Source organism: Streptomyces sp. NPDC030809, assembly GCF_055572195.1.
The window spans coordinates 353,078-444,389 of record NZ_JBVIDV010000001.1 but is presented as its reverse complement, the minus strand read 5'-3'; the positions used below and the strand labels follow the sequence as shown (position 1 = coordinate 444,389).

The 91,312-nt window shown below is 73.4% G+C and carries 73 protein-coding genes and 4 pseudogenes; 42 read left to right on the top strand and 35 right to left on the bottom strand.

Going from position 1 to position 91,312, the window contains the following annotated elements; genetic code table 11:
• Positions 1-119: 119 nt before the first annotated feature.
• Positions 120-524: an FKBP-type peptidyl-prolyl cis-trans isomerase gene (locus ACZ407_RS01885; protein ID WP_468124654.1), complete on the bottom strand. Its 405-nt coding sequence runs from the start codon at positions 522-524 to the stop codon at positions 120-122.
• A gap of 315 nt (positions 525-839) precedes the next feature.
• On the opposite strand from ACZ407_RS01885, the gene ACZ407_RS01880 reads away from it, so the two are divergent.
• From ACZ407_RS01880 to ACZ407_RS01865, 4 genes are all read left to right on the top strand, one after another.
• Positions 840-7,361 carry an amino acid adenylation domain-containing protein gene (locus ACZ407_RS01880; RefSeq protein WP_468124653.1) on the top strand — a complete coding sequence of 2,174 codons (6,522 nt, stop codon included), beginning with the start codon at positions 840-842 and terminating at the stop codon, positions 7,359-7,361.
• A gap of 126 nt (positions 7,362-7,487) precedes the next feature.
• Entirely contained in the window at positions 7,488-7,697 is a 210-nt protein-coding gene (locus ACZ407_RS01875) for an MbtH family protein (protein ID WP_468124652.1), read from the top strand.
• Complete coding sequence (locus ACZ407_RS01870) at positions 7,694-8,581, top strand: methionyl-tRNA formyltransferase (protein ID WP_468124650.1); 888 nt, start codon at positions 7,694-7,696, stop codon at positions 8,579-8,581. The genes ACZ407_RS01875 and ACZ407_RS01870 overlap by 4 nt, the downstream gene beginning before the upstream one ends.
• 861 nt (positions 8,582-9,442) lie before the next feature.
• Positions 9,443-10,246, top strand: coding sequence for an SCO4651 family lipoprotein (locus ACZ407_RS01865; protein WP_468124649.1), 804 nt, complete (start codon positions 9,443-9,445; stop codon positions 10,244-10,246).
• 376 nt (positions 10,247-10,622) lie between these two features.
• On the opposite strand, the pseudogene ACZ407_RS01860 reads toward ACZ407_RS01865, so the two are convergent.
• The 3 genes and pseudogenes from ACZ407_RS01860 to ACZ407_RS01850 form a co-directional block, all read right to left on the bottom strand.
• Positions 10,623-10,757, bottom strand: a pseudogene (locus tag ACZ407_RS01860) (aldehyde dehydrogenase family protein); the annotation flags it as partial.
• A 169-nt stretch (positions 10,758-10,926) separates the two neighbouring features.
• On the bottom strand, positions 10,927-11,499 hold the full coding sequence (locus tag ACZ407_RS01855; protein WP_468124648.1) for a hypothetical protein: 573 nt from the start codon (positions 11,497-11,499) through the stop codon (positions 10,927-10,929).
• A gap of 55 nt (positions 11,500-11,554) precedes the next feature.
• The gene (locus ACZ407_RS01850; protein ID WP_468124647.1) at positions 11,555-12,547 is read right to left on the bottom strand and encodes a hypothetical protein; all 993 of its coding nucleotides are present in this window, start codon (positions 12,545-12,547) and stop codon (positions 11,555-11,557) included.
• Between the two features lie 425 nt (positions 12,548-12,972).
• Here ACZ407_RS01850 and ACZ407_RS01845 point away from each other — a divergent pair, with 425 nt between their 5' ends.
• The 4 genes from ACZ407_RS01845 (at position 12,973) to ACZ407_RS01830 (ending at position 18,015) form a co-directional block, all read left to right on the top strand.
• The gene (locus ACZ407_RS01845; protein ID WP_468124646.1) at positions 12,973-14,184 is read left to right on the top strand and encodes an ABC-three component system protein; all 1,212 of its coding nucleotides are present in this window, start codon (positions 12,973-12,975) and stop codon (positions 14,182-14,184) included.
• Entirely contained in the window at positions 14,181-14,666 is a 486-nt protein-coding gene (locus ACZ407_RS01840) for a three component ABC system middle component (RefSeq protein ID WP_468124645.1), read from the top strand. Before ACZ407_RS01845 ends, ACZ407_RS01840 begins: the two co-directional genes overlap by 4 nt.
• Before the next feature lie 32 nt (positions 14,667-14,698).
• Positions 14,699-16,651 (top strand): DUF3732 domain-containing protein, encoded by a 1,953-nt coding sequence (locus tag ACZ407_RS01835; protein WP_468124643.1) that lies wholly within the window; start codon positions 14,699-14,701, stop codon positions 16,649-16,651.
• 248 nt (positions 16,652-16,899) lie between these two features.
• On the top strand, positions 16,900-18,015 hold the full coding sequence (locus ACZ407_RS01830) for an endonuclease domain-containing protein (protein ID WP_259656761.1): 1,116 nt from the start codon (positions 16,900-16,902) through the stop codon (positions 18,013-18,015).
• Positions 18,016-18,423: 408 nt separating this feature from the next.
• Here ACZ407_RS01830 and ACZ407_RS01825 read toward each other — a convergent pair.
• The 3 genes and pseudogenes from ACZ407_RS01825 to ACZ407_RS01815 all read right to left on the bottom strand — a co-directional run.
• A pseudogene (locus ACZ407_RS01825) lies at positions 18,424-18,555 on the bottom strand (aldehyde dehydrogenase family protein); the annotation flags it as partial.
• Between the two features lie 964 nt (positions 18,556-19,519).
• Entirely contained in the window at positions 19,520-19,951 is a 432-nt protein-coding gene (locus ACZ407_RS01820; RefSeq protein ID WP_468124641.1) for an isochorismatase family protein, read from the bottom strand.
• Positions 19,952-20,032: 81 nt separating this feature from the next.
• The gene (locus tag ACZ407_RS01815; RefSeq protein WP_468124639.1) at positions 20,033-20,959 is read right to left on the bottom strand and encodes a helix-turn-helix domain-containing protein; all 927 of its coding nucleotides are present in this window, start codon (positions 20,957-20,959) and stop codon (positions 20,033-20,035) included.
• A 166-nt stretch (positions 20,960-21,125) separates the two neighbouring features.
• Here ACZ407_RS01815 and ACZ407_RS01810 point away from each other — a divergent pair, with 166 nt between their 5' ends.
• Both ACZ407_RS01810 and ACZ407_RS01805 read left to right on the top strand, forming a co-directional pair.
• On the top strand, positions 21,126-22,031 hold the full coding sequence (locus ACZ407_RS01810; protein ID WP_468124638.1) for an alpha/beta hydrolase family protein: 906 nt from the start codon (positions 21,126-21,128) through the stop codon (positions 22,029-22,031).
• Positions 22,032-22,235: 204 nt separating this feature from the next.
• Positions 22,236-22,439, top strand: a pseudogene (locus tag ACZ407_RS01805) (helix-turn-helix domain-containing protein); the annotation flags it as partial.
• A gap of 53 nt (positions 22,440-22,492) precedes the next feature.
• On the opposite strand, the gene exaC reads toward ACZ407_RS01805, so the two are convergent.
• The 4 genes from exaC to ACZ407_RS01785 all read right to left on the bottom strand — a co-directional run bounded on the left by exaC (position 22,493) and on the right by ACZ407_RS01785 (position 30,512).
• Positions 22,493-24,016 (bottom strand): acetaldehyde dehydrogenase ExaC, encoded by a 1,524-nt coding sequence (exaC, locus tag ACZ407_RS01800; protein ID WP_468124637.1) that lies wholly within the window; start codon positions 24,014-24,016, stop codon positions 22,493-22,495.
• A 190-nt stretch (positions 24,017-24,206) separates the two neighbouring features.
• Positions 24,207-25,526 (bottom strand): helix-turn-helix domain-containing protein, encoded by a 1,320-nt coding sequence (locus ACZ407_RS01795; RefSeq protein ID WP_468124635.1) that lies wholly within the window; start codon positions 25,524-25,526, stop codon positions 24,207-24,209.
• A gap of 550 nt (positions 25,527-26,076) precedes the next feature.
• Positions 26,077-27,555: an SWIM zinc finger family protein gene (locus tag ACZ407_RS01790; RefSeq protein WP_468124633.1), complete on the bottom strand. Its 1,479-nt coding sequence runs from the start codon at positions 27,553-27,555 to the stop codon at positions 26,077-26,079.
• Positions 27,552-30,512 carry a DEAD/DEAH box helicase gene (locus ACZ407_RS01785; RefSeq protein WP_468124631.1) on the bottom strand — a complete coding sequence of 987 codons (2,961 nt, stop codon included), beginning with the start codon at positions 30,510-30,512 and terminating at the stop codon, positions 27,552-27,554. Before ACZ407_RS01785 ends, ACZ407_RS01790 begins: the two co-directional genes overlap by 4 nt.
• A 162-nt stretch (positions 30,513-30,674) precedes the next feature.
• Here ACZ407_RS01785 and ACZ407_RS01780 point away from each other — a divergent pair, with 162 nt between their 5' ends.
• Positions 30,675-30,857: a hypothetical protein gene (locus ACZ407_RS01780; RefSeq protein WP_468124629.1), complete on the top strand. Its 183-nt coding sequence runs from the start codon at positions 30,675-30,677 to the stop codon at positions 30,855-30,857.
• A gap of 123 nt (positions 30,858-30,980) precedes the next feature.
• On the top strand, positions 30,981-31,523 hold the full coding sequence (locus ACZ407_RS01775) for an MOSC domain-containing protein (protein WP_468124628.1): 543 nt from the start codon (positions 30,981-30,983) through the stop codon (positions 31,521-31,523).
• Between the two features lie 872 nt (positions 31,524-32,395).
• On the opposite strand, the gene ACZ407_RS01770 is transcribed toward ACZ407_RS01775, so the two are convergent.
• Entirely contained in the window at positions 32,396-33,355 is a 960-nt protein-coding gene (locus ACZ407_RS01770; RefSeq protein ID WP_468124627.1) for a hypothetical protein, read from the bottom strand.
• 177 nt (positions 33,356-33,532) lie between these two features.
• On the opposite strand from ACZ407_RS01770, the gene ACZ407_RS01765 reads away from it, so the two are divergent.
• A complete protein-coding gene (locus ACZ407_RS01765; protein ID WP_468124626.1) occupies positions 33,533-34,453 on the top strand; it encodes an oxygenase MpaB family protein in 921 nt (306 codons plus the stop codon).
• A gap of 7 nt (positions 34,454-34,460) precedes the next feature.
• Here the strand turns inward: ACZ407_RS01765 and ACZ407_RS01760 are convergent, their stop codons facing one another.
• Positions 34,461-35,060 carry a class I SAM-dependent methyltransferase gene (locus ACZ407_RS01760; protein WP_468124625.1) on the bottom strand — a complete coding sequence of 200 codons (600 nt, stop codon included), beginning with the start codon at positions 35,058-35,060 and terminating at the stop codon, positions 34,461-34,463.
• Positions 35,061-35,210: 150 nt separating this feature from the next.
• Between ACZ407_RS01760 and ACZ407_RS01755 the strand changes: the two genes are divergently transcribed.
• The 7 genes and pseudogenes from ACZ407_RS01755 to ACZ407_RS01725 all read left to right on the top strand — a co-directional run bounded on the left by ACZ407_RS01755 (position 35,211) and on the right by ACZ407_RS01725 (position 42,595).
• Entirely contained in the window at positions 35,211-35,990 is a 780-nt protein-coding gene (locus ACZ407_RS01755; RefSeq protein ID WP_468124624.1) for an MHYT domain-containing protein, read from the top strand.
• A 195-nt stretch (positions 35,991-36,185) separates the two neighbouring features.
• A complete protein-coding gene (locus ACZ407_RS01750) occupies positions 36,186-39,137 on the top strand; it encodes a sensor histidine kinase (RefSeq protein WP_468124622.1) in 2,952 nt (983 codons plus the stop codon).
• Between the two features lie 20 nt (positions 39,138-39,157).
• On the top strand, positions 39,158-39,577 hold the full coding sequence (locus tag ACZ407_RS01745) for a roadblock/LC7 domain-containing protein (protein ID WP_468124907.1): 420 nt from the start codon (positions 39,158-39,160) through the stop codon (positions 39,575-39,577).
• A 230-nt stretch (positions 39,578-39,807) separates the two neighbouring features.
• Positions 39,808-40,191 (top strand): annotated as a pseudogene (locus ACZ407_RS01740) (DUF742 domain-containing protein); the annotation flags it as partial.
• Positions 40,191-40,811: a GTP-binding protein gene (locus ACZ407_RS01735; RefSeq protein WP_468124906.1), complete on the top strand. Its 621-nt coding sequence runs from the start codon at positions 40,191-40,193 to the stop codon at positions 40,809-40,811. The pseudogene ACZ407_RS01740 and the gene ACZ407_RS01735, both read left to right, overlap by 1 nt.
• Before the next feature lie 291 nt (positions 40,812-41,102).
• The gene (locus ACZ407_RS01730) at positions 41,103-41,501 is read left to right on the top strand and encodes a roadblock/LC7 domain-containing protein (protein WP_468124621.1); all 399 of its coding nucleotides are present in this window, start codon (positions 41,103-41,105) and stop codon (positions 41,499-41,501) included.
• 119 nt (positions 41,502-41,620) lie between these two features.
• Positions 41,621-42,595, top strand: a complete 975-nt coding sequence (locus ACZ407_RS01725; RefSeq protein WP_468124620.1) for a DUF6397 family protein — start codon at positions 41,621-41,623, stop codon at positions 42,593-42,595.
• Here the strand turns inward: ACZ407_RS01725 and ACZ407_RS01720 are convergent.
• From ACZ407_RS01720 to ACZ407_RS01710, 3 genes are read right to left on the bottom strand one after another with little or no spacing between them, the layout of a single operon-like run.
• Positions 42,512-42,913, bottom strand: a complete 402-nt coding sequence (locus ACZ407_RS01720; protein WP_468124619.1) for a YchJ family protein — start codon at positions 42,911-42,913, stop codon at positions 42,512-42,514. The genes ACZ407_RS01725 and ACZ407_RS01720 overlap by 84 nt on opposite strands.
• 10 nt (positions 42,914-42,923) lie before the next feature.
• Entirely contained in the window at positions 42,924-43,814 is an 891-nt protein-coding gene (locus tag ACZ407_RS01715) for an acyl-CoA thioesterase (RefSeq protein WP_468124617.1), read from the bottom strand.
• 16 nt (positions 43,815-43,830) lie between these two features.
• Positions 43,831-46,344 (bottom strand): DEAD/DEAH box helicase, encoded by a 2,514-nt coding sequence (locus tag ACZ407_RS01710; protein ID WP_468124616.1) that lies wholly within the window; start codon positions 46,342-46,344, stop codon positions 43,831-43,833.
• 144 nt (positions 46,345-46,488) lie between these two features.
• Between ACZ407_RS01710 and ACZ407_RS01705 the strand changes: the two genes are divergently transcribed.
• Together ACZ407_RS01705 and ACZ407_RS01700 are read left to right on the top strand one after the other, a co-directional pair.
• Positions 46,489-47,283 (top strand): metal-dependent hydrolase, encoded by a 795-nt coding sequence (locus tag ACZ407_RS01705; protein WP_468124614.1) that lies wholly within the window; start codon positions 46,489-46,491, stop codon positions 47,281-47,283.
• 139 nt (positions 47,284-47,422) lie between these two features.
• A complete protein-coding gene (locus ACZ407_RS01700) occupies positions 47,423-48,673 on the top strand; it encodes a hypothetical protein (protein WP_468124613.1) in 1,251 nt (416 codons plus the stop codon).
• A gap of 87 nt (positions 48,674-48,760) precedes the next feature.
• Here the strand turns inward: ACZ407_RS01700 and ACZ407_RS01695 are convergent, their stop codons facing one another.
• The 4 genes from ACZ407_RS01695 to ACZ407_RS01680 all read right to left on the bottom strand — a co-directional run bounded on the left by ACZ407_RS01695 (position 48,761) and on the right by ACZ407_RS01680 (position 56,019).
• Positions 48,761-50,542 carry an ABC transporter ATP-binding protein gene (locus tag ACZ407_RS01695; protein WP_468124611.1) on the bottom strand — a complete coding sequence of 594 codons (1,782 nt, stop codon included), beginning with the start codon at positions 50,540-50,542 and terminating at the stop codon, positions 48,761-48,763.
• Positions 50,539-52,455 carry an ABC transporter transmembrane domain-containing protein gene (locus ACZ407_RS01690; protein WP_468124610.1) on the bottom strand — a complete coding sequence of 639 codons (1,917 nt, stop codon included), beginning with the start codon at positions 52,453-52,455 and terminating at the stop codon, positions 50,539-50,541. The genes ACZ407_RS01695 and ACZ407_RS01690 overlap by 4 nt, the downstream gene beginning before the upstream one ends.
• Before the next feature lie 123 nt (positions 52,456-52,578).
• A complete protein-coding gene (locus tag ACZ407_RS01685; protein WP_468124608.1) occupies positions 52,579-55,515 on the bottom strand; it encodes an FAD-binding and (Fe-S)-binding domain-containing protein in 2,937 nt (978 codons plus the stop codon).
• An 18-nt stretch (positions 55,516-55,533) separates the two neighbouring features.
• Positions 55,534-56,019, bottom strand: coding sequence for a MarR family winged helix-turn-helix transcriptional regulator (locus ACZ407_RS01680; protein WP_468124607.1), 486 nt, complete (start codon positions 56,017-56,019; stop codon positions 55,534-55,536).
• A 111-nt stretch (positions 56,020-56,130) separates the two neighbouring features.
• On the opposite strand from ACZ407_RS01680, the gene ACZ407_RS01675 reads away from it, so the two are divergent.
• Both ACZ407_RS01675 and mltG read left to right on the top strand, forming a co-directional pair.
• Positions 56,131-57,993, top strand: coding sequence for an ABC transporter ATP-binding protein (locus ACZ407_RS01675; protein ID WP_468124605.1), 1,863 nt, complete (start codon positions 56,131-56,133; stop codon positions 57,991-57,993).
• Positions 57,994-58,107: 114 nt separating this feature from the next.
• Positions 58,108-58,995, top strand: coding sequence for an endolytic transglycosylase MltG (mltG, locus tag ACZ407_RS01670; protein WP_468124604.1), 888 nt, complete (start codon positions 58,108-58,110; stop codon positions 58,993-58,995).
• Between the two features lie 134 nt (positions 58,996-59,129).
• Here mltG and ACZ407_RS01665 read toward each other — a convergent pair whose 3' ends face one another.
• The 3 genes from ACZ407_RS01665 to ACZ407_RS01655 form a co-directional block, all read right to left on the bottom strand.
• Positions 59,130-60,191 carry an NAD(P)-binding domain-containing protein gene (locus tag ACZ407_RS01665; RefSeq protein WP_468124602.1) on the bottom strand — a complete coding sequence of 354 codons (1,062 nt, stop codon included), beginning with the start codon at positions 60,189-60,191 and terminating at the stop codon, positions 59,130-59,132.
• A gap of 91 nt (positions 60,192-60,282) precedes the next feature.
• Positions 60,283-61,011: an HAD family hydrolase gene (locus ACZ407_RS01660; RefSeq protein WP_468124600.1), complete on the bottom strand. Its 729-nt coding sequence runs from the start codon at positions 61,009-61,011 to the stop codon at positions 60,283-60,285.
• A gap of 57 nt (positions 61,012-61,068) precedes the next feature.
• Complete coding sequence (locus ACZ407_RS01655; protein WP_468124599.1) at positions 61,069-61,548, bottom strand: Lrp/AsnC family transcriptional regulator; 480 nt, start codon at positions 61,546-61,548, stop codon at positions 61,069-61,071.
• Positions 61,549-61,915: 367 nt separating this feature from the next.
• Between ACZ407_RS01655 and ACZ407_RS01650 the strand changes: the two genes are divergently transcribed.
• From ACZ407_RS01650 to ACZ407_RS01640, 3 genes are all read left to right on the top strand, one after another.
• Positions 61,916-63,433 carry an FUSC family protein gene (locus ACZ407_RS01650; RefSeq protein WP_468124905.1) on the top strand — a complete coding sequence of 506 codons (1,518 nt, stop codon included), beginning with the start codon at positions 61,916-61,918 and terminating at the stop codon, positions 63,431-63,433.
• 91 nt (positions 63,434-63,524) lie between these two features.
• Entirely contained in the window at positions 63,525-64,814 is a 1,290-nt protein-coding gene (locus tag ACZ407_RS01645) for a nitric oxide synthase oxygenase (protein WP_468124597.1), read from the top strand.
• Positions 64,815-64,982: 168 nt separating this feature from the next.
• On the top strand, positions 64,983-66,008 hold the full coding sequence (locus ACZ407_RS01640) for a lactonase family protein (RefSeq protein WP_468124904.1): 1,026 nt from the start codon (positions 64,983-64,985) through the stop codon (positions 66,006-66,008).
• 79 nt (positions 66,009-66,087) lie between these two features.
• On the opposite strand, the gene ACZ407_RS01635 is transcribed toward ACZ407_RS01640, so the two are convergent.
• The 3 genes from ACZ407_RS01635 to ACZ407_RS01625 form a co-directional block, all read right to left on the bottom strand.
• Positions 66,088-67,023: a sirohydrochlorin chelatase gene (locus ACZ407_RS01635; protein WP_468124595.1), complete on the bottom strand. Its 936-nt coding sequence runs from the start codon at positions 67,021-67,023 to the stop codon at positions 66,088-66,090.
• 97 nt (positions 67,024-67,120) lie between these two features.
• Entirely contained in the window at positions 67,121-67,804 is a 684-nt protein-coding gene (locus ACZ407_RS01630; RefSeq protein ID WP_468124594.1) for a uracil-DNA glycosylase, read from the bottom strand.
• 11 nt (positions 67,805-67,815) lie between these two features.
• Positions 67,816-68,904, bottom strand: coding sequence for a WD40/YVTN/BNR-like repeat-containing protein (locus ACZ407_RS01625; protein ID WP_468124592.1), 1,089 nt, complete (start codon positions 68,902-68,904; stop codon positions 67,816-67,818).
• Positions 68,905-69,119: 215 nt separating this feature from the next.
• Between ACZ407_RS01625 and ACZ407_RS01620 the strand changes: the two genes are divergently transcribed.
• Entirely contained in the window at positions 69,120-70,472 is a 1,353-nt protein-coding gene (locus tag ACZ407_RS01620; protein ID WP_468124590.1) for a wax ester/triacylglycerol synthase family O-acyltransferase, read from the top strand.
• A gap of 26 nt (positions 70,473-70,498) precedes the next feature.
• Here the strand turns inward: ACZ407_RS01620 and ACZ407_RS01615 are convergent, their stop codons facing one another.
• Positions 70,499-71,575: an NADH:flavin oxidoreductase/NADH oxidase gene (locus ACZ407_RS01615; RefSeq protein ID WP_468124589.1), complete on the bottom strand. Its 1,077-nt coding sequence runs from the start codon at positions 71,573-71,575 to the stop codon at positions 70,499-70,501.
• A gap of 157 nt (positions 71,576-71,732) precedes the next feature.
• Here ACZ407_RS01615 and ACZ407_RS01610 point away from each other — a divergent pair, with 157 nt between their 5' ends.
• Entirely contained in the window at positions 71,733-72,077 is a 345-nt protein-coding gene (locus ACZ407_RS01610) for an ArsR/SmtB family transcription factor (RefSeq protein WP_468124588.1), read from the top strand.
• Between the two features lie 111 nt (positions 72,078-72,188).
• On the opposite strand, the gene ACZ407_RS01605 is transcribed toward ACZ407_RS01610, so the two are convergent.
• Together ACZ407_RS01605 and ACZ407_RS01600 are read right to left on the bottom strand one after the other, a co-directional pair.
• Complete coding sequence (locus tag ACZ407_RS01605; protein ID WP_468124586.1) at positions 72,189-73,586, bottom strand: FAD-dependent oxidoreductase; 1,398 nt, start codon at positions 73,584-73,586, stop codon at positions 72,189-72,191.
• 55 nt (positions 73,587-73,641) lie between these two features.
• A complete protein-coding gene (locus tag ACZ407_RS01600; RefSeq protein ID WP_468124584.1) occupies positions 73,642-74,298 on the bottom strand; it encodes a DUF305 domain-containing protein in 657 nt (218 codons plus the stop codon).
• Positions 74,299-74,448: 150 nt separating this feature from the next.
• On the opposite strand from ACZ407_RS01600, the gene ACZ407_RS01595 reads away from it, so the two are divergent.
• Positions 74,449-75,933 carry an LVIVD repeat-containing protein gene (locus ACZ407_RS01595; protein ID WP_468124583.1) on the top strand — a complete coding sequence of 495 codons (1,485 nt, stop codon included), beginning with the start codon at positions 74,449-74,451 and terminating at the stop codon, positions 75,931-75,933.
• Here ACZ407_RS01595 and ACZ407_RS01590 read toward each other — a convergent pair.
• The 4 genes from ACZ407_RS01590 to ACZ407_RS01575 form a co-directional block, all read right to left on the bottom strand.
• Positions 75,924-76,565 (bottom strand): TetR/AcrR family transcriptional regulator, encoded by a 642-nt coding sequence (locus ACZ407_RS01590; RefSeq protein ID WP_468124581.1) that lies wholly within the window; start codon positions 76,563-76,565, stop codon positions 75,924-75,926. The two genes, ACZ407_RS01595 and ACZ407_RS01590, sit on opposite strands and share 10 nt — an antisense overlap.
• Positions 76,566-76,747: 182 nt before the next feature.
• Positions 76,748-77,419 (bottom strand): phosphatase PAP2 family protein, encoded by a 672-nt coding sequence (locus ACZ407_RS01585; protein ID WP_468124580.1) that lies wholly within the window; start codon positions 77,417-77,419, stop codon positions 76,748-76,750.
• A 44-nt stretch (positions 77,420-77,463) separates the two neighbouring features.
• Positions 77,464-78,399, bottom strand: a complete 936-nt coding sequence (locus ACZ407_RS01580) for a M56 family metallopeptidase (protein ID WP_468124578.1) — start codon at positions 78,397-78,399, stop codon at positions 77,464-77,466.
• A gap of 68 nt (positions 78,400-78,467) precedes the next feature.
• A complete protein-coding gene (locus ACZ407_RS01575) occupies positions 78,468-79,058 on the bottom strand; it encodes a DUF5134 domain-containing protein (RefSeq protein ID WP_468124576.1) in 591 nt (196 codons plus the stop codon).
• A gap of 108 nt (positions 79,059-79,166) precedes the next feature.
• On the opposite strand from ACZ407_RS01575, the gene ACZ407_RS01570 reads away from it, so the two are divergent.
• Positions 79,167-79,709 carry a GNAT family N-acetyltransferase gene (locus tag ACZ407_RS01570; protein WP_468124574.1) on the top strand — a complete coding sequence of 181 codons (543 nt, stop codon included), beginning with the start codon at positions 79,167-79,169 and terminating at the stop codon, positions 79,707-79,709.
• A gap of 55 nt (positions 79,710-79,764) precedes the next feature.
• Here ACZ407_RS01570 and ACZ407_RS01565 read toward each other — a convergent pair whose 3' ends face one another.
• Positions 79,765-80,448, bottom strand: a complete 684-nt coding sequence (locus ACZ407_RS01565; RefSeq protein ID WP_468124572.1) for a glycerophosphodiester phosphodiesterase — start codon at positions 80,446-80,448, stop codon at positions 79,765-79,767.
• A 349-nt stretch (positions 80,449-80,797) separates the two neighbouring features.
• On the opposite strand from ACZ407_RS01565, the gene ACZ407_RS01560 reads away from it, so the two are divergent.
• The 6 genes from ACZ407_RS01560 (at position 80,798) to ACZ407_RS01535 (ending at position 86,918) form a co-directional block, all read left to right on the top strand.
• Entirely contained in the window at positions 80,798-81,919 is a 1,122-nt protein-coding gene (locus tag ACZ407_RS01560; protein ID WP_468124570.1) for an LLM class flavin-dependent oxidoreductase, read from the top strand.
• Between the two features lie 9 nt (positions 81,920-81,928).
• Positions 81,929-82,933, top strand: a complete 1,005-nt coding sequence (locus ACZ407_RS01555) for an alpha/beta hydrolase (protein ID WP_468124568.1) — start codon at positions 81,929-81,931, stop codon at positions 82,931-82,933.
• An 81-nt stretch (positions 82,934-83,014) separates the two neighbouring features.
• Positions 83,015-84,412, top strand: coding sequence for a DUF6421 family protein (locus tag ACZ407_RS01550; RefSeq protein WP_468124566.1), 1,398 nt, complete (start codon positions 83,015-83,017; stop codon positions 84,410-84,412).
• 26 nt (positions 84,413-84,438) lie between these two features.
• The gene (locus ACZ407_RS01545; RefSeq protein ID WP_468124564.1) at positions 84,439-85,203 is read left to right on the top strand and encodes an SDR family NAD(P)-dependent oxidoreductase; all 765 of its coding nucleotides are present in this window, start codon (positions 84,439-84,441) and stop codon (positions 85,201-85,203) included.
• A complete protein-coding gene (locus ACZ407_RS01540; RefSeq protein ID WP_468124903.1) occupies positions 85,200-86,261 on the top strand; it encodes a threonine aldolase family protein in 1,062 nt (353 codons plus the stop codon). Before ACZ407_RS01545 ends, ACZ407_RS01540 begins: the two co-directional genes overlap by 4 nt.
• A gap of 57 nt (positions 86,262-86,318) precedes the next feature.
• A complete protein-coding gene (locus ACZ407_RS01535) occupies positions 86,319-86,918 on the top strand; it encodes a transglutaminase-like domain-containing protein (protein WP_468124562.1) in 600 nt (199 codons plus the stop codon).
• Between the two features lie 11 nt (positions 86,919-86,929).
• Here ACZ407_RS01535 and ACZ407_RS01530 read toward each other — a convergent pair whose 3' ends face one another.
• Positions 86,930-87,652, bottom strand: a complete 723-nt coding sequence (locus ACZ407_RS01530) for a lysophospholipid acyltransferase family protein (RefSeq protein WP_468124561.1) — start codon at positions 87,650-87,652, stop codon at positions 86,930-86,932.
• Between the two features lie 194 nt (positions 87,653-87,846).
• On the opposite strand from ACZ407_RS01530, the gene ACZ407_RS01525 reads away from it, so the two are divergent.
• The 5 genes from ACZ407_RS01525 (at position 87,847) to ACZ407_RS01505 (ending at position 91,172) form a co-directional block, all read left to right on the top strand.
• On the top strand, positions 87,847-88,221 hold the full coding sequence (locus tag ACZ407_RS01525; protein ID WP_468124902.1) for a thioredoxin family protein: 375 nt from the start codon (positions 87,847-87,849) through the stop codon (positions 88,219-88,221).
• 33 nt (positions 88,222-88,254) lie between these two features.
• A complete protein-coding gene (locus ACZ407_RS01520; protein ID WP_468124560.1) occupies positions 88,255-88,434 on the top strand; it encodes a putative leader peptide in 180 nt (59 codons plus the stop codon).
• 38 nt (positions 88,435-88,472) lie between these two features.
• The gene (locus ACZ407_RS01515) at positions 88,473-88,997 is read left to right on the top strand and encodes a flavin reductase family protein (protein WP_468124559.1); all 525 of its coding nucleotides are present in this window, start codon (positions 88,473-88,475) and stop codon (positions 88,995-88,997) included.
• A 212-nt stretch (positions 88,998-89,209) separates the two neighbouring features.
• A complete protein-coding gene (locus ACZ407_RS01510; protein WP_468124557.1) occupies positions 89,210-89,995 on the top strand; it encodes an electron transfer flavoprotein subunit beta/FixA family protein in 786 nt (261 codons plus the stop codon).
• Between the two features lie 214 nt (positions 89,996-90,209).
• The gene (locus tag ACZ407_RS01505) at positions 90,210-91,172 is read left to right on the top strand and encodes an electron transfer flavoprotein subunit alpha/FixB family protein (protein ID WP_468124556.1); all 963 of its coding nucleotides are present in this window, start codon (positions 90,210-90,212) and stop codon (positions 91,170-91,172) included.
• Positions 91,173-91,312 lie beyond the last annotated feature (140 nt).

Here is a 91,312-nt window from a genome sequence, read left to right as displayed (position 1 = left end):
ACCCCACACCAACTAACCCCCACCCCCCCCCCCCCCCCCCCCCCCCCCCCCCCCCCCCCCCCCCCCCCCCCCCCCCCCCCCCCCCCCCCCCCCCCCCCCCCCCGCCGCCTCTGGCGCCCTCAGGCCTTGACCCAGCCGGCCGGGCCGGAATACAGCTCCACCAGGTCCACCACGAAGACCAGGGTCGAGCCCGCCGGGATCAACGGCGAGGGCGACCGGTTCCCGTAACCGAGCCGCGGCGGCACCACGATCTCGCGCCGGCCGCCGAGCCGCATCCCCCGGATCCCCCGGTCCCAGCCCTTGATGACCCGGCCGCCGCCCAGCGCGAACTTGAACGGCTCGCCCCGGTCCCAGGAGGAGTCGAACTCCTTCCCGGACCCGAAGACCACCCCGACGTAGTGGACCCTGACCACCATGCCCGGCCTGACCTCGGGCCCGTCCCCGACGACCAGGTCCCGGACGGCCAGCTCGGCCGGAGCATCCCCCTCCGGCACCACGACCTCGGGCTTGCCGGTTCCGCTCATCGCACCTCGCCCCTCTCCGCCGGAGGCCCCACCCGCACCACGGCCCGCACGGCCCCTCCACGCCCAACCGTCCACGGTACCGCCCGGACCCGCCCCCACCCCTCTGGAAGAAGCCGAAGCCGTCCTCGTCGGCGACGTGCGCGTCCTTGACGGCCTCGCCGTCGCCGTCGAGGCGGCAGACGGTCCACGTAGGCGGCCCGGGGCGCGCAATGACGGGCGCACGCCCCGTGGTCGGATTGTGCGGTCTAACTTCTCTGCACAGTACGGGAGTTGCAGGGGCCGGCGAGGGCGCAAAGATCTTGTGCACCCGATCGGATGTTCCGGTTGCGCCATCCGGGTGGCGCCTGGATCGGGTGCCGATTCCGTGCGTCTTGGATGGTGTCCATGATCTCTTCAGCAGCGCCGGGGGCACCCGCCCGTCCGGTCGGCGATACCGGTGTTCCTCTGCCCGTGCACCGCGCCGTCGCCACAGCCGCACTACGAGAACCGGACCGACCCGCGATCGTGGAGGAAGGCGGCAGGACTTGGTCGTACGGCGAGCTGTGCTCCTGGGCAGCGGAGTTAGCCGCCGAACTGCGTGAGGCCGGGGTCGGGCCGGGGATGGCGGTCGCACTGCGGCTGCCGCGTTCGGCCCGGCTGGTCGTCTCCTTGCTCGCGGTCTTCGAGACCGGCGCCGCCGCGGTGGTGCTGGATCCGCGTACGCCGAGCGGGCGGCTGGCGGCCGTCGAAGCCGACGCGGGATGCGTGGCGGTGCTCGTGCCGGCCGGGGAGACCCCGCGGCCGGGCGGTCCGCGGCCCGTTGCCGTGGCCCCCTCTCCCGGTGCGCGCCCGCTCGCGGCCGGGGTACTGCGCCCGAACCCACCGGTCGGCGAACTCGACCGCGTGGCCTGTGTGTTCTACACCTCGGGGTCCACCGGCCGCCCCAAGGGCGTCCAGGTCACCCACCGCAACCTGGGACGCTTCGCCGCCGACCCGCACTGGGACGGTCCCGGACACCGGGTGACGGCGCTCGTCTCCGCGCTCGGTTTCGACGCGCTCAGCCATGACCTGTGGCTGCCGCTCACCCGGGGCGGCGCCGTGGTCGTCCCGGCCGAGGACCGGGTGGACGCGCACCGGCTGGCCGCCCTCGTCGCCGCCCACGGCGTCACCGGTGTGTTCCTGACCACCGCCTGGTTCAACCAGATCGCCGCGGACGACCCAGGCGCGCTGCGCGGGCTGCACACGGTCCTCACCGGTGGCGAGGCCGCCGACCCGCGGGCGTTCGCGCAAGTCAGGGCCGCCTGCCCGCACGTGGCGCTCGGCCACGTCTACGGCCCGACCGAGTGCACCACCTTCACCACCCTGCATCCGCTGCCGCCCGGGGAGCCGGTACCGGAGGGGCGGGTGCCGATCGGCACTGGGCTGCCCGGGGCGGCCGTACGGCTGCTCGGCCCCGACCTGGCCGAGGTACCCGTCGGCGAGTCCGGCGAGGTGTACGTCGCGGGCGAGCAGGTCGCCCGCGGCTACCTGGGCCGGCCCGGCCTGACGGCGGAACGCTTCGTCGCCGACCCGTACGGCCCTGCCGGTGCCCGTATGTACCGCACGGGCGACCTCGCCGTGCGCGGCGCCGACGGCGCTCTGGAGTACCTGGCGCGCGACGACGACCAGGTCAAGATCCGCGGCCACCGGGTCGAGCCCGGCGAGGCGCAAGCCGCCCTGGCAGCCCTGCCCGGCGTCGCCCGGGCGGTCGTGGTCGCGAGGGACGGCCGGCTGATCGGATACGCGGTCGCCGAGCGCGATGCCGCGGGCGTGACCGGGGAGCATCTCCGCGACCGGCTCACGGGCGTACTGCCCGAGTACCTGGTGCCCACGGCCGTACTGCTGATCGACGACATCCCGCTGACCGTGAACGGCAAGGTGGACCGGGCTGCGCTGCCCGCGCCCGCCGCCGTGCGAGCGGGAACCGGGACGGCGCGGACGCCCGCCGAGCGGGCGCTGTGCGCGGCCTTCGCCGAGGTGCTCGGCCTGCCCGAGACGGGTACCGACGACGACTTCTTCGCCTTGGGCGGGGACAGCATCACCGCCATGCGCCTGGTCAGCCGGGTACGCCGGGAGAACGTGGCCATCAGCTCGCAGGACGTCTTCCGTCTGCGAACCCCCGGTGCCCTGGCCGTCGCCGCGCAGGCGGCGGCTCCCGCCGCGGACCTGCTGCATCAGTCGGCCACCGGCCGTCTCGGGCTGCCGCCCATCGCCCTGTGGCTACGCGAACAGGGCGACGGCGTGGCCGAGTTCGTGCAGTCGGTGCTGCTGGAGACGCCGCGCGGCCTGGAGCAGGGGGCGCTCGTGGCGGCCCTGCAGGCGGTGCTCGACCGGCACGACGCCCTGCGCACCCGGCTCCCCGACCCGTCCGCCGAGGCCGTGTGGCAGCCCGAGGTGCTGCCCCCGGGCGAGGTGGCGGCCGGCGCCCTCCTGGACGTGGTCGATGTGCGGGAACTGCCGGACGCGCCCTCGCCCCGTACCGTCCAGGAGGCGGTGGGCCGCGCCATGCGGTCGCTGGACCTGCCCGCCGGGCGAACCCTCCGGGCCGTGTGGTGGGACGCCGGCCCCGAGCGGCCGGGCCGGCTGCTGCTGGCCGCGCACCATCTGGTCGTGGACGGGGTCTCCTGGCAGGTGCTCACCCAGGACCTGGCACGGGCCGCCGAAGACCCGCGCGGCCTGGGCGCCTGGGGGAAGGCCACCCCGTACCGGCGCTGGGTCGAGACGCACAACGCCCGGGCCGCCGGCGCCGAGGTGCTGGCGACCCTGCCGCACTGGCGGGCAGCGAGCATCCCGGCGGCCACGCCGTGGCCCGCACGCGGGCAACTGGACCCCGAACGGGACACCATCGCCATGTCCCGCACCCTGGAGTCGGTGCTCCCGCCCGAGGCCGGGCGGGCCCTGCTCACCACGGCCCCGGCCCACTACGGCGCCACGACGCAGGAGCTCCTGCTGGCCGCGCTGACGGTGGCCGTGGCCCGGCGCGGGGGCTCCGGAACCCTGGTCCTGGACACCGAGGGGCACGGCCGGGACGCCGTGGCGGGCGATGCCGAGACCGATGCCTCCGCCACGGTGGGCTGGTTCACCTGCATGTTCCCCGTCCGTCTCGAGTGCCCTGGGTCGGCCGCCCGCCCCGCGGGGGACCCCGCCGCCGAGGACGCGGCCCTCGCAGAGGCCGTGCGTGCCGTCCGGGAGCAGTGGCAGCGGGTGCCACAGGATCGCGCCTCGTACGGGCTGCTGCGCCACCTGCATCCGCAGGCCGCCGGACTGCTGGCTGCCGCACCGGGCCGGCCGGTGCTCTTCAACTACCTGGGCCGGTACGCCGTTCCCGGCCGCGACCCCTGGCCGTACGCCGCGGAGGCACCTGTCCTCGGCATCCACCGGGCCGCAAGGCAGCCGCTGTCCCACCCGCTGGAGATCAACGCGGTCGTCGACGAGCGCACCGGGGAACCGCTGCTGACCGCCGTCTGGCGCTGGTCGACACGGCTGGTGGACAACGACGACGCGGTGGGGCTGGCCGCGGAATGGGCCGATGTGCTCGCCGCGCTCGCCCGCGCGGCGGACGCCGGCGCGCGCGAGCGGGCAGGGGTGGCAGCCGTGCCCGCGCAGCGCGCGGAGGAGCGGTGGCCCTGCTCCCCGCTCCAGGAGGGGTTGCTCTACCACGCCCACAAGGGCGACGGCGCCGCGGATCCCTACCACGTTCAGACCGTGCTCGACTTGGAAGGGCCGGTGGACGCGGCCGCACTGCGCGTGGCGCTGTCCGCGCTCACCGAGCGGCATCCGGCTCTGCGGGCCGGCTTCCGGTGGGACTGCCAGGGGAAGGCGGTGCAGTCCGTGCCGGACACGGTCACGGTCCCGCTGAGGGAGGCCGACCTCACCCGGCTGCCGGAGGCCGACCGGGAACGTGCCGCCGCCGAGGAGACCCGCCGGGACCGGGAGGAGCCGTTCGACCTGGCCGTGCCGCCGTTGCTGCGGGCCGTGCTGCTTCGCCTGGGCGCGGGGCGGTCCCGGTTGCTGCTGAGCTACCACCACATCCTCATGGACGGCTGGTCGATGCAGGTGGCGCTCGCCGACCTGGCCGACCTGTACGGGCAGGCCGCCGAGGGGGCCGTGCCGCGCCTCCCCGTGCGGCCGTCGGCGCTTGCCTATCTTCATCATGTCGCCTCTCAGGACGCGGAGTTGGCGGCCAAGCACTGGCAGGCGCTACTCGGTGACGCCACCGAGCCGACGCTGCTGACCTCGCCCGGCGGCGAGGAGCGGACTCGTCCGCACACGGTGCGGCTGGAGCTGCCGGCCGAGCGCACGGCGGCCCTGCGGGCGAGGGCCCGCGAGCGGGCGCTGTCCCTCAACACCCTGGTCCTGGGCGCCTGGGCACTGGTCCTCGCCCAGCTGACCGGCCGCACCGACGTGCTGTTCGGCACGGTCGTTGCCGACCGTCCGCCCCACCTGCCGGGCGTCGAGTCCATGGTCGGCCTGATGAACAACGCCGTGCCGGTACGGGTCGACACCGCCGCCGTCGACGACCGGGGCGGCCTGCTGACGGCCCTCCAGGAGCAGCGGACCGACATGATGCCCTTCCAGCACCTGGGCCTCGCAGAGATCATCCGGGCCGCCGGGCTGCGTGAACTCTTCGACACCGTCGTGGTGCTGGAGACGTACACCGACTCCTTCGCCACCCGGTGGGGAACGGACCTGCGGGTGACGTCCAGCAGGGTGGAGAACGGCACGCACTACCCGCTGTGCCTCCTGGTGTCACCCGGCGAGCGGATGCAGATCCGCGTCCAGTACCAGCCGGGGAGGCTCGGCGAGAGCGGCGCCCGGGAGATCGGCGCACGCTTCGCCGAGGCCCTGGACGCGCTGGCCGCGGACCTGTCCGTACCCGCCACGCGTCCGGTCGCGCCTGCGGTCGCCACGGCTCGGCCGCACGGGACCGAACCGCTGCCCGCCGCGGTGCCGGTCCTTGAACGGTTCGCGTCGCACGTGCGCACCGCCCCAGGGCGGGCGGCCGTGGTGGACGGGGACGGGGTACTGGACTACCGGGGCCTGGACGCGGCCTCGGACCGGCTGGCCGGAGAGCTCGCCGCCCGGGGCATCGGGTCCGAGGACGTGGTCGCCCTGTGCCTCCGTCGCGGCCGGGACGCCGTGACGGCGATGCTCGCGGTGCTCAAGGCCGGCGCCGCCTACCTGTGGCTGGACCCCCGCCACCCCGCCCCCCGCGTAGCGGCCCTGGCCGCCGAAGGGCGCCCCGCACTGCTCGTACTGCAGCGGGAGTTCGACGAGGCCCTGGCGCTCGTCGACGCCGGCGTACCGCGCATGCCGCTGGAGCCCCACCACGTGTCCCCCGACCCGGTGCCGGGAGGCCGCCCGGTCCGACCGGCGCGGCTGCCCGGCCACCCCGCCTATGTGGTGCACACCTCCGGGACGCAGGGAACGCCGAAGGCCGTGGTGATGCCCGGGGCCGCCATGGACCGGCTGGTGGACTGGCACGAGCGCCGCTTCCCGGCCGAACCGGGCGCGGTGACGGCCCAGTTCACCTCGATGGCCTTCGACGTCGCCACCCAGGAGGTCCTCACCGCACTGTGCACGGGGCGGACGCTGGCCGTCCCCGACGCCGACACGCGCGCCGACGCCGCCGCCTGGACCGCCTGGCTGCGGACCCACCGAGTGACGGAACTGTTCGCCCCCACTCCCGTGCTGGCGGCCCTGTGCGAGTTCGCCGACGGAGACCGGGAGTTGCTGCCGGACCTGCGGCATCTGGTCCAGGCCGGTGAGGCGCTGGTCGTCGGCCCGCAGCTGCGCGCCCTGTGCGCCCGCGGGGACAAGCGCCTGCACAACCACTACGGCCCGGCCGAGACGCACGTGGCGACCGCCGGCGAGGTCGTCGGTGATCCGGCCGACTGGCCCGCGCGCCCCGGCATCGGAAGTCCGGTGCCCGGGTCCCGGGTGATGGTGCTGGACGCGGGGCTCAGACCGGTGCCCGACGGACTGGCCGGTGAGCTCTACCTGGCGGGCGACCAGGTGGCCCGCGGATATCTGGGCCGGCCGGGTCTGACCGCCGCGCGCTTCGTCGCCGACCCCTGGGGGCCGCCCGGCTCCCGGATGTACCGCACGGGGGATCTGGCCCGCAGGCTCCCGGACGGCACGCTGGAATTCACCGGCCGCAACGACGACCAGGTCAAGATCCGCGGACACCGGATCGAGCCGGACGAGGTGCGGGCCGCCCTGGCCGCCCTTCCGGGCGTGGTGCAGGCCGCCGTGGTGGCCGGGCCGGACGGACGCGGCGGCAAGGAGCTCACCGGATACGCGGTCGGCTCGTCGGCGACCGGTGCGTCCCTGGAGGGCGGCGCCCTGCGCGACGCGCTGGCCCGGGTGCTGCCGGACTTCATGCTGCCCGCTCGTGTCATGGTGCTGGACCGCATGCCGCTGACCGTCAACGGCAAGGTGGACCGTCGGGCCCTGCCCGAGCCCCAGCGCGTCCCGGCCCGGATCCGGGAGTCCCGCACACCGGCCGAGCGGCTGGTGACCGAGGCGTACGCCGACGTCCTGGGCCTGGAGAGGGTCGGCATCGACGACAACTTCTTCGACCTGGGGGGCCATTCGCTGCTCGCGGCCCGGCTGCTCCAGCGCCTGCGGGAACACTTCGGCCCCGCGGTCACCCTGGAGCAGGTCATGCGGCGGGCCACCCCGGCCGCCCTGGCCGCCACCCTCACCCCGCTGCCCGCACCGGCACCGGCGGCGGACCCGGGCACCGCGCCGATCTCACCCGCCACAACCACCGCGCCGACCGGTCCCGGCGAGGCCCCCGTCCCCGCACGCGACTGACCGGGGCCGGTCCCTGCCCGGAGCGGCGGGGACCGGCCGGCGGCCCCGCAGGCCCTCCAGCGGCCCTTCCCCAACCGACCACAGCGCTGTCCGGCGGCGCATCGCGCCGCCCACCCGAGGAGACCCATGAGCCCCTTCGACGACCCTGACGGCACGTTCCTCGTGCTCGCCAACGACGAGGACCAGCACAGCCTCTGGCCCGCCGACATCGCCCTTCCGGACGGCTGGCGCGAGGTGTACCCCCGCGCCGACCGGGCCACCTGCCTGGCCTGGATCGAGACGTCCTGGACCGACCTGCGGCCGCGTTCGCTCCGGACCGCGGAGGCCGCTCGATGACCGCCCCGCACACACCGCGGGCGACGACGCCGCGCGAACGGGACGCCCTCGCACTGCGTGTGGCCGTCGTCGCGGCTCTGCCACAGACCGCTCCTCCGCTGGTCGAGGCAGTGCGCACCCTGGGGCACCGGGTCCCGGTCGTGATCGGCTACCGGCGGCCCGTCGACTGGCCCGGGCACGTGCTCGGCGAACACGACCTGCCGCCGGGCGTGGACCTGGCTGTCCCCTCCCGCATGGAATCGGTTGCCGGGCTGCTGCGCGCCTACGCGGTGGACGTGGCCGTCAGCTACGGCTACCCGAAGAAGCTGCCCGCCGCCGCCGTGTCCGCCCCACGCCTGGGAACGATCAACTGCCACCCCTCCGACCTGCCCTCCTACCGGGGCCCGAACCCCGTCGGATGGGCCGTGCGCAACGGCGAACGCACGATCGGCGTGACCTGGCACCGGATGGACGCGGAGCTGGACACGGGATCCGTGCTGGCCCGCACGACGATCCCCCTGGACGACCAGGTCTGGTCCTTCACCGGCGTCAACACGAGGGTCCTGGAGGCCGCTTCAGGGATGCTGCCGCAGGTGCTGCGGCGACTGGTACGCGGGGACGGAGGCGAACCGCAGCCGCAGCGCGAGGGCACCTGGGCCGGATTCTTCTCGGAGGACTACGCCACGGTCGACTGGTCCGCGAAAGCCACCCACATCCACACACAGGTACGCGCCTGGAACATCGCAGGCCACCACCCCCGCGTACAGGGCCCGGTAGCGGTGATCGACGGAACCCGATGGCGGCTGCGCCGCACCACACTGGAACAGCCGAGGGCGGGCACCGGACGCCGCATCACGTGCGGCAGCGGTGACCTGTGGGTCCTGGCCGCCGACCCGCTTGACTAGGGTCTGCGGCACAGACGGCTGTTCGTCCACGATCGCGCCCTGTGGGACGTGAGGACCTGACGAACGGCCAATGGGCCCGGCTTGAGCCGCCGCTACGGCGGGGCATCGAGCCGGGCCGGCCGCGGGCGCGGACGCAACGGCAGCTGACAGACGGCATAGGGCGGCGGCCCCAGACCGCACCCCCGTGGCACAACGAGCCGGAACGCTCGGCCGTGGAGCCGGTCCACGACCTGCTCCCGCGCCGGCAGCGCGGGCGCGCCATCCAGCGCGAGCACTCAACGACCGCGCCTCCGAGTGCAGATGAAGACGACCGGAGCCGAGACCTCGGAGGCCCCGGCCGGTCCACCGACGCGCCAGCTGCCAGCGGGTTTCGGGGGCGCTCAGAAGAAGCCGAGCTTCTTCGGCGAGTAGCTGACCAGGATGTTCTTCGTCTGTTGGTGGTACAGCTATGACACCTACGCTGAGCTGGGGAAACGTCATTAGGTGCGGCTCTCTGGCGAGGGTTGGTCCGGAGTTGGTCCGGATCTTGGTCCGACAGGGCCTGGCCTGGGCCGTGTCGCGGCTGCTTTGGCAGCGATTGGGGGGCGATCGGGGCCGGACGGGTCAGGTGGATGGCTGCCCGGGCATCCACGCCGGATCGGCGTGGGGGGCGCGGCCGACCGGTGATGTCCGGAGCCTTCGCCGTCGTCTCCGCCGGACGTTTTGAGTACCACCTCCACGATTGAGTCCCTCGATCGTCGACGCCCTTCTCGGTTCCTGCCCGCCGTCGGTGCCACCGGATGGGCCGTGGGGGGAGACGGGACCGGCGTAGGCCGAAGGTAGGGTGCGGCGAGCATGTGAACTGCAAGGGTGGGGAACAGGATGAAGAAAATTGCCGCTTTCGCGACCGCAGTGGTCGTGGTTGCGCTGACCGGCTGCGGTGTGCAAGACGACCCGCAGGAGACGGCCGGGCCCGTGAAGGCGACAGAGCAGAAGACCGATCCGGTGGCGGTGGCCCGCACGACTCTGGACAGGGCTTCTTCTGCCGCGATCAAGAGCGGATCCGCCGAGCTTGCGACCACCTCCGTTCACAGGGGCAAGACGAGTTCGGACCCGGCCGAGACGGTCGTGTGGGAGGGCCACGGCCCGGCGGACAAGTCCGGCACCATCGACGGCAAGAGAAGCTTCGGCTCCGCGATACACGTCATGGACACCGACGGCAAGCTCCCCTACCGCCGCGTCGACGAGGTCCTGTACTACCAAGTGGACCAGCCGATCGCAGGGCACCCCGGCAAGACCTGGTTCAAGGGTGACGAGGCCTGGGCCCGCCGTCAGAACTCCGCGGGAAGCTACGACGTCAGGGACACCCTGCGCGAGCTGACGGAACTCACGGACCTGCGCGTCCTCGGGAAGCAGTCAGTCTCGGGCCGAACGGCCACCCACTACCGCGGTCATCTCCCCTTCGTGTCCGACCCGGCGGGGGACCCGGCGCTGGCGCAGGTCACCAAGAGGGTGGTCGATGTCTGGATCGGTGACTCGGGAATGCCGGTCAAGGTGGTGCAGACCGCGGGACCGGACAGCGAGACGCTGGTGTTCAAGGCGTTCGGCCAGGGCAAGCCGATCGTCGCACCCCCGGCCTCCGAGACAGTCAGTTCTGAGGAGTTCGACCGCGCGGGCCTCGGCTGAGCACCTGAACGGGCGCGGCGGGGGCCGGCGCTCGATCACCTACACCACGAGCGTGCTTGTCGCCCGGCCGCGATGGCCCCGCTCCGTTCGTGACAAGGGCCGCTGACCGCCGAATGCGCTCACCAGCCGCGGTTCCGCCGGCATTGCGTTTGGCTGCCGGTGGAACGCGAACGGCGCAATGATCCACCCGGCTGCAGCTGGAGGATCGGCTTGCGCTGTTCCGCGCGCGCCGGGCGGGAATCCGGTCCGTGACTGGTCCGGGAGAAGAGGTTGAACTGACCCCTTGGGCATTCGGTGTAGCGGTTTCACGCCAGTCGGTGCCTGATCGGAAGAGAGCTCCCGGAGAGTAACCTCTCCAGGAGCTCGACTTCGGGCTCTAGAAGAAGCCGAGCTTCTTCGGCGAGTAGCTGACCAGGATGTTCTTCGTCTGCTGGTAGTGGTCCAGCATCATCTTGTGGGTCTCGCGGCCGATGCCCGACTGCTTGTAGCCGCCGAAGGCCGCGTGTGCGGAGTTTGAAGTAACTCCGTAAAGCGAGCAGGAGGCTGACCAGGCATGATGACAGATGCGGAATGGCTTGATCACTGGTTGCAACGGTCTCCAGCCCTCTCAGGGGAGACCCTGGAAAGACTTATGGAGCACCTGACCGAGGGTGAAGACGACTGACCACCGGACTGCGCCGTCACTCTGAGCTGGAGAGGCTCGAAGCCGGCTCGGGCAGCAAGCCACGGAGATGACCGAAGACCCAGGTGTCGACGGCATCGGAGTAGCGGTTGATCCAGTCCGTCGGTGGCAGGTGGTGCGGTTCAGCCAGGCCATGGCACCACTGCGAGATGATGTTGTCGCCGAGCGCGAGATCCGTCACGGCGGCGCGCAGCTTGACAGCGTGCTGAAGGATGAGGTCGCGGTCCACGCACCAGATGGCGCCGATTGAGGCGCCTTCGTGGGCGATCCAGTTTCGGGCCCGCCTGGCCTTGTGCAGGGTGTCCATGTCCATGGTCTGGCCCATTGCGTGTGCGGCCAGGCTGTGCAGCGTGCCGCCCAGCAGCTTGTCGGCGGGGACTGAGGCGACGGCCTCTTCGAAGGTCATGGCCGGTTCGGTTTGGTGGGCGGTGATCAAGTTGCCGACACGGAGCAGGTACTGGCACTTGTCCTCATAGGCGTTTGCGAGGTGCAGCGCCCGGCCCACCGAGAGGAACAGCGCATCGAGCAGCTCGGGTTCCCGGGGCTTCAGGAGGCTGAGTGACCAGGTCATGCCCGTCACGTTAGCGCGCGGTTCCCGCTTGCTGCGGTGCTTTTCCGGCGAACGGCTACTTGCCGCGGGCGATGTCGATCTGGAATTGCACTTCTCGGTCGACGGCCATCACGGCCTGCTCGACGAGCTCCTCGAAGGGCTCGAATGCGTCCTCGATGGCTGCGTACTTGCGTACCAACTCGTGCTTGTCGGCGATGGACTCCAGCGCGGAGATGTGGCTTCTCCACTGCTCCATGTCTGCCTTGGAGTACTGGTACTTCTTCCCACGGACCTGTTCGAGGGTCGGATTCGCAACAAGGTTCGCCTGCACGAGCCGCATGGCATCGCCGCGGACGAGGTGCGGGACCCCAAGGTTGTCCTCGATGAACGAGAGACCGTCGGCCATTTCGTCCAGCCGGGCAGTGAGGTATTGGGCAAGTACGCTGCGGACGTGGGGCAGGTCGAGGCCCACTTCGCGGCGAAGCTGCGCGGCGATGCGCTGCGGGAGGTCCATCTGCAGAAATCCCGAACCGCCTCCGGTGAACCGTGAGAGCTCCGGCCCCAGAGGATTTCCGGTGAAGGCCATCATGTGAGGCTTGTACGCCTCCAGCGCGGAACAGGCAGAGTCGAAATAGATCAGGGTGGCCGGCCTGAGGACCTCGCGCCGCAGCTTGTCGCGGTGATACATCTCGTTGCGATACTTGTGCAGCTTCTCGAGGACGGGGCCGAGCGCCGGATCGAGCATCTCGCGGTCGGTCAAGAACGCCACCTTGGCGTTGAAGTTCCGGTCGATGTCCCTGAGTTTCGACTTGGAGATCACTCGGGCCTCGATCGAGGGGATCTCCGCCGCCGCTTCTTCGTGCCCGTTGGCCGCGAGGTCCTTGCACTTCGCTAGCAGCCCCGTCAGCAGCTCCTGATCCCACAGCGCAGACTGCACCGTCCGGTGAAGGATCAGCTCCGTCACACTGTCGAGGAGTATGTAAGCCAGCCGCAGGTGGGGCACTCTCCCTCTCTCGATCAACCCCTTCGCCTCTTCGAGTTGCACGACAACCAGTTCCAGCCGCTCCATGCCGACCTCTCCCTCGCAGTGCCCCACATCATCCCTGCCTCGCAGCGGAGGCGACACGCGATATTGCTTGGGCCTACGAGGGCATCCCCGGTTAACGGTCCATCGCAGTGGCTGACTGTTCCGCGTCGGGTCTCGTGCCCAATCTCTGCCCACGGTCGGAGGCTGCGAGTCTGGACCGTCAGTGCAGCCCGCGTCCCCGTGCCCATCGAGGGCGATCCTGCAGACTCCGGCGATGCTTCCTCCGGCGAGTGCTACGTTGTGCCGCAGGGGAGTGGCACGGTGTATCACACCAGACCGGTTCAGCCCGAGGGCTCCGTTCCTGGTGCGGTCGACCGGTTGCATGGGTGGGATTCGCGCCGCTCGGACAAGCACGATCAGTAGTGGGGAACGTGGCGCGAGCGAGGTCGCATTCGGCGGCAGGGCAGATGACTGGGTATCTCTACCAGTGTGAGCTCGCCCTGCTCGAGCTCGCCCGCCGCAGCTGGCAGGACCCCACCGTCGAGGTCCGCATGGAACTCCTCGACGACATCGAGTTCCTCGACCCGGACAAGACTCCACGCGAACTGCTGCAGGCCAAACATCGTGAAGCCGCCGGCCCTCTGAGCGAGACCGGAAAGGACTTCTGGCGCTCTGTCGCGTCATGGATCGACGCCCTCAAGAAACTTTCCGATCCTGCAGACACGACCATGCCCATCCTGCGCCTCGTCTCGACCCAAAGCGCACCGCCGGGCACCTTCTTCCACTACCTCAGCGCTGGCCCGGCCAGGGACGAGACCAAGGCACTGGAACGTATGGAGCGGGCCGCCGCCGACGACGAAGGACCTGGCACCACCGCGGATGACCGCGAACTGTTCATGAAGCTCACCCCTGCCCGGCGTAAGCAGCTCGTCAGGGCCATCACCGTCAATGACGCAGCCCCCCTGATGTCAGACCTCGACCCTAGTCTGGCCAAGGAACTGGGGATCACGCCGAGCGACCACGCTCAGGCCGCCCTCGACGAGATCAAGGGTTGGTGGTACGGCATGGCGGTCAAGCTGCTGGAACGCCGGAACCCTCAGCGCATGCGCGCCTCCGTCAGCGCCCAGGAACTCATGTGCCGCCGGGACGAGGTCACCGGCCGCTACATAGGCAGGAATCTGCCGATCACGGAGACACTGCGCCATCTCACCCAGGCTGAGATCGCCCAGTACAACGATCGCCTGGTCGTCACTCAGATGCGGTGGATCGACCTTCCCGATGAGGAAGTGGCGATGCACCTGCGTGACTACCACTATGCACGGGCCCAGCGCTCCGAATGGCTGCGCACCTTCAAGATCACTCCGGAACGGATCGACGAATACGAGGGCGAACTCCACTACGAGTGGGAGAACGCCTTCCGGCGCCGCACCCGCCGTATCCGAGACGACATGAGCGAAGAGCAACGCCAGACCCTCGGCCAGGAAATCCTGGACGCCACCATGGACCGCGTGGCCGATACCCCGCTGCGCCCGGGCAGCGTCACGGCGCCCTGGATCGGCACCGGCAGCGTTCACGGTCTGTCTGACCAGGCAGACACTGCTAAGCCAGACCGGCAGCTCGGCTGGCACCCCGACTACGTTAGCCGCTGCAAGAATCCCGACGAATCGCAGGAACAGTGACGACAGACTCGCACCGCAACGTGCCGGAGGTACAGGCACTCTTCAACCCCGCGTTCGGTGCGTATCTCCTGGCCAGCGCCGTCAACGCTGCTAGGAAGAAGTCCGATCGGCCGCTGCCCTGGTCCAGCGCGTTCCTGGTCCTGCCTCTCGTGCTGCCCGCAGACACTCGCGACTCCCTGCCCGGCAAGTCCACTGTCACACTCTCGGCTTGGGCCCACGAGCACCCACATTTGCAGGCGGTATTCGCCGAACGTGCCATGGCGCTTACCGTCTACACCCGCACCAGCCTGCGTACCGCCATGCGCCACCAGGCCATTGACGTCACCTCCGGTGGACTGGTCTGCCCCTGCGCTCCGAAGCCCCCTTCGGCCGCCCCCGGCGAGGAAGTCGCTGACTGTGCCCGCGCAGCGGGACTGGTTGGTCGCTGGCTCGCCGTGACCGACCCGCCTCGAGCCTTCACCGCCCTCGGCGTCCGGCCCTGACTCACCCCCCGAAATGGAGTTCTGGAACCGTCATGCAGCTGCTCGCCCTGGCCCTGTACCACCGAGACCGCCGGAGGCCTCCGAGGGTTCTGCGGTTTCGCCCCGGGACGCTCAATATCCTCACTGGTGAGTCAGAGACCGGTAAGTCTGAAGTCCTTACGATCGTCGACTACTGCCTCGGACGTCGCGCGCCGAACCTGCCTGACGACCTGATCGACCAGACCGTCGGCTGGTACGCCCTTCTGGTTACTTTCGCCGACAACTCGCGTATGGTCCTGGCGCGTCCCCGCCCGACAGGTGCCTCCACCCAGCACGCGTACACCCGCACCGGCGACGCCACCCTGGACATCCCGCGCCCTGACGAACTCGTCAATAACTCCAACGTTGCGGCGCTGCGCAGCGAACTCAGCGCCCGCCTTGGCATCGAGGACTTCCACTTCCAACCGCCCACTGGTGCTGCGCGTAACTCTTTTGACGTCTCCATCGGCCAGGCGGCTCTGCTCTGCTTCCAGAGCCAGAACGAGATCGCCGACCAGACGGCACTGTTCCACCGCCAGAACGAGTCCGGTATGGCCCAGGCCCTCAAGGACACCCTGCCGTACTTCCTCGGCGCCGCCGGCCCCGAGCAGTCACTGCGCCGTCACCGCCTCGGCGAAGCCCAGCGAGCCCAGCGCGCAGCACAGCGGAAGCTCGACGATGCCCTACGTCATCAACAGGCCATGGACGCCAATGGTCTCGCCCTTGTCCGCCTGGCCGAGGCCGAAGGCCTCCTCGCCGAGGTGCCCGCGGCCCCAGACACCGCCGAGGTCCTCTCCCTTCTCCACCAAGCCCTATCCGCAGTCCCGCAAGCCACCGCTCCACACGAAGTGCATGACCGGCGCCAAGAACTCAACGACGAACGCCGACTCCTGCGGGAACAACTGCAGGACTTCGACGACGCCTTGGCCGCAGTCGACCGCTGGCAGCAACAGGGACGTGCTTTCACCGGCGAACTCCACCTTCAGCTCGACCGCCTCAAGACGCTTGACCTCCTCGGTCCTGAGCGCCACCACGACACCAGCGTGTGCCCCTTGTGCACCCAGCCCTTGGAACATCCGGACCCCAGCGCGCAGGACATCGCCGAGCTGACGAGCCATCTCGCACGCGAACTGGCACAGGCACAGACAGTGCAGCCCGTTCGCGAGGAACACCGACGCGCCCTGCAGGCCGATCGCGCCAGCGTCGCCGATCGCCTCAGGATCAACGGTGCCCAGTTCAAGGAACTCCTGGCGAGCGATGAGCGTCTGCGTAGCCTCCAGGAACACGACCTCCGAGTCGCTCACATCCAGGGACGGATCTCCGAAGCACTTACCCGCACGGGAACTGAGAGCGACATCAGTCAGCTGCGCCATAACCTCGTCTTGGCACAGGAACACGCAAGCACACTCGAACAACTCGTCGACGAAGACGACATCGCAGCCGAAACCGAGCGCCGACTCGCGGACATCGCCATCGGCATGACCGCCTGGGCCAAGCAACTCAACCTGGGGGGAGCCGCAGAGGCCTTTGAAGTGGGGATCAGCCTCAAGCTCCTCAATGTCGTCCTCAGGAGACCAGCCGGACGATTGCCCCTCACCCGCATCGGCAGCGCCAAGAACCACATCGGGTACCACCTGGTGGCCCATCTTGCATTGCACACCTACCTACGGCGCAATAACCGGCCCGTCCCCGGCTTCCTCATGCTCGACCAGCCCACTCAGGCGTTCTTCCCGGAGAAGCCTCGCGACGCCTCGACCATCCAAGACGCCGACTGGGCGACGGTCACCGCCTACTTCGAACTCCTCAGCGACGTCGTGCGCCTGAATCGGGGATCGCTTCAGATCATCGTCTGCGACCATGCGAATCTGCCGGAAGGTTGGTTCCAGGATTCCATCATCGGCAACTGGCGCCCTGACGCCGAAGGCAACCGGACCGCCCTGATCCCTCTGGACTGGCTCGACGGTTGACATCGTCTCCGCCGCGGCCGGCAGGGAGCACGAACCGACGTGGCCGAGTCCGCCCGTGGACCTCCCGCTGTGTGAGTCCCGCTCCGGGACCTGGACCTCGACGGCAAGCGGTGACGGCTGTAGACGAGCCGCCACGAGCTGAGCCGTGGGAGCGCTTACCGAGTGCGGGGTTGGCCAGCAGGCAGGGCTCGTAGTCAGTGGCAGGTGCGAGCATGAGCGAGAGGCAGGTATAGGACAGGGGGGCATGGATGGATCCGGAGGACTTCTTCGAGACCCGCCCAGGCGGTTGGTTCGGCGGAGATGGCTGCCTGACACTCGACGTGCACCTGGTGGAGGAGCTGCGGCGGGGGCCCCTGGCCGATCGGTCGGACCTGGAGGTGGGGCTGGCCCTGACCAGGCTTCTCCATGAGGACTTCACTGCCTGCGGGACAAGCGGCGGTCAGCGCCTGGACGACGAGTCCGTAATGCTTGCGATCAAGGCCCATAGGGTTGTTCTGGAACGCCTGGGGATGGAGCCTCCGCGGCTGCCGTTCCGCAACTTCTCTTCGTTCCGTGACTATTGGCGCCGAAACGGTATGTCCGGCGATGGCGGGTGGGCCGCTCGCCGCGAGTGCGTGGAGAGCCTGCTGGGGCCGGTCCGGGACGCCCTGGAACAGCTGGAGGAGGCCGAGTACGAAGCCCAGTTCAAGAAAGGGCCCACCGGCCGGTTCAAGAACCTCATCTTCGCGGCGGACGGGCCCAAACCCAAGATCGTCTTGCGAGATGCGGTCAACAACGATGTGGAGATCGTCTCGAACGCCGATAACTGCCTGGTGTTCACAGATCCGTTGTCGCCATATGGCCTGACATGGGGTGAGATGATTGCATGGTGGGCCGATCTGCAGCAGGCGGACCCGCACGACCGCCGCACCGCGCACGCGCTGTACGCGAGGCTCGCCGCATCGCTGGACTCCGAACCCGAGCGGCTTCTGTTCCGCACCTACTGTGCACGCTACGGCGCAGCGGAAGGCAATGAACTGCCAGCCCTCATACCGCAGGTCTACCTCCACTACGACCCCTACACCCGCAGGACGCCAGGCCACACATCGGCCCTCGCGCGGCAGCGCATGGACTTTCTCCTCCTCACCCCGGACCGGTCGCGCATCGTCATCGAGGTCGATGGCGTCCAGCACTACGCCGACGCAACCGGTAAGGCGTCGCCCAGGCTCTATTCGGAGATGGCCGCCGAGGACCGGCGGCTTCGCCTCATGGGCTACGACATCTACCGCTTCGGCGGCCACGAGCTTGCTCGTCCAGACGCTTCCACCATGCTGCACTCGTTCTTCGGCGCGCTGCTCTCACGGCACAAGCGGCCTGGCGCTTGAAGCAGTGCGCGCTGCGCGGGCAGTGCCTTCGTCTGGGGGAGTTGCTCGACGTGTGCGCCGCTGGCGGCCAGCGGCGCACACGGCCATCCGGCTGTCTTCGAAGCGACCTCGGCGGTGATGCGGAGGCCGCGTGGAGAGCGGCGGCTGCTGCGTAGCCCCGGCGACCCTCACCATCGGCGCACCGCCCGCCTGCGCCGGCGGCTGCGGAACCGAGCCCGGCACCAAGGCCGGCTTGGCGGGGACCGAAACAGGGGACCGGTCCCTGCCACGCTCCGTCCTATCCGCCTACTACCTCACGCCGATCACCAGCTGGAGCATCTTCTGCTACACCTCGCGGTTGTGTGAGGGGAGTTCGGCGTACGGGCTGCTCGAGGGACGGGCTGCTCCGAAGCGACCGTAGCGGCGACCTCAGAACAGACCGAGCTTCTTCGGGGAGTAGCTGACGAGCACGTTCTTCACCGACTGGTAGTGCTCCAGCACCATCTTGTGGGTCTCCCGGCCGATGCCGGACTGCTTCATCCCGCCGAAAGCAGAATGTGCGGAGTTTGATGAAACTCCGTAACGCGGGCAGGAGGCTGACCAGGCATGATGACGGACGTGGAATGAATTCAACACTGGCTGCAACAGGCGCCCGTCCTCGACGTGACGGTCCTGGAGCGGATCGCGGAGCACTTGGATGACGAGGACGGCGACTGAACCGTGCGGCGTTTGATCCCCAATCAACGCGACATTCCGCCGTGATGTGAGCACGTTCCGCGCCCAGTTGATCCAGATATCCAGCCGTCAGCACACACGGTGCCTCCCAGACGAGGCGGCGCCGTGGGAGGGGGGCTCCAGGTTGGTGCGGGCGGGGGAACGAGGGTATTGGCCCAGCAGTTCCCGGGCTGCCCGATCCACCACCTCTGTGGCGTTCCCGAAGGGCACGTTCCGTAGGGCGTTCCAGCAAGCACCAGGCCCTTGCGGATGAACAGCTCCACGGCAGCATCAAGAGCGGGCGGGTGGTCGCTGGGCGGCGCCGCTGAAGGCGTGGAAGTCGGGGTCCTCGCGTAGGCCTCGGGACTACTGTGTGAATCCGCCGCGTAGTCGGAGACCCCCCGCTCCTCAGCGGGTTTCTGACTCGATGGCGTGTGTTCCGATGCCACGATGCCACCTACCGCAACCGCCAGCAGAAACCCCCAGCTCGCCAGGAGTCCCCAGCGTGCTACACCATGCGGTTGCAGGGGCGCTGACACCTCGTGAACGGGTCCTACCAGGGGCTCCGACCTCGTGGTGAGCGAGAGCTGCCCATTCTGCCTTCGAGAATCAGGGCGAGGAACCCGTCGGGCAGAAGGGTCTCGCCGATATACGCCATCAGCGCCTCGCACCCAACCTTCGCCGGGCAGTGTGCCCCACTCCTTGCTCATGTCCCCCCTCATGAATGGTCCCCGACCGCCTCTTGAACGGGCGGGCGCCATTCAACAGCGTGTTGAGGCCGTGCGCGACACGTGCAGACCTATCGCCCGGGTCAGAGCCCCATCAGTGCGGCCAGCCCCTGGCCCCTTGGGGATGTCCAGTCGACCGCCAGTTCGGAGGTGATCTGTGCCGTCGAGGTGATCACGGCGCAGGCCTGCTCCATGGGACGTAGCGCGGCGTCGTCGCCGATCTTGGTGAAGGAAGCCGACGCGTCGGTGACCACCTGCACTTCGTACCCCTCGTCGTGCATCGCGTTGACGATTCCGGTGCTTTTGATCCGGTAGGCGACTGCCTTTGGTGCGATCTCTTCGAGTTCCGGTACCAGAGGCCCCTGCCTGCGGTCCTCCTGGCTGGAGGTCAGTACCAGCGGCATGCCGACGGCGGTGGCGATCTTGGCCAGGTTGAGAGCGCTCTTCTCCACATGCTCGACGTCGTGCGAGTGCGTCCAGGACATCGTGCCGGTCTGGTGGTCGATCAGCAGCATCGCTGCGTTGTCCGCAGTGAACGCCTTGCTGTGCGTCGTTCCCGTCCTCTCCTGATGGTCGCTGCGCTGCCTTGGTTCCGGTTAGCCGTCGGTGCGGGGGGCGTCTTGCCGAACACCGGGCCGCCGGACGTTGCTCGTCCTACCGGGGGAGCGCTCGGCTGGCTCGGGGACGTGGTCGGTGGCCCAGCTGGCCAGGATGCGCAGCGCGTCTTCGGAGTCGCTGCCCGGCTCGGCGCCGTAGGCGAACAGGATGAGGCCGTCGGCGGGCAGGTCGAGGGATTCGTAGGCGAGGTGAAGGGTGCCGACCACGGGGTGGTGGATGGCTTTGGCGCCCTGGTGGTACTGGCGGACGTCGTGGCCGGCCCAACGGGTACGGAAATCGTCACTGCGGGTGGACAGCTCACCGATGAGGTCGGTGAGGTCCTTGTCGTAGGGGTCGCGGCCGGCCTGGGCGTGCAGGAGAGCGACCAGGTTGTCGGCGGCGCTTTCCCAGTCGCCCCAGAACTGGCGGGAGCGGGGGTCCAGGAATATGAACCGGCCATGGTTGGGGGTGGCTCCCCCGGCAGCTTCGATCATGGGGGCGTACAGGGCACGGCCGAGGCTGTTGGCGGCCAGGACGTCACCACGGCCGTTCAGGACGAACGCCGGGCAGGCCATCGAGTCCAGCAGACGCTGCAGGTTCGGCCGCACCGACGCGGCGGCCGCCCGGCGCCGGCGTCGACGTCCCGGACCGGCGGCGCGGGCAAGATCCTCCAGATGGATGCGGTCGTCCTCACTCAGCCGCAGCGCCCGAGCGAGGGCGTCAAGGACCTGGTCCGACACTCCGGACAGGTCACCGCGCTCCAGCCGCGCGTAGTACTCGACGCTGACCCCGGCGAGCTGCGCGACCTCGGCGCGCCGCAGTCCCGGCACCCGACGAGGGCCATGAGCGGGCAGCCCCACCTGCTGCGGGCTGATCCTGGCGCGGCGGGAGGTCAGAAACTCCCGGGTCTCGGCTGCATTGTCCACGGTTTCCAGATTAGGGCGACATCTCGGAGCCATCCCGGAAGGAGGGGTGCCCTGCCAGTACACCTTTCACCAGTGGCTTCTCCCCAGCCCGAAAGTTACGTTCATATAAGACGAAGGAAATACCAGACGATCTCAATACGAAACAGAAAGAGAAAGAGATTCTGTCATGGCGGATATTTCGGAGATGGTCAAGGGTCTGGCGAAGGGCCTCAGCAGCCCGGTGCGCGCGCCGATCCTGCACACGCCGGACGAGTACGGGATGGCGTACGAGGACGTCACGTTCCCGTCCCTGGATGGCACCCCGCTGGAGGCGTGGTGGATCCCCTGCCCGGGCTCGGACAAGCTGATCATCGCCAACCACCCGATGCCCATGAACCGCTACGGCTTCCCCTCGCACCTGCCCCCCTGGCAGTTCGTCCCGGGCAACACCATCGAGGTCAACTACATGCGGGAGTACCAGCACCTGCATGAGGCCGGTTACAACGTGCTGACCTACGACGCACGCAACCACGGCCAGAGCGGCGACGCCAACGGCTTCATCTTCACCTGGGGCCGGTTCGAGTCCCGCGACGTGGCCGGCTCGCTGCGGTACGTCAGATCCCGCCCCGACGCGGCCGCCATGAAGGTGGGCCTGCTCAGCCGCTGCATGGGTGCCAACGCCACGTTCATGGCGATGACCCGGCACCCGGAGCTCTTCGCGGACGTGCACGCCCTGGTCGCCATCCAGCCGATCTCGATGCGCGCGATGGTCGAGCGCAACCTGGAGGCGATGGGGATCGCGGACCAGTTCGAGGCCGTGGACCGGGAGGTGCGACTGAACCTCAGCTTCACCATCGACGAGGTGTCGCCGATCGAGTACGCGAAGAACTGCCAGGTGCCCACCTTCATCACCCAGGTGCATGACGACGCACTGACCAAGCCCTCCGACGTGCAGGCGATCTTCGACGCCGTCCCCGTCGGCGACAAGAAGCTGTTCTGGATCGAGGGCAGCACCCGGCGCTGGGACGGCTACAACTACTTCTCCGAGCACCCCGAGCAGCTGGTTGAGTGGTTCGACAAGCACGTGAACTGAAACCCGTGTCACCCTCGGGCCGCCCGAACGGCCCGAGGGTGACGCACAACGGCGCAAGTCTCCACCGCTGCTACAGCAGCGACGCAAACATCCCGGTTTCACGCGTCTCGTCTGCAGCCCTCACGAGGCCCCTCGAGGCGGGGTCAGACGGCTTGGCCGAGGTCGGCGGCGACGCCCAGCCTGCACATCACCGCAGAGGTCTTCTTGTCCCACCCCAACGCCCGGCTGACCGTCCACGGCAGACGGCTCCTCGTCGACCGAGTCCGAGCCGGCAGGCCCGTCGCCCACGTGGCCGACGAGATGGGCATCTCCCGCGCTACAGCCCACAAGTGGGCCCGCCGCTGGAAAGCCGAAGGCGACGCTGGCCTGCGCGACCGCTCCAGTCAGCCACGGACCACTCCCCACCGCATCCTTCAACAACCCTGCGGGTCAATACATCTAGGCTGCCTCGTCGAAGCCGCTCAGAAGAGGCCAAGCCGCTTCGGGGAGTAGCTGACCAGGATGTTCTTCGTCTGCTGGTAGTGGTCCAGCATCATCTTGTGGGTCTCGCGGCCGATGCCCGACTGCTTGTAGCCGCCGAAGGCCGCGTGGGCCGGGTAGGCGTGGTAGCAGTTCGTCCACACGCGGCCCGCCTGGATGGCGCGGCCCGCGCGGTAGGCGGTGTTGATGTCGCGCGTCCACACGCCCGCGCCCAGGCCGTACGCCGTGTCGTTCGCGATGCGGATCGCGTCCTCGAAGTCCTGGAAGGAGGTCACCGACACCACCGGGCCGAAGATCTCCTCCTGGAAGATCCGCATGCGGTTGTCGCCCTCGAAGATCGTCGGCTGGACGTAGTAGCCGCCCGCGAGTTCACCGTCGTGGCGGACCTGCTGTCCGCCCGTGAGGATCTTCGCGCCCTCCTTCTGGCCGATCTCCAGGTACGAGAGGATCTTCCTGAGCTGCTCGTCCGAGGCCTGGGCGCCGATCATCGTCTCCGTGTCGAGCGGGTGGCCGGGCACGATCAGCTCGGTGCGGGCCACCGCCGCGTCGAGGAAGTCCCCGTAGCGGCCCCGTTCGATCAGGGCCCGCGACGGGCACGTGCACACTTCTCCCTGGTTGAGGGCGAACATCGTGAACCCCTCCAGCGCCTTGTCGCGCAGGTCGTCGTCCACGGCCCAGACGTCGTCGAAGAAGATGTTGGGGCTCTTGCCGCCGAGTTCGAGGGTCACCGGCTTCAGGTGCTCCGCCGCGTACTGCATGATCAGGCGGCCGGTGGCGGTCTCCCCGGTGAAGGCGATCTTGGCGACCCGCGGGCTGGAGGCGAGCGGCTTGCCCGCCTCCTCGCCGAAGCCGTTGACGATGTTCAGCACCCCCGGCGGCAGCAGGTCCGCGACCAGGCTCAGCCAGAAGTGCACCGAGGCCGGGGTCTGCTCGGCCGGCTTGAGCACCACCGCGTTGCCCGCCGCCAGGGCCGGGGCCAGCTTCCACACCGCCATCAGGATCGGGAAGTTCCACGGGATGATCTGCGCGACCACGCCCAGCGGCTCGTGGAAGTGGTAGGCGACCGTGTCGTCGTCCACCTCGCTCAGCGCGCCCTCCTGCGCGCGCAGCGCCCCGGCGAAGTAGCGGAAGTGGTCGATCGCGAGCGGGATGTCCGCGGCGAGCGTCTCGCGCACCGGCTTGCCGTTCTCCCAGCTCTCCGCGACCGCGAGGCGTTCGAGGTTCTCCTCCATCCGGTCGGCCATGCGGAGCAGGACCGCGGCCCGCTCGGCGGCCGGCACCCGGCCCCAGGCGGGCGCCGCCGCGTGCGCCGCGTCGAGGGCGCGCTCCACGTCCTCGGCCGTGCCGCGGGCGATCTCGGTGAACGGCTGTCCGTTGACGGGGGAGGGGTTCTCGAAGTAGCGGCCGCGGGCGGGCGGTACGTACGCGCCCCCGATCCAGTGGTCGTAGCGGGACGCGTACGACACGATCGAGCCCTCGGTGCCGGGTGCCGCGTAACGGGTCATGCCAGACTCCTCCCGGTGACGGCGCCGCCCGTCCCTGGCCGGCGCTCGCCGTGAGGCTAGGGACCCGTACGTTGCGCCCACGTTGCAGCCGTCCGGCAGCCGGAGGGGTACGGCGGGCCGGGCGACCGGCGGGCGGTCCCGGCCGGCCGCGCAGCACGGCGTCGAGGAGGCGACCGGCGGGCGGTCCCGGTCAGCCGCGCAGCTCGGCGTCGAGGCCGTGCACGCGGGCCAGCGCCGAGGCCCGGCGCTCCGGCGGCAGGGCGCTCGCGAGGGCCCGCCAGACCTCCTGGTCCTCCTCGCCCCACGGGCTGTACGCCCACTCGGCGAGCAGCCCGGGATCCGCGCGGGCGATCAGCCCGGCCCGCAGCTGGTCCGCCAGCCGTCCGCGCAGCCGTACGATCTCCGGCGCGGTGGACGAGGGCAGCAGCGGGCCCGGATAGCCGGCCAGGGCGGCCGAGGTCGCGCCGACCGCCAACTGCCGGGCCACCGCCCCGAAATCGGTCTCCACCGCGGTCCCCAGCCGGTACGGGCGGGACCGCAGCACACCCGGGCCGAGCAGGGCGCGCAGCCGCGAGAGTTCCGCGCGCAGGGTCACCGGCGACACCGACTCGTCCTCGTACAGCCCGATCAGCAGCTCCTCCCCGGACAGCCCGCCCGGATGGCGCGCGAGGAGGACGAGGATCTCGCTGTGCCGGCGGCCCAGGCGGAGCCGGCGCCCGCCGGAGACGAACACCGCCTCGTCCCGCCCGAGCGCGAACAGCCCGTCCGCGGCGGCCGGTCCGGGATCCTGGAGCGCCAGCTGCGACTCCGCCGCCCGGGCCACGGCCCGTACGAAGGCCAGCGAGTGCGGGTGCGCCAGCCCGGCGCCGCCGGTCACGTCCACCGCGCCGAGCAGCCGTCCCGTGCGCGGATGGTGCACGGGGGCCGCCGCACAGGTCCACGGGTGCACGCGGCGGCTGAAGTGCTCGGCGCCGATGACCTGCACGGGCCGCTCCTCGGCCAGTGCGGTACCCGGCGCGTTCGTGCCCATGGCCGACTCCGCCCACCGGGCCCCCGGCACGAAGCCCAGGCCGTCGGCCCGCCGCCGGGTCTGCGCGTGCCCCTCCACCCACAGCAGCCGGCCCTGCGCGTCGCACACCGCGAGCAGGTGCTCGCCCCCGGCCGCGAAGGCACCGACCAGCTCGCGGAACAGGGGCATCACCGGGGCGAGGGGGTGGTGCTCCCGGTAGGTGCGGAGCTCGCCGTCGGACACGTCCACCCGGGCCGTGCACTCCGGGCTCAGCCGGGCCCGCGCACACCGCCGCCAGGAGGCCGCCACCACCGGCCGCACCGGCGCCTCCACCCGCCCTTCGCGCGTGAACGCGCGGTGCGCCCGGCGCAGCTGGCTCTGCCGCTCGTCGGGATCCGCCCCGGCGGGGAGGGCCACCCACGGATCGCCGGGACCGGCCCCCGCGCCCGTCTCCGCTCCGGCCAACTCGCCCTCCCCGAGGTCGGCGTGACGAGCCCCCATCGTCGCCCCGCCCGCCGGTGCCGACAACCGTGCCTCCGGTCAGCCGGACGCCGGGACGGAACCCGCCCGTCCGCCCCGCTGCCCGCCCGCGCCGGGTCCGCGGCCTGTGGCAACCCTCCCGCTTCCGCGCCCGGGTGGCGGGCCCGCGTGGTCCGGCGCGTGCTCCGGGCGTGCCGGGTGGAACCCGGTGCTCCGGTCGCGCCCGCCCGTCGCCCGGAGCTGCGGCGTGCGCGCCGGACACCGCCGGTGCCGACAATCGGGCAGCCAGGCAGCCGGGCAGCCAGGCAGCCGGGCACCGCCCGTCCGGCCTGCTGCCCGTCCCTGCCGGTCCACGGCGTGTCGCCACCCACCATCCGCCGGGAGGCGGGCCCGCGGTGTCGGGCGCGTGCCCGGGCGCGCCGGGCGGAATCCCGCGCTCCGGGCGCGCGAGGGTCGGAAGGGCCCGCGCCGGACGCACGCGGGCCGTCGCCCGGAGCGGTGGATGTGCGGCGCCGGGCGCCGCCGGGCAGGCAGGGGTGTCGGCGGACCCCGGGCCGGCTGCCGTCCGCGCTCACTCCGCCTCGGCGGCGGTCGCGGCCGCCCAGGCCGCTGCCGGACCGGTCTCGGCCGGGCCCGCGGGCTCCCAGTGGCCGGACTCGTTCCGGTACGGCCACCAGCGGCCCCGGCGGTCCAGGCGGAGCTGGGCCGAACCGTCCGCCGCCGTCCAGTGGTTGCCGGACTGGTGGAGCTCCGGCCGTTCCCCGACCCCGTCTCCGTCCCCGTACCCGTCCCCCTCCTCGTCCCGGTGCTCGTCCCCCTCCTCGTCCTCCCAGGCGCCGGCCAGCGCCGCCCGGGCGCGGGCGGCCGCCTCCCCTTCCGGCTGCCACTGCTCCTCCAGTACGGCCACCGCCGCGGCCCCGCCCAGCCGCCAGGCCCGCACGGCCCGGGCCAGCCCCGCGCGGTCGCGGCCGCTCGCCGCCGCCAGCCGGGCCCGTACCCGTACGTCCTCCGCCACGGCCGCCAGCCGCAGCAGGTCCTCCTCCCGGGTGGGTGCCGGGGCCCGCGGATCCTCCGCGTGGCCCGGGGACACGGCCCGGGCCAGGAAGCGGTGCGCCGCCTCGGCCGCCGCCTCCGCCAGGAACTCCACCGCCCCGGGGTCGAGGCCCTCGCCCGGCTCCGCCTCCACGTCCAGCACGGGCGGCTGCCCCGGGACCGCCGGGACCTGCGGCGGCGGGGGCAGCGGCGGCAGGATCTGCCAGGTGGCGAACGCCTCCGCCGCGTCCACTCCCGCCGCCCCGGCTCTTCCGCCCGCCCCCTCCGCAGGTTCCGCGTCCCCCGGCCGCGATCCGCCCGCGGCGGCCGCGCTGCGCGCCTGGAGGGCGTCGAGGACCTCGTGCTCCCCGCGGCCGCGCAGCAGGAGCAGCAGGAACGGGTCCTGGTCCAGCAGGCGCGCCAGCTGGTAGCAGAGGGCGGCCGTGTGCGCGCAGTGGTCCCATTCCCCGCATCCGCACCGCGGATCCAAGTCGCCCGTGCCGGGCAGGAGTTCCACCCCGGCGGCCGCCGCGTCCTGAGCCAGCTCCGGCGGCACCTCCCGGTCGAGCAGCGCCGCGATGTGCCCCGCCTCGGCAGCCGCCAGGCCGAGGAAGCGGTCCCACTCGCCCGGCGAGAACCGCGGGAGCAGCACGTCCGTACGCAGCCGGGTGCCGTCCGGGTCGGTCACCACCGCGGTCAGTCGGCCCGGCCGCACCGACACCGCCCCGACCGCGCCGCCGCGCGCGTACCGGCGGCCCCGCTTCAGCTGTTCCCCGTCCAGCGCACCGTCCTCCAGCGCCCGGAGCCAGGCCTGCCCCCACCAGGTGCTCGTGAACCCGCGCCCGCGGGCGGGCGGCAGCGCGGCGAAGGTCCGCTCCGGAGCGGCCGGAGTGCCCGGAGCGGCCCCGGCGGTCGGACCCGCCGCGGCGCCGCCGTCCGCCGCGTACCGGCGCCCCGCGCCTTCCGCCCCGTTCCCGTTCCGGTTCCCGTTCCCGTTCCCGTTCCCGTCACCGATCACCGTGCGTCCCCCCGCAGCTCCACGAGCTCCGCCAGCTCCTGGTCGGTCAGTTCCGTCAGCGCGCTCTCGCCGCCCCTCAGCACCGACGCGGCCAGCGCCCGCTTGCGGGCCAGCAGCCCGGCGATCCGGTCCTCCACCGTCCCCTCGGCGATCAGCCGGTGCACCTGCACGGGCCGGGTCTGCCCGATCCGGTGGGCCCGGTCGGTGGCCTGGTCCTCGACCGCCGGGTTCCACCACCGGTCGAAGTGGACGACGTGCCCCGCCCTGGTCAGGTTCAGCCCGGTGCCCGCCGCCTTCAGCGAGAGCAGGAAGACCGGGGCCGCGCCCGCCTGGAAGGCGTCCACCATCTCCGCCCGGCGGGCGAGCGGGGTGGCCCCGTGCAGGAGGAGGGTGCCCACGCCCCGGGCCGCCAGATGGCGTTCGACGAGCCGCGCCATGGCCACGTACTGCGTGAAGACGAGCACGGACCCCTCCTCGGCGAGGATCGTGCCGAGCAGTTCGTCGAACAGCTCCAGCTTCCCGGACCGCCCCGCCAGCCGCGGCCGCTCCTCCCGCAGGTACTGCGCCGGGTGGTTGCAGATCTGCTTGAGCGAGGTCAGGAGCTTCACCACCAGCCCCCGCCGTTCGAAGCCGTCCGCGGCGGCGATCTCGGCGAGCGTCTCCCGCACCACGGCCTCGTAGAGCACCACCTGCTCCGCCGTCAGCGCGACCGGGTGGTCGGTCTCCGTCTTCGGCGGCAGCTCCGGCGCGATCCCCGGATCGGACTTGCGCCGCCGCAGCACGAACGGGCGTACCAGCGCGGCCAGCCGCTCCGCCGCCCGGGGATCCGCCCCGCCCTCCACGGCCGACGCGTAGCGGGAGCGGAAGGCGGACTGCCGGCCGAGCAGTCCGGGAGTGGTCCAGTCGAGTACGGCCCACAGGTCGGACAGGCTGTTCTCCACCGGCGTGCCGGTCAGCGCCACCCTGGCCCGCGAACCGATGGTCCGCAGCGCCCGCGCCGTGCCCGAGCGCGGGTTCTTCACGTGCTGCGCCTCGTCGGCCACCACCAGCCCCCACGGGATGCCCGCGAGATGCGCCGCGTCCACGCGCATGGTGGCGTACGTGGTCAGGACGAACGCGTCCCGCTCCGGGGCTGCCGGGAGCCGGCGCCCCGAGCCGTGGTGGCGGTGGACGGCCGTGCCCGGGGCGAACCTCTCGATCTCCCGCTCCCAGTTCGCCAGGAGCGAGGCCGGGCACACGACGAGGGTCGGCCCCGAGGCGGCCGGGTCCTGCTGCCGGTGCAAGTGCAGGGCGATCAGGGTGACCGTCTTGCCGAGCCCCATGTCGTCGGCGAGGACGCAGCCCAGCCCGAGCGCGGTGGTCCGGGCCAGCCAGTCCAGCCCGCGGAGCTGGTAGTCGCGCAGGGTGGCGGTGAGCCCCGGGTGCGCGGGCACCGGGCGGGCGCCCGGGCGTTCGGGATCGGCCAGCTGCGCCCGCAGCCGCTCCAGCCCGCCATCGGCCGTCACCGCGACCCGTACGCCGTCCACCTCGGCCGATCCGGTCAGTACGGCGGCCAGGCCGTCGACCGGGGCGATCTTGCGGTCCTGCCGGGCCAGGGCGCGCCGGGCGGCCCGGGGGTCGATCAGCACCCACCGGTCCCGCAGCCGGACGAGGGGGCGCTTGGCCCCGGCCAGCCGGTCGAGGTCGGCACGGGAGAGCGGCTCGCCGCCGAGGGCGAAGCGCCAGTCGAAGGCGAGCACGGAGTCGGGGGCGAGGAAGCCGTACGCGGGCCCGTCCCCGCCGTGCCCCTCGGAGGGGGCGCCGTCCCCTCCTGCGCGGGGGCCGGTGCGGTGCGGCAGGGCGACCACCGCGCGGGCGGTGAGCTCGCGGGCGAACCGCCGGGGCCAGTGGACCTGCACCCCCTCGGCGGCGAGGGCCCCGGCGGCCGCGCCGAGCAGCTCCGTGACCTCCTCGTCGGCGAGGTCCACCGCATCGGGCACGGCGGCGGTGAGCAGCGGGGACAGCGGGGGCCACACGCGGGCCGCCCGGCGGAGGGCGAGCAGTGCGTCCATCCGCGCCTGCGCGCCCAGCACCTGCGCGCCCAGCGCCTCCGTGCCGGGCGGCTCCGTGCCGCCGGGCGCGGCGGGGCCGGCTCCCTGCCAGACCGCGGCCGCATCGGCCACCGCCGAAGGGTCGGCGAGGCTGTGCACCTGCAGCACCGCACGGAAGGCCGGCCGGTACGCGTCCTCGCCCGGCGCGGCAGCCTCCTCCGGCAGGCCGGACACCTCGATCCGGAGGGAGATGCGGACCCCCGCGTCGTGGGCCGCGGCCACGTCCGCCGCCCATGCCCGGTGTGCGGGATGGCGCTGCGGCTCCTCACCGGCAAAGGCGGGACCGCCGGCCGCGGCCACCGCGGCGGGAGAGCGTGGCAGGGTGTCGGCGACCGCGTCCAGGAAGGCGCGCAGCAGCCGTACGGGGTCGGGCAGCCGGCCGGGAACGGGGCCGGGCAGGGGTACGCAGTGCGCGTCGGGCGGCATCGCCGCGGCCAGGTCGCGCACCTGCTGCAGGTCGTCGGCGTCGAGCGGCCCGGCCCGCCAGGAGTCGTGGCCTGTGGCCGTCAGCCCGGGCAGGAGCAGCCCGCGGGCCGTGAACCCGAGGGCCAGCAGGGCGGCCGCGCCCCAGAAGGCCGGGCTGGACCGGGCCAGGCCGGGGTCGGACAGGGCGGCCGCCCGTACCCGGGTGAGCAGCGGGAGGGCCTCGCGGACCGGGAGGGTCAGGGCGGACACCTCTGCGGTCTCCAGGGCCGGGGTGAGGACGGTCAGTTCCTCGGTGCGCGCGCCGCCGCCCAGGTTGCCGGCGGAGGGTTCGAACACCTCGCCGTCCGGGTCCCAGAAGGCGATCCTGCCGGTACGGGCGGGGTCGCCGGGCAAGAAGACGGCGGAGCAGTGGATGAGGCCGGAGATCTCGTGGTGGAGCACGCTTTCCTCGGATTCGGCTACTGGTCCCCGGGGGCGCCGGGGCGGCCGAGGGTACCTGAGGGCCCCGGCGCGGCGGGAACGGCACGACGGCGCCGCGCGTTGAGGAGGACAGGAGGCGGGCAGGCAGAGCGGGCCCGCCGACGTGCGGAAGGGAAGGCCTCGATGTCGACACGCGCGAAGGTGGCCACCGCCGGTGTGGTGGCGGCGATCGTCCTGTTCTGGGCGGTCGGGTTCTGGCCCGGCCTGCTGGTGCTGATCGGCGTGCCGACAGCCGCGTACCTGCTGCTCGACCCTTCGCAGCGCCGTCGGGTGAAGGGGCTTTCGCGCAGGCAGATAGGCAGGTGACCGGGTGGGCGCCCGCCTTGGATGATCATACAGAGGCCGGTCGCGGGCCGCTTGCAATGCTCACGTAGGGTCGGCCTCCCGGTCCGGCCGGGCCGGTGGCACACACGGGGAGGATTCCGCGCGATGAGCGGTTGCGTCACGGCGGTCAGCAGCAACGGCACCTACAGCTTCACCAAGCCCAACCGGGAGAGCATCACCCTGCTCGAAGGGCTCGGTGTCGAAGGCGACGTGCACGCGGGGGTGACGGTCAAGCACCGCTCCCGGGTGGCGCAGGACCCGACGCGGCCGAACCTGCGGCAGGTCCACCTCATCCACCAGGAGCTGTTCGACGAGGTCGCCCGGGCGGGCTTCGGAGTCGGGCCCGGCCAGCTGGGGGAGAACGTGACGACGAGCGGCATCGACCTGCTCGGCCTGTCCACGGGCACCCTGCTCCACCTCGGCGAGGAGGCCGTCGTCGAGGTGACGGGGCTGCGCAACCCCTGCCTGCAGATCGACGCCTTCCAGGACGGCCTGCTCAAGCAGGTCGTCGGGCGGGACGAGACGGGGGAGATCGTCCGCAGGTGCGGAATCATGGGCGTGGTGCGCCGGGGCGGCGTGGTCCGCCCCGGGGACGCGATCACCGCCGTGGCGCCGGAGGGTCCGCACGTACCGCTGGAGCGGGTCTGAGCCGAGCCGGGCCGCGACCACGGCCGGGGGCACGCGGCGAGCCGTCCGACCGGGGCCGGGACCCCGGCCGGGGGCGCCCGCGGTCCCTGGGCTCCGACCGTGGCCGGGGGCCCGGGGTGCTGGCCGCGGCCAAGGGCGCCCGGTCCCGGACGGGTTTCTGAGTGTCGGCCGGTCACGGGTGCCGGATGCCGGGTCCCGGACGGGTTCCGAGTGTCGGCCGGTGCCGGGTCCCGGCCGGTTGCCAGGGGACCTGGAGCCCTGGCCGTTGTCATGATCCCCGGGCCCCCGGCCACGGCCACGGTCCCGGATCGGTATCCCGGCGCCGGTCCTGGCCACGGCCTCGGGATCCCGGGACCGGTCCTGGCCACGGCCTCGGGATCCCGGTCCCGGCCCCGCTTGGTGTCCCGCTACCGGTCCTGGCCTCGGCCTCGGCCTGGGGGATCCCGGTCCCAGTCCCGGCCACGGTCCCGGCCACCCTCCAGGCCTCGGTCTCCCGGCGCCGGTCCTGGCCACGGCCGCGGCTCGGTGTCCCGGTACCGGTCCTGGCCACGACCACGGTCCCGGCCTCGGTGTCCCGCTACCGGTCCTGGCCTCGGCCTCGGCCTGGGGGATCCCGGTCCCAGTCCCGGCCACGGTCCCGGCCACCCTCCCGGGCTCGGTGTCCCGGCGGCGGTCCCGGCCACGGCTGCGGCTCGGTGTCCCGGCGCCGGTCCTGGCCACGACCACGGTCCCGGCCTCGGTGTCCCGCTACCGGTCCTGGCCTCGGCCTCGGCCTGGGGGATCCCGGTCCCGGCCACGGTCCCGGCCTCGGGGTCCCGGTCGGGGCCGGTGCAGGGCTGCCGGGTGCCGTCAGCGCGTCCCCGGTGCCCCGGTCAGGACGGGCGGACGGCGATCTTGTCCAAGGATTCCAGCAGGCCCGGGAGTTCGGGCCCGCGGCCGACCGGCCGGACCTGCCCCGGCTCCTCGTCCAGCAGCACGAAGGCCATGTCGTCCGTCCGGGCCACCATCGACCAGCCCGGTCCGTCCACCCGCAGGGTGCGCGCCTCCCCGGAGGCGAAGGCGGACCGGATCCGGCCGGGCGGCGGCGGGTTCCGCGTGTACGCGCGGGCCTCGTCCAGCACCCGGCGCACGCCCGGGTGGCCGGGCCCGCCGGTGCCCGCCGCGGGACCGGTGCCCGAGCCAGCCGCGCTGCCGTCGCCCGCGCCACCGCCGGCCGCGCCACCGTCCTCCGCGCCACCGCCGGCCGTGGCGCCCTCGTCGCCCGAAGCCTCCGCCCCGGGAGCGACGTACTGCTCCCGCCAGGCCTCCCACTGCTGGGCGATCTCGTCCGCACCCATGCGCCGCTGCGCCGGTCCCCACACGTCCGCCCGCGGCGGTGCGAGCGGCACCCGGCCGGTGCCGTCCGCCCCCTGCTCCGGGTCGTGCGGCTCGGGCACCCCCGGCGCGGCCACGGCCAGGTCCAGCGGCCAGCCCGCCAGCGAGGCCACGACCGTCCGGTCGTCCGGCGAGAGGTCGTACTCCATCCCGCAGTCCCACGAGGCGATGGCGACCGCGACCAGCGACACGTCGTCGATCACGACGGTCCAGCGCGCGCCCTGCTCGTCCTGCCCGAGGACCAGCCCGTAGCCGTCCGCGTGCGGCTCCAGCCCCAGGGACCGGCAGGCCTCGGGGTAGTCGTCGCCGAACACGCTCGGGAACTGTGCGGGCGTGAGGAGCTGGGCCGACAGCACGTAGAGCGAGCCCTCCTCCTCGCCGCCCGCGCCGCCGGCGTCGTCCGCGGCGGTCCCCGTCGCCGTGCCGCCCGCGGCGGCGTCCTCGTCGGTCCCGGTCACGTGCCCTCCCATTGCTGTTCGTCGGCGCACCCTAACCAGTGGGTAACCATGCCGTCGAGAGGTGACCGGGAGGCTTTTCCGCAGCACCGGCCCGCCGGCCCGCCGCGGCCGCCCCGGCCCGCCCCAAGCCCCCGACGTGCACATAGAGTTGGCCTTCCGCCACAGAAGGGACACGCGGTGACGCGCTACGACCGGCTCAAGGAGATCCTCCGGCTCGACCCGGAGGAGGACTTCCTCGCGATCTACCGGCTCACCGCGACGTACGAGTTCCCCTGGGACTACACCCGGGCCCTGGAGCTCGCCCTCTACCGGACCTACGCGGTGCCCTCCATCGGACGGCTGCTGGCCGAGACGGCCGAGTTCACCGACCGCACCCAGAAGCGCTACGACGACACCGCGCTGCTCCTCGACGGGGTGATCGAGCACGGCTTCGACAGCGACCAGGGGCGCACCGCGATCCGCCGGATCAACCAGATGCACCGCAGCTACGACATCACCAACGAGGACATGCGGTACGTCCTGTGCACGTTCGTCGTGATTCCGAAGCGCTGGATCGACGCCTACGGCTGGCGGAAGCTCTCCGGGCATGAACAGGCGGCCGCCGCCAAGTACTACGAGACCCTCGGCCGCCACCTGGGCATCACGGACATCCCGGGCTCCTTCGAGGAGTTCGAAACCTGCCTCGACCGCTACGAGGCGGCCCACTTCGGCTGGGACGAGGGCGGCCGCAAGGTCTCCGACGCCACCCTCGACCTCATGGCCTCCTGGTACCCGGCCCCGCTCGCCCCCGCCCTGCGCGCCGCCGCACTGGCCCTGCTCGACGAGCCGCTGCTGCGCACGTTCCGCTACGAGGACCCGCGGCCTGCCGTCCGCACCCTGGTCCGGGGCGCGCTGCGGCTGCGCGGCCGGGCGGTCCGCCTGCTGCCGCCGCGCCGCGCCCCGCACTACGCCCGCCAGAACCCGGAGATCAGGAGCTACCCGGGCGGCTACGCCCTGGCCGACCTCGGCAGCTTCCCGGTGCCGGGACGCGGTGGCTGCCCGGTCCCGCACGCGCGCGGGACCGGACGGCGGCCCACGGAAGGGGAGGACCCGGCGTAGCCGGACCTCAGCCCGCCCGTACCGCCAGCGCGAGGAAGCGCGCGTCCTCGTCGGCGTACGACTCCAGCTCCCAGCCCGCGGCGGCCAGCACCGGCCGGAGGTTCTCCTCGGCCCGCAGGTCGTCGGGGGTGATCTGGCGCCCCTGGCGGGCGGCCAGCGCCCGGCGCCCGATGGCGTGGAACAGGGCCAGGCGGCCCCCCGGGCGTACGACGCGGGCCAACTCGGCGAGGTCCCGCACCGGTTCGGCCAGGTGCGAGATGAGCCCGGCCCCGAACACGGCGTCGAGGGCGGCGTCGGGCAGCGGCAGCCGGGAGACGTCGCCGAGCACCAGCAGGGCGTCCCGGTCCCGTCCGGCCAGCGCCGCCTGTTCCAGCATCCCGGGGGTGAGGTCCAGTCCGATCACCGCGCCGCCCGGGCCGACCGCCTCGCGCAGGTGGGGGAGGGCCCGCCCGGTGCCGCAGCCGGCGTCGAGGACCCGGTCCCCGGGCCGCAGGCCCATCTCGGCGACCCCGATGGCGAACTTCGGCCCGTCGTCCGGGAACCTCGTGTCCCAGTCCGCCGCCCGGGATCCGAAGAACTCCTGGACTTGTGTGTGGTCTTCGCTCATGTGCCCATGATCCCTCACCGAGGTTCCACACATACCGTGTGCCCGTTGCCACTTGGTGTGATCGTGCATGAACGTATCTCTGTCATATTCCATCAGCTTTCGAAATGCGCCCCTTGTTCGCTCCCTCACCCGGACTAGCGTCCCGGGGCCATGGGACACCTGGACCACGCAGCCTTCGGCTGGCTCACCCCCGCGCTGTCATACGTGATGGCCTCCATCGGCGCCGCCCTCGGGCTGCGCTGCACCGTCCGCGCGCTCGCCGCCACCGGACGCTCCCGCCGCAACTGGCTGCTCACCGCCGCCTCGGCCATCGGGACCGGCATCTGGACCATGCACTTCGTGGCCATGCTCGGCTTCCGCGTCACCGGCACCGAGATCCACTACGACGTGCCGCTCACCATCCTCAGCCTCCTCGTCGCCATGGCCGTCGTGGGGGCCGGGGTCTTCGCGGTCGGGTACGGCAAGGACCGCGGGCGGGCCCTGGTGCTGGGCGGCCTCACCACCGGGCTCGGCGTGGCGAGCATGCACTACCTCGGCATGGCGGCCCTGCGGCTGCACGGTCGGGTCACGTACGCGCCGCTCGTCGTCGGACTCTCCGTCGCGATCGCGGTCATCGCCGCCACCGCAGCCCTCTGGGCGGCCCTGAACATCAAGTCGCCGGTCGCCGTGGCGGTCGCCTCCCTCGTGATGGGCGCCGCGGTGAGCAGCATGCACTACACCGGCATGATGGCGGTCGGCGTCGAGGTCGCCCCCTCCGACGGCGCCCTGCCCGGGGCCACCGCCATGCAGTTCATCTTCCCCCTGGCCGTCGGCCTGGGCTCCTACCTCTTCCTCACCTCCGCCTTCGTGGCCCTCTCCCCGACGGCGGACGAACGCGCCGCCTCCGCCACCGCACGGCTCCTCGGCGAACAGGCCGCGCCCGTGCACTGAATCCGGCGGCGGCCCCGGTCGCATGCCCCAGCCCGGGCCCCAGCCAGGGCCCCCGTCCGCGCCCGTGTCGTCCGCCCGCGGGCGAGGTGGTCGGCCCGGACCGGCCCGCGAGGTCTCCACACCCGCACCGATCGCACCCTTCGCACCAGCCGTACCACCCGTACCACCCGTACCGCCATCCGGAACGAGGAGCCCATGCGCACACCCCGCAGCACACCGGACGCCGACGCGTCCCGGCTGCCGGCGCCACCGGCGCGCGGCCGCCGGGCCCACGCCGGGCCGCCGGCCGAGGAGCACCCCGCCGCAGGAGCATGGGCCACCACCCGCGGTCCCGCACCGGACGCCTTCCCCCCGGACCCCTCCGGCGCGACCGCCTCCGGTACTCCCGCCTCCGGTACTCCCGCCTCCGGTACTCCCGCCTCCGGTACTCCCGCCTCCGGTACGGTCCCCGCCGGGGCGGCCCCGTACGGCACGGCCGCCCCGGCCCGCCGGTTCCGGCTGCGGCCCGGCACCGTCCGCGCGAAGATCGTCTCGCTGCTGATGGTGCCCGTGGTCTCCCTCCTCGCCCTGTGGGCCTTCGCCACCGTCAGCACCGCCCAGGACGTGGCCCGGCTCGCCCGCATCCAGCGCGTGGACGAGCAGATACGCATCCCCGTGGGCCGGGCCGTGACCGAACTCCAGGCCGAGCGCCGGGCGGCCGTCCGGTACCTGGCCGCTCCGGACGCCGGGCTCGCCGCCGCGTTCGCCGAGCAGGGCCGCCGTACCGACGCGGCCGTGGCCCGCCTCCGCCTGGGCGACCGGCACACCGTCGCGGACTCCGGGGACCAGCCGCCCGCGGTCGCGCAGAAGCTGCGGGAGTTCGTCGCCGCTGCAGAAACGCTTTCCCGGATGCGGTCCGGCATCGAGACCCGCAAGACCGGCCGGGACACCGCATTCGAGGCGTACACCGAGGTGGTCGGCGCCGCCTTCGGCGTCGGCGGCGTCCTGTCGGGCAGCACGGAAGGCGAGGGCGCGGCGCACGCCTCCGAAGCCCGCGTGCTGCTGGAATTCGCCCGCGCCGGAGAGCACCTCGCCCGCGAGGACGCCGTACTGGCCGGGCGGTCCGGCCGCACCGGGCTGAGCGCGGAGGACGTACGGCGCTTCACCGCGGCCGCCGAGAGCCGCCGCACGCTCACCGAGGCCGCCGCCGCGGACCTGCCGCCCGCCCGGCGCGCCCAGTGGCAGCGGACGGCCAAGGGCGCCGCGTACGCAGGCCTGACGGCGGCCGAGGACCGGCTGCTCGGCGCCTCGGGCGGGGCGGGCGGCCGGGCGGACCGTACCGTTCCGGCCGGGTGGGACACCGCGGCCGGGGAGGTCGCCACCGCGATGCGCGCCGTGCAGGACGCCGCCCGGAACGCCGCCGCGGACCGGACCGATCCGCTGGCCGAGGGCCTGGTCGGCGTGGCCGGGGCGGCCGTGCTCCTCGGACTGGCGGCCGTGGCCGCCTCGCTGTTCATCTCCGTGCGGATCGGCCGCGCCCTCGTCGTGGAACTCGTCTCGCTGCGCAACGGGGCCCTGGACATCGCCCACCGCAAACTCCCCGGCGCCATGGACCGGCTGCGCGCCGGACAGGACATCGACGTGGCCGCCGAGGCCCCCGCGGCCGCGCCTGCGGAGGACGAGATCGCGCAGGTCGGGGCGGCACTCGCCACCGTGCACCGGGCCGCGCTCAGCGCCGCCGTGGAACGCGCCGAACTCGCCAGCGGGGTGTCCGGGGTGTTCGTCAACCTGGCCCGCCGCAGCCAGGTCCTGGTCCACCGCCAGCTCACCCTGCTGGACTCGATGGAACGCCGCGCCGACGACCCGAACGAACTCGGCGACCTGTTCCGCCTCGACCACCTCACCACCCGCATGCGCCGCCACGCCGAGAGCCTGATCATCCTCTCCGGGGCCGCCCCCGGACGGGCCTGGAGGATGCCCGTCCCCCTCACCAACGTGGTGCGGGCGGCTGTTTCGGAGATCGAGGACTACCCGCGCGTGGAGGTGCGCCAGCTGGCCGAGGCCGGGGTGGCCGGGGCGGCCGTCGCCGACCTCACCCACCTGCTCGCCGAACTCATCGAGAACGCCGCCCAGTTCTCCCCGCCGCACACCAAGGTCCGGGTCAGCGGCGAGCCCGTCGGCAACGGCTACGTGCTCGAAGTGGAGGACCGCGGGCTGGGCATGGGGCGCGAGACCCTGGCCGAGGCCAACCGGCGCATCGAGCAGTCCGAAGCGCTCGACCTGTTCGACAGCGACCGGCTCGGACTGTTCGTGGTGAGCCGGCTCTCCGCGCGGCACGGGGTGAAGGTGCACCTGCGCACCTCTCCGTACGGGGGCACCACCGCCGTGGTGCTGCTGCCCACCGCCCTGCTCCAGGGAGCCCTGACGGCGGGCGGGCAGCGGGCTGCCGCCGGGATGCAGGCCGGGGCGGCGGCGGGGGCCGCTGCCGGGCCGGGTGATCCGCCGGCCGCGGGCGCCGGGGCGCGAGGGGCGACCGCCCCTGCTGCTGGGGCCGCCGAGCGGGGGTTCGCGCCGAGGGGCGTCGGGGCCCGGACCGGGTTCGGGGCAGGGGCCGGGGTCCGGCCCGCGGGCGGGTCCGGGCCCGGACCCGTCAGCCGGTCGGGGGAGGAGCAGAGCGAACTCCCGGGGCGGTCCGCCGCGGCGTCCCCGTTCCCGCATCTGCCGCCCCCGCACTCCCCCTCCTCTCCGACCGCTTCCCCCGCGCCGTCCCCGGAGGCGGCTCCGGTCCCGCCCGCGGCCGAGCAGCCCCCGGCCCCCGTGGCCACGCTCCGGCCCCGCGGTCCGGGGGGCCGTACCGTCCTGCGCGCCACCGGCCCCGTGCCGCTGCCCGCCGGCCAGGGCGGACCCCCCGCCGGGATCACCGAGCTCCCGCGCCGGGTCCGTCAGGCCAGCCTCGTACCGCAGTTGCGCGAGGCGCCGGCACAGGCCGCACCCGTATCCGCAGGGGCCGCTGCGCCCGCGTCGGAGCCGGACGGGCGGAGCCCCGAGGAGGCCCGGGACCGCATGGCGGCCTATCGCGCCGGCTGGGTCAGGGGCGCGGCCGACGCGGGCGGGAACGGCTCCGCGGCGGGCGCACACACCGAAGGCAGCGAAGGAGAGCAGTCGTGATCGAACACCAGAGGATCGACATGGACAGTGCACGGCGTTCCGGTGAGCTGGACTGGCTGCTGGACGACATGGTGGGCCGGGTGCGGGAGGTGCGGCACGCGGTGGTGCTGTCCAACGACGGCCTGGCGGTGGGTGCTTCGAGCGCCCTGAGCCGTGAGGACGCCGAGCACCTGGCCGCCGTGGCCTCCGGGTTCCACAGCCTGGCCAAGGGCGCAGGGCGGCACTTCCATGCGGGCGGGGTGCGCCAGACGATGGTGGAGATGGACGACGGGTTCCTGTTCGTCGCCGCCGCCGGGGACGGCTCCTGCCTGGCCGTGCTCAGCGCGGCCACCGCCGACATCGGCCTGATCGCCTACGAGATGGCGCGCCTGGTCAAGCGGGTCGGCGAACACCTCTACCAGCCCCCGCGGTTCGCCGCCCGGCCGCCCGCCGCGGGCTGAGGACGGCCCGGCACATGAGCGCGAACAGCAGGTACGGGCACGGCGACGCGCCGCACCGGTCACAGCAGCCGTACCAGCCGCAGGGACCTCACGGATCACCCCAGTCGCAGGGACCGCACGGACCGCACCAGCCGCACGGACCACATGGGTCGCACGGGTCGCACGGCCCGAACGGTCCCGCGGACGGCGACCGGCACGCCGGCCGCGCAGGCTCGGCCGCGGCCGAGGAGGCGAGCGGCGGGCGGTGGTTCGACGCCGAAGCGGGCCCGCTCGTCCGCCCGTACGCGATGACGGGCGGACGTACGAAGCCGGGCCCGAGCGGGGTCCGCTTCGACCTGATCGCCCTGGTGGTCGTGGACCCGGAGGGGGCCGACGGCGCGGCCGAGTCCCTGCTCGGGCCCGAACACCGGTCCCTGCTCGCGCTGTGCCGTGCCGAGACCCAGTCCGTGGCGGAGCTCTCCGCCGACGCGGACCTGCCGGTGGGCGTGGTCCGCGTGCTGCTCGGGGACCTGCTGGAGGCGGGCCACGTGCGGGTCAGCCGGCCGGTGCCCCCGGCACAGCTGCCGGACGAGCGGATTCTGCGGGAAGTCATCGAAGGATTGAGAGCGCTGTGATGGGACAGGACGGCGGGACGGGCGGCGAGGAGCTGGCGGCGCTCGCCCTGAAGATTCTGGTGGCCGGCGGCTTCGGGGTGGGCAAGACCACCCTCGTGGGTGCGGTCAGCGAGATCCGGCCGCTGCGCACGGAGGAACTCCTCAGCGAGGCGGGCGAGTCGGTCGACGACACGGGCGGGGTGGACCAGAAGACCACGACCACGGTCGCCATGGACTTCGGGCGGATCACCATCCGCTCCGGCCTGTCCCTCTACCTCTTCGGCACCCCCGGGCAGGACCGCTTCTGGTTCCTCTGGGACGAGCTGGCCCAAGGGGCGCTGGGGGCGGTGGTCCTCGCGGACACCCGGCGCCTGGAGGACTGCTTCCCGGCGGTCGACTACTTCGAGCACCGGCACATCCCCTTCGTCGTGGCCGTCAACTGCTTCGCCGGGGCTCGGACCTACGGTGCCCGCGAGGTCGCCCTGGCGCTGGACCTGGAGCAGGGCACCCCGGTGGTGCTGTGCGACGCCCGGGACAAGGACTCGGGGAAGGAGGTGCTGATCCGGTTGGTGGAGTACGCCGGACGGGTGCACACGGCCCGGCTGCTCGACTCCGTGGAGCCCCCGGCCGGAAAGGTGTGACCCGGCCGCCGGAGGGCCGGATTGTGCCTCTTGACGGCGGCCGGGCCGGTGGTGTGGTCGAACATGTGCCCGTCGGCGGGGGAGCGGAGGGTGGAGGGTGCGGCCCGCCGTGCGTGCCTACGCGGAGAGTCTGCCGGTTCGGGTGGTATGCGGGACGAGCGCCTCGCCAGTCCTCTTGAGTCATTCTCTTCACAGAGGGGCATCCTCCTTGCCCGAAAGCCGCTGGTGGGGAAGGCTGGCGGGACAAGACCGCGGGGCGGGGGCGACCGCGCGAAGGGGGAGGGCTACGGCATGGCGCTGGACAAGCAGCTCGACTGGCTGCTCGACGATCTGACGGAACGAGTCCACCAGGTGCGGCACGCGGTGGTGCTGTCGAACGACGGACTGGTGACCGGGGCCAGCAGCGGTCTCGAACGCGCGGACGCGGAGCACCTCGCAGCCGTCTCGGCCGGGCTGCAGAGCCTGGCCAAGGGATCAGGGATGCACTTCCGGGCCGGTCAGGTACGGCAGACGATGGTGGAGTACGACGAGGGCGTGCTCTTCGTGATGGCGGCCGGCGAGGGCAGCTCGCTGTGCGTGCTGAGTGCTGCCGAAGCGGATATCGGGCACGTGGCCTACGAGATGACCCTGCTGGTCAACCGGGTCGGCGAGCACCTGGGCGTGACCGAGCGGGAGCGCGGCGGGGCGTAGGGCGCCGGCGCCGGCCGGGCTGCCGCAGAGAGTTGTCCACAGGCCCCGGCGGGGTGTGGTCGCTCTGGGTTACGGTCCTCACACAGAGTCATCAGTGACATGGGTGGAGGAGGACTGTCATGTCGGTGAACACGGCAGCGGCGACGACGGCGAAGACCGCGACGACGGCGAAGGCCGCGACGACGGGGACGAAGGCGACGACGGGGAAGAGGGCTACGGCAGCGCCGACGCGGACGGCGGTGGCGGTGGCGGCGGATCGCGGTGTCCCGCCCAGCCCGGTGACGGGCGCCCGGGCCGCGACCGAACTCGGCTTGCGAAGGGGTGAGTTCCAGCTCGCCGTGCAGCTCGGGATCGTACGGGCGGCTGCGCGCGGGCCGGACGGGGTGCGCAGGTGGCCGCGCGCGGAACTGGACCGGGTCAGGTCCCTCGAAGGATTTCCGGATTGCGTGCGGGAGCGGGTGCGCACGGTCGGCACGTTGGCGGGGGCGGCCCTGCTCGGCACCAGCCCCGGCCGCTTCACCAGGCTCGCCCGCTGCGGCCACCTGACCCCGGTCGGCTATCGGATCAACCGCTACCGGGCGGTCGTCTGGTCCTATCTGTCCCAGGAGGTGGGGGAGTTCGGCCGCCGTGCTCCCGCCCTGCTCAGCGGTCCCGCACCCGCCGCGGACCGGGAGGCCCTGGCGTCCGGCGCGGACCTGCGGGGGTGCAGGTGGCGGGCCCGGCGCACCGGAGAGCTGCTGAGCCGGTGCACGGACCCGTGGGAGCGGGCCGCGGTCACCGCGGCCCTGCTGCCCCCGGGGGAGTTGGCCGAGGCGGTGCCCGATCCGCGGGAACGCACCGTGCTCGAAGCACTCGCACCCGCCCGGCCGTACGGGCACCCGCTCCGCCCGGCCGCTGCGGAAGTCGCCGACCGGCTGCTGCGGGTGCAGCAGCCGGACGAGGCCCGGTGGTACCGGGCCGCTCTCGATCTCGCCCTGGAACGGGCGAGGGCCGGCGGTCCGGCGACGGGGTCAGTCGAAGACGACGGGTTCGAGGGGCCCGACATAGACCCACGCGCCGGCCACGCGCGAGAACGCGCTGTGCTCGTGCAGTGAGCCGCGGTGCCCGCCCTCGCGGTAGTGCGCCCGGAACTCGACCGAGCCCTCCGTTTCGAACATGCCCCCGCGCTCCGTGCCGAGGATCTCCAGCCCCTCCCAGTGCTGCCCGGGGTCGAGGTCCAGCCGGCCCGGCCGGGTGTCCGGGTGCCAGGAGCGCATCAGGTACGCGGTGTCACCGACGGCGAAGGCGCTGAACCGTGAGCGCATCAGCAGCTCGGCGGTCGGCGCCTGTCCGGCTCCGGAGTGGAAGCGCCCGCAGCAGTCCGCGTAGGCGGCGGGCAGCCCGCAGGGGCAGGGGGAGGGGGCGGAGCTCATGGGAGCAGGGTCATCCCTTCTTCGATGACGCGGGGGCGTAGGGGCGGAACAGGCCCTCCTGGACCACCGAGACCAGCAGCCTGCCCTCGGTGTCGTAGATCCGGCCGCGGGCCAGCCCCCGGCCGCCGTGCGCGATCGGGGACTCCTGGTCGTAGAGGAACCATTCGTCGGCGCGGAAGGGCCGGTGGAACCACATGGCGTGGTCCAGGGAGGCCATGTCGAAGCCGCGCATGCCCCACAGGGGTTCCACCGGGATGCGCACGGCGTCGAGGAGGGTCATGTCACTCGCGTAGGTCAGCGCGCAGGTGTGCACCAGGGGGTCGTCGCCCAGCGGTCCCACCGCGCGCATCCACACCGCGCTGCGCGGATCGGCGTCCTTCAGCTCTTCGGGCGTCCAGCGCAGCCGGTCCACATAGCGGATGTCGAAGGGCTGGCGGCGGGCCATCCGCTCCAGGGCCTCGGGCAGTTGCCCGAGGTGCGCGCGGATCTCGTCCGCGACGTTCGGCAGGGAATCGGGATGAGGGAAGTCGAGGCGGGGAGGCAGCTGGTGCTCGATGCTGCCCTCCTCCGGCCGATGGAAGGAGGCGGTGAGATTGAAGATCGTGCGGCCCTGCTGGACCGCGGTGACGCGGCGGGTGGTGAAGGAGCGCCCGTCGCGCACCCGCTCCACCTGGTACACGATGGGCACCCCCGGAATGCCGGGGCGCAGGAAGTACGCGTGGAGCGAGTGGACCGGCCGGTCCCCTTCGGCGGTGCGGCCGGCCGCCACGAGGGCCTGGCCGGCCACCTGCCCGCCGAAGACGCGCTGGAGCGACTCCTGCGGGCTGCGGCCGCGGAAGATGTTGACCTCGATCTGTTCGAGGTCGAGCAGATCGACCAGTCTTTCGGCCGGGTTCGTCATACCGCCTCCTGTGGTCTCAGAGCTGTCCGACCGAGGTCACCCGGATCACCGCACGGCCCTCTTCGTCGGAGGCCGCGAGGTCGACCTCGGCGCTGATGCCCCAGTCATGGTCCCCGTTCGGGTCGGCGAAGGTCTGCCGGACGCGCCACAGGCCGTGCGCCGGGTCCTCCTCGATGGCCAGCAGCTTGGGGCCGCGGGCGTCGGGTCCGGTGCCCAGGTCCTCGTACTCGTCCCAGTAGGCGTCCATGGCCTCGCCCCACCGGTCGGCGTCCCAGCCGGACTCGCCGTCCAGCTCGCCCAGTTCCTCGACGTGGTCGAGGGCGGCGAGCTCCACCCGGCGGAACATCGCATTGCGCACGAGCACGCGGAAGGCGCGGGCGTTCGTGGTGACCGGCTTGACCTCTTCCGCCTTCTCCTGGGCCTGCTCGGCGGTTTCGACCTCCGGGTTGGCCAGCTGCTCCCACTCGTCGAGGAGGCTGGAGTCCACCTGGCGGACCATCTCGCCGAGCCAGGCGATGAGGTCTTCGAGGTCCTCCGACTTCAGGTCGTCGGGGATCGTGTGGTCCAGGGCCTTGTACGCGCTCGCCAGGTAGCGCAGCACGATGCCTTCGGTGCGGGCCAGCTCGTAGAAGGAGGTGAACTCGGTGAAGGTCAGCGCCCGCTCGTACATGTCGCGGATGATCGACTTGGGCGAGACCGGGTGGTCGCTCACCCACGGGTGGCTCTTGCGGTACACGTCGTAGGCGTGCAGGAGCAGCTCTTCGAGGGGCTTGGGATAGGTGACGTCCTGGAGGCGCTCCATCCGCTCCTCGTACTCGATCCCGTCGGCCTTCATGGCGTTGACGGCCTCTCCGCGGGCCTTGTTCTGCTGGGCGGCCAGGATCTGCCGGGGGTCGTCGAGCGTGGACTCCACCACCGAGACCATGTCGAGGGCGTAGGAGGGGGACTCCGGGTCGAGCAGGTCGAAGGAGGCCAGCGCGAAGGTGGACAGCGGCTGGTTCAGCGCGAAGTCCTGCTGGAGGTCCACCGTCAGGCGGATGGTGCGGCCCTCGGCGTCGGGGGTGTCGAGCTGCTCGACCACCCCGCCGTCCAGCAGGGAGCGGTAGATGGCGATGGCCCGGCGGATGTGCCGGAGCTGGTTCTTGCGCGGCTCGTGGTTGTCCTCCAGCAGCCGGCGCATGGCCTCGAAGGCGTTGCCGGGCCGGGCGATCACCGACAGGAGCATGATGTTGGTGACCTTGAACCGGGAGGTCAGCGGCTCCGGTTCGGCGGCGATCAGCTTCTCGAAGGTGGTGTCGCTCCAGGCCACGAAGCCCTCGGGGGCCTTCTTGCGGACCACCTTGCGGCGCTTCTTCGGGTCGTCGCCGGCCTTCGCCAGCGCCTTCTCGTTCTCGATGACGTGCTCGGGGGCCTGGGCGACGACGAAGCCCGCCGTGTCGAAGCCGGCCCGCCCGGCCCGGCCGGCGATCTGGTGGAACTCGCGGGCGCGCAGCGTGCGGACCCGGGTGCCGTCGTACTTGGTGAGTGCCGTGAACAGCACGGTCCGGATGGGCACGTTGACGCCGACGCCGAGGGTGTCGGTGCCGCAGATGACCTTCAGGAGTCCGGCCTGGGCCAGCTTCTCCACCAGGCGCCGGTACTTGGGCAGCATGCCCGCGTGGTGGACGCCGATGCCGTGGCGGACGTAGCGCGAGAGGTTGCGGCCGAACTTGGTGGTGAAGCGGAAGTTGCCGATCAGCTCGGCGATCTTGTCCTTCTCCTCGCGCGTGCACATGTTGATGCTCATGAGCGACTGGGCCCGCTCGACCGCCTGGGCCTGCGTGAAGTGCACGATGTAGACCGGCGACTGCCGGGTCTCCAGCAGCTCGGTCAGGGTGTCCGTGATCGGCGTGGTCACGTACTCGTACGACAGCGGTACGGGCCGGGTCGCGGAGCGCACCACGGAGGTCGGCCGGCCGGTGCGGCGGGTCAGGTCCTCCTCGAAGCGGGAGACGTCTCCGAGGGTCGCGGACATGAGGATGAACTGTGCCTGGGGCAGTTCCAGCAGGGGGATCTGCCAGGCCCAGCCGCGGTCCGCCTCGGCATAGAAGTGGAACTCGTCCATCACGACCTGGCCGATGTCGGCGTCCTTGCCGTCCCGCAGCGCGATCGAGGCGAGCACCTCGGCGGTGCAGCAGATGACGGGGGCGTCGGCGTTGACGGAGGCGTCGCCGGTGAGCATGCCCACGTTCTCGGTGCCGAAGAGCTTGCACAGGTCGAAGAACTTCTCCGACACCAGGGCCTTGATCGGCGCGGTGTAGAAGGTGACCTTGTCCTGGGCCAGCGCCGTGAAGTGGGCGCCGGCGGCCACCAGGCTCTTCCCGGAGCCGGTCGGGGTGGACAGGATCACGTTCGCCCCGGAGACCACCTCGATCAGCGCCTCTTCCTGCGCCGGGTACAAGGCGATGCCCTGGCCCTCCGCCCACGAGGAGAAGGCCTCGAAGAGGGCGTCGGGGTCGGCGGTCGGCGGCAGCTGATCAATGAGGGTCACGCCCCCCATCTTGCCTGGCTTCACCCCGGAAGAGGGAACCGGAGGACGGAATGAAGATCACGAAAGGTACGCTTTGCCGTCGACCGGGCCCGGCCGACACCGTCAACAGGGCCCGAAGACCACAGACCTGGGGCGGGTACGAGCATGATGGGTCCGGCACACTCCCTGTCCGGAGCGGCGGCCTGGCTGGGGGTGGGGGCGGCCACCGCGGCGGCCGGTCATCCGATGCCCTGGCCGGTCCTCGTCGTCGGAGCGCTGATCTGTGCGGGTGCGGCCCTCGCCCCCGACCTGGACCACAAGTCGGCGACCATCTCGCGCGCGTTCGGACCGCTCTCCCGCGGCCTGTGCGAAGTGGTCGACAAGATCTCGTACGCCGTCTACAAGGCCACCCGCACCCCCCGCGACCCGCGCCGCTCCGGGGGCCACCGGACCCTGACCCACACCTGGCTGTGGGCGGTGCTGATCGGTGCCGGCTCCTCCGCCCTCGCCGTCACCGCCGGCCGCTGGGGCGTGCTCAGCCTGCTCTTCGTGCACCTGGTGCTCGCCGTGGAAGGCCTGCTGTGGCGGGCCGCCCGGATGTCCAGCGACGTACTGGTGTGGCTGCTCGGCGCCACCAGCGCCTGGATCCTGGCGGGCGTGCTCGACGAGCCGGGCAACGGGGCGGGCTGGCTGTTCACCGGCCCCGGGCAGGAGTACCTGTGGCTGGGCCTGCCGATCGTGCTCGGGGCGCTCGTCCACGACATCGGGGACGCGCTGACCGTCTCCGGCTGCCCGGTCCTGTGGCCCATTCCGATCGCGGGCAAGCGGTGGTACCCGCTCGGCCCGCCGAAGGGGATGCGCTTCCGGGCCGGCAGCTGGGTGGAGCTCAAGGTGCTCATGCCGGCGTTCATGCTCCTCGGCGGTGTGGGCGGGGCCTCGGCACTGGGCTTCCTGGGGTAGCTCCGGCCCCCGCTGCGGCGCGTGCGTAACGGAACCGCACCACCGGGCGTGGCGGCCTGGTGACCGTCGGTTGAGGCGTACATGATGAGCATCGACGAGCCGGCGGTCCGTCGGCCCGCACCTGACCGGGGGGTACGCCATGAGCAGGAGCAAGAGGAAACTCGGCACGGCCGCGGCGGGCACGGTCCTCGCCTCCCTGGCCCTCGCACTTCCCGCACAAGCGGCCGCGGTCGGCGCCGGCACCGCGCCGACCGCCGGAGCCGCCGCCTGCAAGCCCGCCATCCGGGTGCTCCAATCGCTTCCCGGCGCGGAGCCCGCCGAGCCGAGCCCCTGGGTGGAGGACACCCAGGTCAACGGCATCGGACGGCTGGGCCTGTCGGTCGGCACCTCCCACGGCAGGCCCGCGTGGTGGCGGGGGACCACCGTGCACGCGGTGCCGCTCCCCGCCGGGTACACCGGCGGCCGCGCCGAGGCCGTCAACCGGTTCGGGCTCATGGTGGGCACGCTCTTCGGCCCCACCGGCCCCCGCGCGTTCCGCTACCGCCCCGGGCAGCCCGCCGTGACCCTGCTCCCGGGCGGGCAGTACGCGACCGACGTGAACGACCACGGCCGCATCGTCGGCTACCGCCACGAGGGCACCGACACCGTCGGCATCGAATGGCAGGGCGCCGCGATCCGCCGCGTCCTCGCCGAACCCGCCGGCTTCGACCTGCGGGAGGTGACCGGCATCAACAACGCCGGCCGGATCGTCGGCTACGGCTGGGGCACCAGCGCGGACCCGGACGACAGCTGGGGCACCGCCCCCGGCATCGTGTGGACCGCGAACACCGCCGCCCCGCCCGTCCTCACCCACCCCCTCGGCAACGCGTACGAGATATCCCTCCCGCAGGCCATCGACCAGGCGGGCCGCATCGTCGGCGTCATCTCCGGCAGCCGGGACGGCGCGGACACCCTGGCGACCTGGGCCCCGCCGTACACGAGCGTCTCGGGCCCCGCCACCCTGGCCGGCCGGACCAGCGGGAGCTTCGAGGACATCAGCCCCACCACCAACGCCACCGTCGGCACGGCCTTCGACTCGCCCTTCGACTTCCCGCCGGACCCCATGCCCCCCGCCCAGGCCCAGTACTGGCCCGGCAGCGGACCCGTGCTCGCCCTCCCGCGCCTGGCCCCCGGCGGGTTCTCCGCCGCGTTCGCCGTCACCGACCGGGACCAGGCCGGCGGGGTGGCCCTGGACGGCTCCGGCATCGAACACCCCGTCATCTGGACCTGCGCCTCCCGGCAGGCGTACAAGCCGGACCTTCCGCTGCGCACCGTGAACCGGCGGCCCGGCAAGGTCAACCCGCTGGCGCCCCCGCCCGGTCACCCGGCCGCCGCCCGCCCCCGTTCCTGACCCGGCCGCGCCGGAACGCGCCGGGGCCCCGGTCTCCCGAGGGAAACCGGGGCCCCGGCCCGGCCCGCCGTGCCCGGCGGGGAGGCATCAGCCGTGCCAGGAGCGCCACAGCGCGGCGTACGCCCCGCCCGCCGCCACCAGCTCGTCGTGGCTGCCCAGTTCGCTGATCCGCCCGTCCTCGACCACCGCGATCACATCCGCGTCGTGCGCGGTGTGCAGCCGGTGCGCGATCGCGATCACCGTACGGCCGTCCAGCACCCGGGCCAGCGAGCGCTCCAGGTGCCGGGCCGCCCGCGGATCCAGCAGCGAGGTCGCCTCGTCCAGCACCAGCGTGTGCGGATCGGCCAGCACCAGCCGGGCCAGCGCGATCTGCTGGGCCTGCGCCGGGGTCAGGGCGGTCCCGCCGGAGCCCACCTCCGCGTCCAGACCCCCGTCCAGCGCCCGCGCCCAGCCGTCCGCGTCGACCGCGCCCAGCGCCGCCCACAGCTCGGCGTCCCCGGCCGCCTCCCGGGCCAGCCGCAGGTTGTCCCGCAGCGAGCCCGTGAACACGTGGTGCTCCTGGTTCACCAGGGCCACGTGCGAGCGCACCCGCTCCGCAGGCATCCTCGCCAGCTGCGCACCGCCGAGCGTGATCTCGCCCGCCCCCGGTGCGTAGATGCCCGCGAGCAGCCGGCCCAGGGTGGACTTGCCCGCCCCGGACGGCCCCACCAAGGCCATCCGGGTACCCGGCGGCACGTCGAGGGACACCCCGTGCAGGACGTCCACGCCCTCCCGGTACCCGAACCGCACCGCGTCCGCCCGTACGTCCCGACCCGCCGGAGCGACCGCCGCATCACCGGCGTCCGGCTCGATCTCGCGCACCCCGACCAGCCGGGCGATCGACACCTGGGCGATCTGGAGCTCGTCGTACCAGCGCAGGATCAGCCCGATCGGGTCCACCATCATCTGGGCCAGCAGCGCACCGGTGGTCAGCTGGCCGACCGTCAGCCAGCCCCGCAGCACGCAGAACCCGCCGACCATCAGCACCGCGCCGAGGATCGTCACGTACGTGACGTTGATGACCGGGAACAGCACCGACCGCAGGAAGAGGGTGTACCGCTCCCACCGGGTCCACTCCCGGATCCGCTGCTCCGACAGCGCGATCCGCCGCTCGCCCAGCCGGTGCGCCTCCACGGTGCGGCCCGCGTCCACCGTCTCGGTCAGCGCCGCCGCCACCGCCGCGTACCCGGCCGCCTCCGACCGGTACGCCGACGGCGCCCGCCGGAAGTACCAGCGGCAGCCGGCGATCAGCACCGGCAGGGCCAGCAGCGCGGCGAGGGCCAGCGGCGGCGCGGTGACCGCGAGCGCCCCGAAGAGCAGCCCCACCCACACCACACCGATGGCGAGCTGCGGCACGGCCTCGCGCATCGCGTTCGCCAGCCGGTCGATGTCGGTGGTGATCCGCGACAGCAGGTCGCCCGTCCCGGCCCGCTCCAGCACCCCCGGCGGCAGGCCCACCGACCGCACCAGGAAGTCCTCGCGCAGATCGGCGAGCATCTCCTCGCCCAGCATCGCCCCGCGCAGCCGCATCAGCCGCACGAACACCGCCTGGACCACCAGCGCGGCCGCGAACAGCAGGGCCACCCGCCCCAGGTGCAGTTCCCGGGCCCCCGCCGCCAGGTCGTCGACCACCCGGCCCAGCAGGTACGGGCCGGCCATCGAGGCGACCACCGCCACCGCGTTGGCCGCGACGAGCAGCAGGAAGGCCCGGCGGTGCCGCCGCAGCAGCCCGCGCACGTACGCCCGTACCGTCGCCGGAGTGCCCACCGGCAGCGTCGCGGCCGTCTCCGGGGCCGCCGGATCGTACTCCGGTGGCGCCACGCCGATCATGCCGACTCCTCGATCTCGGAAAACACCTTCACGTCGTCCCGGGCGGCCGCGGCCGGGGCCGCCGCCCGCTGTTCCTCGTCGGTCTCCCGGGTGACCACGGCCCGGTAGCGCGGCTCGGCGGCCAGCAGCTGCCGGTGCGTGCCCACCGCCCCGACCCGGCCCTCGTGCACGAGCACCACCCGCTCGGCCCGGTCCAGCAGCAGCGGGGAGGAGGCCAGCACCACCGTCGTCCGGCCCTGGCGCAGGGCCGCCACGCCCTCGGCGATCCGCGCCTCGGTGTGCGAGTCGACCGCGGAGGTCGGCTCGTCCAGCACCAGCACCTCCGGATCGGTCACCAGGGACCGGGCCAGCGCCAGCCGCTGCCGCTGGCCGCCGGACAGCGACCGGCCGCGCTCGGTGATCCGCGCGTCCATCGGGTCCTCGGTCCCCTCCGGCGCGGACTGCAGCAGGGCGGCGAGCACATCGCCGCACTGCGCGGCCTCCAGCGCCCGCCCGGCCGACACCTGCCCGGACGCCGGTACGTCCAGCAGCTCGCGCAGGGTGCCCGACAGCAGCACCGGGTCCTTGTCCTGCACCAGCACGCAGGTGCGCGCCGCTTCGAGCGGCAGCTCGTCCAGGGCCACGCCGCCCAGGAGCACCGACGGAGTGCCCGAAGGGCCGGTGGCATGGCCGCCCAGGCGCTCGGCCAGGCGGCCGGCCAGGTCCGGGTCCCCGCAGACCACCGCGGTGAACGCGCCGGCCGGGGCGAGCAGCCCGGTCTCCGGGTCGTACAGGTCCCCGCCGGGCAGCGGCGGCAGGACCGCGGCCACCGCGCCGGCCCCGGCCGGTGCCGCGGCACCCGCCCCGCTCCCGGTCCCCGCCTGCGCGCTCCCGGCCCCCGCCGTGTCGGCGACCGGCTCCGGCTCCGTCCCCGGCTCCGTACGGGACAGCGACAGCACGCGCGCCGCCCGCTTGGCCGAGGGCCGCGCGAAGGAGTACGCCATCGCGATCTCCTCGAAGTGCCGCAGGGGGTACATCATCATCGCCACCGCGCTGAACACAGCGACGAGTTCGCCCACCGTGATCCGCCCGTCCAGCGCCAGCGAGGAGCCGTAGCCCACCACCAGGAGCAGCAGCAGACCCGGCATCAGCACCTGCACCGCAGAGATCACCGCCCACATGCGGGCGCTGCGCACGGCCGCCTGGCGCACCTCCTGCGAGGCCTCCCGGTACCGGCCGAGGAACAGCTCCTCGCCGCCGATGCCACGCAGCACCCGCAGGCCCGCCACGGTGTCCGAGGCCAGTTCGGTGGCCCGGCCGGCCTTCTCCCGCTGGACGTCGGCCCGTTTGGTGGCCGGGGGCAGCAGCGGCAGCACCGCCAGGGCCAGCACCGGCGTCCCCGCGGCCACCACCCAGCCGAGGTCCGGCGCGTACACCAGGAGCCCGGCGCAGATCAGCACCACGGCGAAGGCGGCGGCGAGGAACCGGGAGACCGCCTCGACCAGCCAGCCGATCTTCTCCACGTCACCGGTGGACACGGCCACCACCTCGCCGGCGGCCACCCGCCGGGTCAGGGCCGCCCCCAGCTCCGCCGTCTTGCGGGCCAGCAGCTGCTGCACGCGGGCGGCCGCGGTGATCCAGTTGGTGACGGCGGTGCGGTGCAGCATGGTGTCGCCGAGCGAGATCGCCAGGCCGCACAGCAGGACGAGCCCGCCGACCAGGGCGAGCCGCCCGCCGTCGCGGTCCACGACCGCCTCGATCCCGAGTCCGACGGCGAACGGCAGCCCGGCGATGCCGCAGTGGTGCAGCAGTCCCCAGGCCAGGCTCCTGAGCTGGCCGCCGAGTTGGTTGCGGCCGAGCCACCACAGGAACCGGGGGCCGGAACGGGCGTCGGGTACCCCTGGATCCGGATACGGAAGATCGCTGATCTGCATGACGCCCCATGGCTCGGTGAGTGGTCCAAACCGTGCAAGCGTCGCCTTCCGGAGAGATCCGGTGCAATCGATTTTCCGGCGGCCGCCGTCCCGTCCGGACGGCCCCTCACCCGGCCTGCGGGTTCACGGCCGGGTCGCCCGCTCCAGCTCCAGCAGCACCGAGTGGTAACTGCGCCCGGTGGCCCGGTCCATGCCCACCTCGCACATCCGGTTCGCGCTGAGGTGCGCGTCGAACGGACGGGCCGTCACCTCCGCCGCCTCACGCGCGGTGGCCGCGGCCGTCAGCTCCGGGTGCAGCATCCCGCGGTCCCCGGCGAACGCACAGCATCCCGCCTCGTCCGGAACGAAGACCTCCTCCGCGCAGGCCGCGGCCACGGCCCGCAGGCTGCCCTCGTCCCCGAGGCGGAGCGTCGAGCAGGTCGGGTGCAAGGCCGCCGAACCGACCCGCCGCAGCACGTCGAGCCGCGGCAGCAGCTCCTCGGCCGCCCACACCACCGAGTCCACCACGGTCAGTTCGGCGTGCAGCGCCCGGTTGTCCCCGCTCAGGTACGGCACCACCTCCTGCGCGAGGCCGAGCGTGCACGAGGAGGCGTCCACCACCAGCGGCAGCCGCCCGCCCGCGGTCCAGCCCCAGGCGGCCTCGACGATCCGGTTCGCCATCACCCGGTTCCCCTCCTCGTACCCCTTGGAGTGCCAGATGGTCGCGCAGCAGGTGCCGGAAACGTCCGGGGGGATCCACACCGGCCGCCCGGCCCGGGCCGAGACCGCCACGACCGCCTCGGGCAGCGAGGGCCGCTCCCCGCCCCGCGGCCCGCCGAAGATGCGGTTGACGCATGCCGGGTAGTACACGGCCGCCGCCCCGACCCGCTCGGTCGGGGGAAGGGTCCCGGGCGCCGCCCCCGGGATCTCCGGCAGCCACTGCGGCAGCAGGTCGGGACGTACGGCCTTGCGCGCCGCGGCCGTGGCCGCCCGCAGCGGGGCGTCCCCGAGCAGCGCGCCGATCCGGCCGGCGGCGGCGACTGCCAGCCGTGCCGAGGTCTCGGCGGCCTTGAAGCGGCGGGCCGCCGCGGCGGCGATCCGCTCCTCCCGGGGGCCGTGCCGGCGGTGGCGGAACTCCTTCATCAGGGCGCCGGTGTCGATGCCGACCGGACAGGCCGCCCGGCAGGAGGAGTCACCGGCGCAGGTGTCCACCGCGTCGTACGCGTAGGACTCCAGCAGCCGGTCCAGGACCGGGGAGCCGGGCTGCTGGCGCATCATCTCGCGGCGCAGCACGATGCGCTGGCGCGGAGTGGTCGTCAGGTCCCGGCTGGGGCAGACCGGTTCGCAGAAACCGCACTCGATGCACGCGTCGGCGACCGCTTCCACCTGCGGGATGGTCTTGAGCCCGCGCAGGTGGGCCTGCGGGTCGCGGTCGAGCACGATCCGCGGAGCCAGCACCCCGTCCGGGTCGATGATCTGCTTGGTGCGCCACATGAGTTCCGTGGCTTTCGGGCCCCACTCCAGTTCCAGGTAGGGCGCGAGGTTGCGGCCGGTGGCGTGCTCGGCCTTCAGCGAGCCGTCGAACCGCTCCACGGTGAGCCGGCAGAAGGCGTCCATGAAGGCCGCGTAGCGGGCCACGTCGGCGGGCTTCGCCGCATCGAAGGCCAGCAGGAAGTGCAGGTTGCCGTGGGCCGCGTGGCCGGCCACCGCCGCGTCGAACCCGTGCTCCGCCTGGAGCTCCAGCAGGGCCGCGGAGGCCTCCGCCAGCCGCCCCGGCGGCACCGCGAAGTCCTCCGTGATCAGGGTGGTGCCCGGGGCCCGGGCACCGCCGACGGCGGTCACGAAGGCCTTGCGGGCCTTCCAGTACCCGGCGATCTCCGCCGCGTCCCGCGTGAAGGCATTGGTCACCGAGGGCACCGGCGCGGTCGGTTCCAGGCCGGCGGTCACCTCGGCGGCCCGGCGCTCGTACTCCGCCAGCGCCGCCTCGTCCGGTGCGCGGAACTCCACGAGCAGGGCGGCGGTGTCCCCGGGCAGCCCGGCCCAGTCCGCCGGCACCCCCGGGACCCTGACGGAGGCCCGCAGGGTGTTGCCGTCCATCAGCTCCACGGCGAGCGCGCCGGCCTCGTTGAACCGCGGCACCGCGGCCGCCGCCGCGGGCAGCGAGGGGAAGAAGAGCAGGCCGGCGCAGGCCCACCGGTCCAGCGGCAGGGTGTCGAAGACCACCTCGGAGATGAAGCCGAAGGTGCCCTCGGAGCCGACCATCAGCCCGCGCAGGATCTCCACCGGGGTCACCCCGTCGAGATAGGCGTCCAGCCGGTAGCCGTTCGTGTTCTTGATCTCGTGCTTGGCGCGGATCCGGGCGGTCAGCGCCGGGTCCTCCTCGATCTGCCGCTTCACCTCCAGCAGCCCTGCGCACAGGGCCGGTTCGGCCCGCGCCAGCTCCTCGTCGGCCAGCGGGTCGGCGGTGTCCACCACCGTGCCGCCGGGCAGCACGAAGGTGAGCGAGGAGACGGTCCGGTACGCGTTGCGGGTGGTGCCCGCCGTCATGCCGGAGGAGTTGTTCGCGACCACCCCGCCGACGGTGCACGCGGCCGCGCTGGCCGGATCGGGGCCGAGCACCCGGCCGTACCGGGCCAGCGCGGCGTTCACCCGGGCGACGGTGGTGCCCGGTCGGACCCGCACCCGCAGCCCGTCCTCCTCGATCTCGACCCCGGCCCAGTGGCGCCGCACGTCCACCAGGACGTCCTCGCCCTGGGCCTGCCCGTTGAGCGAGGTGCCGGCGGCCCGGAAGACCACCTCGCGCTGCCGTCCGCGCGCGTACGACAGGACCGCGGAGACGTCGTCGATGTCCTCGGCCACGACGACCACCTGGGGCACGAACCGGTACGGCGAGGCGTCGGAGGCGTACCGCACCAGGTCGGAGACCTTCGAAAGGACCTTCCCGGGTCCCAGCAGGGCCGCCAGGTCCGCGCGCAGCGCCTCGGGGGTGCCCTGCGCGCGGTGCCCGGGCACCCGGTCGGGCGAGGGGCCGGCCGGGGGCCGCGGCCGCAGGGCTCCGGGCTTCGGCTCCAGCAGCGGCATGTCGGGCCCCTCACCTTCTCAGCAGCGGAGCTCGGGCCCCTCGGCCAGAGCGGTCAGCAGACCGCCGAGCACCTCGCGCTGATCGGGGGTCAACGGAGCAAGGATCTCCTCTGCCGCCTCCCGGCGCGCGCTCCGCAGCTGCCGCAGCGTGGCGCGCCCGGTGCCGGTGAGCTCGATGCGGACCACCCGGCGGTTGGCGGGATCGGGCGCGCGGCGCACGCAGCCGGCCGCCTCCAGGCCGTCGACGAGGCTGGTGACGGCCCGCGGGACCACTTCCAGCCGGGCCGCGAGGTCCGCCATCCGCGGCGGCTGCTCGTAGTGGGCCACCGTGCGCAGCAGCCGGGACTGGGCCGGGGTGATCCCGAGCGGCTCCAGCTGCCTCTTCTGGATGCGGTGCAGCCGGCGGGTGAGGCGCAGGAGCTGCTCGGCCAGGAGCCCGTCGGGGTCGGCCGCCGGGCCGCCGGCGGGCGGCGGGGCGGGAGCCGGGCTGGAGGCGGTGGTCATGCCGCGAACGATATCAGGATGCAGTTCATTGTGAACATAGGTAACAATGAGCTAGGCTCACTGCGGCCGGACGGAGTCGTCCGCCCTGCCGTCCCGCATCGGAGGAGGCGCATGCGTCCCGAAGGACCCGACTGGACCCCTTCGCCCCAACCCCTCGACCCCACCCGGCCGGTCCCGGCCGAACAGCCCCGCGAGCTGCGCCGCATCGTGCGGCTCTTCCGGCCCTACCGCGGCCGGCTCGCGCTGGTCGGGCTGCTCGTGGCCGCCTCCTCGCTGGTCGGGGTGGCCTCGCCGTTCCTGCTCAAGGAGATCCTCGACACCGCGATCCCCGAGGGCCGCACCGGGCTGCTCAGCCTGCTCGCGCTCGGCATGATCCTCACCGCGGTGGTCACCAGCGTCTTCGGCGTGCTCCAGACGCTGATCTCCACCACGGTCGGCCAGCGCGTCATGCACGACCTGCGGACCGCCGTCTACGCGCAGCTCCAGCGCATGCCGCTGGCCTTCTTCACCCGCACCCGGACCGGCGAGGTGCAGTCCCGCATCGCCAACGACATCGGCGGCATGCAGGCCACCGTGACCTCCACCGCCACCTCCCTGGTCTCCAACCTCACCGCGGTGGTCGCCACCGTGGTCGCGATGCTGGCCCTGGACTGGCGGCTCACCCTGGTCTCCCTGCTCCTGCTGCCGGTCTTCGTGTGGATCAGCCGCCGGGTCGGCCGCGAACGCAAGAAGATCACCACCCAGCGGCAGAAGCAGATGGCCGCCATGGCCGCGACGGTCACCGAGTCCCTCTCCGTGAGCGGCATCCTGCTCGGCCGCACCATGGGCCGGGCCGACTCCCTCACCAGCTCCTTCGCCCGCGAGTCCGAGAAGCTGGTGGACCTGGAGGTGCGCTCCAGCATGGCCGGCCGGTGGCGGATGTCCACCATCGGCATCGTCATGGCCGCCATGCCGGCGCTCATCTACTGGGCGGCGGGCCTGGCCCTCCAGTCCGGTGCGCCGGCCCTGTCCGTGGGTACCCTCGTCGCCTTCGTCAGCCTCCAGCAGGGCCTGTTCCGGCCCGCCGTGAGCCTGCTGTCCACGGGCGTGCAGATCCAGACCTCCCTCGCCCTCTTCGCCCGCATCTTCGAGTACCTGGACCTGCCGGTGGAGATCACCGAGCGCCCCGACCCGGTGCGACTGGACGAGGCCAAGGGCGAGGTGCGTTTCGAGGCGGTGGACTTCGCGTACGAGGGGAAGGGCGGGGCCGGGCGCCCCACCCTGTCGGGGATCGACCTGACCGTCCCGGCCGGGGGCTCCCTCGCCGTGGTCGGCGCCTCGGGCTCCGGCAAGAGCACGCTGAGCTACCTCGTGCCCCGGCTGTACGACGTGACGGGCGGCCGCGTGACCCTCGACGGGACCGACGTGCGCGACCTGGACTTCGACTCCCTGGCCCGGTCCGTGGGCGTGGTCTCCCAGGAGACCTACCTGTTCCACGCCTCGGTGGCCGACAACCTGCGCTTCGCCAAGCCGGACGCCACCGACGAGGAGATAGCCCAGGCCGCCCGGGCCGCCCAGATCCACGACCACATCGAGTCCCTGCCCGACGGGTACGACACCCTCGTCGGCGAGCGGGGCTACCGGTTCTCCGGCGGTGAGAAGCAGCGCCTTGCCATCGCCCGGACGATCCTGCGCGATCCGCCGGTGCTGATCCTCGACGAGGCCACCAGTGCCCTGGACACCCGGACCGAACAGGCCGTGCAGCAGGCCATCGACGCCCTGTCGGCGGGCCGCACCACCATCACCATCGCGCACCGCCTGTCCACCGTCCGGGACGCCGACCAGATCGTGGTGCTGCATGCGGGCCGAATTGCCGAGCGGGGCACCCATGAGGAGTTGATGCGGGCGGACGGCCGCTACGCGGCGCTGGTACGCCGGGACGCCGAGCTCGCGCCCGCCGCCGCACCCGCCGCTGCGCCCACTGCGGCGGGCTGAGCGCCCCACCGGTGGGCCGGGCGGGTGACAGGGGATCCCGTAAAAGTGTGACCGTATGATCGCCGCACCGGAGGGATGCCCGTTATGGGCTGAATGCCCGGCTAGCGTGCCCGCATGCGACATGCGTACCGCCCCGAGCGCCGGCCCGCGCGCGGCCGGCCCAGACTCACCCGCCGAGGGCGGCTCGCGGTGCTGATCGGCACCCTCCTCGCCCTCGGCGCGGCCCTGCTGCTGGTGCCCGTGCTGCTGCCGGGGGAGGCTCCGAAGCGCGAGCAGCCGCGCAGGCTGCTGGTCCCCGAGGGCTGGCGGGCCGCCCAGGTGTACGCGGCACTCGACCGCACGCTGAAGCTCAGGCCCGGCACGGCGAAGGCCGCCGCGGCCTCGGCCGGCCTCGCGCTGCCCGCCGAGGCCAAGGGCAACCCCGAGGGCTACCTCTTCCCCGCGACCTACCCGGTGACCTCCGAGAGCACGGCCGCCGGACTGCTGGCCTACATGGTGGACACCGCCAACCGCGCCCTCACCGCCCGCACCCTCGCCGAGGCCGCCCGGTCGCACGGCATGACCCCGTACCAGACCGCCACCCTGGCCAGCATCGTCCAGGCCGAGGCGGACACCCCCGCCGACATGGGCAAGGTGGCGCGCGTGGTGCACAACCGGCTGGCCCGGTCCATGCCGCTCCAGATGGACTCGACCCTCCACTACGCCCTCGACCGCAGGACAGTGGACACGAGCCTCGCCGAGACCCGGATCGACAGCCCGTTCAACACCTACCGGCGGCAGGGCCTGCCGCCCACCCCGATTGCCAGCCCCGGCCTGGACGCGCTGCGCGCCGCGGTCCACCCCACCCCCGGGAACTGGCTGTTCTTCGTCACCGTGAAGCCGGGGGACACGCGCTTCTCCGCCACGTACGAGGAGCACAAGCGGCACGTGGCCGAGTTCAACCGGCTGCGCGCGGAGCAGCGGCGCGCACCGGCCGGGGCCCCGGCCCCCCGGACCGCCTGACGCGCCCGCCCCCCGGACCGCCTGACCGACCGCCGCCCGCACTGCCCGATGCGCCCGCCGGCTCGCGAGGCCCGCCCGCTCGGCCCGAGCCGTCCGCTCGGACCGCTCGGGCCGCGGCCGTCCGTTCGCACCGCTCAGGCCGCGGCCACCCGCTCGCCCGCCAGCAGCCGCCGGATGTCGCGCACCGCGGCCCGGCCGGCCCGGTTCGCCCCGATGGTGCTGGCCGAAGGCCCGTACCCCACCAGGTGGACCCGCTCGTCGCGCACCGCGCGGGTGCCGTCCACGCGGATCCCGCCGCCCGGCTCGCGCAGCCGCAGCGGCGCGAGGTGGTCCACCGCGGCCCGGAACCCGGTGGCCCACAGGATCACGTCCGCCTCCTCGGTGCGCCCGTCCGCCCAGGCCACCCCGGTCTCCGTGATCCGGTCGAAGACGGGCAGCCGCTCCAGCACCCCGTTCGCCAGCCCCTCCCGCACCGCCTCGCTGAGCGGCAGCCCGGTCACCGACACCACGCTCTGCGGGGGCAGCCCCCGGCGCACCCGCTCCTCGACCCGCGCGACCGCGGCGCGGCCCTCGGCCTCGCCGAACGGTCCCGCGCGGAACACCGGCGGGCGGCGTGTCACCCACGTGGTCCGGGCGGCCACCGGGGCGATCTCCAGCAGGTGCTGCACGGCGGAGGTGCCGCCGCCCACCACGACCACCCGGGCGCCCTCGAAGTCCTGCGGCCCCCGGTACCCGGCGGTGTGCAGCTGCCGCCCCCGGAAGGTCTCCTGGCCGGGGTAGCGGGGCCAGAACGGCCGGTCCCAGGTCCCGGTGGCACTGATCACGGCCCGTGCGCTCCACACGCCCGCCGAAGACTCGACCCGCAGCCGCCCGGCGCCGGCCTCCCGGACCGCCCGCACGTCCACGGGCCGCTGCACGTCCAGCCCGAAGACCTCCTCGTACGCGGCGAAGTACTCCCCGATCACCTCGGCGGAGGGCCGCTCGGGATCGGCGCCCGTCAGCTCCATGCCGGGCAGTGCGTACATGCCGTGCACCTTGGCGTACGTGAGGGTGGGCCAGCGGAACTGCCAGGCCCCGCCCGGACGGGGCGCATGGTCCAGGACCACGAAGTCCCGGCCCGGCTCGAACCCGCTGCGCCTCAGGTGGAAGGCGGCGGAGAGCCCCGCCTGCCCGGCGCCGATCACGGCGACGTCCACCTCGCGCTCCGCTGGTCCGCCGGGCGCCGGTGCGGTCCGAACCGCCTGCGCCGCTTCCGTTGCCTGCACCGCGAAATCGTTCACGGTTCTACTAACTCGCCGCGGCCGCCCCCTCTTCCCGGCCGGCGCCCCGCAGCCCCGCCCGGACGCGCCCCCGCTCGGCCAGCCAGGTGTACACCGCGTCCGCCGCGAACTCCGCCTGCCCCGCGGGGAAGAGCAGGTCCGCGGTCGCGAACCCGGGGTCGCCCGCGGCCTGCGCCAGGTACGGGACCGCCACGCAGCCCATTCCGGCCGCATGGGCCGCCCGGGCGCCCGGGGCCGCGTCCTCCAGCACCACGCAGTCGGCCGGATCGGCGCCCAGCCGGCGCGCGGCCTCCAGGAACACGTCGGGCGCGGGCTTGCCGCGCGCCACCTCCTCGGCCGACACCACCGTGGTCAGCAGGGCGTCCAGGCCGGTCCCGGCCAGCACCGCGTCGATCGCCGCCCGCGAGGAGCCCGAGGCCACGGCCATCGGGACCCCGTCGGCGTGCAGCCGTTCGACGAGCGCGCGCATCTCCGGGAACACCTCCGTGGCCGCCCGCGCCAGCTCCAGGTAGGCGGCGTTCTGCTCGGCCAGCAGCTGATCGACCGGAGCCTCGATCGCGTACCGGTCGCGCAGGATCTCCAGCGTCTCCAGGGTGCCGATGCCGATGAAGCGGGCGTGCTCCTCCCAGCCGAAGCCGGCGACTCCGTGCCGCTCCAGGGTCCGGCGGCCGGACTCGTAGTAGTTCGGCTCGCTGTCCACGAGAGTGCCGTCGAGGTCGAATATGACGGAGATCATCCGCTTGGCCCGTTCTGCTGGGTTACAGGGTGGTATGCACTTCCCCGGTCCAGGATCTCAGGCCTTGCGCGCGGCCCGGCCCACCGACTCCACCAGAGGCAGCAGCCGGTGCGGCACCCGCTCGCGCAGCGCCACCTCCGTGCGCGTGCGCACCACCCCCGGGAGCCGGATCAGGTGCTGGATGACGTCTTCCAGGTGCGCGTTGTCCCGGGCGGCCACCCGGGTCAGCAGATCGCCCCCGCCGGTGATCGAAAAGGCCTCGATGATCTCCGGCACGTCGGCGAGCGCCTCGCCCACGTCGTCCAGGTGCCCCTGCGTGACCTCGATGTGGACGAAGGCCAGGACGGGATGGCCGAGCGCGGCGGGGGACAGCACCGGACCGGTGCCGGTGATCACCCCGGTGCGCTCCAGCCGGTCCAGCCGCGCCTGGAGGGTGCCGCGCGCGATGCCCAGCTGCCGCGCGTACTCGCGCACGCTGGTCCGGGGCTGCTCGATGAGCAGGCGCAGGATGCGCGTGTCGAGCTCGTCCACCGCCATGGTCCGATGGCCTCCTCGGGTGCGCGGGTCCGCGCGAAGACTGTACCAACGGAGTGCCGAACCGGCCTTCGCCCGGACCACCGGCCCAGAACGGACATGCCAGGCGGCCGTGGTCCGATGGCCCCGCCCGGCCGAAGGACACCCTGGATTTCTGTGCCAATGGCCCAGTCATCAGCCACCGAGTTGAGCCACCCGCCCTCCGGCTGCTTATCTGTGTCATATCCATGTACTTTCGGCGCCGCAGCGCCGTGCGGCGACGAGGCCGTGCGGACCGCGGTGCCTTCGTCGTGCCCGGACCGCCCCCACCCCGGGCGGCACGGCAGGGCGTACCAGCACCACGAGGGGGCGGCCGAGCGCCGTGAAGAGGATGTTCGTGGCTCCGGACCCGGGGCGTTTCAGACTCAGGAACTCGCTGCGCGCCGTCGTCGGCGTGGGGCTGGCCGTCGCCGTGGCGGAACTCTGCGGCCTCTCCCTCACCGCGTCGATCACCGGCGGCCTCGCCGCACTGCTCGCGCTCTTCACGGTCATGGACGCGAGCCTGCCGGCCCAGCGCCTGACCACCGCCCTGCTGCCCCTCTCGGGCTTCCCGGTGCTGGCGCTGGCCACCACCCTGCACGGGGTCCCGCTCGCCCGGGACGCCGCCTTCCTCGCCGTCGTCTGCTGCGGGGTCTACGCCCGGCGCTGGGGTGCCCGCGGCCACGCGCTCGGCATCTTCGCGTTCATGATGTTCTTCGTCACGCAGTTCCTGCACGCCGTCCCCGGCCAGCTCCCCGAGCTCTACGCGGCCGTGGGCCTCGCCCTCGCCGCTGCCGCCGCCGTGCGCTTCCTGCTGTGGCCGATCGAGCGCCGCACCCCGCCCGCCGCCGTCCCGCCCCCGCTGCCCGGCCGCGGACTGGCCCGCCCCACCACCCGGCAGGCCTTCCAGGCCACCGCCGCCTGCGCCTTCGCCCTCGCCGTCGGGCAGGCGCTGTCCGAGGACCGCTGGTACTGGGCCGTCGGCACCGCCTGGTGGATCTTCGTCAACACCGCCTCCCGCGGCGAGACCCTGGTCCGCGGATTCCGGCGGGTGCTGGGCACCCTCGTGGGGATCGCCGCCGGCCTCCTCATCGCGGTTCCGCTGCACGGCGCGCCCGCCCCTACCGCATTCCTCGTCGCCGTGTGCGTTTTCGGCATTTTTTACACCGCCGCCCCCTCGTACAGCTGGATGATGTTCTTCGTGACCGTCATGGCCGGACTCCTGTACGGGCTGCTCGGCGTGCTCCACCCCGGGCTGCTCCTCCTCCGCTTCGAAGAGACCGCGGTGGGCGCGCTCGGCGCCGCCCTCGCCGTCGCCTTCGTGCTCCCCGTCACCACCCACGCGGCCAACGACGCCTGGATCCAGCGCGCCCTGCACTGCGTACGCCACTGCACCGCCGCCAGCGCCCGGCGGCTGGCCGGCGACCCGGAGGCCGACCCCGCCCCGCACGCGGCCGAGCTGGAACTCCTGCTCGCCCGCGTCCGGATGGCGCTCGCCCCGCTGGTGCACCCGCTGAGCCCGCTGCGCGCCCGCAAGGCGCGCGCCCGGCAGGTGCTCCAGCTGCTCGACGACTGCGCCCACCAGGTGCGCGGCCTCGTCGCGGTCGCCGCCGACCCGGACGCCTCGCACGACGCCCGGCTCGCCCGGGCCTGCGCCCGGGTGGAGGACGCGGTGGAGGCCCTGGTGGCCCGGCGCGCGGTGCCGCTGGAGCGGGAGACCGTCGTACGCATCCCCGCGCCGGCGCCCGCACCCGCGGAGCCGGCGCACGCCGAGACGGCCCTGGTCCACCTCGCGGACCTGGAGCGGGCGCTCGCCGAGCTCGCGGAGCCCCTGCACACCAGCCCGGGGGCACCGCTCGTACCAGCCTGAGCCGGGGCAGCGGGCACCGGGCTCTTGTTCCCAGCACATTCATCCGGCACGTCCGGCGTGGACCGGACCGGACAGGGGGTAGCCGACCGGAATGGAAACACTGCAACAGCGGTCGAAGACTGCACGCGTGTGGGCGGCGGCGGAGGAGTTCATCAGGCTCCACCACCGGGAGAATCCGGAAGCCGGGGACGTGGAGGCCCGGCTCGCCGACGTCCGGGACGAGATACGGGTGCTGGGCACCTACCGGCACACCCCCGAGGAACTCGTCCACGGTGCCCGGGTGGCCTGGCGCAACAGCAACCGCTGTATCGGCAGGCTCTACTGGAACTCCCTGCGCGTCCGCGACTTACGCGGACTCACCGGGGCGGACGAGATCGCGGAGGCCTGCTTCGAGCACCTGCGCGAGGCCACCAACGGCGGCCGGATCCGCCCCACGATCACCGTGTTCGCCCCCGACATCCCCGGCCGGCCGGGCCCGGTGATCTGGAACGAGCAGCTGATCCGGTACGCGGGCTACGGCACCGGCCCGGACGGCAGGCCCCTGGGCGACCCGCGCAACGACGGGTTCACGGCGGGGGTGCAGCGGCTCGGCTGGCCCGGCGGGCCGGGCACCCCCTTCGACCTCCTGCCCCTGGTCGTCCAGGGCTGCGACGACAAACCGCGCTGGTTCGAACTGCCCCCGGACACCGTGCTCGAAGTGCCCGTCCGGCACCCCGAGGGGGACGGCTGGGCCGACTGGGGACTGCGCTGGCACGCGGTACCCGCCATCTCCAACATGACCCTGGAGATCGGCGGGGTCCGGTATCCGGCGGCCCCCTTCAACGGCTGGTACATGGGCACCGAGATCGGCGCCCGCAACCTCGCCGACACCGACCGGTACGACCTGCTGCCCGAAGTGGCGCGCAGGCTCGGACTGGACACCTCCAGCGACCGCTCCCTGTGGAAGGACCGGGCCCTGGTGGAGCTGAACCGGGCGGTCCTCGACTCCTTCGACCGCGCCGGGGTCACCATCGCCGACCACCACACCGAGTCCCGGCGCTTCCTGGCCCACCTGGAGCGGGAGGAGCGCAGGGGGCGCGTGGTGGGGGCGGACTGGTCCTGGATCGTGCCCCCGATGTCCGGGGCCGCCACCCCCGTCTTCCACCGCACCTACGACACCACCGAGCAGACCCCGGCGTACGTCCACCACCCGGGGGCGCTCGCCCGGGCCCGCGGGGCCGGGCTGGGGGAGGACCCGCTCCCGGAGCCGGCCGCGGAGGACCCGCTCGCGGAGCAGCAGGCCGCGGCGGACCTGCCGGAGCCGCGCCCCCCGGTGATCGCGCCGGCCCGCGTCGGGGCCTGCCCCGTCCGGCGGCAGGCGCCGCTGGCGGAAGCCGGGTAACCGCCCCGGTGGTGGTCTAGACCTGCTACGGTCGGCCTGGACCGTCCACGCGGCCGTCGGGAGAGGGGTGGACCCGTGCAGGACCAGAGCCGGCACCACGGTGGGGAGCGCAGCGAAGGCCGGGACCGGGAGCCGGTCCCGGACGCGCAGCACGGACTCAGGGCCTACATCGGCTCGTTCACCTCGGCCGGCGGCCGCGGCATCACCACCGCGGCCGTCCACCCGCGGACCGGCGCCCTGACCGTCACCGGGGCCACCGACGCCCTCGCCGACCCCTCCTATCTGGCGCTCGATCCCCGCGCCGGGATCCTCTACGCCGTCAGCGAGGCCGACTCCGGGGCCGCGGCCGCCTTCGCCCTCACGGCGGCGGGGCCGGAGCCGCTCGGCCCGCCGGTCCCCGTGGCGGCCTCCGGCCCCACCCACCTCTGCCTGGCCGGCCGCCGGCTGCTGACCGCCAACTACGGCTCCGGCAGCGTCAGCAGCCTCGCCCGCACCCCCGCCGGCGCCCTGGCCGGACCGGCCCGGGTGCTGGCCCACGAGGGTGCCGGGCCCGACCCCGACCGGCAGCGCGCCCCGCACGCCCACCAGGTCGTGCCGGCACCCGGCGGCCGCTGGGTGCTCAGCGTGGACCTCGGCACCGACTCCCTGCGCATCTGCGCCCTCGACCCCGAGACCGGCGGGCTGCGGCTGCACTCCGAGGCCGCCCTGCGGCCCGGCTCGGGCCCGCGCCACCTCGCCTTCCACCCCGGCGGCCGGATGCTCTACGTGCTCAACGAGCTCGCCCCCACGGTGACCGTCTGCCGGTGGGACGCGGAGGCCGGGGCGGTGGAAGTGGCCGACGAGGTTCCGGTGGCCGCGGAAGGCCCCCAGGAGGGCGTACGGGCCTATCCCTCGGCCATCGTGGCGGCACAGGACGGGCGGCACCTGTGGGCGGCGGTGCGCGGGACCGACACGATCGCCGTGCTCGCCCTGGACGCCGGCGGGGAGAAGGTGCACCCCGCCGGGTCGGCGGACTGCGGCGGCCACTGGCCGCGGGACCTCGCGCTCGACCCGTCGGGCCGGCGCCTCTACGCGGCCAACGAGCGGTCCGGGGACGTCACCTGGTTCGACGTGGACCCGGAGACCGGGATGCCGGTCCGGGCCGGCAGCGTGGCGGTGCCCGCCGCCTCCTGCGTGGTCTTCGGCCGGGACTGACACGCGGAAGGGCCCGCCTCCCGGGCGGGGAGGCGGGCCCTTCCGTCGGAACGCGCGCAGCGGGCGCGGGACCGGCGGGTCAGCGGATCGGCGCGCCCTGCGCGGGCTGGGCCAGGCCCAGGGCCGCGGCGTACTTCTCCACGGCGAGCTTGCCGATCGCCGGGTAGGCGCCCAGCGCCTCGGCGGTGGCGCAGTCGGCCTCCTTGCACGCGGTGTCGAGCAGGCCCTCCGCGGCCTCGGGGCCGATCACGTACGGGGCCAGCGCGAGCTGCACCGAGCCGGAACCGCGCAGCTGCTCGGCGACCGCGGCCACCGAACCCTCCTGGTCCAGCGCGGCGGCCATGACCGGAACGGCGAGGCGGGCGGCCAGCAGCATGCCGGTGATGCCGGCGGTCTGCACGGCCTCCTCGCCGCCGACCGTGCCCAGGATGATGCCGTCCGCGGCGGTGGCCACGGTGAACAGGCGGGCGCGGTCCGCGCGGGCCAGACCGGCCTCGGACAGCCGCACGTGCAGGGCCTCGGCGAGCAGCGGGTGCGGGCCGAGCACGTCGGTCAGCTCCGCGGCGGCCGTGCTGTCCATCAGCGCCTGGCGGATCCGGCGCAGCAGCCCGTTGTCCGGGCCGGCCAGCAGCGGGACCACGACGGCGTCGGGACCCTGCGGCTCGGCGACCTCCTGGCCGGCCGCCCGGGCGAACTCGATGCGGGCCGTGCGCTCGGCGGCGACGGCGCCGAGCACCGCCTGGAGCGTCGGGAACTCCGCCGTGATGTCGGCGGTGTCCGAGTCACCGTCCAGGAAACCGACCCGGGCGTCGAGGCCGGGCAGCTCCGAGCGGGCGATGCTCAGGGTCTCCTCCGCGAGCGAGCGGGCGGCGGAGGAAGGGGTACCGGGCACCGCCAGCACCAGCGCGGGCGCACCCTCGGGCGCCACCGCGGGCTCCGGACGGCGGTGCCGTCCGGTCTGGCGGGGTCGCGGCATTCGTACAGGCAGGCCAGCGGGCCCAGTGGAGGAGCTCATGGCGCCGCATGCTACTGGCTTTCCGGGACCGTCTGTTCGGGCAGGGGGGAGTCGGGCGGCATCTGTCCGCATTTATCCGTTGAATGTCAGATAAGCTTCAATCAACGGACGGCAAGCGCCAGTCCACGGGCTGTGCACCCTGGCGCAGCAGCAGGTCGTTGGCCCGGCTGAACGGGCGCGAGCCGAAGAACCCCCGGTCCGCGGACATGGGGGAGGGGTGCGCCGACTCCACCGCGGGCAGGTCGCCCAGCAGCGGCCGCAGGTTGCGCGCGTCCCGGCCCCACAGCACGGAGACCAGCGGCTTGCCGCGGGCGGCCAGCGCCCGGATCGCCTGCTCGGTCACGGCCTCCCAGCCCTTGCCCCGGTGGGCGGCGGGCTTGCGCGGGGCGGTGGTCAGGGCGCGGTTGAGCAGCAGCACGCCCTGCCGGGTCCACGGGGTGAGGTCGCCGTTCACGGGCCGGGGCAGTCCGAGGTCGCTGTGCATCTCCCGGAAGATGTTCTCCAGGCTGCCGGGTACGGGGTGCACCTCGGGCGCGACCGAGAAGGACAGGCCCACCGCGTGCCCCGGGGTGGGGTACGGGTCCTGCCCGACGATCAGCACCCTGACCTCGTCGAAGGGCTGCTGGAACGCGCGCAGCACGTTCGCCCCCGCCGGGAGGTACGTGCGTCCGGCCGCGATCTCGGCGCGCAGGAAGTCGCCCATCGCGGCGATCTGCCCCGCGACCGGCTCCAGCGCCCGTGCCCAGCCTGCTTCGACGATCTCGTTGAGTGGTCGTGCCATGCCGGGTCACTCTACTGGCCGATCATGGCCGCGCGCACGCAAAGGACGTCCGGGAGGTGCTCGGCGAGCAGCTGCCAGGTGTCGCCGTCGTCGGCGCTCGCGTACACCTCGCCGTTGCGGTTGCCGAAGTAGACGCCCGCCGGGTCGGCGTCGTCGGTGCACAGGGCGTCGCGCAGCACCGTGCCGTAGTGGTCCCCCTCCGGCAGCCCGCGGGAGAGCGGCTCCCAGCTCCGCCCCGCGTCCGTGGTGCGGTAGACACGGCAGCGGCGGCCCGCGGGGACCCGGTCGGAGTCCGCGTTGAGCGGGAACACGTAGGCCGTGCCGGGGCGGTGCGGGTGGGCGGCCACCGCGAAGCCGAAGTCGGAGGGGAGGCCGTCCCCGATGTCGGTCCACTTCGCCCCGGCGTCGTCGCTGCGGTAGACCCCCCAGTGGTTCTGGAGGTAGAGCCGGCCGGTGTCGCCCGCGTCCTGGGCGATCTTGTGCACGCACTGCCCGAACTCCGGGTGCGGGTCGGGCAGGAAGACCGCGGAGACCCCGTCGTTCGAGGGGGACCAGGCGGCTCCGCCGTCGCGCGAGCGGAACACCCCGGCGGCCGACACCGCCACGGTGACCAGGTCCGGGTCGGCCGGGTCGGTGACCACCGTGTGCACCGCCTCCCCGCCGCCGCCCGGCTGCCAGCGGTCCCGGGTCGGGTGCTCCCACAGCGGCCGGACCAGCTCGAAGGACTCGCCGCCGTCCTCGGAGCGGAACAGCGCGGCCGGCTCGGTGCCCGCGTAGACCACGCCGGGGGCCGCCGGGCCGGCCGGGTGGAGCTGCCAGACCCGCTCCAGGGAGGCGCCGGTGTCCTCCGGGAACTTCACCGCCGGCCGGGCCGGTTCGGTCCAGCTCGCGCCCAGGTCGTCGGAGTGGAAGACCGACGGGCCCCAGTGCGCGCTGTCGCCCGCCGCCAGCAGGCGGGGCACCGGTCCCCGTCGGTCGATGGCCACGGCGTACACCGCCTGGGCGTTGAAGTGCGGGCCGTCGAACTCCCAGCGGCCGCCCCTGCGGCGGCCGAGGAAGAGCCCCTTGCGGGTGCCCACGGTGAGCAGGACGTCGGTCATGGCCGACACCTCCGGACGTCGTTGTCCCGAATCGGTGCGGAGCGCGCGCAGCCGTGCGGCCCCGTCGTCCCACTCTGCACCCGGGCACCGACAACGGCCCGGCGGGCGGGGCGGGGGTGCCGCACGGGGTCCGGAAACGACCGGTGATGGCCGACTGCGACCGGCCGGAGCCGGTTACTTGATCGTAAGTGGCGCAGGGGGGTTGACTTCGGACCGTGGCCGTCGAACACCTCTCGCCGCTCGACCTCGCCTTCTGGCGGATCGAGTCCGCCGGACATCCCATGCACCTCGGCGCGCTGGGGGTGTTCACCGCCGCCGGCCCCGGAGCCGCGGCCCGCGCCGCCCGGCAGCTGGCCGACCGCGCCGCCGGGGTGGACCGGCTGCGCCGGCGCATCCAGGACGTGCTGATCCCGGTCGGCGGTGCCGCGTGGGCCCCGGACCCGGACTTCGACCCGGCACGGCACGTGTTCCTCCTCCCCGCCTGGGAGGCCGGGCCGCACGCCGCCGCGGGAGAGCTGATGGCCCGCCCGCTGGACCGCGGCCGGCCGCCCTGGGAGGCACATGTACTGGAGGACCCCCGGGGGGACGGCGACTCCTTCGCCGTGCTGTTCAAGTTCCACCACGCCCTCGCCGACGGGCTCGGGGCGCTCGCGCTGGCCGCCGCCCTCTTCGACGAGGCCGCCGGGGCCCCCGCCGCCGGGCCGGGCGTCCGGCGCCCGAGGACCGCGGCCGCACCGGCCGGCGGCCGCCGGCGCCCGCTCCTCAAGCGGCTGCCGGGCGCCGTGGCGGCCCGCGTCCACGACCTCGGCCAGGCCCTGGAGATCGGCGCCGCGGTGGCCCTGGCGGGGCTGCCCTTCGGCGTCCCCGACGGCCTGACCAGCACCGGAGCGGATCCCGGCCGGCGGGCGGTGGCCGGCACCGCCCTCGGGCTGGACCGGGTGGACCGGATCCGCCGGGCCGCCGGCGGCACCGTCAACGACGTACTCATCACGGTGGTCGCGGGCGCCCTGCGGCGCTGGCTGGAGGAGCGCGGCGAGCCCCTGGACGGCTCGGGCACCCGGGCCCTGATCCCCGTCTCGCGCCGCCGCAGGGCGGGCAGCCCCGGCGGCGGCAACCGGCTCTCGGGCTACCTCGTGCGGCTCCCGCTCGCCGAGGCCGACCCGCTGGCCCGGCTGGACGCCGTACGCGCCGAGATGGACCGCAACAAGGAGGCCGGACCGCACCGCGGGGCCGGGGCCGTGGCCCTGCTCGCCGACCACGTGCCCCCGCTGGGCCACCGGCTCGGCGGACCGCTCGTCGCCCAGGCCGCCCGGCTGCTGTTCGACATCCTCGTCACGAGCGTGCCGCTGCCCCCGATCACCCTCACCCTGGCCGGCAGCGCCCTGCGCGAGGTCTATCCGCTGGCCCCGCTGGCCTGCGGCCAGTCCCTCGCCGTGGCCGTCTCCACCTACCGCGGAACCGTGCACTTCGGCCTGGTCGCCGATGCCGCCTCGGTCCCCGACCTGGACGACCTGGCGGCCGCCCTCCACGCGGAAGCCGCCGCCCTGCACGCGGCGGTGGAGCAGTAGGCCCGGCCTGCCGTCACGCTCGCGGCTCAGGCGCGGGCGTACTGGCCCGGCGTGCGGATCTCCGCCCCGAGCTCGCGGGCGGCCCGGCGCGCCCAGTACGGGTCGCGCAGCAGCTCCCGGCCCAGCAGGACCACGTCGGCCTCCCCGTCGGCGAGGATCTTCTCCGCCTGGACCGGCTCGGTGATCATGCCGACCGCACCCACCGGCAGGGAGGTCTCGCGCTTCACCCGGGCCGCGAAGGGCACCTGGTAGCCGGGGCCGGCGGGGATCTGCGCGCGCGGCACCCCGCCGCCGCTGGAGACGTCCAGCAGGTCCACCCCGTGCTCCTGGAGCAGGCCCGCGAAGCGGACGGTGTCCTCGGGGGTCCAGCCGCCCTCCGGCAGCCAGTCCGTGGCGGAGATCCGGAACAGCAGCGGCAGCTCGTCGGGCCACTCCGCGCGCACGGCGTCCACCACCTCCAGCGCGAAGCGGATGCGGTTCTCGAAGGAGCCGCCGTACGCGTCCGTGCGGAGGTTGCTGTGCGGGGAGAGGAACTCCCCGATCAGGTAGCCGTGCGCGCCGTGCACCTCGGCCACCTGGAACCCGGCCGCCAGGGCCCGGCGGGCGGCGGCCGCGAACTGCTCCACGACGACCGTGATCTGGCCCGTGGTCAGCTCCTGCGGGGTCTGGTGGCCCTCGTCGAACGGCACCGGGCTGGGGGCGACCGGCCGCCAGCCGTGCTCCTGCGGCCCGAGGGGCCGCGAGCCCTTCCACAGCCGGTCCGTGGACGCCTTGCGCCCGGCATGGCCGAGCTGGATCCCGGGGACCGCGCCCTGCTCGCGCACGAAGGAGGTGATCCGGCGCAGCGCCTCGGCCTGGGTGTCGTTCCACAGCCCCAGGTCGTAGGGGGAGATGCGGCCCTCGGGGGAGACGGCGGTGGCCTCCTGGAGGATCAGGCCGGTGCCGCCCGCGGCGCGAGCGGCGTAGTGGGCGAAGTGCCAGTCGTGCGCCACGCCCGCGGCCGCGCCGGTCGGGGCCGCGGAGTACTGGCACATCGGCGCCATCCACGCCCGGTTGGGCGCGGTGACCGAACGCAGGGTGCAGGGCTCGAAGAGGGCGCTCATACGGGAGACTCCGTTCTCGCCCGGCGCTGGGCGCGCCGGGGTGGCGGGTAAGTTCGATGGGCATCGTACTACGATGGTCATCGAAGTACGAGGATTCTCGTACGATGGGGTCGACGGACGCGGCCCAGGCCGCCACGAGCGAGCGGAGAGGGAGCACATGACCGAGCAGGCGGCCCACCGCGCGCTCGCCCACCCGGAGCGGGCCGAGATCCTCCTCGAAGGCGTGCTGCACGCACTCTCCGACCCGGTGCGCCTGGCGATCGTGCGCCGGCTCGCGGGGGCCGCGGACGAGCTCGCCTGTTCGGCCTTCGACCTCCCCGTCACCAAGTCGACGACCACGCACCACTTCCGCGTCCTGCGCGAGAGCGGGGTGCTGCGCCAGACCTACCGGGGCACGGCGAAGCTCAACGGGCTGCGGCGGGCCGAACTGGACGAGCTGTTCCCGGGGTTGCTGGACCGCGTCCTGGCGGCCGCGGACGCCGAGCAGGATCGCCGGGCCTGACCGCGTGCCGAACCCGAACCCGGCCCCGTGCCGGGGCGCGGCGGACGGGGCCGCTCACGGCGCTCCGCCCCCGGCCCCGCGCCTCGGGCCCCGCCGGGCCCCGCGGCCCCCTCAGGCCCCGCCGGGGCCGGAGCCTCCCGCACCCGGCGGCAGCCCCGCGGCCGCCAGCAGTCCCGGCCAGTCCGGGATCTTGACCGAGCGGCGGCCGAGGGAGCGCCCGAGGGCCGCCTCCGCGGCCTCGATGCCCAGCCAACCGGCCCAGGGCACCGGCTGCACCCCGGCCTCCCGCAGCGCGCGGTCCGGATCCGCGGCCACGGGGCGGGCGGCCAGCCGCTCCGCGTCGGCCAGCAGGGAGCAGCCCGTCTCCTTCGCGCACGGCCGGTTCGTGCCGATCACCCCGGTGGGGCCCCGCTTGATCCATCCGGCCACGTACTCGCCCTCGGACGGGCTCCCCTCGCGCAGCACCCGGCCCGCCGCGTGCGGGACCGTGCAGGTGCGCTCGTCGAAGGGCAGGCCGGGCAGCGGCACGCCCTGGTAGCCCACCGACCGCAGCACCAGCTGGGCCGGCAGCTCCTCGTACCTGCCGGTGCCCGTCACCCCGCCCCGGCCGTCCGGCGCGGTCCGCTCGAAGCGCACCCCCGCCGCCCGGCCCGAGCCGTCGTCGAGCACCTCCACCGGGCGCAGGAAGAACCGCAGGGTGATCCGGCGGCCGCCGGGCGGTACGGGCCCGGACGGCGGGGCCGCCGCCCAGCCGCGCAGCACCTCCACGTTGCGCCGGTTCACCGCCGGGAGGGCCGCGGCCGGGTCCGCGTACCCCGGGTCCAGGGCCAGTTCGGCGGGGTCCACGGCCACGTCCGCACCGGGCAGGCCCCCGAGTTCGCGCAGTTCCTTGGTCGTGAACTTGCCGGCCGAGGGGCCGCGGCGGGCCACCATGAACACGTCCCGCACGCCGCTGCCGGCGAGTGCCCCGAGGGCGGGCTGCGGCATGTCGGTCGGGCTGAGCTCGGCCACCCCGCGCGCCAGGATCCGGGTCACGTCCACGGCGACGTTCCCCGCCCCGATCACCACGGCCGAGGTGACCGAGCCCAGCCCGAAGGCGTCGCCCGCGGCGTCCGGATGGGCGCTGTACCAGGACACGAAGGAGGTCGCCGAGCGCACCCCGGCCAGGTCCTCGCCGGGGATCCCCAGCCGCCGGTCGCGGGCCGCGCCCACGCAGTACACCACCGCGTGGTACAGCTCCAGCAGCCGGCGGGGGGTCAGCAGCGGGCCGCCCACCTCGACGTTGCCGAGGAAGCGGATCCGCTCGTCCTCCAGTACCGTGCGCAGGTTCCCCTGGAGCGACTTGATCTTCTCGTGGTCGGGGGCCACCCCGTAGCGCACCAGTCCGTACGGGCACGGCAGCCGGTCCAGCACGTCGACCCGCACGTCCGGCACCGCCTGCTGCTGGACGAGGGTCTGGGCGGTGTAGACCCCGCTCGGGCCCGAACCGACGACGGCGACACGAAGCACGGCGGTGCTCCTTCCGCAGGGTGCCTTTCAGCATGCCACCGGCCCCGGCGGCGCGTCAGCCCATGGCGCGCATACGGCTGATCTCGGCGCTCTGCTGGGCGAGCACATCCGTCGCCATCTCCTCCACCGCCACGTTGTTCCCACCGGACAGGGCCTGCCCGGCCATCGTGACCGCCCCCTGGTGGTGCGCGATCATGAGGGCCAGGAACTGCCGGTCGAACTCCCGCCCCCGGGCCGCCCGCAGCCGGCCGAGCTGCTCGGGGGTGGCCATCCCGGGCATGGCGGCGTGGTCGTGGCCGGCGTCCGCCCCGGGCGCGCCCGGGTGCGCGGAGAGCCAGGCCTCCATCGCGGCGATCTCCGGCTGCTGCGCGGCGGCGATCCGCTCGGCCAGCCGCTCGACCTGCTTCGAGCCGGCCCGCGACGGGGCGAGCGCGGTCATGGCCAGGGCCTGCCGGTGGTGCTCGGTCATCCGCCGTACGTACCGGAAGTCGGCGGCGTTGGGGGAGTCGTCCGGCAGCTCGCGCGCGGCCTGCTCCGGGGTGAGGGTGCGGGCCGGCTCCCCGGGTCTGCCGGGGGCGATGACCCTGGAGCCGCCGGCCGGTTCCGGTCCCGCAGCCCGGTCCCCGCCGTCCTCGCAGCCCGCGAGGGCCAGGGCCAGCAGGGCGGCCGCCAGGGTGCGCCCAAGATGACGGTGGATCAGATGGATCGGCACCACGTCCTCCTCCGGGACTCGGTGTTCCGCTGTCCGTACGCCCGGCAACGGCCGACGGGCACTGTTGCCATGGACATGGCCAGGACCATACTGCCGGGGGTGATGCTCAGTCTCCCGTTCCCACCAGGAGCGGATCCAAGGGAGGGCACAGTGACTTCGTTGCACAGCACCCCGGTGCGGCGCAGGCGGGGGGCGGTGGCCGCAGCCGCGGCCGGCCTGCTCGCGACGCTCCTCGCCGCCGGCCCCGCGGCCGCCACCCCCGACCCCGGAGACGCCCCGGCGGCCCGCAAGGCGAGCGCGGAGGCCGCCGCAGCGGCCCGGGCCGCCGTCGCCGCCGGTGACGTACCCGGCCAGGACGAGATCGTGCACAGCGCCAACATCGAGCACGTGGCGTCCATGCCCAAGGGCGCCCTCAAGGGGTTCAACACCGACCTGGCCTTCCAGGGCCGGTACGCCTACGCCGGCAACTACGACGGCTTCGTCATCTGGGACATCAGCCGTCCCAGGGCGCCCAAGGTCGTCAGCGAGGTGCTCTGCCCCGGCGGCCAGAACGACATCTCCGTCTCCGGAAACCTGCTGATCCTGTCCACCGACTCCTCGCGCAGCGACAACTCCTGCAGCAGCGTGTCCCAGCCCGCCACCGAGAAGTCCTCCTGGGAGGGCATCAAGGTCTTCGACATCAGCGACAAGGCCAACCCGAAGTACGTCGCCTCCGTCGAGACCGACTGCGGCTCCCACACCCACACCCTGGTCCCGGGCGGCCGGGACCTCTACGTCTACGTCTCCTCCTACGGCCCCAGCGACACCTTCCCCGACTGCAAGCCGCCGCACGACGGCATCTCCGTCGTGAAGGTCCCGCGGCACGCCCCCGAGAAGGCCGCCGTGGTCGGCTTCCCCGTCCTCTTCCCGGACGGCGGGAACCCCGGCGGGCCCACCAACCCGGGCGTGTCCAAGACCAGCGGCTGCCACGACATCACCGTCTTCCCGGCCAGGAAGCTCGCGGCCGGCGCCTGCATGGGCGACGGCATCATCTTCGACATCAGCAGGCCCGAACAGCCCCGGGTGCTCGACCGGGTCCAGGACAACGTGAACTTCTCGTTCTGGCACTCCGCCACCTTCAGCGAGGACGGCGCCAAGGTCGTCTTCACCGACGAGCTCGGCGGGGGCGTCAGCGCCACCTGCAACGCGGCCACCGGCGCCACCCGGGGCGCGGACGGCATCTACGGCATCACCGGCCGCGGAGACGCCCGCAGGCTGGTCTTCCGCAACTACTACAAGATCGACCGGCACCAGGCGGACACCGAGAACTGCGTCGCCCACAACGGCTCGCTCATCCCCGTCGGCGGCGGCCGCGACATCATGGTCCAGGCCTGGTACCAGGGCGGGGTCTCGGTCTGGGACTTCACCGACCCGGCCCGCGCGCACGAGATCGGCTACTTCGAGCGCGGCCCCCTCAGCACCGACACGCTCACCCTCGGCGGCTCCTGGTCCGCGTACTACTACAACGGCTACATCTACTCGAACGACATCGCCAAGGGCTTCGACGTCCTGAAGATCGACGACCCGCGCACCGACAGCGCCCGCCACGTGCGGCTGGACCGCCTCAACGCCCAGACCCAGCCCGACTACCGCTGACCCTCCGGTCCCCGCGGCACCGGCCCGCCGGGCGCCTCCGCGTCCGGCGGGTCACCCAGCTCCCAGTCCAGCCCGTAGCGCTGGAACAGCTCCGCCCGCAGCCGGGCCGCAGGCATCGGCGCCCCCGGTAGCAGCACCGCGAACACCGCCCCCATCAGCAGGGCCCGCAGCAGCGGGTACTCGGCGTCCGGGTCCGCCGCCCCGTACCGCTCCACCGTGTCGCGCAGCAGCTCCGCGAGCCGCTGCTGCTCCGGGCACTGCACGAAGCCCTCCGCGGACAGGATGCCCGCCATGTGCGTGCGCATGAGCAGGGGATGCTCCGCGGCCAGCCCCAGCACCGCGTCGACCGCCCGCGCCAGCCGCTCCGCGCCGTCCGCGGTCCGCGGCTCGCGTTCCAGCGCCTCCTCCAGGGTCCGGTGCATCAGCCGGTGCACCGCCGACTGGAGCAGCTGGCGCTTGCCGGGGAAGTAGTACGAGACCAGCCCGCGGGCCGCGCCCGCCCGGTCCGCGATGTCCGCGAGGGTGGTCGCCTCGTATCCGCGCTCCGCCACGAGTTCCACCGTGGCCTGGAGCAGTCGCTCCCGGGAACGCCTCCGCAAATCTTCATTGACCGATGCGCTGCGCGGGGACATGCTTACTCCTGCGTTGACTGGCTCCCAGCCAATATACTCAGCGCACGCCGGCGGCGGGGCACGCACCTGCGGTCCGCGCCGGAAGCCGGTCGCCGTGCTGGGCGACGCGGGGGATCGCCCAGCACGGCACCGACGCGCCCGGCCGCAGGCCGCGCCCGCTGCTTCCACCCGGAAGACAGGACCTAGTCCTCCCGCCCGGCCGCGGGCCCGGGCGGAACCGCCCGTCCCGGACGCGTGCACCAGGCCGCGGCGCCGGCCGCAAGGGCGAGGCCCAGCAGCCAGCCGCCGGCCACGTCCGACAGCCAGTGCACCCCCAGGTAGAGCCGGGTCCAGCCGACCCCCAGCACCGAGACGGCGGCCACCGCCCAGGCGACCGGCCCCGGCCGCCGCAGGCCGCCCTGCGGCAGCCCCCACAGCACCAGCGCGCACACCACCGCCGCGGTCATCGCATGCCCCGAGGGATAGGCCGCGTACTGCGCCGAGTCCACCGGGTCGGGCCACTGCGGGCGCTCCCGCCCCAGCAGCATCTTGAGCCCCTGCTGCACCGCCGTGGACAGCGAGGCCGCCACCACCACGGCGGCCGCGGCCCGGCGGGCACCCCGTACGAGGAGCCAGCCGGCCATCAGCAGGGCGAGCGCGCGCATCGTCCACGGGTCCCAGACCCAGTCGCTCAGCACCCGGTTGAGGCGCACGGTCCCCGGGTGGGCCACCGCGTCCCGGTGCAGGGCCCGCGCGACCCCGCCGTCGAGGGACAGGAGCGGCGACCAGCCCACCGCGACCAGCAGCGTCAGCACGGCCGCCGCGAGGGCGCACACGGAAGCGGTCCACCAGGGCGGGGCGGCGGAAGGGCGCATGCCCGGGATCCTGGCACACCCCGCGGCCGCTGCGCACGGACCCGTCAGGCCAGCGCGGTCAGCCCCGGCACGAAGGCGACCAGCAGCGGTACGGCCGGGACCAGGGCGGCCGCCGCGGTCAGGCGCAGCCGGCGCACGGGGGACAGCCGGCCCGGCGCCGACAGCAGCCGCCGCACCCGCTGGGGCACATGGTTCTGCGGATGCCCGCACGGGCCGAACACCCCGCGGTCCTCGTTCAGTTCGACCAGGGCCAGGGCGATCGTCAGCCGCCCGTACCGCCGGGAGGCGGCGTCGTCGGCCGCCAGCTCCACCAGCCGGTGCACCTCGTCGCGGAACGCCTCGAACACCGGCAGCTGCGGGAACCCCGAGGCCAGCGCCCCCGAGCAGTGCAGCAGCCAGTCGTGGCGGGCCGCCGCGTGCCCCTGCTCGTGCGCGAGTACGGCGTCCAGCTGGTGCCCCTTCAGGCGGCGCAGCGCGGCCGTGGTGACCACCAGCTGCGGCGCCGGGCCCGAAAGCCACCACGCGCCCGCCCGCGGGGCCTCCAGCACGACCAGCCGCTGGCCCGCCGGGTCCTCCCCGGGCAGCAGCGGGGCCTGCACCATCAGTTCCGCCCGCCGCCGCCGGGTGCGGACCCGGGCCCGCAGCACCTCGCCGGCCAGCATCGCCCCGGTCCACAGGCCGCCCGCGGCCAGGGCCAGCGCGGTGCCCGCCGCCCAGGGGCCGCCCGGGGCCGGCCCGTACGCCTCCACCACCCCGTGCGGGGCCGTCGCGAACAGCGGCCCGCGGACCGCCTGCCAGGCCGCCGCCGCGCTGAGCAGCATGGAGAGGGCGAAGCACAACAGCACGGCACCCACCACGCATTGCCAGACCCACAGGGCCACGACCGGTTCACGGTCCGGCCATTGGGCCCGGGCGAGCAGGCGGGGCGCCCCGAGAGCGGTCAGGACGCCGAGCAGCAGCAGTGCGGCGGGGACCATCATGGCGCCAGCCTATGAGCGCACCCTGCGTGGCGGTACGGCCGCGGACGGCAAGTGACCGAGGACACGTTTCACACCGCCAGCAGCATCGCGAACATGCCCATGCCCATGGCGAGCCGGCAGGCCCGCACCAGCTCGGCGCCGGAGGGGCCCGCGGCCCAGCGCCCCGCACCACCGGGCGGGCCGGCGGTCCCGGGAGAGCCGCCCGTACCGTGCCCCGCCGCCGCGGGCACCAGCCGCACCCCCGCCAGCAGCACGTACCCCGCGTAGTAGAGGAGCAGCAGCCCGGTCAGCAGCGGCACCCCGGCCGCCCCGTGCCCGCCGGTCATCACCAGGGCCATGTACAGCATCGCCAGGGAACCGACCAGGTGGTGGGCGAGGTGCCCGGAGCCCGGCCGTGCGGCGCGCAGCGCCCGGCCCCCGTGCCACAGCGCGTGCAGCGCCGCCGCGCCGAAGACCGCGCCCAGCAGCCGGGCCCGCCCGGCGCCGCCCCCGGCCGCCGCCGGCAGGGCCATGGCCGCCATCCCGAAGGCCATCAGCGCCTCGCCGGCCGCCGCGGTGCGGTCCGGCGAGGGGCCGGCCCGCAGGCGCAGCAGGCAGGAGGAGCCGCTCACCGCGCACAGGAACACGAGCAGCCAGGCGGGGACCGCGGGACCGTGCACGGCTGGCCTCCCCCTTCGAGGTGTCTCGGGAGGAAAGATGCCCGCGCGGCCGCCGGGTTAGGCTCTCCGTGCACCCGAGCACCACCGATCGGAACGGAGACCGCGTTCATGGAGACCCGTACGCAGGACGGCCTCACCTTCCGGGCCGCAGCCCTGGCCGACGTGCCGGAGCTGGTGGGCCTCGTGGAGTCGGCGTACCGCGGGGACGCGAGCCGTGCGGGATGGACCACCGAGGCGGACTACCTCGACGGGCAGCGCACCGACGAGCGGGGCGTGCGCGAGGTGATCGAGAGCCCCGACAGCACCCTGATGGTGGTGGAGCGCAAGGACGAGATCGTGGCCTGCTGCCAGCTCCAGCACCGGGGCGACCACGCGTACTTCGGGATGTTCGCGGTCCGCCCGGTGCTGCAGGGCGAGGGCCTCGGCAAGGTGATCATCGCCGAGGCCGAGCGCCGGGTGCGCGAGCTGTGGGACGTGGCGCAGATGCGCATGACCGTGGTGAACGTGCGCGCCGAGCTGATCGCCTGGTACGAGCGCCGCGGCTACCGGCTGACGGGGGAGACCAGCCCCTTCCCGTACGGCGACGAGCGCTTCGGCGTGCCGCTGCGCGAGGACCTGGCGTTCGTCCTGCTGGTCAAGGACCTGGCCTGACGCAGGGGCGGGGTCCGGCCGGCGCCGGCCGGACCCGTACGCGCCCGTGCCCGGGTCAGGCGGTGAAGCGGCCCGTCCGCCGGATCTCCGGGAGGTCCGTGGTCGCGCCGTCCAGCTCCAGCGCGCGGACCAGCCGCAGGTGCTCCTGGGTGTTGACCACCCAGCCGATCACCCGCAGGCCGGCGGTGTGCGCCGACTCGACCGTCTCCAGGGTCAGCCGCCGCAGGTTGAGCGCGAGGGTCTCCGCCCCCGCCGCCAGTGCGCGGTCCACCACGTCCTCGCCGTAGTGGGCCGCCGTCAGGGTGGTCCGTACCCCCGGCACGAGGCGGGCGACCTCCGCGAGCGCGGCGTCGTGGAACGAGGACACCTCCACCCGTGAGGTCAGGTCCCGGCTCAGCATCACCTCGGCCAGGGCGCGGGCCACGGCCACGTCCTTGACGTCCGCCTGGAGCGGGGCCCGCACCGCGTCGAGCACCTCCTCGAAGACCGGGATCCGCTCGCCCTGACCGGCATCGAGTTCCCGCAGCTCCGCGAGGGTGAGGTCGGCGACGGCGCCCGAACCGTCGGTGGTGCGGTCCACCTCCGCGTCGTGCATCACGACGAGGGCGCCGTCCTTGCTGAGCTGGAGGTCGAACTCGACGACGTCCATGCCGGAGCGTTCCGCGCGGACGAAGGACCGCAGTGTGTTCTCGGGCTCCACGCCCATGACCCCGCGGTGACCGATGGTGAGGAAAGTCAAGGTTCTCTCGCTTCCGTCGACGGCGGCTCCCGCGTGCCGGCCCTGACCGGCCACGCGGCAAGGCGGAGCCTAGTGCTCCCGTCATGGAATGGAAGCGTGCGTGCAGGGCCCGTACGGGGCCCGTGGGCCGTCTCCCGCCTGCCCTGTGCGCCCCGGACCCCCGCGGACGGCTCACCCGGGCGTGGGCGAGTCCCCGGCGTCTTGACGCGGAACCCGGCGGTGGCCGGGCGGGCGGCGGCGTGCGCGGCAGATCCTCCGTCCCCTTCTCTTGCTTCCTCGACATATGACTACTAGTCATATGTCGAATCGGCATAAGACCGGACGCGCGACGCAATCCCCTGGAGGCATCGTGAAATTCTCCGTGATCTTCGAGGCGCAACTCGCCGACCCCACCCCCGCACGCGAGCACCGGCTCTTCCACGACTGCGTCGAACAGGCCGTGTTCGCCGAGGAGATGGGCTTCGACCGGATCTGGGCCGTGGAACACCACGCCCTCAAGTGGTACTCCCACCTGAGCGCCCCGGAGGTCTTCTTGAGCTTCATCGCCGCCCGGACCCGGACCATCCGCCTCGGCCACGGAGTGGTCTGCATGCCCTTCCGCTTCAACCACCCGGTCCGGGTGGCCGAACGCGCGGCCATGCTCGACCTGCTCTCCGGCGGCCGGCTCGACCTCGGCGCCGGGCGCGGCGGCACCCGCCAGGAGACCTCGCTGTGCGGGGTGGACCCCGACCGGACCGCCGCCGAGGTCGAGGAGGCACTGCGGATCATCGGGAGGGCCTGGCAGCAGGAGGAGCTGGAGCACCACGGCGAACTGCTCGACATCGGCCCGCACCCCATCCTGCCCCGCCCCGTCCAGCGCCCGCACCCCCCGCTCTTCCAGGCCTGCTCCCGGACCGAGACCCTGGTGCAGGCCGCCGAGCGCGGCATCGGCGCCCTGGTCATGGGCTTCGCGGGACCCGAGTCGATCGCCGGGATGCGGGCGGTCTACGACGCGGCCGTCGCCGCCCGGGACGGCAGCCGGTTCGTCTCCACCGCCGTCAACGACCACTTCGCCGTGCTGTGCCCGACCCTCGTGCTCGACGACCGGGAGCGGGCGCGGCGCATCGGGATCCGCGGCCAGCGCTTCTTCGCCCAGTCCATCGGCCACTGGTACGGCGGCGCAGGGATCCCCGACGAGGCGGTGGTCGAGGGGGCCGACGAGGCCGCCGAGCTGCGCCGGGCCGCCGAGCAGGTGGTGGCCCGGCTGAACGAGCAGGACATCCCCGTCCGCCCCACCGCCACCGCCACCTTCCACGCCGACCACGCCTACGGCACCGCCGACGACGCCATCGCGTACGCGCAGCGGCTGGCGGACGCGGGCGCCGACGAGATCATGTGCCTGGTCCAGATGGGCACCGTCCCCCAGGAGGCCTGCATGGAGACCCTGCGGCAGTGGGGCCGGAAGGTCATCCCGCACTTCCGCGGCCGCTGAGGACGGGCCGTGCCCGCCCCCGACCGGCTCGACCCGGCCGCCCGCCCGTACGCCGACGCCCTCGCCGCGGTCTTCCCCGACCTCGGCGGGCGCGTCACCGGCGCCGCCGAGGCCCGCCGCATCCTCGCCGCCGCACCCCGTCCGGCCGGGCCGCCGCCCGCGGTGGGCGCGGTGACCGACCGGACCGTTCCCGGTCCGCCCGGCGCCCCGCCCGTGCCCGTCCGCATCTACCGGCCCGACCCCGCCCGGCACCCCGGCCCGCGCCCGACGGTCGTCTTCTGCCACGGCGGCGGCTTCGTCCTGTGCGACCTGGACACCTACGACTCCACCGCCCGCAGGCTGTGCCGGGCCGCCGGGGCGGTCCTCGTCTCGGTCGGCTACCGGCGGGCCCCCGAGCACCGCTTCCCCGCGGCCGCCCTGGACGCCCACGCCGCCCTCCGCTGGGCCGGCGCGCACCTCCCGGAGCTGGGCGGGGCCCCCGGGGCCCTGGTCCTCGCCGGGGACAGCGCCGGGGCCAACCTGGCCGTGGCCGCCCAGTTGCTCGCCGCCCGCTGCGGCGGGCCGCGCGCCGCCCTCCAGGTGCTCCTCTACCCCCTGCTCTCACCGGCGGCCGACGCGGAGTCCCACCGGCGCAACGCGCACGGCTACTACCTGACGACCGCCCACGTCCGCTGGTTCTGGGAGCAGTACCTCGGCCCGGACGAGGACCGCCGGGACCCGTTGGCCGCACCCCTGGAGGCCGGCCCGGAGGCCCTGGCCGCCCTCCCGCCGGCCCATCTGGTGCTGGCCGGCTGCGATCCGCTGTGTGACGACGGACACGCTTTCGCCCGGCTGCGCAGGGCCCGGGGCGCCCCCGTGACGGTGGACCTGCACCCCGGGATGTTCCACGGATTCCTGGCCCTGGCCGACCAACTCCCGCAAGCGCGGCGGGCGCTGGCCGCCGTCGGGGAACTCGTTGCCGCCACGGTGAATGACGGGAAGAATTCCCGTGGATCAGGGGGCGCCGCCGGATAATTTCCCGAATGCCCTCTTGAGCAGGAGGTCCTTGCATGCATACGCTGTCTTTACGTGAGGTTCTCCTGTGGAGGAAGTGACATGACGGAAACTCTTGTGCAGGGTGCGGGCGGCAGCGCCATAGCCGCCGGATCCCGGGTGGTCGAGCACCCGGCGTGGCCCGTGCTCAAGGCCGCCGTGGAAGAGATCCGCCCTTGGCAGTCCAAGGACGGCTCGATCGACTTCGAGGCGGAGGGCGCCCCCGCCCGTGCCGCCGCCGAGGCCGCGGTGGAGCGCGTCATCGCGGCCGTCGAGGAGCTCTCCCCGCTGCTCCCGCACGCCACCGCCTACCACCAGGCCCTCGTGGGCGACCTGCGCAAGTGGGCCGCGGGCGGCTTCGAGGTCCCGGACTTCCTGGACTCCCTGCTCGCCTTCCAGCCGGCCGCGCACCGCGCCGACGGCCTGCAGCACCTCGTGGTCTTCCCGATGTACACGCAGAACGGCAACCCGGACCGCAACCTCGAGGCCGTCGCCCTCAAGATGGTCTGGCCCGAGTGGCTCTCCGAGCTGGAGCGCACCCGCTACGACAACCCGCTGTTCCTAGGCATCACCTTCGAGGACTTCACCCCGGGTTACGACACCCACTCCGCCGTGCTCTTCCCGGAGACCATCGCCGTGCGCGAGGCCCCCGAGCGCTTCACCTGGGGCGGCATCTTCTGCGACCGCGAGGCCGCCCGCTACCGCAAGGTGACCGCGGCCGCCGTCGACGTGCTCGGCATCGACCTGCCCGAGGACATCGCCCGGATGGTCGAGGACCAGGAGCGCTGCGAGAAGGCGTTCGTGCTGTGGGACATGGTCCACGACCGCACGCACAGCCACGGCGACCTGCCGTTCGACCCGTTCATGATCAAGCAGCGCCAGCCGTTCTGGATGTACGGCCTGGAGGAGCTGCGCTGCGACCTCACCGCCTTCAAGGAGGCCGTGAAGCTCGAGGCCGAGGGCAACGAGCACGGCCGCGACGTGCAGTACGCCGTCCTGTTCGACCGGATGTTCCGCTTCCCGGTCTCCGGCGACCGCAACCGCAACTACGACGGCCTCGGCGGCCAGCTGCTCTTCGCGTACCTGCACAAGCACGACGTGGTGCGCTGGACCGACAACAAGCTGAAGATCGACTGGGTCCGCGCCCCGCAGGTCACCAACCAGCTGTGCGGCGAGATCGAGGACCTGTACCGGGCCGGCATCGACCGCCCGAAGCTCGTCCACTGGTTCAAGGCCTACGAGCTGGTCTCCACCTACCTCGCGCCGCACCCGGGCTCCAAGTGGGCCAAGGGCCCCGATGCCCTCGACCTGACCCAGCCGCCGCGCAAGCTGGTCGACGACGTGCTGGACGACGAGTTTCCGCTCAGCATGTTCTTCGAGGCCCTCGCCAAGAAGCTGAAGGGCGTGATCGCCTCGACCAAGGGCATCACCGCCGAGAACGCCGGGCAGGGCGCCGCGTGACCGAGCGCGCACAGGAGGCAGCAGCAATGAACGGTTCCGGGAACGGGAACGGCGGCACGCTCAGCGGAGCGGTCGTCGCGGTGGCCGGGGCCGGCGGCCCCGCGGGCAAGGCGGCCGTACTGCGGCTCGCCGAGGCCGGCGCCATCGTGGTGGCCTCCGACGCGGACGCCACGCGCCTGGCCGAGTCCGTGGACGCGGCCCGCTACGCACACGGCGGCGCCACCGTCATCGGCGACACCGTGGACCTGCTCGACCTCGACGCCACCAAGGAGTGGGCGGCGCGGACCGAGAAGGAGTTCGGCCGCATCGACGGGCTCGTCCACCTCGTGGGCGGCTGGCGCGGCAGCGCCTCCTTCACCGAGACCGACCTCGCGGACTGGGACTTCCTGGAGAAGCTCCTCATCCGCACCGTCCAGCACACCTCGCTGGCCTTCCACGACGGCCTGCTGCGCAGCGACAAGGGCCGCTACGTCCTGGTCAGCCAGGTCGGCGCGCACAAGCCGGTCGCGAACAACGCCGCCTACAACGCGGGCAAGGCCGCGGCCGAGGCCTGGACCCTCGCGCTGGCCGACTCCTTCCGCAAGGCCGGGGGCGAGGACGGCCCGCAGGCGGCAGCTGCGATCCTGGTCATCATGGCACTGGTGCACGACGCGATGCGCGCCGAGCGCCCGAATGCGAAGTTCGCGGGCTTTACCGACGTCAAGGAGCTGGCCGAGGCCATCGCCGCAGTCTGGGAACGGCCCGCCTCGGAAGTGAACGGACAGCGTCTGTGGCTCACCCCGCAACCCTGAGGACCGACGCGCGCCGCCACCATGACCCGGCGGTGCGCGGATTCGCCAGCGACAACTACGCGGGCGTCCACCCTGAGATCCTCGCGGCGATCACCCTCGCCAACGAAGGCCACCAGGTCTCCTACGGCGAGGACGAGTACACCGAGAACCTCCAGCGGGTCATACGCAGTCACTTCGGCCCGTACGCGGAGGCCTTCCCGGTCTTCAACGGCACGGGTGCGAACGTCACCGCCCTGCAGGCGATGACCGACCGCTGGGGTGCGGTGATCTGCGCCAAGACCGCCCACATCAATGTGGACGAGGGCGGCGCTCCGGAGCGGATGGCGGGCATCAAGCTGCTCGCCGTCCCCACCCCGGACGGCAAGCTCACCCCCGAGCTGATCGACCAGGAGGCCTGGGGCTTCGACGACGAGCACCGGGCCATGCCCCAGGTCGTCTCGATCACCCAGAACACCGAGCTGGGCACCGTCTACACCCCGGACGAGATCCGGGCCATCTGCGAGCACGCCCACGCGCTCGGCATGAAGGTCCACCTCGACGGGGCGCGGATCGCCAACGCGGCGGCCTCGCTGGACGTCCCGATGCGGACGTTCACCAACGCGGTCGGCGTGGACGTGCTGTCCTACGGCGGCACCAAGAACGGCATGCTGTTCGGCGAGGCCATCGTCGTGCTGAACCCGGACGCGGTCCGCCAGGTCAAGCACATCCGCAAGATGTCCATGCAGCTGGCGTCCAAGATGCGCTTCCTGTCGGTGCAGCTGGAAGCCCTGCTCGCGAAGGACCTGTGGCTGCGCAACGCCCGCCACGGCAACGAGATGGCGCGCCGGCTGGAAGCGGGCGTGCGCGGGGTGGACGGGGTGGAGATCCTCTACCCGGTGCAGGCCAACGCGGTCTTCGCGCGGCTGCCGCACGAGGTCACCCGCCGCCTGCAGAAGCGTTTCCGCTTCTACTTCTGGGACGAGGCCGCCGGCGATGTCCGCTGGATGTGCAGCTACGACACCCAGCCGGAGGACGTGGACGCCTTCGTGCAGGCCCTGAAGGAAGAGATGGCCCGCTGACGCAGGCCGATTGATTCGATAGGCATGCATCCTCATGCATAGGTATGCTCCTGGGTCATGGAACTGATCCAGGAGCATGCCGGCATGTCCGCCTATCTGGAGGCGGACGAGACCGTCGACCACACCCACCCGCTGGTGCGGCAGACCGCGGCCGCACTGGCCGCCGGAGCGCCTGACGCCCCCTCATACGCCAAGGCGGCCTTCGAGTTCGTCCGCGACACCATCCCGCACTCCGCCGACTCCGGGGACATGCGGGTCACCTGGCGGGCCTCCGACGTCCTCGCGCAGGGCACCGGGATCTGCTACGCCAAGTCCCATGCCCTCGCCGCCCTCCTGAGGGCCCGGGGCATCCCCACCGCCTTCTGCTACCAGCTGCTGGCGGACGACGACGGGAGCAACCCGGTCGTCCACGGCCTGGTGGCCGTCCTGCTGCCGGGCGAGGAGCGCTGGGCCCGGCAGGACCCACGGGGCAACAAGCCCGGTGTGGACGCCCAGTTCAGGCTGGACGCGGAACAACTCGCCTTCCCGGTCCGCCCGGAGCTCGGCGAGACCGACTACCCGACCCTGTACGCCGCCCCGCACCCGGCGGCGCTCGGCGCCCTCCGGCGGTCCGCCGACCGTGCCGCCCTCTGGGAGGCCCTGCCGGCCTCCCTCTGACGGCGCCCGGCTCAGCCCGCCTCGCGGACCTGGGCCGGGGTGGGCGCCGTGCCGCCCAGGTGGGCCGGCAGCCACCAGGAGTCCTCCGTGCCCTTCGGCTTGGCCGGATAGGCCCGCTGGGCGGCCTCCAGCAGCTCCTGCACCCGCTCCCGCAGACGGCGCGTGATCGCCCCCGCGTACTGGTCGGTGGGCGCCTCGATGGGCTCGCCGACCCGCATGGTCACGGGGATGTGGCTGCGCCGCAGGTCCTTGGGGCGGCCCTTGGTCCACAGCCGCTGGGTGCCCCACAGCGCCACCGGGATCAGCGGCACGCCGGCCTCCTGGGCCATGCGGGCCGCACCGGACTTGAAGCTCTTCAGCGTGAACGACTGCGAGATCGTCGCCTCCGGGAAGACACCGATGATCTCACCGGCCCGCAGCGCGCGCAGCGCCTCCTGGTACGCCGCCTCCCCCTGCTTGCGGTCCACCGGGATGTGCTTCATCGCGCGCATCAGCGGCCCGGACACCTTGTGCCGGAACACCGACTCCTTGGCCATGAACCGCACCAGCCGCTTCGAGGGGCGGGCGGTCAGGCCGGTGAAGATGAAGTCGAGGTACCCGATGTGGTTCGAGACCAGCACGGCCCCGCCCTGGCGCGGGATGTGCTCGGTGCCCTTCATGTCGATACGGATGTCGAGCGCGCGGAACAGCGCGTGCGCGGCACCGATGACCGGGGGGTAGACGAGCTCTGCCATGCGGGGAGACCCCTTCTTTCTGCCTGGGTAGGCGTTCTGCCTGGGGAGGTGCTCCCGGCGGGAAGTTACGCCATCGTAGGTACGTGGCAAGGGGATCGTGCCCCATGGCGGCCCGCCTGGCCAGTTCAGAGGACCGTGCCGGGAGAGATTCTCGTCACGCCGGGGAATTCCCCGGACCCCCGGCGCGCTCGCAACTGCGTACGGGAACACCGGTACGGACGACGAGACGGGGCGGGGCGCGGGTGCACGGGCAGGACGGGGGAAGGCGGCTGGGAGCCGCGGAACTGGGCGCGGAGCCGGGGGAGCGGGCGAGCCTCGTCCAGTTCTCCAGCGCCTTCTGCCAGCCCTGCCGGGCCACCCGCCGGATCCTGGCCGAGGTCGCCGCGCTCGTGCCGGGGGTCGCGCACATCGAGGTGGATGCCGAAGCCCGCCTGGAGCTGGTGCGGGACCTGGGCATCGAGAAGACCCCGACCGTCCTCGTCCTCGACGCGGCGGGCCGGATCGTCCGGCGCGCCGCGGGCATGCCGCGCAAGGCCGACGTGATCGCGGCCCTGGGTGCGGCGGTCTGACCCGCCGCACCGCCGGCCCCGGTTCGTCCGTGCATGCGAGCCCCGGCCTGCGCTTCCGCCGCCGCCGTGACCCCGCTCGCATCTCGCCGTAGTCGCTTGACTGCACACGCCAGTCATCGACAGGCTGACCGCATGCGGTCTGAACTCCTTCTTTACGGACGGGTCCATGTCGATCTCGTCCGCTACGCGAGTGCGTGTTGTCAAGGTTCCTGAACTCCCCTCACACGCACCCGACCCCGAAGGACCTCGCCATGACGGCCTCGGCCGCACTTCCCGCCGCACCCCTGCAGGGCTCGCCCGAGCTGCTGCGCTCCGTCTTCCGGCAGCACGCCGCCGGCGTCGCGGTGATCACCGCCGCGCACGAGGGCCGGCCCGTGGGCTTCACCGCCACCTCGGTCAGCTCCGTGGCCGCCGAGCCCCCGCTGCTCTCGTTCTCCATGGGCACCGGCTCGTCCAGCTGGCCGGTCATCGCCGAGTCCGGGCACATCGGCGTCCACATACTCGGCGAGCACCAGGAGCAGCTGGCCGGGCTGTTCGCCCGCAGCGGTGCCGACCGGTTCGGCCCGGACACCGACTGGCGCACCGGCCCCGAAGGGGTGCCGCTGCTGGACGGCGTACTGGCCTGGCTGGTGTGCAAGGTGGTCGCCCGGGTGCCCGCCGGTGCGCACCGGCTGGTGCTGGCCGAGGTGGTCGCGGGGGACCCGTCGGGTCCGGTCGCGGGCCCGGGTCGGCCGCTGCTGTACCACCAGGGCCGGTTCAACGCCCTGCGCGACTGAGTAGTGCCTGCTGGCGGGCACTTTCCGGTCCCGCCCGGGCGTTGGGAAGGTCACAGTTCACCGAACTTGCTTCCTGGTGAGACCCACGGTGTACTGACGAGTAACATTTCGATCGGAGCGCGGGCCGCCCCGACCGGGATCCGCCCAGTAAGGCGCCTATGCTGCCTGCACAGGGCAGCAGCCAGAAAAGACGATGCAGTAGGAGAGCCGGCGTGAGCTTGAGGATCGTTGTCTGTGTGAAGTACGTGCCCGACGCCACCGGCGACCGGCACTTCGCCGATGACCTGACCGTCGACCGGGACGACGTCGACGGCCTGCTGTCGGAGCTCGACGAGTACGCCGTCGAGCAGGCGCTGCAGATCGCCGAAGAGGCGGACGAGGCCGAGGTCACCGTCCTGACCGTCGGTCCGGAGGACGCCCGCGACGCGCTGCGCAAGGCCCTCTCCATGGGTGCCGACAAGGCCATCCACGTCGAGGACGACGACCTGCACGGCACCGACGTCATGGGCACCTCGCTGGTGCTCGCCAAGGCGATCGAGAAGGCCGGCTTCGACCTGGTCGTCACCGGCATGGCCTCGACCGACGGCACCATGGGCGTGCTGCCGGCGATCCTGGCCGAGCGCCTGGGCGTCCCGCAGGTCACCCTGCTCTCCGAGGTCAAGGTCGAGGACGGCACCGTCACGGGCCGCCGCGACGGCGACTCCGCGAGCGAGCAGCTGGAGGCCTCCCTGCCGGCCCTCGTCTCCGTGACCGACCAGTCCGGCGAGGCCCGCTACCCGTCCTTCAAGGGCATCATGGCCGCCAAGAAGAAGCCGGTCGAGTCCTGGGACCTGTCGGACCTCGAGGTCGAGGCCGAGGAGGTCGGCCTGGAGGGCGCCTGGACCGCGGTCGACTCCGCCGCGCAGCGTCCGGCCCGCACCGCCGGCACGATCGTCAAGGACGAGGGCGAGGGTGGCAAGCAGCTGGCCGAGTTCCTGGCCGGCCAGAAGTTCATCTAAGGGAAGCGGCGCGGGTCGGTTGCAACGCGACCCGCGCCCCTGGGGTTGCTCGCAGGAGAGCAGTCCCGTGACTCCGCCCGAAGGGGCTTCCCACATGGCCGGTGAACCGGCCGTGGCGGACAAGCCCCGCCCGGAGCCCGCAGGCTCAGGCCGAGCCTGGCAGTCAACATGCCTTTCCCCGGATGCAGTTCGGGGTATTCGCCCAGGAGTAGCAATGGCTGAAGTTCTCGTCTACGTCGACCACGTGGACGGCGCCGTCCGCAAGCCCACCCTCGAGCTGCTGACGCTCGCCCGCCGCATCGGCGAGCCCGTGGCCGTCGCCCTCGGCGCCGGTGCGGCCGACACCGCCGCCACCCTCGCCGAGCACGGTGCGGTCAAGGTCCTCACGGCCGACGCCCCCGAGTTCGCCGACTACCTCGTCGTGCCGAAGGTGGACGCGCTGCAGGCCGCGTACGACGCGGTCTCGCCCGCCGCCGTCCTGGTCCCGTCCTCCGCCGAGGGCAAGGAGATCGCGGCCCGCCTCGCGGTCCGCATCGGCTCCGGCATCATCACCGACGCCGTGGACCTGGAGGCCGGTGACGAGGGCCCGGTCGCGACGCAGTCCGCGTTCGCCGCCTCCTTCACCACCAAGTCCCGTGTCTCCAAGGGCACCCCGGTCATCACCGTCAAGCCGAACTCGGCTCCGGTCGAGGCCGCCCCGGCGGCCGGCGCCGTCGAGGCGCTGTCCGTCACCTTCGGTGCGCTGGCCACCGGCACCAAGGTCGTCTCCCGCACCCCGCGCGAGTCCACCGGCCGCCCGGAGCTGACCGAGGCCGCGATCGTGGTCTCCGGCGGCCGCGGCGTCAACGGCGCCGAGAACTTCGCGATCATCGAGGCGCTCGCCGACTCCCTCGGTGCGGCCGTCGGCGCCTCGCGCGCCGCCGTCGACGCCGGCTGGTACCCGCACACCAACCAGGTCGGCCAGACCGGCAAGTCGGTCTCGCCGCAGCTGTACATCGCCTCCGGCATCTCCGGCGCGATCCAGCACCGCGCCGGCATGCAGACCTCGAAGACCATCGTGGCCATCAACAAGGACTCCGAGGCCCCGATCTTCGACCTGGTCGACTACGGCGTGGTCGGCGACCTGTTCCAGGTCGTCCCGCAGCTGACCGACGAGATCAAGGCGCGCAAGGGCTAATCGCCTGACCTGCGCTGATGCTGTGGCCCGGGGGGGGGGGGGGGGGAGCCCCCCCCCCCCACCCCCCATGTTTTTTGCCAACTTTAGGGGCGGAGAGCCCTGGATCAAAGCTCTTCTGCTGGGCTGGGGTTTCCTGCCGT

Excerpts from the sequence above, each read along its gene's own strand:
- ACZ407_RS01530 (WP_468124561.1), bottom strand. The coding sequence starts at position 87,652 with ATGGCAGAGCTCGTCTACCCCCCGGTCATCGGTGCCGCGCACGCGCTG.
- ACZ407_RS01725 (WP_468124620.1), top strand. The coding sequence starts at position 41,621 with ATGTCGGTGAACACGGCAGCGGCGACGACGGCGAAGACCGCGACGACG.
- ACZ407_RS01615 (WP_468124589.1), bottom strand. The coding sequence starts at position 71,575 with ATGAGCGCCCTCTTCGAGCCCTGCACCCTGCGTTCGGTCACCGCGCCC.
- ACZ407_RS01750 (WP_468124622.1), top strand. The coding sequence starts at position 36,186 with ATGCGCACACCCCGCAGCACACCGGACGCCGACGCGTCCCGGCTGCCG.
- ACZ407_RS01685 (WP_468124608.1), bottom strand. The coding sequence starts at position 55,515 with ATGCCGCTGCTGGAGCCGAAGCCCGGAGCCCTGCGGCCGCGGCCCCCG.
- ACZ407_RS01545 (WP_468124564.1), top strand. The coding sequence starts at position 84,439 with ATGAACGGTTCCGGGAACGGGAACGGCGGCACGCTCAGCGGAGCGGTC.
- ACZ407_RS01635 (WP_468124595.1), bottom strand. The coding sequence starts at position 67,023 with ATGAGCTCCTCCACTGGGCCCGCTGGCCTGCCTGTACGAATGCCGCGA.
- ACZ407_RS01700 (WP_468124613.1), top strand. The coding sequence starts at position 47,423 with ATGAGCAGGAGCAAGAGGAAACTCGGCACGGCCGCGGCGGGCACGGTC.
- ACZ407_RS01705 (WP_468124614.1), top strand. The coding sequence starts at position 46,489 with ATGATGGGTCCGGCACACTCCCTGTCCGGAGCGGCGGCCTGGCTGGGG.
- ACZ407_RS01675 (WP_468124605.1), top strand. The coding sequence starts at position 56,131 with ATGCGTCCCGAAGGACCCGACTGGACCCCTTCGCCCCAACCCCTCGAC.
- ACZ407_RS01695 (WP_468124611.1), bottom strand. The coding sequence starts at position 50,542 with ATGATCGGCGTGGCGCCACCGGAGTACGATCCGGCGGCCCCGGAGACG.
- ACZ407_RS01730 (WP_468124621.1), top strand. The coding sequence starts at position 41,103 with ATGGCGCTGGACAAGCAGCTCGACTGGCTGCTCGACGATCTGACGGAA.
- ACZ407_RS01645 (WP_468124597.1), top strand. The coding sequence starts at position 63,525 with ATGGAAACACTGCAACAGCGGTCGAAGACTGCACGCGTGTGGGCGGCG.
- ACZ407_RS01585 (WP_468124580.1), bottom strand. The coding sequence starts at position 77,419 with ATGCGCCCTTCCGCCGCCCCGCCCTGGTGGACCGCTTCCGTGTGCGCC.
- ACZ407_RS01845 (WP_468124646.1), top strand. The coding sequence starts at position 12,973 with ATGACTGGGTATCTCTACCAGTGTGAGCTCGCCCTGCTCGAGCTCGCC.
- ACZ407_RS01505 (WP_468124556.1), top strand. The coding sequence starts at position 90,210 with ATGGCTGAAGTTCTCGTCTACGTCGACCACGTGGACGGCGCCGTCCGC.
- ACZ407_RS01610 (WP_468124588.1), top strand. The coding sequence starts at position 71,733 with ATGACCGAGCAGGCGGCCCACCGCGCGCTCGCCCACCCGGAGCGGGCC.
- ACZ407_RS01655 (WP_468124599.1), bottom strand. The coding sequence starts at position 61,548 with ATGGCGGTGGACGAGCTCGACACGCGCATCCTGCGCCTGCTCATCGAG.
- ACZ407_RS01885 (WP_468124654.1), bottom strand. The coding sequence starts at position 524 with ATGAGCGGAACCGGCAAGCCCGAGGTCGTGGTGCCGGAGGGGGATGCT.
- ACZ407_RS01810 (WP_468124638.1), top strand. The coding sequence starts at position 21,126 with ATGGCGGATATTTCGGAGATGGTCAAGGGTCTGGCGAAGGGCCTCAGC.
- ACZ407_RS01835 (WP_468124643.1), top strand. The coding sequence starts at position 14,699 with ATGCAGCTGCTCGCCCTGGCCCTGTACCACCGAGACCGCCGGAGGCCT.
- ACZ407_RS01755 (WP_468124624.1), top strand. The coding sequence starts at position 35,211 with ATGGGACACCTGGACCACGCAGCCTTCGGCTGGCTCACCCCCGCGCTG.
- ACZ407_RS01580 (WP_468124578.1), bottom strand. The coding sequence starts at position 78,399 with ATGATGGTCCCCGCCGCACTGCTGCTGCTCGGCGTCCTGACCGCTCTC.
- ACZ407_RS01515 (WP_468124559.1), top strand. The coding sequence starts at position 88,473 with ATGACGGCCTCGGCCGCACTTCCCGCCGCACCCCTGCAGGGCTCGCCC.
- ACZ407_RS01535 (WP_468124562.1), top strand. The coding sequence starts at position 86,319 with ATGGAACTGATCCAGGAGCATGCCGGCATGTCCGCCTATCTGGAGGCG.
- ACZ407_RS01775 (WP_468124628.1), top strand. The coding sequence starts at position 30,981 with ATGAGCGGTTGCGTCACGGCGGTCAGCAGCAACGGCACCTACAGCTTC.
- ACZ407_RS01855 (WP_468124648.1), bottom strand. The coding sequence starts at position 11,499 with ATGACCTGGTCACTCAGCCTCCTGAAGCCCCGGGAACCCGAGCTGCTC.
- ACZ407_RS01650 (WP_468124905.1), top strand. The coding sequence starts at position 61,916 with ATGTTCGTGGCTCCGGACCCGGGGCGTTTCAGACTCAGGAACTCGCTG.
- mltG (WP_468124604.1), top strand. The coding sequence starts at position 58,108 with ATGCGACATGCGTACCGCCCCGAGCGCCGGCCCGCGCGCGGCCGGCCC.
- ACZ407_RS01690 (WP_468124610.1), bottom strand. The coding sequence starts at position 52,455 with ATGCAGATCAGCGATCTTCCGTATCCGGATCCAGGGGTACCCGACGCC.
- ACZ407_RS01735 (WP_468124906.1), top strand. The coding sequence starts at position 40,191 with ATGGGACAGGACGGCGGGACGGGCGGCGAGGAGCTGGCGGCGCTCGCC.
- ACZ407_RS01745 (WP_468124907.1), top strand. The coding sequence starts at position 39,158 with ATGGACAGTGCACGGCGTTCCGGTGAGCTGGACTGGCTGCTGGACGAC.
- ACZ407_RS01630 (WP_468124594.1), bottom strand. The coding sequence starts at position 67,804 with ATGGCACGACCACTCAACGAGATCGTCGAAGCAGGCTGGGCACGGGCG.
- ACZ407_RS01720 (WP_468124619.1), bottom strand. The coding sequence starts at position 42,913 with ATGAGCTCCGCCCCCTCCCCCTGCCCCTGCGGGCTGCCCGCCGCCTAC.
- ACZ407_RS01550 (WP_468124566.1), top strand. The coding sequence starts at position 83,015 with ATGACGGAAACTCTTGTGCAGGGTGCGGGCGGCAGCGCCATAGCCGCC.
- ACZ407_RS01780 (WP_468124629.1), top strand. The coding sequence starts at position 30,675 with ATGTCGACACGCGCGAAGGTGGCCACCGCCGGTGTGGTGGCGGCGATC.
- ACZ407_RS01880 (WP_468124653.1), top strand. The coding sequence starts at position 840 with ATGTTCCGGTTGCGCCATCCGGGTGGCGCCTGGATCGGGTGCCGATTC.
- ACZ407_RS01715 (WP_468124617.1), bottom strand. The coding sequence starts at position 43,814 with ATGACGAACCCGGCCGAAAGACTGGTCGATCTGCTCGACCTCGAACAG.
- ACZ407_RS01820 (WP_468124641.1), bottom strand. The coding sequence starts at position 19,951 with ATGCTGCTGATCGACCACCAGACCGGCACGATGTCCTGGACGCACTCG.
- ACZ407_RS01795 (WP_468124635.1), bottom strand. The coding sequence starts at position 25,526 with ATGGGGGCTCGTCACGCCGACCTCGGGGAGGGCGAGTTGGCCGGAGCG.
- ACZ407_RS01875 (WP_468124652.1), top strand. The coding sequence starts at position 7,488 with ATGAGCCCCTTCGACGACCCTGACGGCACGTTCCTCGTGCTCGCCAAC.
- ACZ407_RS01590 (WP_468124581.1), bottom strand. The coding sequence starts at position 76,565 with ATGTCCCCGCGCAGCGCATCGGTCAATGAAGATTTGCGGAGGCGTTCC.
- ACZ407_RS01520 (WP_468124560.1), top strand. The coding sequence starts at position 88,255 with ATGCGAGCCCCGGCCTGCGCTTCCGCCGCCGCCGTGACCCCGCTCGCA.
- ACZ407_RS01850 (WP_468124647.1), bottom strand. The coding sequence starts at position 12,547 with ATGGAGCGGCTGGAACTGGTTGTCGTGCAACTCGAAGAGGCGAAGGGG.
- ACZ407_RS01865 (WP_468124649.1), top strand. The coding sequence starts at position 9,443 with ATGAAGAAAATTGCCGCTTTCGCGACCGCAGTGGTCGTGGTTGCGCTG.
- ACZ407_RS01760 (WP_468124625.1), bottom strand. The coding sequence starts at position 35,060 with ATGAGCGAAGACCACACACAAGTCCAGGAGTTCTTCGGATCCCGGGCG.
- exaC (WP_468124637.1), bottom strand. The coding sequence starts at position 24,016 with ATGACCCGTTACGCGGCACCCGGCACCGAGGGCTCGATCGTGTCGTAC.
- ACZ407_RS01570 (WP_468124574.1), top strand. The coding sequence starts at position 79,167 with ATGGAGACCCGTACGCAGGACGGCCTCACCTTCCGGGCCGCAGCCCTG.
- ACZ407_RS01870 (WP_468124650.1), top strand. The coding sequence starts at position 7,694 with ATGACCGCCCCGCACACACCGCGGGCGACGACGCCGCGCGAACGGGAC.
- ACZ407_RS01680 (WP_468124607.1), bottom strand. The coding sequence starts at position 56,019 with ATGACCACCGCCTCCAGCCCGGCTCCCGCCCCGCCGCCCGCCGGCGGC.
- ACZ407_RS01625 (WP_468124592.1), bottom strand. The coding sequence starts at position 68,904 with ATGACCGACGTCCTGCTCACCGTGGGCACCCGCAAGGGGCTCTTCCTC.
- ACZ407_RS01830 (WP_259656761.1), top strand. The coding sequence starts at position 16,900 with ATGGATCCGGAGGACTTCTTCGAGACCCGCCCAGGCGGTTGGTTCGGC.
- ACZ407_RS01660 (WP_468124600.1), bottom strand. The coding sequence starts at position 61,011 with ATGATCTCCGTCATATTCGACCTCGACGGCACTCTCGTGGACAGCGAG.